The sequence below is a fragment of the Paenibacillus sp. FSL H7-689 genome, from assembly GCF_000517905.1.
Classification (GTDB): Bacteria; Bacillota; Bacilli; order Paenibacillales; family Paenibacillaceae; genus Paenibacillus; species Paenibacillus amylolyticus.
The window spans coordinates 1-115,343 of sequence record NZ_ASPU01000065.1 but is presented as its reverse complement, the minus strand read 5'-3'; the positions used below and the strand labels follow the sequence as shown (position 1 = coordinate 115,343).

Here is a 115,343-nt window from a genome sequence, read left to right as displayed (position 1 = left end):
ATGCCGCTCCACGGTCACACTCTTATCCACGCTGATTACCATCCGCAATTTGGCATCAGCCTTACCACCCTTTAGCGTTCCTGATCCGTCTGGATCATGATCTCAATGTATTGCAGCAAGCTTTTCTTCTGCTGTTCAATGGATTGAATACGTCTGGACAAGCCCGCAAAAAACTCTTCAATCTGCTGTCTTGTATGATCTGCGGACTGGCCTTTCCAATCGTTCAGCCGACTGTATAGCGCCCGCGCTTCTTGCTCATCGGCTTGCAGACGGGCCAGCAGCTGTGTAAGTTCTTTTTCCGCAATCCGAAGATCATTCAATTCCACCAGCAATTGTCCACCCACTCGTGTTCCCCTCCCCTATGTACGTGATATCAACGCTAGCCACCCAGAAATCCTAATTAAAAATGAACCGGACTCTCGTCCGCCTGCCGGAAAGCATCCGCCTTCTCATCAATAAAGTTCAGGAACTGGCTGGTGTGTTTCATATGCCATGTGCCAAGCTCATGAATGGATGCGTCCAATTGGGTGACAATTGGCTCCAGTCTGCGACTGCGGCTCGTATGCAGATATTGGGCCATGCGGGTTCGCACCTGATTCAGCTCCGCATTGCACTGTTGTGCATTTTGCTTCCACCGTGAAGCGACACTTTTCAGTTCTTCCGGCGTTACCTGAATCAGACCTGAAGCTCCCCCCACTGAGCCAACACCTGCAACCATCTTGTTAGTCTGCACACCAAAGCTACGCATAACATCCGCAAGCTCCGTCATGATATTGGAAGGTTCACGGGGAGTTTTATTGATTTTCTCACCAGTGGTAGGGTCGTATAGATCATTGGAAATATAACCATTCTCGAACTGATACTGCTTCAGGTCGTGGTATTCCTTCCCACCAAAGGTGTTACCCATCTTATCTCCCATGCTCATGTTGTCATTCATGTCCTTGTAATTAGAGTTGATGTAATACATGGAACCCACATGACGATCATAGCCACCAAAGAATCCACTGGCGACAAAGTCACCCGGGTGACCAAAGTTTACGATCTGATTATCGAATCCACCCTCTTCTGCCTTACGTTTCAGTGATGGAGTCAAGCTGGATATTACAGATGGCGCACTAAAGGTTACTGCCGTCATTCCCGTATGCGCTGCTGCATACTGAGCATTTCCGCCGCCTAATGAATGCCCTGTCAGAGAGAAGTCCAAATTCTTATATTTGTTCTGCATATCCTTCGCGTAGTCTTCTGCTTCGTACATTTGATTTGGAAAAGGATTCAGCTTTTTATCAATCTGTCTATCCAGCTCACCCACCGCATTATCCAAATGAGTCAGTCCGGTGACGTCTTTTACCTTTTGAATTCCACCTGATAACCAATCGGGTGTGAAATCGGTAGATTGTTCAATTTTTCTGCCCAGTTCGGGGATCGCAATCTGACCATCCGCCAGAAAATCAGGCCCTTTACGATCCCATCCGGCACTTCCTTCTGTTCCTCGGTAAGAAATGACCGCCTGCCCCGTTTCCGGATTGTAAAAAGTCACTGCGTCAAAACCGGAATAACCGTTGCCATGCGTATCCTCAAGCACTTGCCAGCCTGGTAGATTCGCATATTCGGTACCTGCTTTGGCATTTTCATAAGCCAGTTCCGACATCAGACGGTATGTTTCATCATCAATTCTTGGTGTATCCCCCATGTTATGTTCACCTCCCAAAATTCAATACAATCTACTTGGCAAAAGGATCGTAGCCTTTCTCAATGATGGCTGCCTTGATGGCAGGGCTCATTCCAAAATTTTTGATTTTTTTATCACTATAGTCATAGGAAATAGTGAACTCCTGATCCTCCTGCTCTACCACATGCCCTTCCATTGCAATCGAGTCCAGTGCCATTTCGGGTAGCAACTCCTTGCTGGTAATAACAACGTTCATCTCATACTTGTCTTTGAAATATTTGACCGCTTTCGCTTCTGCTTCTTGAAAAAGTGCCTGTTTCTCACTTTCTTTCATGTTCTGACAGCCTCCCAAAATAAAGATAGATAGCACAATTAGTAAGAATACACATACCTTTTTTTGTATTGGCCTCATACCAATCACCTTCTTCTTATGATTTCAATGTATATGTGCACCCAATGAATCAGGATCATTCACCCATGCCTTCTGCTTCTGTTAACTGAATCATAGTACAAAATCAACATGACCACATCGGCTGAGAGCATCGTTTTTATGTATCTTTCTTCCTAATATGATTCATACGCGTGTTCGCGTGTATATTACCCGATTTCCTGAATTTTGCATCAGTTTAGCTTCTCGAATTTTCCATATATAACAAAAAAGCATTCTCTTCAACACATATTGTGTAGAAAAGAAAGCCTTTTGTCTTCCGTCAACATCATCCTCACTAGCCTCATCCATACTGTCTGGCCCCGGTTTCGTCCAGTTGTTCACACACGAGATCATTGTAGGATTTACACCGTCCAATCAATTCATCATGTGTTCCAGCATCCACGAGTACCCCCTGATCCAGTACATATATGGTGTCCGCGCTTCGAATGGTACTGAGTCTGTGAGCAATGATAATCTGGGTGCATTTCAACATATTCAGATTATGGGCAATCGTCGCTTCTGTAACAGTATCCAAAGCACTAGTTGCCTCATCCAACAGAAGAACTTTGGGTCTGCTTACCAATGCTCGTGCGAGAGCGACACGTTGCTTCTGCCCTCCAGACAGATTCGAACCCGCTTCAGAGATCAGTGTGTTATACTTCATTGGCATCTTCTCAATATCGTCATGAATATCCGCCAGCTTCGCTGCGAACATTACATCCTCCAGCGTTGAACCCTCTGCATGTAGCCTGATGTTGTCATACACGGTGTTGTTAAACACAAAGTTATCCTGAAGCACGATACTGATCTGGCTGCGAATATCCTGCTGCTCCAGTTCTTCTACAACCACGCCGTCAAAATAGATATTACCCTGTGTGGGCGTATACAGCCCTACCAGCAATTTCGCCAAGGTACTCTTTCCTGAGCCTGATTTGCCAACCAGAGCGACCCTTTGCCCTGCTTTAATCGTAATATTAATATTTTTCAGCACATCTTCCCCGTAGTCCGTATACCTGAAACTGACCTGATCAATTGTAATATCCCCATTCAGCTTTACATCTCGGAGGGTCGGTGTTTTCTTCTTGAATTTATTACTTTCCTCGGCTTGAATGACATCATAGATTCGATCCAGCAGCGCATCCGCCATCACGAACTCGTTCAGCATCAAAGCAAGCGAGTTCAGCGGCCCCAGAAACAGCGCGGCCAGGGACTGGAATGAAACGAGCATACCAAGTGTCATATTCCCCTGCATAATCTGATATAGTCCCACCAGCAGAATGAGCATCGGAGTCATAAAACTCAGCGTATTCGTCACGGTATTTACTCTTGTCTGAAAAATAGCTTTTTCCTTGACCGTTGCGAGCTGACGCATGAATAGTGCTCTCCATTTTTCCCCGGTACGCTCTTCAATCCCAAGTGATTTGATGGTCGAGATGCCTTCCAACACTTCCGTCATGAATGATCCAGCCAAACTTTGGGCAACAATTTGGGTCTGTGTCAGTTTCTTGAATCTGCTACGTGTGTATACAAAAACAAGAATTTGAACCAGTCCAACACCAAGCAGTGTAAAAGCGATCAAACGGGACTGGATTACAATATACGTGAAGGTCACAACAATTAAAAATAGATTGATTAGCGTAGAGATCATCTTCTGGGATAATATCTCTCGAATGGTCGTATTGCTATTAATCCGCAGCATCAAATCCCCGCGCGAACGAATTTCAAAATATTGATAAGGCAGTTTGAGCATATGAGAGACAAAGTTTGTCGTCAGTTGGGAATCCAGCAATTCCTGAAGCCGTACGATGCACATATCCTTCATATAACTGAAACCGATCTGAAATAGGGTTAACAGCACAATGCTGGTGATCAGGACAGGAAATAACGAGTAGCCCTCACCGCTAGTGGCCGCATCAATCGAAACCTGCATCAAGAACGGAAAGGCCACCGAAACCAATTGCAGCCCCAGAGCAAGTAGAACGGTCCAACCAAAATATTTTTTGTTACTGCGAATCAAATCCTTGAAGTACGCCACTTTACTAATCTTTTTCTCGGACAAGGGTACAAAGCCCTCATCCGGATATACGAGCAAAAAAATACCTGAATATTTCTCCGCAAACTCCTGCGTACTGATAACCAGCCTTCCCAAAGCCGGATCAACAATAATGAAGTGCCCACTCGTCTTGATCCGCTCAAGCACGACAAAATGATTGTCCTCCCAGAAACAAATGACTGGCAGAAAATCATTGTTAAGTGATTCAACAGGCGCTTTTTTGGCTATCCCTTTCAAGTGATAGGTCTGAGCAACCTCTTTCATTTTGAGCATGGAGCTACCATCCCTGCCGTTTCCCAGCATTGCAAAACGTTCCCTCAGATCGGTGAAATCAGCTTCATAGCCATGATATGCGAGTAACATGTGCAAGCAACTGGGACCACAATCATATTGATTCATTTGCAGTTTGACAGGGATTTTGCGTTGTCTCTTCCGGCGCAGACGGAATACAGGCCGTTCAGGCATGATGCTGCCCCATATGGGATGACTGCTCCATAGTAGTCATCTGCTGTTGAGCGGACGCCGTTTCCATAGCGTATGTCTGAGCCATATCCCTTATCCCCTTGCCCTTTGGTCCTTCCATCATCAGTACTGAAGGCAGGTCACGATTGTACAGTCGGAGCAATTGATATCCAATTCCTGCAAGCCCTAGCATCAGTCCTGGGATTTGCTGACGACCCGGAATGCCGCATCTCCAATGATGGTTATCACGTCTCACCTGTGTCACAATGTAATTTGCCATCTGAACCGAGAACTCCTTCAACTCTTCATCCTGCAAGTAATCGGCTGCGAGAAGGAACAGCTCGAGATTGCCCATATCCCCATGGCAGAGCGAATAGCTAACTTCTGTAAACCCTTCTTCCATCGTCTTGGCTAACGCCCTGCGGATATCTGTCTCTATCGTATCCATAGCTCCCAATGACCTCAATTGCTGCGCTATCCCTACGCGGGCGATCCCTAGACCGGGTGCGCCATTACACCAGTACATAACATAGTGTTCTTCCGGCATGTTGCCATCGGTGAACCGCAGATCTTTCCAATTGTTTACTTCAGGGCTGTAGAGGGCTTCCTCATACTTCAGTCCTTCCATACAAGTTTCAAGATAGGCTTTGTTGCCTGTAGTACTGTATAGACGAGCCAGACTCAGACAGATACCTGCGTTGCCATGTGCAATACCGCTAAGTGGCGTTTTATTGATCGCTGACGTCACCCAAGCCATACCTTGATCCATCGGCTGGGCAAGATCCAGCAATCGGTCTGCGCATCGCACGGCCACATCCAGCGCTTTTTGCGATTGGAAGCTCGTATACATGTCCACACATGCCATCAATGTGCCCGCACAACCTGAGATCACATCCAATTGCTGATCACTATCAATCATATCGTCCAAGATATCGAGTAATTCCAGCGTATCCGGGTTGATCCCCGGCTCGGAACATACGTTAGCTTTATGCACCAGCAGATAGAGAAGCGACCCGTAGCCAGTGAACAATGAGATGTTTTTGTCGATGTTTTTGCGAATCATTTCCCAGGCAGTCTGAATGCACAGATTAACCATCTGCATATATTTGTGGTCACCTGTCTCCTGACTCAGATACAGATAGAAATAGGCAATACCGGTTACCCCGTTATATAACCCCAACTCGGAAGATTTGTAGATCAGCTTCTCGTCTGCATCCATACCCATACTGATCCATGACACCGAAAGACCTTCATCTCCCATAATAGCAATATCTTTTATGTACTCCCCAATCCTCACGGCTTCTTGCAAATATTCTTCTTTGGTCATGTGTATTTGAGTTTCATTCAATATTTCCGGTCGGACGCTTTCCGTGCTTTTCTCCATGGCGAATGAGCGTTCCAGGACATATTTAGTCTGGATTGTACGCTCGGTAAACTCCCATTGCATATCCATGTCTTTGGGATTCATCGCCCGCACTTTATCCGCGGTCTGCGTTAAAATATCGGAGGAAAACACGCCGTCAATCGCTTGGTTGTCGTAGTGGTGGAACAACATTTGCTCACCGATAAACGTCTGGAACATGGGTACATCGCCATGCAATAGATCATGGCACTCATATCTCACCAGTTTTTCACGATCACGATCCTGCCGCACAATCATCCACATCATGTCGAACAACAGATTCTTATCCAACCCGTCTCTGAGATATTTCGGATGGGAACTGGCTTCAATCAGCGTAAAATAGGTAACGGTCGGACGAACAATGGTACGTACAGCACAACCATGGAAGTCATTGCGGACTGTTGAGATAAATGACTCCTTTTGCTCCATAATAGCACTGTATATGCGATAGAAACCCTCCTTCAAACTTTGGATATATCGCTCAGGTTTAATGGGTGTATGTTCATATGAAGGCAAATGACTAAATCGACTCACACTCACCTTGCTTCGTTGGATTCTCATGGTATCGGTGTTTTTATCATGAATCTCATACGTATTGAGTACCTGATCCACATCCCCTGCAAGTCCGCTCAGATCACTGTGATACAAAGCGTTGGAATCCAACGTTGGTAACATGCTCGTTTTTAACACGGAATCATTCAATATCGAAAGGGTCTTCTCCAGCGCTGTATAGTGTGCCTTCTCCTCCTCATATTTGAAAGGTTGATTATGCAACAGTGATTCCAGATCGACGAAGAAGGGATGCTCGCCCTGAGCAACAATGTTCTCCATATGCATGTCTGTTGCATTAACGGCATACAAAATAGCGAGATACTGCCCCTGCCGTTCAAAAAAGCGTTCCGCTCCCTCCAGACTGGTGACTTCCTCATAGGGAATGAATTGCTGCCAGCCATATTCGGCGCGATCCAGCGATTTGGCAATACGGAAGGGTAATCCTATTCGCTGATCGTTAAACCATTGCAACAGACTGGCAAAAGCGGTGTCGATGGCCATGTTCCTAGGTTTGTACATGACATTGACCCCTTCGGCAAATGCCAACCGCAATACACTAGCTCCACCGTTATGGGAATCCCCGAGAAATACGATATCCTCCAGCTTATCCAGCTTGAAATCAAAAAAAGATTCCAGTTCACGACGATCTCTTGTCAGCCGCTCCAGAACACGCATCATATTCAGACTGATCCGAAGAGTGTGCTCGACAAGTCCTCGTGCAAGAACAGGATATTCCAGTAGTAAGGAGAGAATCTGATCCCTGGACTGCATGTTCTGGTTCACAAAGTGCAGATACCGCTGCCGGGAATCCTCACCTCTCAATTCATCTTGCAATCTCGCTTTATTTAATTCATAGATTAGTGTCTTGGCAGACATGTGGAACACTTTATCCGAGACGGTCTTCAGAACAAGCCCAGTAACACGTCGTTTGTCCAGCCATTCATATCCATCATTCAAGCCGTCCGTCATGATCTGAATGGATCGTTGCAGGAAGGGTCTAGAAAACTCAAAGAACGGGATTTCTTCCGTATTCCCCTCAATAAAATATTCGATCTCCAAATGCTCATTCTCCAGAAATGTGCTGCAGAGTTCCTGATGCCAGGGCATCTGCACAAAGTCGTACATGAAGCCTGTATCGTTAAACATAGCCTGCACCGTCTCCATATTCATGGATTCAGCCTGGAAGCGATTGGACAATAGCTCCTGGTCCTGAAAAAACTTTTCAAGCCATTTCTGCATCCTTCCCGACTCGGAAGTGTGCTCCACAGGCATGTCCCCATGCTGAACGTCAGCAGTTATATTTTTTTCATTTATATCAACAGCAATTTCCTCGCTAAATAAGAGATCATTGGGAACTTGGGCAGCATATCGCTGCACAAACTGCTTGTATTTCTCCGTTAAGTAGAGTGCATAACTCCACCGGGAGTCATGTAACCGCTCCTGTATGTTCATCGTTTTATCTCCCCTTCTATTGGATGGTTCGTGCCCAAAACCTCATATAACAAAATCAAGCACATAACTGAAATCAGCTATGTGCCCGAAGATAAGAGTAAAAATTAACAACAAGTCAGCCAAGAAGAAGGTGAAACCGAATTATAATGACATTCATGACTTACCGTACAGAATACACCGCCGCTTGCTTCAACATCAATTACAGATACCGCACCTGTAATGACCATCAGCTCATCATCACTGATGTCCTCAATTGCTCCCAATGCTTCGAGATTGAATTGTTTCATTGAAAAAACCTCCATTCAATTTTTTTTATATGTATAGCTTAAAAAAAGCTAAACACCAAGGTTGAATTCAAGTCTTTACAATCCCAAAATATTTAATTTATGTAATTATTTCCTATATTCATCCTAGCACAATTTGCTATTTTTTGTAAATCCATTCTTTGGATTTTCGCGTCATTTTGACAAGAAACATTACTTTTACTATGACGATGACAAAATTGCGATAGTTCGTTGTTACATGTATAAAGTTTTAAACACCTGTCCAAGGCAGGTGTTTTTCTAAGTAGCAGGCAACTGCAATACAGCTCTAAACCCTTCCCCACTGTCACTCGTGAGAATAAGCCTTCCCCGATGAGCCTTTGCAATCCTTGATACCATTGGAAGCCCCAAGCCATGTCCCTGGCGGGAGGGCCGTACACGTCCTGCGGCATAAGGGAGTACCACCACATCGTCCAGATACTCTTTTGGAATTCCTATCCCATCATCAGATACCACAAATTCACAACATAAATCCTCCGCTGAACGGCTCGTTTCCAGCACAATTGCACATCCATCCGGGTTATGCCTGATACTGTTATGTATCAGGTTCGTTACTGCACGATACAGTAATCGCTCATCCCCCATAACCTGAAGACTTTCGTCCTGAACATGAAGCGAGATCGGATAACGTTCATCCAGGCCATTGTTCAAAAAATCTGACACGACCTGTCTTGCCAGAACAGAGAGTCGAATCGACTTCAACTGCAAGGGCTGCATCTCATACTCCAGCATGGACACCAAATTCAGATCACTGACCAGTGACCGCAGACGTTCACCCTGGCGACGAATAATGGATGCCTGCTGTTTTTGCTCAGCTGGCAAATCCACTTGCTCTTCCAACTCGCTCGCGTAACCCAGAATCATGGACAATGGCGTCCGTATATCGTGAGAAATGCCTGCGATCCAGTTGGATCGAGCTTCATCTCTCGCTTTAAGAGCATCATCCTTATCCTGAAGCATGCGAGATGTTGAATTGATGCTTTGAGACAGATCATTAAATATACCCTTGGTCTCGACATGAACAGGCTCTTCCTTTGCCAGCGCATGAATGCCATTGATCAACGGTCGAATACTACGGATTACCCGTGTTCCAATTAATACGGAGACCAGAAGAGCAAGAGCCACATTACACACCAATAATAGGATGATCCGAACAGGTAATGACTTAAGCCACTCTGCCAAAAAGTCGAACTGGTATTTTCCGTACGTATTCTTGGGGTAGCCTACGACCAATAATCCGTCTTTACGCTCCCACACATACACTGGGTATTCCATAAGATAATATCGGGAGAACTTCGCAACATCCGTCACGTTATAAGAGCGCGGGATTTCAGCCGGAAGCTGTTCGCTCCACTGTACCTTGCCCTGGGGATCAAGCAGCATAGCCCAAGCCTGATATGTATCCAGCAATTGCATTCCATCGCTGTCCAGCGCATATTCCCCCTGCTCTCCCTTGCTCAGGCCACTAGCCATCTGCTTCACAACCGCACCAGGGGAAGGCCCTTCATGAATTTCCTTGAAGATCAGCGAACCTAGCAGAATCAGATTGAATAGTAATAGCACCACAGATACCAGAATGGTTGATCCGACGAACCTTCTTAGAATTCGAACAACGCCATCCATTACCTAGACTCCTGAACCATCAATTTATAACCAAGTCCCCGTACCGTCAGCAGAAATATCGGTTTGGATGGATCTTCCTCAATCTTCTCCCGGATTCGCCGAACATGCACCATCAGGGTATTCTCATACCCATAACTCTCGTCTCCCCAGACGGCTTGACACAGGGCATCACTGGTTACAATTCGGCCCTGATTCTCATACAACTTGATCAGTATGGCATGCTCCTTAGCTGTCAATGGAAGCTCCCTGTCTGTCCTCTGTACAACAGCGCTCTCCAGATCAATGGTTTGTCCACCCAAACGAAATACAGGCAATCTCTCCACCGTATTGGAGGCATATACCCGCTTCAGAATAGCCATCAGCCTGAGAATCAACTCTCTTGGCAGAAAGGGCTTGACCATATAATCATCTGCTCCAAGCCCCAGACCGAGCAGTCGATCCTCATCTTCACCACGTGCAGACAAGAACAGAACAGGCATGTCCGAGAATGACCGGATCGAAGAGAGCAGAGAGAACCCATCTCCATCCGGAAGCATCACATCCAGAATAGCTGCATCCGGCTTTTCAAGTCTGCATACCGCCAAGGCATTCACGAAGTTACCAGCCGTATAGATCCGGAAAAAACCTTCTTTCCGTAAAAAACGTTCAATCATTTCCCGTATTTCGGGCTCATCATCTACGATCAATATTTTCTTATTCTTCAATAATTCCATTGATATCACCCTTTTTATTATACATCATAAAGGCAATCATCCGATATTTTCCATTTCCATTTAAGGTAATTGTAAGGTTATCTTCAGCTACGAGCAAGAAGCCTGATCTATATTTAGAGCAACAGAGACATTAGTGAAATGGAGTTGAGATCAATGATAAACAGTTCCCCCATCGTGGAAACGCATAACCTGTCTAAATCTTATGGCGGTACTAACCGCGTACATCAGGTCAATCTGGCAGTTGAGACGGGACAGATTTTTGGCTTCCTGGGTCCGAACGGAGCAGGCAAAACAACCACATTAAAAATGCTTTTGGGTTTGATCAAACCTACCGAAGGCACTGTAAAGGTGTTTGGCAAAGATCTGAATAAACATCGCCCTTCCATTCTGAATCAGACAGGTTCACTGATCGAATCTCCATCTTATTACGGCCACTTGACTGGACTTGAGAATATGAAAGTCATGCAGCGACTACGGAACGTACCGAACAAAAATATTGATGAAGCTCTCAAAATTGTTCGACTTGAAAATCAAAAACATAAACAGGCCGATCAGTATTCGCTGGGGATGAAGCAAAGACTCGGTATTGCCATGGCCCTGCTTGCCTTCCCAAGCCTGCTTATTCTGGATGAACCTACGAACGGACTTGATCCGTCGGGGATCGGTGAGATTAGGGAATTGATCAAGTCCCTTCCAGGTCAATACGGCATAACAGTCCTGCTATCCAGCCACCTGTTATCAGAGATCGAACAGATTGCTACCTCAGTCGGCATTATCAGTGATGGCAAACTTCTGTTTCAGGGAAGCATGCAGAGTCTTCAGGCCAATAACAAGGCTACCATACGTTTTCAGACGACGGATACGGCAAGGGCGGAAAAAATCCTTTTGACTCAAGGCTACATGCCTACAGTCCAGGGCAAACAACTGGTGTTCGACTACCTTCGTGACGAAGAAGTCTCGCAGATGAATAAGGTGCTGGTACAACACGATATTCCTGTGATTCGTATCGAGGAATACAAGAAAAGTCTGGAAGGTATATTCCTGGATCTGACCGGAAAGGAGCGGAGCCTGTAATGAAAGCTCTATCCTTAGAGTATTTTAAAATCCGCCGCAAAAAGATCTGGGTCATGCTATCTCTTTTTCTGGCCGCTGAGATGATCTGGGCCTCCATGTCCATGAGTATCTCCATCTCCCGAAGTGCAGCCAATGCGAGCTGGGAAGCCTTGATCTTCAGCATCGCTTCCATGAACGGTCTGTTTCTGCCCATTATATCGGCTATCGTTGTATCCCGCATCTGTGATATGGAGCATAAGGGGAACACCTGGAAGATGCTAATGACGACCAACACCGGACGTAATCATGTCTACACAGCCAAATACATATGTGCGAACAGCCTGATCCTTTATGGTATCCTTGCGCAAGCTGTGTTCATTGTCGGTTTCGGTTTATCCAAAAATATTTCCGGTCCGCTGCCACTTTCCCTGCTTGGGCAGTTCGCTATAGGCACAATGCTAACTACACTCGCCATCACCGCTCTTCAGCAATGGTTGTCTCTTACAGTACGCAATCAGGCTTTTGCGTTATGTCTGGGTATGCTGGGCGGATTCATCGGAACAACATCGGGGTTGTTTCCAGCAGGTGTACGTCACCTTTTCATCTGGTCTTACTACATGGATCTGAATCCAGTCACTTATATTTACAGCGCATCTTCGGGTACCTATGTATCGGGTATGCTGCCTGTCGGTCTTTTCTTAGCCGCCTTGTTGATGGCTGCCATCTTCTATTTTGCAGGGAATATTCATGCTTCAAGACAAGAGATTTGAGGAGGGGAACACATGCTGAGGAGCATTTCCGCAGAATGGCTTAAACTTCGGCATTCCCGGATCAGCCTGGTACTGGCCATTCTGCCTATTATCAGTCTGCTTATCGGATGCTTTAACTTTTATTTTAATCAAGCGGCTTTACAAAACGGGTGGTACAGCCTGTGGACACAGGTCAGTTTGTTTTACGGAGAATTCTTCCTGCCCATCCTGATCGCTATCTGTTGTGCCTTTGTATGCCGCCTGGAACACAGCAATCGCAACTGGAATATGATTCTGGCTTCTCCAGTGTCAGTCACCAGCCTATTTGTTGCCAAGTTGGTCATTGTTGGCATATTGATCTTCTCGGCTCAAGCCTTCTTCATGCTCATGTACTGGGCAGCAGGCAAACTGTTCGTCATTCCGGGTCCGTTCCCGATGGAGACCGTCGTATGGAGCCTGCGAGGATGGTTTGCCGCTATCTCTATTGCTGCACTGCAACTAGGGTTGTCGATCCGGATAAGAAGCTTTGCGACGCCAATTGGCATCAGCCTTTGTGCAGTCTTTCTGGGACTAGGCATGTATGTGCTGAAAATCGGCATGTTATTCCCCTACTCCTTGTTAACTATAGGCATGGGCGTTCTGAGTCAAAAGGGACTGACATCCTCGGAGAATATCGTTTTTCTTTTCATGAACAGTCTCTTTATCCTTCTGTTTGCTACCTGGTCGATCCGCCGCCTGAAATATAAAGACATCGCATCGTCCTAAATTTACCGAGATTAAAGGAGGACAAGAACATGAAAAAAGCATTCACTATTCTCGCATTGGTACTCGTTATTCTGACTTGCCTGTGGCTCTTCTTCATGGACCCTGCTAAATTGACTCCCGATAACCCTGCCGGCAAAACAACCTACTATACCACTGTGAATCAGACTACAGTCAACAAGGATGACAATGGCAGATATGCTTATGAACTGATCGGCTATACAGACGAAGGAAAATCCAAAACACTTAGCTTCTCCACCAGTAAGCTACTCAAAAATGGGGCCTATCTGAAACTATATGTATCCACGCTGCGTGGTGTTACACACTGGGAAGAGGTCACAGCGGACGATCTGCCAGGGCAAGCCAAGCAGTTAACCTCTAAATAGAAAAAGATGCGTATCTATATCTCCATTGATATTTGCATAACAAAAAGAGCCTTGCCCTATTACTTCAAGGGTGGCTCTTTTAGGTTATGCTAATGCCATCTGTAGCGCAGTCAGCGCAATCCCGATAACAAATCCGGTAACGGCTCCGTTGATCCGAATCCATTGCAGATCCTGTCCAACCTTATCCTCAATCATCGAAACCAAAGTGGCATTGTCCATTTTGTCCACATTTTCGCGTACCAGTTTACCGATTTTGGAATGATTTTTCTCCAGCAGTGTTGTGACGCCATTTACGATCTTGGCATTCATGCCTGTCATCAACTCGTCATCTGCCCGCAGATCAACCAGTACCCGCTCAATGGCAGGCAGTGCATACGTATCTACATACTGTCCATCTTCCATCGCAGCGAGCGCCTTGTCTCTCAGTTCGGTGAGTTTGTTCAGCACCGTTTCCTCTGCGTTCCAGCCCTCCAACATATTGTTCTTCCAGCTGTTGATTCCATCTTGCATAGCCTCACTCATTGCCAAACGCACCGTCTGGGTACGTACCATATCAAGCACCTTGTATCTTAGAGCACTGCCTTCACGTTTCATATCCTCTACCCGATCGAAGAGATATCCTTGTAAAATGCCACCCAGACGCTCCTCGTTCATATAACCCAGGAACGCATTCATCGCAAACTGCATCAATCCGTTCATCTGAATGCCGCTGATGGCTTTCATGCCGCTTTCACCCAAAAACATGATCGTCTCGGGTTTAACCAGCCACTCCTCGGCTTGCTTCAGTCCATAGTCCAGCGCTTTGGCGTCGTAACCCCGCTCTGTCATCTGGTGGGCAGCCCGTTCCAGAATCGGACCCAGATCAAAGGCGCCCGCTTGTGACTTGATCTCACGTGCTACGAGCGGAGCAATCTGCTCTAACGGCAGACCAGCCAGAATTCGCTTGCAGAGCGTATCAATCATGATCTTGATCCCGTCACTGTGAAGCTCACGTGTCAACGTATCAAGTACCGTTTCTGCTGCTTTGAAATCTGCAATTTTCTCGGTAATGCTGTCTTTGTTGAGCAAGTTATTCTCTACTGCGGAGACCAGACCTTCCGTCATTTTATCGCGATTTTTCGGCAGCAATGCCGTGTGTGGAATTGGAATGCCGAGCGGGTGACGGAATAATGCGGTAACGGCGAACCAGTCCGCAAGTCCACCCACGAGTCCCGCTTCAAATGATCCTACCAGCAACTTGCCCACAGGGACGCCCTGGAACGGCAAGGATGCAGCAAATCCTGCTCCCATTACCACGAGAGACCAGGCTGCTGCTTTTTTGGTTTGTTTAGGTTTAGCCATTGTATTCTTACTCCTTTATCGTTAGTCGTACGGTCTGGTCTGTACCCGATTCCGTACTTCGTCTGTTCTTATGTAAACTCTCCAATTACAAAGTCTTGGCTTCCATATTTCGTATACTTCATCTTATCACCCACAAGCGTCAAAACCAAACCTCTGGTTGAAGAAAAAGGATAATAGCGGCGTTTACTTCGTAAAATGGATCACTCCCTTTACCAAGACCAGGCAGATTTTAGTATAATCATTCAAGACGGCCCTTCGATATCGATTGGCTGCTGAACAGCAGGGTAATTACATATTGGAACAATGAATCAATAAGAGGAGGAATTTCGGACCATGAAACACGTGCAGGACACAACCACGCTCTATAACGGAGTCAAAATGCCATGGCTGGGCTTTGGGGTATTCAAAGTTAAAGACGGAGACGAAGTCGTTCATGCTGTCAAAACAGCCATTCAAGCTGGTTATCGCAGCATCGACACTGCCAAAGCGTATAACAACGAAACAGGTGTCGCTCAGGGTATTCGTGAATCTGGAGTAGCTCGTGAGGATCTGTTCATTACCACTAAAGTATGGAATAGTGATCAGGGATATGAATCCACGCTGGCTGCCTTCGAAGCAAGCATGGAACGACTCGAACTGGAGTACCTGGATCTCTATCTTATCCACTGGCCGGTTAAGGGCAAGTACAAAGACACATGGCGAGCGCTGGAGAAACTCCATAAAGAAGGACGCATCCGCGCGATCGGTGTGAGCAACTTCCAGATTCACCATCTGGAAGACTTGATGATCGATGCCACGATCAAACCAGCAGTTAATCAGGTGGAGCTTCACCCACTATTGATTCAGTCAGAGCTTCGTGAGTACTGCAACAAACATCAGATTCAGATCGAAGCCTGGTCTCCGCTCGGACAAGGTCATCTGATGGATCATCCGTTGCTGAAGGATATCGCCGCCAAATACAGCAAGTCCCCCGCACAAGTAATTCTGCGCTGGGATCTGCAGAACGGCATCGTGACGATACCAAAATCCGTTACGCCTGAGCGTATTCACGCGAATGCCGATCTCTACGATTTTGAGTTAACTTCGGAAGAAATAGAGCAGATTAACAGTCTGAACGAGAATAAACGATTTGGTTCTGATCCAGACAACTTTAACTTCTAATATAAGCAAATTAATTCGATTACACCCGCCTTCGATCTTAGAAGAGCGGGTGTTTTGGTATGTGATGTTATAGGCAAACTATTCTATGTTAAGAATGGAGGCGAGGCTCGTTATCCTATTCAGGGCCAAAAGAAAAAAAGTTTTTTTGACCGTTTAGAACTATTTCTTCTCCTCACCAGTCTAACGAGTGTCAAGCGAACTCAAGCACTTCTATAGAATCCAGGCCTGGAACGAGCGGTGACTTGAATATTTAGGTTGATCAGGGGGGATCAGGAGTGATTAGACTGAACCATAGAAAGACAAAAGAAGAACAGTTCAGCGAAAAAATAACAGAGATTCAAAATAAATTATATCGACTGGCATACTGCTATGTTAAAAATGAACAAGAAGCGCTGGATATCGTATCCGAAGCGGTCTATAAAGGGTTCATCGCTTATGGAAAGATGGAGTCCATGACTTATTTTGATTCCTGGATGTCACGAATTGTGATTAACACAGCGATAGACCATATTCGACGCAACCAGCGAGTGACCTATATGGAGGATCATGTGCAGGAGTTTGTAGCTCCAGAGCGAGGGGCGTCGCTAGAAGAAAAAATGGATCTATATGACGCACTGGACCGGCTTATCCCCGAGGAAAGAGCCTATATTATATTAAAATTCTTTGTGAATCTGCCTTTTCGAGAGATGGCTGAAGTGCTCTCCATACCGGAAAATACAGTTAAGTCCAAATTCTATCGTATTATCAAAAAATTAAAATTTTATTTGATTGAAGGAGAGGTTGAGAACGTATGACAGGAAAAGATCGTTACGAAAATATTGAAATCCCTGCTCAACTTACTGACGTTATTCGTCAAGCCCAGCAAAAGGCTGCCGCTCGCAAAAGCTCCTCCCGTATCATTCGCTACGCTTCCATTCTGGCAGCATGTGCCGCTTTTCTGTTCATAGTCAACATTCCTACTGTCGCAAACGCCATGGTCAAAATACCTGTGGTTGGATCTATTGTTCAGGTGTTGCAATTTGGCGATGGAGGCAAAGTTACAGATGGTGTAACTGTGGGATCGGAAGCAACCGAAAATACGCTTAAAATCAATTTTAGTACCGACGAGCAAGATCAGACTAATGATGCACCCCATTATAATGTGGTACACAAAGAAGCACCGAATCGCATCCTCTTCACTTTTAGCGGTGCACGTTACATGGATATAGAGAAAGTCAAAGCCGACTTCATGACCCAGCCTTTAGTGAAAGATGTTTATGGTTCCATGATTTTAGACGACTCTTCCGTCGGATTCGTAGTTGTTTTAAAAGAAGGGGTACAGTATGCCGTAACGGAATTCAAGAACCCTGGATACCTGGAAGTGAAACTGACTTCCGACGGCAAACCGGTCACACCTCGGAAGGTATACTCTCTCCGCACAGAATCAATGCCTTTTGGAGAATCGATGGGTATAATTAAAGAATCCTATCCGGATGAGGACATCTCTTTCCTCAAAACGTCCACTGGTGAGTTTACAGCAGTTATTGGAGAATATCTTACCGCTGAAGAAGCTGAACAGAAGCTCAAAGAACTCGCTCAGCAACCGGATTATCATGAGGAGTTTTATGTGGACAGCTGGATGAGTAACGAGAATCCGAAGTGATTAGTCATTGCCAAAAGTGATGCTTATTCAAAAGGGAATGATCTATCCCTGAACTAGGCATAGACCTCAGCATACTTTATACGCTCGATCCAAAAAAATCCCGATTCGGATGCACTGAGCATCTCGGATCGGGATTTTCACATATTAAAACCTATTCGCTTTTGGATACCAGCTTGAAATCATCAAAGTGGAAACCTGGCGCTACTACGCAAGTTACCAGTACAGGCTCATCGCCCAGCGGACGCGCTGTCTGCCATACGCCGGCAGGAACGAGCACCTGTGGTGATTGCCCCGCAGCAATATCCATCCCCAGAACAAGAACTTCCTCGTTCTCCGGGTTCTCCCCATTGCCACCCAGCTTCAGTTCAACTGGACTGCCGCTGTGCCACAGCCAAAGTTCATCGGACAGAACCGTATGCCACTCGGAGATTTCATGTGCGTGTAGCAGGAAATACGTGGAACTTGCCGAGAATCGTGGACCGGAGTATGTATCCGGCAGAACGGACTGTGGAATCTGATAAGACGCCTTCCATTCTTCCTTATACCAACCGCCTTCAACGTGAGGTTGCATATTGAGCGCAGCAACCAATGGCGATAATTCATGTGTCGTCATAACCTGTTTCCTTCCTTCCAAATCATATTGAAGGCACTCCTTAACCAGAGTTTCGCCTCTCTCCCCCTACTCTAAAACATCATTCAAGTTTTGTCACCTTGACAGCACATAAGTACCATGCCAAATTCATTCTCTCGGTATTTAACGATAGGATTAAAGAAATATTTCATTTCCAATGATAGCGTTTACAAAAAGATGGATGTTCCGTTATGATATGGATATCGTTGTTAATCCGTGAAGCAGAGGGGAGCTGTACCATGAGTCTCATAGAGGACCGGATTGGACCCAAATACCGAATCGGTGAACATTCATTTACCATTGAACATATGCGCAGACATGATGGGAATGGTATGCCACAACCTCACGCTCATCCATTCTACGAACTGTATTACTTACTTGAAGGTGAACGAGTGTATTCCATGAATGGTCAGATTCTGTCCGCCCGCAAGGGTGATTTTATTCTGATTAATCCACACGATGTACATACCACCTCCAAAGGAAGTATTCCCGGCTTCGAACGGATATTAATCGGTTTTTCTCCTGCTTTTGCAACGGGGATGGAACTTGGCATATGTGGTCTGCTGCCTTTTAATTGTTCAAGACTCCTTCGCCTGCCTGAAGCGGAACAGCCCGAGATGGAGCGTATATTGTGGCAGATGCTGCAAGAATGCAAAGAGCGACGCCCTCACTATGAGATCGCCGTAAGAAGTCTGCTTGCCCAACTTTTGATCCGTATCCATCGGGTAGAGGAGGACATCCGGCAGTCATGCCCCGGTCCCTTGCATCCGATGCAGGACAAAATCAGTGAAATTGTCACTTATGTGAATAAAAACTATACCGAACCACTTACATTGGAGGGTGCAGCCAATCGTTTTTATATCAGTCCATCCTATCTGAGCCGAATGTTCAGCCGGTTTACCGGGTTTCGATTTAGCGAATATTTGCGGGTTGTTCGTGTCCGGGAAGCACAACGAAGATTACTGTCCACACAAGAGCGTGTCCAGATGATCGCTGAGAAGGTAGGATTTGAACATACGGCTCATTTTAACAAAACATTCAAACAGGTTACCGGTACAACACCGCTACGCTATCGCAAGGAACACCGGTAGATCTTCAGATAACTTCATATAAAAGCCGAGTGGGTAGCCTTGCTCCAGAGATTACGCATCCCTTATATCGTGAAGCACCACGATTACTGGATCTATGGCTACGCCACTGCGGCTGAGTTTGACCAACTTGTATAAACCTTATTACATAGCTTTTACCTGCGAATGATCACACCACTTCGTACCTCGGGACCCACAGAGATCTGGCGACCGTCTGTGTCAGCATCGCCTTCACGACATACAATGCCTGCGGACTCGTGTCCGGTCACCATCAGAAGTCGGCCATCTGCACCTTTGCCCTGAATGCTCTCTAATTCTGCCCCTTTGCACTGGTGCAAATGAACCAGCGGACCTTCAGTGATCTGCGCCTGCAATTCAGCGATATGCAGATGTTTTGCATGAGCACATTGGATACCACTGCGAGCTTGCACGTTGTAACGCTGGATGATCACCCCATCCAAAGGCTGTTCCGGCAATCCACTCACAAGCAACGCAGTGTCGGCACCCGCACAGATCACATCCGATATTCGAATATCTCGGAACACTGGCGTCTCTTCGCTAATCTCCTGAGATAGATCACTGCCCCGGGCAGACCCTTCCTGATTTGCATAGAAAAAGGAAAACGAGATCGCTTCCATAATGATATCTTTCATATATATGCGCTCAATCTGAATGTCCTCAACCACTCCGCCGCGCCCACGTGCGCTTTTGAAGCGAAGTCCAATGTCCGTTCCGATAAACGTACAATCCGACACACGTACATGCCGCACTCCACCGGACATTTCACTGCCAATTACAAACCCGCCATGACCGTGATACACCGTGCAATCCCGAATGGTGATGTACTCCGATGGAAGACCCAGTTCACGGCCTTCGGCATCCTTGCCTGATTTCAGACAGATCGCATCATCACCGACATCGAATACACTATTCTCCACCACCACATGACGGCAGGATTCAACGTCCAGCCCATCTCCATTCTGAGAAAACCACGGATTCCGCACACTCACGTTACGAATGGTGACATGCTCAGATGCCCAGGGGTGCAGATTCCATGCAGGCGAGTTCTGAAACGTTGGACCGTCCAGCAGTACCCGTTTGCATCTCCGTAAACTGACCATGTTGGGACGTAAAAAGTCTCTGACTTCTTCATAGGCAGCGACATCACGCACCTGCTCCTGATGCAATCGATTCGCGATGGTGCCACCCTCAAGTGCAGCTGTGGTAGGCCACCAGATTTCTTCATCTCCGCCGGATTGCTCTACAACACCACCGGAAGCGACCAATTGGTTCCATTGTGAAGTGGTCATTTTGGAGCGTTTCACCGGACGCCATGCCTCCCCGCCCCCATCCCATATCCCCTCACCAGTAATCGCAATATCCTCCAGTTGATCACCATCGATCGGGGATTGGCAACGGACCACCTGCCATCCTTCGAAGCTTGATGCAATTAATGGGTATTGATCAAAATCTCGGCTAAACGTAACCAGTGCCCCTGCTTCCACATGTAGTTCGATCCGGCTGCGCATTACAATCGGGCCTGTGAGCCATACCCCGGCAGGAATTACGATTCTCCCACCTCCTGCTTCAGCACATGAAGCGATGGCAAGTCGGAACATCTCCGTATTATCTGTTACGCCGTCTCCAACAGCTCCATAGTCTTTAAGCTGAAAATCCTGTACAGGAATGACAGGCAAATTGGCTTCATAAGCTCGAACATCGGACTGGGCACTTGCTCCTGTCGACATTGGGGAGTGATATGTATTCATCGTGCAGAATCATCCTCTCTACATGTAATGGAATTGTTATGGGATCAATACATCGCTTTTACTCTCCTTACTTAACGTTCATACGGACGCTCTCTCGCTCCATCATATCAATGGCATGACGTGTAGGGTTGAGCTTTCTTGCCATGTACACGTGGAACTTGATGCTATTTGTTTTGTTAATCAGAGTCATAAATCAAACATCACTCCCAGTATACTCTATACAACTATTCCAAAGGTTGGAAATCAACTAGGAGAATAGATTCATTTTTCTGTCAGGATTCGTCACAAGGCATTTAATAACATGACAGATATATAACATATTTTCTGGCTATAGCCCTAGGGAACCCATTACTTATGTCATGTTTTATCACAAACCAATTGCCATAAGCAGGATGACTATGTATGATTAAATAACTAGTTTCAATTTATTCCTTATTATTCCTTTTACACACAGACGTTGCAGAAAGGATGGGGTGTACTCTTGATTGAATTTAGGGGTGTCCAGAAACATTTCGGTCATTTTCATGTCCTCAAGGATATCCATCTTCACATTGAAGAAGGAGAAGTCGTCGTCATTATCGGACCTTCCGGCTCCGGCAAAAGCACGTTACTCCGCTGTATTAACCGCTTGGAGACCATTACCGAAGGTGAACTTGTCGTCAGTGGGATTCCTCTACATCAGAAAAAGGTGGACATTAACCTCTTCCGCCGTGACATCGGCATGGTATTTCAACACTTCAATCTTTATCCTCACAAAAAAGTCATCGATAACATTACCCTTGCACCCATGAAGGTGCGTAAACAACCCAAAGAACAGGCAGCCGCAACAGCTATGAAGTATCTGACCCGAGTGGGCATTGCCGACAAAGCAGACAGTTACCCCTCCCAGTTGTCCGGTGGACAGCAACAACGGGTAGCCATCGCCAGAGGACTCGCCATGGAGCCCAAAATCATGCTTTTTGACGAACCAACCTCTGCTCTCGATCCCGAGATGATCGGGGAAGTCCTCGATGTCATGCGTTCCCTTGCCCATAATGGCATGACCATGGTCGTTGTTACCCATGAGATGGGATTCGCCCGTGAAGTTGCGGACCGGGTCATCTTCATGGACGAAGGCCGAATTGTAGAAGAGGCCCAAGCTGCTGAATTTTTTGACAACCCCAGAGAAGAACGAGCACAGCAATTCCTGAGCCGTCTGATTCATCATTGAGAATAATCCACTATTCCATTTTGAAAGGGGTCTTTTATTCATGAAGAAATTATTGAAATGGCCATCATTTATGCTTGTCCTCATTCTCTCCCTTGTATTGTCAGGTTGTAGCACAGGTACAGATACACCTTCAGCGAGCGGTGGTGGCGATGCTGAGGCGAAAGGCACGATTGAGCGGATTAAGGAACGCGGCAAGCTCATCGCCGGTGTGAAATACGATACGAAGCTGTTTGGCTTGAAAGATCCTGCAAGTGGCAACGTTGAAGGGTTCGATATTGATATCGCCAAAGCACTCGCCAAACAGATCCTTGGAGATGAGACCAAGGTCGAACTGAAAGAGGTCACTTCCAAGACACGTATTCCCATGCTGCAAAATGGAGACATCGACATCATCATCGCCACAATGACGATTACGGATGAGCGTAAGGAACAGGTGGATTTCAGTGATGTTTATTTTGAAGCAGGGCAGTCCCTGCTGGTGAAAAACGACAGTGCAATTACCGGCCTGGAAAGCCTCAGCGGGGTGAAAGTGCTCGCGGTGAAAGGTTCCACATCCGCTCAGAATATTCGCGAGAAAGCCCCCGATGCTGAGGTGCTTGAATTCGATAACTATCAGGATGCATTCACTGCTCTCAAAGCAGGTAAAGGCGAAGCGCTGACCACAGATAACATCATCCTCATCGGTATGCAACAGACGGATAACAGCTTCCAATTGGTTGGTGGCAATTTTACAAGCGAACCTTATGGTATGGCCATTCGCAAAGGTGACACTGCCTTCGTGGAGGAAGTCAACACGCTGCTCAAAAGCTTGAAAGACAGCGGGGAATATGACACTTTACATGAGAAATGGCTCGGCTCCAAGCCCGAGTAACCCGAATTAAGATAGGTAAGCGGCGAATTCGTCTGCTGGATGCGAAGCATGAGCAGACGTAATCGCCGTTTCTACATCTGGAGAACGGAGGCTTCGCCTATATGGGCACATTGGATTTCAGCGTACTAATGCGACACTCGGATCGTTTTCTGGAAGGGTTCCTGAATACCATTCAAGTGAGCATTATGGCTCTCATTGGCAGCTTTATCCTTGGCGCGATCCTGGCTATCTTTCGGATATCCCCTGTGAAACCCCTGAACTGGATCGGCACGGCTTTTGTGGAATTTATCCGAAACATCCCATTGTTGCTGGTTGTGTTTTTCTTCTATCTTGGACTGCCTGCACTAGGCATCTCGCTGGATGGATTTGTCTCCGGTACTCTGGGTTTGACCATCTACACCGCCGCTTTCATTGCCGAAGCGATCCGAGCGGGCATTCAGACCGTGCCCCGTGGACAACTGGAAGCAGCAAGGTCTTCCGGCTTGTCCTATGTACAGGCCATGAACCTGATTATCTTGCCCCAGGCCATCAAAATTGTGTTGCCTTCCATCGGCAACCAGTTCATCAATTTGGTCAAAAACTCATCCATTCTTGCCGTTGTCGCCGGTATGGATCTTATGTATTTTGCCGACCTGGTTAACTCGGATACGTTCCAACCGCTAAGTGTGTACACCATTGTTGCGCTGTTCTATCTGGTGCTGACGCTACCACTCAGCTTCCTGGTGCATTATATGGAGCGCAGGTTTGGACAGAGTGATGCAGAGGCGCGCAGCACCAAGGGCAAACCGAAAAAGAACAAACCGGCAGGTCAGGTTACCATGTAACAGATTGACTTGTACCTGCGCAGATTTTTAGGGAAATATATCGGCTTGTCCATGCCTCATCTATTGATCTTCAATATTCCATTCCTGCATACAGAAGGAGGCTAATAAAATATGGACTTTAGCGGGGCCTATGCGTGGCCCAACCTTCGTTTCCTGCTTCAAGGATTCCTGATTACCCTGCAGGTAGCAGGACTATCCATTATATTCAGCTTTGTGTTCGGCACTGTGCTGGGTACGATCCGGTTTACCCGTATCCCTGTTCTGTCACAGATCGTGGCGGTGATCGTGGATACGATCCGGAATCTGCCGCTGTTGCTCATCATTTTCTTCATCCACATGGTGCTTCCGCAGCTCGGGATTAAGATGTCCGTCTTCTGGTCCACAGTTGTTGGACTGAGTCTGTTCGAAGGCGCGATGATCGCCGAGATCGTCCGTAGCGGTCTGAAATCCGTTGAGCGCGGTCAGGTGGAAGCTGCCCGCTCCTCGGGCCTGAGCTACATGCAGACCCTCGGTGGAATCATCATGCCACAGGCGCTACGCCGCATGTCCCCGCCGATGGTCAGCCAATTCATCTCACTACTGAAGGATACTTCACTGGCGATCATCATCTCTCTGCCGGAACTGATGCACAACGTGCAGATCCTTGGCGGTCAAAGTTTCGATTACATTATCCCGGCCCTGCTGCTCGCAGCCGTATTGTATTTTGTCATCAACTACGCGCTGTCCATTGTCGCAAGACGACTTGAGGCACGGATGAATTGATAATCGGAGGGAATAAGGCATGAAGGAAAAATGAAGGAACAACTAGGAACATCAAGGAACCGAGACCCCATGATTGATCAGATATGAAGAAATGAACTTGAAGGAAAGAACCTAATAGATGAAAAGAATGAGAACGCCCCAAAAACTCTAAATTCACCTATGCTATGCAGTGGATTTGGAGTCTTTGGGGCTACAGTTATGCTCATCAATTCACGAGCTTCCCACCAATTTCTAACGAACTGTGGGAAGCTTATTTAGCTATTTTGGGGATAGTTTCTAATCTAACGAATCGTAGACGCTCTATTCTTCCGATTCACCCCGCTTTTACCCCCTATTACAGGGTTTTGAGTAAAATAACTTCACTGAGATTCGTTACATTTTTCATTTCAGCTTATATTCCCGAATTAGACGCCTCAGGTTCGTTAGAACGTACGCCACCGCGAATTAAATAAACACCCACTCCCACTATTAATGATTCACCCGATTCGCCCAATTCGTCCACAATCAGCTCATCCGCTAGATCGCTGCTCCGTTGCGACGTAATTCCGCCTGTAACAGCGCGATCGGCAGTTCCACCGGGTCCAGATTCATCTTCACTGTGAGTGCAGCCGCTGTTCCCGCGGCCTCCCCGGTAGCCATACAGCTTGGAGTCAACCTTGTCGTTGCATGCGCCTCATGTGTGGTGGAGATGCAGCGTCCTGCCGCCAGCAGATTGCGGATATTTCGAGAGATCAGACAGCGATACGGAATATCATATGCTCCATCTCCCTCTATAAAGGCAGCCACAACGCCTTGACCCGAAGGGTCATGAATATCAATCGGATAACCACTTCTGGCAATCACATCTTCAAATTTTTGTCCTGCAACCACATCCACCTGGGTCAAAGCGTAATGACCTATGATTCGCCTGGATTCACGGATACCAATCTGCGGTGCTACTGCCGAGATCGAAGCCCGTTTGAATCCAGGCACATCACGCTGCAAAAACTCAGCGATCATCAGCACCTGCTTCCGGCCTTCCTGTTCCGCAGAGGTCAGATCCTCGGCATCTGTCGCATCAAGTCCCTGCACCCGCGTACAATTAATCAGCACTTCATCCTCTGCCGGTCCGGTAAAAAATAACACCTGGTCGCGATTAATCGGCACACCTGCTTTTTTCCACTGGGTATAGAAGCCGCTCACCCCGGTTAATGGAATGCTGTCCAGTTCAGCAAAAGGAGTTTTCACATAGAAATCCTCCGGGTGCTCCAGCATGTATTGCTTCACTCGTCCAAGATCCACACCACGCATACGGAATTTCATGGTCATTGGCTGTGACTGATGGTCGCTGTCTCGTCCCTTTGCCACAGAAGCACCCGCAAGATAAGCCAGATCCGCATCACCGCTTGCATCCACAAATACATTCGCCTGGAACTCCTTTCTTCCAGACTTGTTGGTCACTCGCACCGCTTCCACCCGATCATCTACAACGACCACCTCGTCCACAAAGCTGTGCAATAACAGCCGGACACCAGCCTCCTGCAACATCTCTGCCGCAACCACCTGAAAGATGGCTGGATGGTACGGCGTGACGGTATGCACAAATCCAACCGTATCGCGCAGATGCCCCGGGGAGCCGCCACGTACCTGCAAACGATCCACAATCTCCTGCGCAATACCTTTAATGACCTGCTCACCGCGCTCCGTATGGAAAGTCATCCAAGGATAAACCATAGCGGCGGTTGACATCCCGCCCACGAATCCATATCGCTCCACCAGCACTGTTCGTATCCCCTGCCGTCCAGCCGCAATGGCTGCCGCTATACCCGCAGGACCCCCTCCCACAATAACGACATCTGCTTCTTCCTTTTTCATGCTCATCCGTTCACGCAAATGTTGTCCCTCCTTCGTTCTATTGCACGTATTACACGGCTTACTCTTTCAGTCCCGTCATGGCAACCCCCTCAATGAAGCGCCGCTGTGCCAGAAAAAAAACAATTAACAGTGGCAAGGTTGCCATGACGGTGGCACTCATCAGATATTGCCAGGCTGTACCCACTTCATCTGTAAACAGGGATAATCCAAGCGGCAGCGTCATTAGATCACGCGAGTTAATGAAGATCAACGGATCAAAAAACTCATTCCAGATCGTCACAAACGTGAAGATCGTCAGCGTAGCCATACCCGGCTTGGCAATGGGCAGCATAATTCGCGCATATATCCGGAATCGGTTGCAACCATCAATCATCGCCGCTTCTTCCAGTTCCGTTGGCACCGTAATGAAGAACTGCCGCATCACAAAGATGCCAAACACACCACCCGCGCCAAAGATCGGCAATAATATCAGCGGAAGATGGGTATCAATCCACCCCAGCTGCCGCATGAACAGAAACATCGGTATCGCCGTCACCTCATGGGGAATCATCATCGCACTCAGCAGGATGAGAAATACCACATTACGTCCTTTAAACGGAATTTTGGCGAATGCGTAACCGGCGAGGGAAGCAAAAAATACTGTTCCTAGCACAACCAACGCAGAAATGTAGATACTGTTCCAATAAAAACGGTGAAACGGAATCAATCGAAAGACATCGATATAGTTCTGAAATCGGAAAGTATCCGGTATCCACTGCGGTGGATAGGTGAATATGCTCTGGGGTTCCTTGAATGATGTCGATATCATCCAGATAAATGGCACAATCATAATCAGCGAAATCAGGGTCAGCAACAAATACGTCCCCAGAGTACTTCCTATCTTCCGCCCCGAAGGACTAGGCATCGCCTTCATTGAATACCCACCTCTTTCGGAGCTGCCATTGCAGCAGCGTCAGAATTAGCACGATAAAGAACAGTACATATGCGAGAGCAGAAGCGTAGCCAAACTGAAATAATTTGAATGCTTTTTCCCAGATATAATAAACCAATACCTTGGTGCTGTTGCTCGGCCCGCCCTGTGTCATCACATAGATCTGCCCGAATACTTTGAGTGAACCAATCACGGTCATGACTACGGTCAAAAACACGGTTGGCGTGATCATGGGCAGTGTGACGTGAAAGAAAGTTCCCCTCTTGCCCGCCCCGTCTAATGTTGCCGCTTCGTACAGCGAACGCGGTACCTGCTGAATGGCTGCTATGAATAGCACCATGTTCAGACCGACATTTTTCAGCACACTTGTCACGATAATCGCTGGCATTGCCAGATCCTGATTGTAAAGCCAAGCCGGACCCTTGATGCCCAGCATCAACAGAAGCTGATTAATCAATCCAGACTCTGTCGCATACATCAGCTTCCACACGATGGCCCATACGATCAACGAGGTCATGACCGGAACAAAGATCGCTGTTCGGAAAATTCCGATGCCCCGCAGATTTCTGGACAGCAACAACGCAAGCAGCAGGGCGAGCACAATATTAAGCGGCACCAGCCCCGCTGTGAAATAGACCGTATTGGCAAGCACTTTCCAGAACATGGCGTCTGTCATAATATTCCGGTAATTCTCCAATCCAATAAAATGATGATCCCCCAGCAGCGGCCAATCGGTCAGGCTCATATATAACGCGAGACCCATGGGAAATAACAGCAGCAGGGTAAACCCAAGCACCATCGGCGATACAAACAGCCACCCCGCGATCTGGGCCTCTCTGGCGAGCGGCCCCCCTCTTTTGCGCTTGCGTGAATGGGTCACAATTAGGCCCTCCCCTTTTAATCCAATTTCCTCCAAAGCTGAACTCTGCGACGATTCTATATAAGGTGAACTATACATTTACACAAGAACGTAGAGGACAGAAAAGACCTGAAGAAGCGAAGTGGTCGCCTTTATCCCCGGATTTCCCCTTTATATATGGGATTCAAAAAAATCTGGGGATAACAGCGATCGGAAGGTTGTTCTGGTATCGGAGTGGCAAGTGTAAATATTCTTTAGTTCAACTTATATAGTCCGGACGGTTCAGACTGTCCACCGCATTGCGGAACCCGTTCACAGCCCTTCGCAGCTGTTCCTCCGTGTTGCCTGTCACGACCGCCCCAAGCATAATTGCTTTGACCCCGGTATCGCGCAGCACCCGAACATCCTCCGGCACCAGCTTTCGCTGGGAAGGAACCAATACCGGTATCTGAGCTTGCAGGACCAGACGGCGATACTTAAGCACATCCGCGAAGCTGAGCGGTGTACCATATTCTTTTCCAGGTACAATGGATGCCTCCAGAGCGGTAAAGCCGAAGTGCGCTGCTGATGTTACGAGGGAAGCATCATATTCCTCATTGATCGCAAACGTTGGGTCAAGCCCCAAGTCACTCAGCATGAAAGATGGCAAGTGATGTGCATAGATGGAATAGAAGTCAAAACCCAGCCCGGAAAGCCTCTCCACATCCTCTCGCCTTGCTCCATCAATACTGCCAGAAGGTACGATTCCAAGTGGACCACCAAACTCACTGCGGATCGCCCGAAACACCTCGGCGTACATGTCCAATGGACCAAAATGATTCCCGCTGGCGCGATGACCGACATTATAATGCACCTTCAGTGCATCAGCACCCTCTTCCATAGCTGCCCGAGCCAAAGCAATATCATTCTCAGGCAGGCTGACCACCAGCGACAGCGGTTTCCGTTCAAGTAATTCTTTGAATTTGCTCATCGTTCTCACCTCCGGTTTCAATCAAATTATTTAGGGTTGCAACACGCTTTGGATCTCTTCCTGCATTTGTTTCAGGTTATCCTCAGCTGTCGCTGTCTTTGCAAACAGTCGGTCAAATCCCTGCAATACCGCATTGTCGATATCCTGCCAACGGATATGACCGGGAATTAAGCGCGCTTTTGGCATTTCATCAATGACCGCCTGCACGATATGCTCTTTGCTCGGATTATTTGGCTGAAGAATGAATGCATCTGAGTTCAGAACAGAGGTACGCGGAGGCACAAAGTAGGTGGCTGTCGCCTGAATCCCCTGCTCACTGGCAAAATACTTCAACAGTTTCTTCGTTTCCTCTGGATGTTTACTGTCGTTGAACATGGCATATCCGGCCTGCCCCAGCATCGGCACACTGCCTTGAGAACCGGAAGGCATAGGAGCGATGCTCCATTCAAAATCCGTAATTTCTCTTGCTTTGGAAACATAGCTGTAATTATCAAAGAACATGCCCACATTGCCCGCATCAAAGCTGACCTGTTCGCCTGCCTTCGGGTGTGATTCGTCGGTGAACATCATGCGTTCCAGTAATTCAAAGGTCTGTACGCCATAGGCATCGTTCCAGGTAAACGTTGTCATGCCTTCGTCGAATGGACCGCTTCCATTGGACCAGGAATAGGAGGAAAGCACCGCCCAGGTCTTCCAGTCGCGAAAAAAGTTGGCACCATAGACTCGGTTGGTCGCATCCTTACTGGTAATGGCTTTGGCGGACTCTTCGAACTGTTCCCATGTCCATTGTCCTTGGGTGGCAAGTGTGTTTGGATCAGTCAGGCCGGCTTGGTCGAACAGCGTTTTATTGTAAAACATGACCACCGGAGGTGTAGAAAAAGGTAGTCCCAGCAGTTGATCGCCATCACGGAACAAATCCAATGTACTTGGAATATAATCATCCAGCTTAAACTGTGCATCATCCTTGAACTCCGATACATCGGCCAGAATGTGGTTGGACTTGAATTGCGGCACCATTCGCTCCGATACCCAGGCGAGATCGGGAAGAGAGCCTCCGGCGGCAAGCACCGAAATTTTTTGCTGGTATTCTGCGAAAGGTACGGATTCCATCGTTACTTTGATGCCTGGATTTTCCTTTGTGAAGTCATCAATCAACTTGTTGTACACATCCATATGCGCCTGATTGCCCCACATCATGAACTTCAGCTCGACCTCTCCATTCTCTCCGCTTGAACTGCCAGGTTCACTGCTGGAATTGGAGCTTGTGCACGCGATTGAAGCCATCATCATGAGTATAAACACCAGTATCAGTCCTGCTTTTTTCATGGAAATCCCCCTTATGGACGTCATGGTATACATGTGCAACCAAAGTATAACGAAAGCATCGTTCCCTCATAAATCACGTCAACTACAGAAATGGTATGGTTTTTCAAGAGATACTGAATCGGTCTCGATATTCTCCTGCGGTCCATCCCACCTGCTGCTTGAACACCAGCATGAAGTGTTTGGGGCTCTGATGCCCGGACAACCGTGCCACATCATAGATTTTGAGACCCGTGTTAATCAGCAACCACTTGGCCCGCTCCATACGTGCCTCCGTGATGTATTCGGAATAATTGATGCCTATTTCGTTCTTGAACAACTGGCTCAAATAAGTAGGGTTCAAGTTAACAAGATCTGCTATCGTCTGAAGTCGCAGATCTCCATCGGGATGTTGCTTGATGTGCTCCTTTACATCTCGGATAATCTTCCGTGTATCTCCACCAGCGTGTTCTGTTTTCCCAGATGGCTCCGGGATAGAAAGGGTTGAAATACCGTATCTGCGATCCAGCAGCAATTGAATCTTTTGTATGCATAATGCCAGTTCATAACGATCAATTGGCTTCAACAGGTAGTTCAACACCCCAAACTCCATCGCTCTGCGTGCATATTCAAACTCACCGTAGCCGCTAATGATGAGCATTAGCAATTCAGGATACATGTCTCTTGCTTTGTTTACCAAAGTTAATCCGTCCATTTCACGCATGCGAATATCCGTGATTAGCACATCCGGCACCTCACATCTCAGAAAATCCAGCGCCTCGGTACCGCTCGACGCTTCGCCCGTTACCTGAAACTGAGAAGACACTTGTACGATCAGCTCCCTCAGTCCCTGACGGATGACCGTCTCATCCTCTACAAGCAATACTTTATACATGCGCTTCAATCCCCTTTCGATAGAAGTTGAATGGATATCGTGACCACCAGGCCCTGCCCGGGACTTCCATCAATACTTAGGCTGCCACCTTCTCCATACAAGAGGCCAAGCCTCTGGGCGATATTGTTAAGCCCCAGACTGTCTCCGGCATGGCAACGTAATGCCTCATTGGAAGGCTGTTTTGATATGGACTCATTTAACTCGTCAATCTTTGTCTGAGTCATACCCTTACCGTTGTCTCGTACACTAATCAGTAGCTCGTGGTCGAATTTCAAGGCAGATACCCAGATTACTCCTCCATTTTCCTGCCCTTCAATGCCATGGTAGACTGCATTCTCCACCAGCGGTTGCAGTACCAGCTTGGGAATCAAATACTCCGTTATCCCTTCTTCGATGTCATAGATAATCTCTAACTTGCCGTCGTAACGTACCTGCTGAATGCGTACATAGGATTGTACAAAAGCAAGTTCTTCCCCAAACGGAACCATCCGGTCCACCTTATCAATCGTATAGCGCAGCAGCTTGCCAAGCGCCGTCACCATGTCCGACACCTCAGCATGCTTCTGGCGAATGGCCATCATGTTAATGGACTCCAGCGTGTTGTATATAAAATGGGGATTCATCTGGCTTTGCAACGCTGACAACTCTGCCTCCCGCTCTTGAATGCCCAGCAGAAACACCTCATTGAACAGTCGATGAATCTCTTCCATCATGCGGTTAAAGCCCCGGCTTATCTGCCCGAATTCATCACTGCTGAAGTATGCTACACGCTGGCTAAAATCTCCCTGCTCCACCCGAATCATGTGGTGCTTCAGTCGAATCAGTGGCCGGGTGATGCGATAGGATAAAAGAACCGCCAGAATCGCTATACCCGCCATACACAACACTGCGAACCATATTGTGAAGGTGAGCATCTCACCCGACTCCTTTTGAATCACAGCAATAGGTGTAAGACTGATCACCGAAAGCCCAGAATAGCTGGAATGGTGTTGTACATAGAGATAGGGCTGCCCATCCAGAACAACTTTTTGGTTTCCCGCATAGCTTGGAAGCTGTCCATGCATTAGCAACTGGTCGTACGCAGACATTCCTCCGATTGAGGTCCGTTCGAACAGCAGACGCTGCTTGCTGTCTACAATCATCAGGCTTGCATCTTGCTCATAATTCAGATTGGATAACAGTTCGCCGAAGGCCTCCAGACGGATGTCAATCAAAATGTAACCCAATCGCTGGAGCGTTCCCGGATCTCGAAGCACTCTGCCCACCGATATATACGATTCTTGCTGACCGCCCGTGTAATAGCCGGGTTCATGCGGAGGAAGCAGGCGCCATGTCCCTTCGGAGTCGTTAAGTTCTGTAAACCATTCATCCTGTCTGCTGTCCCATACCGGCTTAACCGCCAGCGAATCGAGATTGGAGAACAGGATGCCGCTGTTGCTGATCAGATGAATTCCCCGAATCTCGGGCCGGTCATAAGCTTGACCCGATGTGTAAAGCTTCATTTTCAGATAATCCTCAGTCCTCGCCCATGTTCCCGACCCCATTGAAGCGTTGTATTTGTCCAGAATGCCAAGCACCATCTGATCGTAAAGCGGCAAGAGCGACAACCGCTCAAAGTCCTTCAGCAGCCGATTCAGATTGGCGTTAATCTGGCGAACCAGTTCAATGGTGAACTGCTCGGTCTTGCGATCCATCGTCTGCGAGAAATGCTTGTAGTTCATCATTCCCTGCAAACTTAGCGGCAGCAACGTCAGCGCCAGGAACAACAGGAGCAATTTGGTGCGCAGGTTTACATTTTTTCCGAAAAAAATGCGTACCTTGTCCATCATTTCCGTTCATCCCTCCCTCTCCCGATCATTGTATGAGCCCCCTTCACAGATCAATCTGGATATAACTGGGGTCATCATATCCAGTTTTAATGATCATCCGCTATCCTGCCAATCCTGGAATTGGTACGGAATCTCAAGTTATCCGCATAGGTTTCAGGGGGAACGCAAAAAAAGCCGACTGTATCGCTACAGTCGACTACGCTATTTATATAAGAACACTAATTAGACCAAAAAACCGACTGCATTATGCAATCGGTTGTCTGTTCCTGAGATGGCTTTTATATTTGAATCGATTATATTCATTAATAAGCTCGTCCAGTACCATGGACTGTCGGAGGACTTTGTTGTCCTGCATGCCATGATTCTCCGCCAAACGACTCAACTCTTGCCTGTTCCGTTCGATTTTATCTGTGATCTGTACCGGTTCACTCACAGCATGCACCCCCTCTTTGTATAACATTTTAGGATACATTGCCAAAAAATTCATATTATATTCCTTTGCAGAATAAAATGATCGTTTGCAAAGGTGGTTTTCATAAAACAAAAATTAATTTATATCTCCCTACTTTACCTGCCTCAAAAAAGCTAAGTCATGATTGATGCCATCTCCCGTTTGAATAAACGCCTCATATCAACAGAATGGCTAATATGGGTGGTCGGCTTAGTCTCCTGCAAAGGAGGTGATGCCTGTGGCGATTGAAACGGTATTGACATTAATGATCAGTTTTGCGGGGTTCATTGTAACCTTGATTGGACTGATTGTAACTATTGTCATTGCTTTAAATAATCAAAACAAAAAGAAATAGACCGCCCCAGCTAGGTTAATGGTCTATTTCAGCTACCTATGCACAGCCACCGCCCTTAGAAGCGGCTGTTGTAAAGAGTAGGGATGTTCGCGCATCCTTGCTCTTTTTTTATTATCTCCAGTTTAGCACAGTTTGTTGCAGAAGTTAACTCTTTACTGGTAATTATTGTCGCTCATTTTTGGAGTAGAAGGGAAGGGGTATAAAGATGGTTGTTGCATAAAGGTTCGCTTAATCTTTAAGCACATCCTGCCTGCCACACATTCAAATAAAATAAGTTCCTCTTTATTGAATCCTCATTTTAGTAAACAGACGGAAGTATTCACGAGTTATTTTCAAAGGACAACCTCCAATTGATTTCCTTCTTTATCTCTCATTAGAAGCGTAATTACCTAACTGTACTTGCTCAAAACGCTACTCCGCTCGGGTGAGCAGATGTTTCCTTTTGCTACAGAACGTTACGATCTGCAAGGGAAAAGCAAAATCGATCTAGTTTATGATCTGATTTAGCCTTCCCTATGTCTTCCTGCCGAACCTACGTCCTATGGATTCTTGGTATCCATCGGCTTCAATGCTTCAAACGAGTTCGGAGCGTGGATTTCACTTCATTAGTGATTTAAAACGAACCGTATTTTCTATCCGCAAGACATCCGGCAATCGCACAAAAGCTTTTCTTCCTACATCTCGAAAACGGATACCGATCTGGTGACCATCGGCTCCTCCGATTACCATCGCTATGAAAGCAAGCTCAATGTAGTGGAGAACGCCGCTTTGCTCCTATGTTGGAAAGATGGAGAAGGGTTTGATCCCAAGCAAATGAGAGCTTTTCTAAGTACGGATGTTTCCCTAAGTAATGAAGAAATTCTGAGCTTTTACAGCAAACGTTGGGCCATTGAAACGTATTTTCGGACGGCGAAGGTTAGGCTGGCTATGGATCAGAAAAAGCATGACATGATTGAGTATATTTACAACCAAACCCAAGGCGGAGCTACATTAGACCAAATTAAAACGCAGCTCAAAGTGGCATAGGGCTACTGTCAGGCTTTTTAACTTACAAATATTTGAAGTGATTATTGGCAAGTACAGTAAATAAGAAAAAAAAGTATTCGGGACCCGAATACTTTTTCTTATTTATTTCGAAATGAATTTGCTAAATACAACGTTAACATCCCTAAAATTATCAATAATATTCCTTCAATTTTATACGACCAAATCTCTGAGTTTATAAAACTACCAAAGATATCAGAGGTATCAGACTTTACATTTTGGTATTCTGCAAGAACCAACATAGCTTTGTCCATACCCCAATCAGTACTTTGAGCAATAAACTGAAATCCAATAACAAATAATATAAGTGAACAGATAAGGGCTACTAAGGAAATCATTTTACTTTTCAAATTTAAATTCTCCTTTGATAATATAGTATTGCTGTTGTATGCGCTACCATATTACCAAAATTGTGAAATTATGTCTAGTTACCAACCAGTAGTATCTTGCCAGTAAAAGTATAAACCCGTCGGTTCTTTATACTCATAAGTACCAATATAAGAATCAGAAAAGAAACCTTGTTTCCATATCTGAAACGAATAGTAGTTGTATGTTGGTGCGCAGTAAATAGTATATGTTTTATTTGCAGGAATTTGGATTGGTCCGTATGTTTTGTTAAAGTTACGAGTTGCCTGATAGGTCGTGCCTAGCTTTGCAGCAATCTCTGCGCCTCCCCATCCAGCTTTCGAAGAAACCTCAGCAGAGAACGTAGTAGCTACACCATCAATAACAGACAAGGACAAGGGCGCTGGACCTTTTCCAATCGCACGCTCAATAACATTTCCAGTAATTTGGGTCATGTCAATGTTTTTCAGATAGTAATCTCCTATCGCAGAAGGAAGCACCTGATCGTTTGATAGATTGGAACGGGTCTTATCAAAAGGAACATAATACCCTGCAATAATTGTTTCAGGATCAAGTCCTTGTGAACTAGCTTTTTCTTTAAAATTAGGATCAAAAATACCTATTGCACTTGTCTGAGAAATATCATTATTACTCACTATTTCAGGCGTATTCGTACTTATAACTGGTCCCTCAGATGAAGCAGATGCCACCGTTGAAAATACGGAAGAAATCATAATTGCTGTTAATAGAATTTTCCCAAATTTTTTCATAGATAGAACCTCCTCATAAGTTTTAAAATAGTCACGTTAATAACCTATCTAACTTAATAAAGAAACTAAGATCATAAGACTGTGATATCTTTGAAGCTAGAATTCTCCCTTCATCGACTTAAATCAAATTTTATCCATATCCTAACGATGCAATCACCTCTTTTCTTTGTAATTGAGAACGTGCTCAGATTAATCATACAATCATTTTCAAAAGAAACTTAAATAAACTTTTTATGAATAATAATCCATAATATAGCCCTATTGTTATTAAACATTGATGATCACCATACAAACACTATTTTTAGTATGACTATGATTTTAAGTTAGCTTCATAATACTTTACACCTCTTTACGTTCACTCCTAAAGTAACTCGATTATATTCATTAATTAGCTCGTCCAACGCCATAGACTGCTCAAGCACTTTCACATTCGGGATTCCATATTGATCTACCAAGCGACTCAACTCTTGCCGACCTTGCTCGATTTGGTCTTTCAAGATACTCCGTTCTCTCATAGCATGTACCCCTCTAGGACATTCTGGAAAATATTCAATATGAGTAAGCTATTAGTTTCGTTAGTGACTACAAGTGCTTTTAAGAACATAATGTATTTTGCATAATTTTGTAAAAACAAATCTTTAGAAAAGGCATTGCGCTCTGTCTAATCCCTTTTCAAAACACAAAACAGCCTACCTCAAAAGCAGATAGGCTGTTTGTTTTATTTAATATTTATCGTCTTAAATAATTGTGAATACGTCTCTTGCTGAGACAAACTAGCTTGCTGTCTATAAGTTCCGTATAGATCTACACACTTTACTAGCATGTGATCGTCTTGGATCTCTTATTTTTCAAGTGATTTTCAATATAGGAACGTATATTGGACATTTTCTTCACCGTCCCTTATTAGATATTTCATTATCAAAAAGTTGGTGTGCTTAACTTTTCTATTACATTTTTGTACTTTTTCATTTGTGATTCATCGGCTTCACTCCGATACTCCCCATACAGATCCAAACATTTAATGCACATCAGATCATCTTTACTTGAAGATGAGAGCTCTAAACATATAAGTAAGGCATCCATTCCAATTGAATAATTACGTTTTTTCATTTGATACCTTGCCAATTCATAATAAAAGTCTTGATTCACGCGGTTAAACATTTGATCGTTATATCCACTTTTATTTTGCATATCCGTATTAATTAATTTGATCTGATTTTCGAATCGAATCAAGGCATAGTCAATGTTAAAGGAATACTGATTAGCCGATTGCAAAATATTAACCAATCCAGCTAACATTTCTGACGGGTTGTTTTCGATATAATCCAAATAAGAATCGATTACACTTTCTTGACCAAGCATTAATTGGTACAACAGTCGATTACCCTCCCCCCATTTTTTGAATAAATCTATTATTTCTTGATCCTCTTCTGTAGGGTTCTCTATCTCAATTATCTCCATGTATTTTTGCAGATAATTTATGGCCTCATCGTATTCCTTGCGGGTATCATAAACGCTTGATATTAATAAGTTTGCATAGGCTGCATATGTAAAAAGAGGATAGGCTGTTAGCCTTCTTTTATTTTTTCGCCTACGAGATTGAATTTTTAATTGAAATTCTGCTTTCCGTTCCAGTTCCCGTGCCCATGCATCGACCTTGTACCACAAATGTATCGTATTATATACGTTTGCCAAGTCTTTAATTGCATCCAATTGCACTTCTTCATTTAATTTATCAATATACGGTTCGAACTTTACTGCTGCATTGAGATTATCATATTTACTCAGTGTTTTATGAAGTAGGAAAATACGGTACTGGCAAAGGGCCAACCGCTCTGAGTGTTGATATTTCTCACTGTCGGCTACACATTCATATAAAATTAGTACCGCTTCATTCATGCTTTTACTATAGAGACTCTCTGCCACATCAAATAACTTATCAATATAGGATTGATCATCTGTCACATGAGTAATGACTTGTTGAATAATATCTAGCTTGCCAATCTCAGCACAACGATATATAAACGGTTCTAAACGTCTCCAATGAGGTGCAGAATCAATAAAACATTCCACACCATACATATCATAAAAGTATCCCTGCTCTAAACCCATTGCTGATGTTATTAGGTCTAGTTGATTCATTGACATAAGTCTGGTTCCTTTGATGATCGCACTTAATGTACCAACATTAATGTCAGCCATTTTTGAAAACCGCTGTAGCTTATATCCCTTATTTTTCAAGTGACTTTCAATGTAGGAACATATATTGGACATTGTCTTCATCGTCCTTCCCCAGATGTTTTACTATCGAAAAGTCGGTACACTTAACTTATCTATTAGTTTTGTATACTGCTCTTCCTGGGTCTTACTAGCGAAATGTCTGTATTTTCCGTATAGATCAATGCATTTGATACACATCATGTCATCATTACTTGAGACAGAACGTTCGAAACTAGTAATTAAATGTTCGATCCCCTGCTGAATTTGGTTTTTACTTAATCTGTATTTTGCTAGTTCGTAGAATAAGTGAGTATAGCTAAAATTCAAATCATGCAAATTATTCGTCCCTAGTACGTAGTTAACTAGCCTGTTCTTATCAAGATAATTATGGAATCTATCCAATACGTAATTAATATTGTACGAATACTGATTAGCACACTTCACGATATATACGAAAGCTGTTAGGATTTCTTTAGGATTGGCATCAAGATAATCTAAATAAACATCTAGAATTTCGAAATCACCTAAAAATAATGTATATAAATATCGATTACCCCTAGCCCACCCCATTAATAGCTTTATTAAATCTTGTTCTTCTTTAGTTGGACTTTTAATTTCATCCAGAATATTTTCATATATATCTATGTACCTTAATGCCTGTACATATTGTTTTCGCTCTTCAGAGACATTAGCCTGTAGCAGATTAGCATAAGCATTATAAACAAATAGAGGATAAAAGGATTTACTACCTTTAGTTTTATGCTTTTTATTTTGAAATTTAATCTGAAAGTTAACTCTCCGTTCCAGTTCTTAAGCCAATTCCAGAACCTTATCCCATAAGCTAATTGAAGCATATATGTTAGCTAAATCTTTAATGGCATCCAATTGTACTTCCTCATTCAATTTATCGATATACGGTTCAAACTTTACGGCTGCATTGAGATTATCAAATTTATTCAGCGTTTTATTAAGCAGGAAAATGCGGTACTGGCATAAGGCCAACCGCTCTGAGTGTTGATATTTCTCACTGTCTGCAACACACTCATATAAAATAAGAGCTGCTTCATTTAATCCTCTAGCAAAGAAGCCTTCAGCTACTTCAAATAACTCTTCTATATAAGATCGATCGTCCGTCACATGAGTAATAACTTGTTGTATGCAATCCAGCTTACTAAGTTCAGCACACTCGTATAGGTATGGTTCCAAACGTCTCCAGTGGGGCGCAGATTCAATGAAGGATTCTACCCCGTAACTTTTATAAAAATAACCTTTTTCTAATCCCACTACAAAAGTAATCTGATTCAGTTGGTTCATAGACATTGGTCTGCTACCTTTAAGAATGGCACTTAATGTCCCAACATTAATCCCAGTAATATCGGAAAAATGCTGCAACTTGAGATCGTTCTCTCTCATGTATTTCTCAATATGTATTTTTATCGTAGGTACCGATTCCACGATCTCACCTCCGTCATCCAAATCACTTATAATTCAATTACATATAATAAATGTTATTTTAATCCTGTATTTTACATCGGTCAATCAACAAAAAAAAGTAAGTAAGCATTATCATCCTTAAATCAGGATCTGATATTGCTTACTTACTTTTCAAAACAGTGTAAATCTCCTATAATCCTGCTCCACCATGAGTGCTTGGGCTATACATTATAACATTTTCGATATTGCCCTGAGAAAAGACATTGATCAACAAAACAACACTAAACAAAACTACGATCAAAGCTACCTTTTTTCTCATAGTTACGATAGACCTCCTCGATTATAGTTTTATATCTATTTTCTAACTCTAATGAAACTTTGAATCTATGTCTTTCAAACAGTCCTACACACTGTATAATTACGGATTCACTCTTCATACTCTGTGCTACTTCTAAACATTCAAACAAATGTTGAAATCCCATTGTGTATCTTTCTCTATTAAATTGATATATTGATACCTCTTTGAGGAATTGAACGTAACGTTCATTCGTAATCTGTTCAGTATAACTTCCAATATCTCCATAGGTTTTGCTATACATTGAAACATATGAATCCATTTTTTCAAGAACTGAATCAACATCTATATTATGGTGGTTAGCTGCCTCCATTATTTTCAACATTGCAGGCAAAACCTCTGCCTCGTTCTTTGTAACTATTGCAATATAAGGACTTATAACCTCGGAATCTCCCATCATAAGTCTGTATAAGTACCGATTTACTTCAGCCCATCCACTAAATTTATTAATGTATTTAAGATCCTCATCATCTGGCTGTTCAATTCTAATCAAATTGGAGTACGCCTCTGTATAGCGGAGAGCATCAAGGTACTCTTCTTTTCCATCACAGGCAGCAGCCTTTAATAGATTTGAATATGCCGAGTATACAAAATGAGGATATGAGGTAATTCTAGGTGTTTCTAATTTTCTTTTTTTATAAGAAGTCAGGAAACTAGTCTTTTGTCCCAATTCTTCTGCCAAATCAAATACCTTGTCCCAATACCTTAAAGCCAGATACGTATTCGCCAAATCCTTAATCGCATCCAGCTGCCTCTCCTCATCTAAGCGATTAATATAAGGCTCAAAGTGCACAGCGGCCCGCAGGTTATCATGTTGATTCTGACCAAGCGAGAGGGTGAAGATGCGATACTGGCACAGAGCCAGACGTTCCGAGTGTTGATATTTCTCACACTCCGCCACACATTCATACAACATCCGTGCAGCCTTCGTCTGTCCACGTTCAAGCATGCCTTCCGCCATCTCGAACAATTCCGAGATATACGAGCGGTCATCCGTCACTTCCTGGATAACCTTATGAATACATTCCAGCTTGTCCAATTCAGCACAGCGTTGCAGGAATGGTTCCAGTCTCCTCCAATGAGGTGCCGATTCCACGAAACATTCAGCCCCATAAATCTCGTAGAAATACCCCTCTTCCAGCTTCATGCCTTGGGTAATCAGATCCAGTTGCGCCATAGCGATGGGCCGAGTCCCCTTAATAATTGCGCTAAGCGTTCCAGCGTTAACTCCCGATATATCGGCAAAATACTGCAGGGTGTACCCCTGTTTCCTGATGTAGTCCTCAATATATGAGCGTATCGTAGTTGTAGGTTCCATGTATCCCACCTCCACAATGAAAATCCATAATTTTGAATTTATATGATAAGCACAATTTTAATCCTAAATTTTACAGCGGTCAATAAAAATCGTGGCAATTCCCTTCACATTTATGCAAGGAAGACTGGCTGTACTGTACCTGCTTATAGAAAAAATCCATTAGAAGAATCCGTGAGAACGTGATACATTTAACCCAACTTACATATCCTACTATTTCAATAGGATTATACGACACAGATACTATCAATTCAGTTCGAGGAGAAGGTCAGATGAAATTTGCCTTGTTTAGTCTCATGATGAATCTGCCTAATGCCGTAACCGGGGAAGCTCTGACAACTCAGCAGAAATTCCACAATATATTAGAGCAAGCGAAGCTGGCTGAACGACTGGGATTCGATGCCTATGGGATCGGTGAACGACACGGTGCGCCTTTTCTATCTTCCTCGCCACCTGTCGTATTAACCGCAATAGCCGCAGCAACCACACGCATTCGGTTACTAACCACCGTCACTGTTCTTAGTATACTTGATCCAGTCCGGGTTGCCGAGGATTATGCCACGTTGGATCAATTATCGGGCGGACGGCTGGAGATGATCATCGGGAAAGGCAATGACCCTCGGCACTATCCGCTGTTTGGCATAAGCGAAGAGGAACAATGGGACTCACTCGATGAACGCTACCATCTGCTAAGACGGCTGTGGTCTGAAGAGAATGTAACCTGGCAGGGAACGTATCGCCCTCCGCTTGATGGAGTGACCACGTGGCCCAGGCCGCTTCAGCAATCCATCCCAATCTGGCATGGTAGCGCGTCCAGCACGGTCTCGACGGAACTCGCTGCCAAATATGGCGAGCCGCTCTTCACGTCGAATTCTTTTCACCCGCAAGCCAAATACAAAGCGTTAATTGATCATTATCGGGAACGCCTGGATTATTATGGTCATGATCCGCAGCAGGCAGTGATTGGCTCTGGTGCCGGCAGCCTCTATCTTGCGGATACGGGCGAAGAAGCCATTCGCCGATATAAGCCATATTATGAAGCGTTCCATGCCACCGCCGCCGCACAGCATAACCAGTCGCCCTTCAGCGATCTGGAGGATAACATTGCACGAGGCCCTGCGTTAATCGGCAGTCCGGAGCAGGTCATTGAGAAAATTCTGGACTATCATGCCGCTTACGGACATCAGGTGCTGAGTATCAGCGTAGATGGACTGACGCATAGCGAGCAGTTGGAGCAAGTGGAGCGTTTTGCCAAGGAAGTCGCCCCTGTATTACGCCGCGAACTGCCAAGTCCGATATGGAACGCACCCCCGATGTTAAGAGAGCACTCATCCTCCCTTTCCTCCAACGCTACAGACTCATGGCCCACAGCCATCTCACCTATATTCCAGGTCTAACTATCTCCCACGTACAATACACAAATGTTCCTTCCAGGGTGATTCCTACGAATCGCCCTCTTCCCTCTTCCTCCCACTTGTATCGCGGCTATCCCTATATCTACTTGGACTGAATGCCTTCCAACAATGAACGAAGCATCACATCTACAAACGCATCATCCATCGCTTCCCCCGTTACTAACATACGATAGAACACCGGCCCATAGATCAGATCAATGTATAATCCAATGTCCGTCCCACTCTTTAATTCGCCGCGCTCCACACCCTTCTCCAGAATTCCCCGAGCTTCACGTCGACGTGGTTGGATGTATCTTGTACGGTATTCTTCGGCGAGCCCTGCATCCGACTGCCCTTCCCCAATAATCTGTGTAATCACTTTTCCTTCCCGACTGGTCAAAAAACGAACCAGATTACTCGCATGTATGCGTATATCCTCCAATACCGACCCTGTATCTGGCACTGGCAATCTTGCCGTTGCCGCAGACATATATCCGTCCATGATGACAGCGCCTTTATTCGGCCACCATTTGTAGATAGTGGCTTTGCTCACCTGTGCACGTTCAGCAATCTTCTCGATTGTAACTGCCCCGAATCCGTGCTCCAACAACAACTCATACGATGCTGTAAGAATGGCATTCTGGGTTTCCATGTTACGTGGACGTCCTCTTTTGGCAGTCATCTTGAACCCTCCTGGATGTATAAAATATATTTAATCATCAGTATTTTTCATAAAAACGATACGTTCATTATACTAAACTGCCATGAGTACACACAATTCCATCCTACGCTCACCTTTTCATCCTCAATTATATTCTCATTAAAATATGTAGAGCCTATTTACAATACTGTACGTTTAGTTTATTATATATTTGTAATTAGTGTACACACCGTTTAGTAATTAATGTTTTTAAATATCACCTGTTTATTGGGAATACCTATTTAGAACTGTGGAGGATGATTATGATGGATATGAGACAACAAGTGAAGAAGGCACCTGTACCCACCTGGATTATTTTTTTGCTGGCATCAGCTTGTGGATTGATCGTGGCAAACCTGTATTATGCTCAGACCGTTATCGGTCCGATCAGCATGACAACGGGTCTGTCTTCTGCCGCTGCCGGATTGATCGTAACGTTGACTCAGATTGGTTATGTCATTGGTTTGCTGTTTATCGTGCCGCTCAGTGACATTACCGAGAATCGACGCCTGGTCGTGCTTTTCCTCATCGTACTGGTTGTCGCCCTGATTGCTGCGGCTTTCTCGCCCACTGCTGTTGTATTTCTGACTGCCTCTCTGTTCATTGGGATAGGTTCTGTTGTCGCTCAAATTCTGGTGCCCTATGCGACATATCTTACTTCCGAGGAACAACGCGGACGGGTTGTTGGCAATGTAATGAGTGGTCTGTTGCTGGGCATCATGCTGGCACGTCCTGTCGCAAGCTTTATCACCAGCCTCTTCGGATGGCAGACGGTCTTTGTATTCTCCGCCATTGTCATAACACTTCTAATGCTGCTCCTATCACGTGCTCTTCCTGCTCGCCAGCCTGAACCCACCTTGAAATACGGGCAATTAATTGTGTCCTTGGGCACACTGTTCAGAACGATGCCGCTGCTGCGCCGCCGGGCGTTCTATCAGGCCAGTCTGTTTGGTGCTTTCAGCTTGTTCTGGACTACGGTTCCGCTCAGGCTCGCTAACGATTTTGATATGTCACAGCAAGGGATTGCCTGGTTCGCACTGGCTGGTGTCGGTGGTGCTATTGCCGCTCCCATTGCCGGGAGACTGGCTGATCGCGGACTAACACGTATTCTGACAGGTGCTGCCATGGTGATCGCTGCTGCTTCGTTTGGTCTTGCTTATGCGTTCCAGAGTCACTCCACGTTAGCACTGATACTGCTTGTGATCGTCGCGATCACACTGGATATGGCTGTCTCGGGAAATCTGGTGCTGGGTCAACGCATTATCTACTCCTTAGGAAGTGAAGCGAGAGGACGTGTGAATGGCATATTCATGTCGATCTTTTTTGTCGGCGGTGCGATTGGTTCATCTCTTGGAAGCTGGTCTTATGCTAACGGAGGTTGGAGTCTCACAACGCTGATTGGCCTGATTATGCCGCTGCTCGCTTTGGTGTATTACTTTACGGAAAAGAAAGCTGCCGTTGTCAGCAAACATCTATAAGTGCGATGCCTTCAGGCATCCTTCCTAATCAAAATCGGACTTTTGAACAACCTCTATAACAATTCTTTCATATATAAAGAAGGGCAGAGTGATCTCTAAAGATCCGCTTCTGCCCTTTTCCCTTATTTCATGACACTGAATTTTTTGGTCGCTGCCCTAACTTGATCATCCTCGCCCCATACAATGACACCTACCACTTTGGTAGCTTCCAATTCCATCGAAGCAATCTCAACTGCATATTGTTCAAAGGCATTGTTGAGCGACTGGCCTGTCTGTGAAAAAACAACATGGCTCAGTCCCCCGCTGTCATCTGAGCAGAGTTTGGCCAGATTGATCAGTTGATTCTCGCCGGCCTTCAAAATGACAGTGCTATATCGGATGCCCGCATGCTGAACGCCGCTATGATCCAGCACAGGTTGATCAGAATATAACCCCGGCTCATTCAGGGATGCTTGTCCCATTAACAGGGCAGCCACATTGGCGGCGGCGCCAGGTTCCAAATTTTTATCCAGTATAATAGCAATTCTTTTCATATGACTGCATTCACCCTCTGTGTATTTTGTGTAAAACATACCCATGGCATATTGATTCCCTCGCGCAATACTTTGTAGGTCACAAGCCCGTAATGATCAGCGCATAGCTGATTCGTGAGCGCAATGGAATTCTCCTTGTTGTGCATGACCTTCCTGCAAGCTTCAGGGTTGGACGATACGGTGCTGTTCTCTCTATAGGTTGTATCAAGTTCAGATAACAAGTATGTGGTTGCTGGATGATGATAGATAATATCGATCTGATCGGGACATACCGCATGGAAGCCGGATAGAACCAGCGCAGGAATTTTCTCCACAAAGCTCTCAGACACCGCTAGTTCAGAATCCATAATGAAGCTGTTGAGCTTGGGATACGCCCCGGGGACCAGCAAGCAGGATATGATCCCTGATCTCAAGTCTTCCGCAGCCGCTTCAAATTCAGGGTATGGCTTGATACGTTCCGAGTTGCCTAGCTTTTTCGCGATATGCATGCTGCAAGTCAGAAATCCTTCATCGTCTCCCAGCGTTCCCAGTATGGCATATTTCTCTTTAACGATCTCCATTTATTTCTATTTCCTCCTTTTTATTTCTAATCCGCTAAAGATCGTATACCAAAAATTTCCTATTGTCAATTAACACTTTAACGCAACATAAATATGTATTTTAGTTCATATTTTTAACCAAAAGGTGTATTCAAAATGGAAAATATTGAGCTATAATGTTATTAAATGAATTTTTACTATTTTTAGTATTTCGTTGAAAGGGGATATACGAGACCATATGAAAACCATTGTATACATATCTGATTTTAGGCTTCCAACTGGATTAAACTTCGTTAAACCTTTGCAGAAATTGGCGGATCACAAGAAAATTCTGATTATTGAACGGCATAATTTGCATCATGATGAGGTCCTCAGGGACTTCTTTGATGAAATTAGATATGTCGATCATCTGGAGTCCGTAGATGCCATCCGGGAGCATATGATGCAGATCCGAGAATCCCATTCCATCTCTGCTCTGTTAACGCCGGGTGAGAATGCGATTGAGATCGGTGGTCAGCTCCGTTCCGAGTTCGGGATCCCCGGTATGCAGCGCAATCAGGCTGAAGCTGTTCGCAACAAATGGATCATGAAACAAATGCTGCATCAACGCGGAATTCGGACATCCGAAATTGCCATTGCTCTACATGAACAGGACTATATTCGTTTCACTGCTGTACACGGCTTCCCGATTATTGTGAAGCCACTCAGCGGATATGGAAGTATCAATACGTTCAAATTGTCCAGCATGGATGAACTGGTACATTATCTACACCATACAAGACAAGCACAGCAAAGGGATTTGCTGGAGGAATTCATCCACGGTACGGAGTTTCATTGTGATTCCATTGTGTCCAAGGGCAAAGTTGTATTTGCATCTGTTTCCCAATACCTGTATAACTGCCTGGATATTGCGACAAAGCAGAAACCTCCGGCCAGTATTACGTTCCCTGAAGGCACGGAAGCTGATTTTATCCATCACATCAAAGAACTCAATGAACAGGTCATTGCTGCCTTGGGTATCAATCAATCCGTAACACATGCCGAACTTTTTCTGACTCCAGAAGGAGAAGTGGTGTTTGGAGAAATTGGTGCAAGAATCGGGGGATCGCATGTTATGCCTCCTTGTATCAAGAACACTCATGGCGTTGATTTCTTCGAAGCCGTCACTGATCTGGAAGTTGGAATATATGAATTTAAGCAACAGGAGACGCGCCATAAATTCACAGGCATGATCTGCTTCCCTTCACGCGCAGGGGTAATTCAACACATATCCGGGATAGAGGATTATGCGGATACCCCTGGTATCGTTGAGTTTAATGTATCTTATCAAGTGGGGCAGCGCGCAGGGGACGTCAACGATACCATGACCCGATCAGGCTATGCTATCGTGGAGGGTGATTCGTTCGAGGAATTGCGTCAAACCCTGCTGGATATGTACGATCGCTTCAAGATTGAAGTGACGGTTGCTGAAACCGTATAAGATGTACGGATCATCCTCACTGTTTTTGGTCTGAAGTGACGGTTATCTTGGGGAGGGCTGGAATTATTGTCGTTATTCAAAACCTACGCGGGTCTGAGCCGCGATATCTATTATCTCTGTTTAGCCAGAACGATTAACAGCACGGGAGATTTTGTATTCTCCCTGATTACCTTGGTGCTTACGTTGCAGATGGGCATGAATGTGGTCAGTGCAGGAATCTTTGTGTCCATGGCAGCCCTGATTAGCGGACCCGGTGTACTTCTCGGCGGCTATTTAAGCGATCTTATGGGCAAGAAAACAATTATTGTCATCGGGCAACTGTTGTCTGCCATCATGATTATAAGCTGCTCTTTTTGGTCAGGCACCATTACAGTAGGTTATCTTCTGATTGCAGTCATGTTTTTCATCAGCATTACCCGGCCTGCTTATAATGCCCTGATTATTCAACTGTGTACGGAGGAGAAAGAGCGAAAGTCCGCCTTTTCCCTCATGTATCTGGGGGCCAATCTGGGTATAGCCATCGGACCACTGGTCGCCGGTTTTTTTATCAAGGATCATGTCAACATTGTCTTTATAAGTATCGGTACCGTGTTTCTGATATCTACCTTTATCATCATCAACCAGGTTAAGATAGGCACACGCAAGGAATTGGCATCAACAAACAGCGAACATGCTGGACAACAACAACAACAACAACGATCGAGCCAACCGCCTTCGCCGCTATTCAGACTACTGCTGAAAAACCCACTTGTTGCCTTCTTCATCGTTGTGTCATTTCTTAACTATTTTATCTATATGCAATACTCATTTAGTCTCCCACTCCAGATGAATCATTCATTTGGCGAGAACGGAGCAGCATATTACGGCTCTGTCATGACCATCAATGCCATTAGCGTCATTATTCTTACCACCGTGATCCTGTCCGCTACACGCAAATTAACTGCCCTAAACTCCATAGCTACAGGCGCACTCTTCTATGGAATCGGATTTGGAGCCTTGAACCTGCTCGGAACCTTCCCCCATTTTTCCATCGTCGCCTTATCCACGGTGCTGTGGACCATTGGAGAGATTCTCGTGCAGACCAATATCAATCTGTATATTGCTTCGCGTGTACCCGACACACATCAAGGGCGGTTTAATGGCTTGCTGTTATTCGTAGGTTGCCTGGGTTATACACTTAGCCCATATTTGACAGGCATTTTCATCAAAAGCATGGACATGGAAAGTGTATGGATCATTATTCTGGCTGTCAGTCTGTTCTATGCGTTATCTATGATCATTCTCTGGTATATCGAAAAAAGCTCAACAAGAAGAAACGAAATGAAACCGCTGGATCACTCAAAAAGTATCTGAACCTCAGGGCAGCCTATTCTGCCCTTTTTTCACTTTATTTTCACACCAAAACAGGCAAATGTGCATTCGCATCATACTCAATCAATTGCTGACCCGCATGCAGTCTCTGTACCAGATCTGGATTGGCGATAAACGGTCTGCCGAACGCAGCCAAATCTATGCTTCCCTTACCAATCGCGTGCTCTGCGGTCTGAACATCCAAATCCCCCACACCAATGATGATTCCATCCCACCGACTACGAATCCGCTCGTGAAAAGACTGCTCCCCTTCCCATGCTTTCGCATAATGGTCTGTTGAGGGATGCAAGATCTTAATTCCCGTCTCGCGGAACAAGTTCAGATATGCATCGATCATTCCAGCTTTGTCTGCCCATGCATAGGATGCATCATCATCCTTTTTCTCGGAAAATCGTACCGATATACGATCCACAGGGATCTCTTTTTTCACAGCCACAATAATATCCCGCAGGAACCGCAATCTACCCGCAGTGTCTCCTCCGTATTCATCTGTTCTGTGGTTGGTCTTCTCATTAATAAACTGGTCGATCAGATACCCATGCGCAGCATGCAGCTCGATCCCGTCGAACCCTGCCAGAACCGCATTGCGGGCGGCCGTCTGAAAATGCTGAATTGTATCCGCTATATCCTGTGTACTCATCGCTTGAGGAACCTGATACGGCTTATGCAGCTTATGCACTCTTCCCTCTGCCGCAAGGCTGGAAGGTGCCACTGGAGTGGTTCCGATCAGATCGGAGTGGGACAACCTGCCGACATGCCACAGTTGAGCAATAATGGTGCCGCCATGTTTGTGGACAGTATCTGTTACCCTTTTCCAAGAAGTCGTCTGTTCATCTGTATATAAACCGGGGATGCCGTAGGTGCCTTTGCCTGCCAGATTGGGGTTAATGCCCTCGGTAATGATCAGTCCCACGCCATCACGCGCACGCTGCTCATAATACGCCACCATCTCATCCGTCACGGTCCCCTCCCGATCATCAGCAAATCCCCGGGTCAACGGAGCCATCACCATTCGGTTCCTTAATTGCCACTGATGAATCGTTACCGGGCTTAATAATGTTGAACGTGTATTCATGTTATCCATGTCATATCCCTACTCTCTTCGTCTTTAAGGATATTGTACGGCGGCTCCGATATATCGTAAAATGATTGAAATATATAGTTGTATCTCTCATAGAGATACCTAACATCAGCATCTGCAGAAGTAATTGAAGGTAATCCACGTTCAGGAGGATACAGCATGGAACTTTCCGATATCGATATTGTTCTCGCGGTGGCGCGTTCAGGCAAAATCTCACAGGCCGCCAAAGAACTGAATTACGCGCAATCCAATGTCACTACGCGCATCAAAAAACTGGAGCAGGAATATCAAATCCAGTTGTTCAACCGATTTCCCAAAGGTGTTGTACTGACCTCCAAAGGAGAACAGTTCGTCCAGTACGCCACACAGATTCACAACCTTTTGCATGATCTGAAGCAGGATATGACCGATCCCGGGGAGCCTTCCGGCACACTGAAAATCGGCATTGTAGAAACGGCGGCATCCAGTCGTTTTATGGAGATTCTGAATGAATATCAAATAACCTACCCGAAGGTATCCATCTCACTCGTCAACGCCACTTCACCCAAAGTACTACGCAAGAAAATACAGGACGATGAGATTGATGGTGCTTTTATCAGCGGGGCTTGTGTGAAGGAGGGTCTGAAGGTGGAATATGAGATGCAGGACACGGTTCATATTATCTCCAAGAAGATGGATACACCACCTGAAAGTCTGTGCCAAGTATCATGGGTTGTTTTCCCCGAGGGCTGTCCTTATCGTGAAATGACCGAAGAATTTCTGCAGGAAGAAGGGTTGTCCGCACGTAATATCATCGAAGTGAGTACGATGGAAAACCTGCTCAGCTGTGTGGAGTCTGGAATTGCTTTTACCATTATGCCCTGCAACGTTATTCACAAGAAACCGGATAATTTCTCCGTATTTGATCTGGTTGAACGCTATACTCATACCACGACAACCTTTGTCCGCGGTGAGGATCGGTATGTCAGTAGTGCGCTGGATCAATTCATGAAGCTGCTGAATCAGAAGTGCATTACGTTCTGATATAGATAACTTAGTACCCCTCTTTCAACCGCGATCTTCTTGATCACTAAATGGACTAAAGCACATTGATCGAGACCATAAAAAGAAGGGGATGTCCCATAAGTCATGAATATGACAGGGGACATCCCTTGTTCGTGTTATTTTGTTTTAATGAACCTGAGACACGCTATTCGCTCCCATTTGCCCAGATCTGCGATCTAACGAATCACAGAGACGTTATTTCGTCGATTCGCTCGATTTTTTAGGTTTTGACAACTTTTTATGACTTAATAGCGTTACTGAGATTCGTTAAATCTTGCAAGCGTTGATGATCCGCCTTTTAAGATGCGGTAGGTTCGTTAGCGCTTGAAGCGAGGCGGAATTCTTTTTGAGACAGCCCCTTACTCCACCTTGAATCGCGCAGCCGATTCGGCCAGCTTTTGCGTCAATTGATCGATCGTATCCACCATGTTGGCCAACTGCTGTACTGTTGAAGATTGCTCCATCATGGTTGCTGTTACCTCTTCAACCGAAGCGGATACCTGCTCTCCTGAAGCCGACAAACTATGGGCTGACTCCAGTACGTCATCCTTGTTCTGTAACATCTCCTGCATCTGTCCTGCCATCGTAGCGATCTGTTGATTAATGACCGTTACCTTCTCCAAAATCACATCAAATGCCTGACGAGTCTGCAAGACAAGTTCATCCTGTCTGGATGAGATGGTGTGAATTTCGGCAACACTTTGGTTGTTCTCGGCGACATCGGCCAGATTCTGCTCGATAATGCTGGAGATTTCCTTGGACTGGCGGGAACTCTGCTCTGCCAGGTTGCGGATCTCCTCAGCTACAACTGCAAATCCTCTGCCATGTTCACCTGCCCGTGATGCTTCAATGGAAGCATTCAATGCAAGCAGATTGGTCTGCTTCGCAATCTGGCTGATGGCTTCCGTGATCTGACTAATACTGCCCGAACTGGTTTGAAGTTTGACGGTGATCTCCGAGATTTTCTCCACTTCCCGTTCGTTCACCTCGTTGATACGCATCAGTTCATTCACGACTTCATTCCCGTTGTGGAATACCGTTTCGATCTCATCCGCTCTTGCCTTCACATCCTGTGCACTGCTGTTCATGGCAGCCACTTTATCGCCAAAGCTGTTGAATTTGCCTGCAATCTGCTCGGTATCTTCCGATTGGGCCTCCATGGCTTTTGCAATCCCCATGGACGTCGCCGATGTCTCATCAATGGATCTTGCCGTCTGTCTGGATGTCTCCTCCAACTCCTGAGTGCTGGCTTGAAGGACATGGATTGAATTATTCATATCGGTAATGAGATTCCTGTTCTGCTCCACCATACCATTAAAGCTGTCCGCCAGATCCTTGAATTCACTGTTATATCTGCCATTGGCCTTAACGGTCAGATTTCCTTGAGCAAGCTGTTGGAACAGCCCGATCAGACGAATGATAGGTCTTGTAATACTACGAGAAATCAGCAATCCCACACCAATAGCCAGAACAACTCCGATCAAGGTCACGATAACCATCTGACGTTGGATATCATCTATTGGGCGCTTGATATCGTCATAATCGTCAATGATGACCACAGATAGATCTGCACCAGGAATCTGATTAATACGATAATAGATGTTATCTCGATCCATCGAAGTGATTTTCACTTTGTCAGTGGCTCTGGCCTCGATGATTCCCATCGCTTCCTTGTCCGCTTCCAGCGTTTGTCCCACAATGGAAGGGTCCAGTGAATCATACATGATGATGCCGCTACGGCTCAGCACTTCAACTCTGCCTTCGGCATTGATTTTAATGTCTCCCAGTTGCCCCAGGAAAAAGCTGCTGTCCACCGACATGGCGAACACACCCAGTAAATTCCCCTGTTCATCGGTGATAGGCTCCGAGAATACAATAATGAGCTTCTTGCTAGTCTTAGAGACGACCGCGTCACTGATGAAGGATTTCCCCTGTATGGATTCCTTAAAATATTCCCGATCTCCCCGTGACTGACCAATGACTTCTGGCATGGTCCCCGCCACCATCGTTCCTTCCTTGTCAAATACGAACAGGTCCGGCTTGGAGCCTTCCGTATCGGATATACTGTCAGTGAGAATCGTATTTGCTCTGTTGAAATATGGATTCTCATCTGTGAAAAAGGTATCATTTGGCATTTCGTTCGTATCACGCAACTTTAAGAGTTCTTTAAAAGTACTATGTACGGATATCGCATGACTCAATTGTTGTTGAAGCTGCATAGCTGTCCAAAGCCCTTCCCCAAGGCGGTCAGCCATCACATTCATTTCATCCTTGCTTTTCTTGACCACAACATCAGATGAAATCATATAACTTGTGGTTGTTGCACCCAGCAGAACCAACACAACCAATACACTGATCATGAAAGGCAGCTTGATTTTAAGCGACATATTTTTGAGCTTATGCCCTACACCTTTTCTTTTCCCCATTTCCTTCTCCCCACTTCCCTGAACCATCTGCATCTGAACGATGTACATACATTATCGGAAAAATCCATAGTAAAATTGATCAATTAGGGAGATATTGCCACTGTTTTTCTTTTTTTTGAAATTCTGATAGCAAACATAAAAAAATGGCCTGTCAGATCGACTATCCATCTTGGGAATGGATGTTGCCGTTATCTAACAGACCCTTTTAAATTTGATTATGATTCTATTAAGTTTACTTGCGCAATCTTCGGGAACTCAATGCGTGGTGACCATTCTGCAAGAATGTACTGCGCGTATTCTTCATCTGTTCAATCCGTCGCTCAGCCAAACGATCTGCGGCAACATAGGTTGCGATGCCCTCGGTACGTGAGCTTTCAAATATTTTCTCCAGAGTGGAATAGATCTCTCCGATCTTGCTCCACGCCCGATCCGCGTTATAACCGTTCAACTCATCCGCAATGTTAATTACGCCACCTGCATTGATAACATAGTCAGGCGCATATACGATGCCCATATCATACAGCTGATCCCCATGACGGGTCTCCAACAGCTGATTATTGGCACAGCCCGCTACAACCTTTGCCTTGAGCGTTTTGAGCGTATCGTCATTAATCGTGCCGCCCAGTGCACATGGTGCATAGATATCACATTCCACACTCGTGATGTCTGCGGGATCAACTGCTGTTGCGCCGAAGCGGTCCACAGCCTGTTTCACCGAGTCCTTATGGATATCCGTAACGATCAGATGTGCACCTTCCTCATACAGATATTTGCACAGATGCATCGCCACATTGCCGACACCTTGGACCGCTATCGTTTTACCCTCCAGCAGATCGGTACCAAATGCTTCTTTGGCTGCTGCCTTGATCCCACGATATACACCCCAAGCCGTTGCAGGCGATGGGTTACCGGATGAACCATAACTCGCGGAGATGCCTGTCACATAATCGGTTTCCTGATAGATCAGGTTCATGTCCTCTTCCGTTGTTCCCACATCTTCGGCCGTGATATAACGTCCGTTCAACCCTTGAATATATCGTCCAAACGCCCGAAACATCGCTTCGTTTTTGTCGCGCCGCGGATCTCCGATGATAACGGTTTTGCCACCGCCCAGATTCAGGCCAGCTACCGCATTTTTATATGTCATACCACGGGCAAGGCGCAGGGCATCTTCAATGGCTGCTTCTTCTGAAGCGTAAGTCCACATCCGCGTGCCTCCCAGCGCAGGGCCGAGTGTTGTGTCGTGTATGGCGATAATTGCTTTTAACCCTGAATTTCGATCCTGGCACAGAACCAGTTCCTCATAATCGTGATGCTCCATTGCTTCAAACCAACTCATGTGCTAACCGTCTCCTCCAACCATTTTTGCGATCCAGTCGCATTGTTCTCTATCATTGACCATCCTCTATTGTACCCATGAATACCCAGTTTGTGCAAAATCACATCGCAATGTCAGAGAAGCATCGATCGATGTTTCTCATATGGCGGGAGCATAGCGGTCGAATTTCAGATTATAATTTTATCGTCTATCCATAGAAAAACCTCTCTCCCTTACAGGAGAAAGGTACACTTCCCTCAACTGCATCAACTTAATCGCCCCAAGTAGGCCACTTGATCATTCACATTTAAGGGAGCGTTTCGACCACATTGATTGGATGCAAATCGCCATCCACAGCGAATGAAGCCTGTCCTGTCTCCTCGGAGACAACCAACACAACCGCATCCGTCAATTCACTTAAACCCAATGCAGCCCGATGACGAGTGCCTATTTTTCGTTCATGCACTTCCGCTTGCGACAACGGCAGCACATTACCAGCGGATACAATTTGATTGCCACGAATCAACACAGCCCCATCATGCAGAGGTGCACCGGGAATAAATAGCGATTCCAGCAACGCATGCGTCACTCTTGCATCCACAGCCACACCTGAATGAATGATCGACTCCAACGGAATCTCCCGTTCAATCACAATCAACGCCCCATATCTCCGGTCAGATAGATGCTGTACGCTCGATGTTAATTCGGCAAACTTCTCGGTAAAGGGTGACAGATAACAATCCAGATAAAACGAAGAGGCGAGCACCTCGATCTGCTTGATTTCCGCTCGAATCTCTGCAAACTGCCCCAACAGACAGACACTGTCATTGTCAAATTGGGATAACGTCAGATTCATACGCTCTGCTACACGATGGAGGTCTGCCTTAAGCTTCTGCCTCATCGAGGAACTGTCACAGTCTGCTTGCTGAGTCATCATTCGCCGCCTCCTTGGTTGGGTTGGGCTTCACGCCGCATCATTAGTACCCATACCTTCCCCTCTGGAGCACATATTTATGCAATGGCAGGGCTGTAGGAGCTAATCATGGGCTTCATTGTAACTGATATAACAAGCAAAAAAAGAGCCTGTCCGCAAAACTCCACGGTCAGACCCTATTCGAATAATGATTTGATGTTTGTCTACTTTACTTATTGCGCTTTGCCGTATGAACCTGTCTTAAATGTAGTCGGATCATACCATTTGTACCCTGCCGCGGGTGCAGCCCATGGCTCAAGTTGCGGCTCGGTTGACGCAGCCGGAGCTTCGATAGGAAGCAGGCTTGTTGCCGTATCCAATGTCAGTCCTGGCACTTGTGCCAGACTGGTGTAGCTCTCTTTGACCGCGAGCCATTTCACAGTATTCACAAGGAAAGTTGCATCATCCACTTCTTTGAATCCATCATAGGTCTTCTTGGTAGCACCGGTCTCTTCACGCAAATATTTCGGAGTCGCGTCTTCCACAGGTGAAGAGTCACCGATAAATGCGGCTTTGCCTGCACCAACCTTTGCAATGGCAGCATAGGCTCCTTCAGCTCGTCCACCACCATTATATACGCCCTGGTCCACGGCATTGCCCCACTTGGATACACCACTCGGTACATACACCAAGCCTTTGGCTTTGTTCGGGTCTATAATCGCAATGGTCGATCCCGCATGCATGGCTACAGAATTTACACCAGTCGTAATGCCGAAGGATTGTGCAGGTGCAACGATATCCGATGCGTTCACATCTCCAAGGGCATTGTAGCGGAAACGGACACCAAAGTTCGTCGCGAGCCAGTCTGAACTCGTCACACTCTGCATGGCTGGTGATTCGGCTTCAGCCGAAGACATGCCTTTGGCCGGATTCAGGAAGGCACCGCGGCGATAGCCATTGAATACTTCGGAAGAATCCCAGCGGTTTTTGTTGCGGTCTGCATTATAGTGGTCGGAGATGAAGAAAACACTTCCTCCGTTCTGTACGTACTGCACAAGCGCAGCCTGTTCTGTCGCTTTGAACGGTACGTTGGCTTCGCCAATGACAAAGACGTCGTAATCTTTCAATTTATTATAGGTGATGGCTTGCTCACCGAATGTATACGGGATGCTGCGTTCCAGCTGATCCACGGCAAAGCCTGCGTTTCGCAAACCATTGGCAAAATCCGAAAATGCCCCGTCAATAATCCAGTCGGCAGCACCTGCTGTCTGGGCGTGGGTATTATCAAACAATACTTTCTTGCCGGTACCGTCCGGCAGTGTTGTGCCCGGGTTTGGTTCTGGATCAGGATTGGTTGTTCCGGAGGAAAGTGTGATGGACGTTGGGTTTTTGACTCCTGCATAGCTGTTGTAGGCACCTAAGGTTCCGGTTACGATGATCTTTTTGCCTACAAGACTGGGGTTGGACGCCAATCCATATTGCGATCGGAAAGATGAGGGAATCTGTACATCCAATAATCTGGCGTTGGTCCGCTCTGACGCTGAATCCGCAATCAGAACATTAAAATCATTGGCATACGGAGATGTAAACTTCGCGGTAAGCGACCCGGTAGCATGTCCAACAATGATTCCTTCAACCGTTGCTGTTCCTCCACCGCTCTGGGCAGCGATGGCCTGAGATACCGTAAGTGGTGCTGCAGCTTGTACCGGACTTTGCGAACCCGGCCCCAGCAGTGCGGTTGCCATCATGATAAAGACCAGGAATGCCCCGATCCAATGCTGCCATAACGCCTTTTTCATATTCCCTTTCTCCTCCTCCAAATTACCTGATAATGGGTTATCCTCCTTTAATTTAATTGTTCATATGCTGAATTCCTCTTTCTTTTTGTAAAGTTTATGAAAAAGTTTAGAAGTTGAGTCTATTGGCCCATACTGATTATCATTAGAATTCCATTTACCGAAGGAGTAAAACGATGATGAAGTTGGTATTTTTAATACTCTTGTTGATTGTTCCGCTGATTATGGCTTATGTTGCTCTTCGTTCCCGGATGGTTAGACGATTGTTTCATATTCTTGCACTACTCTGCTTCTATAGTGCGGCAACCGTTATCGCTGGTGATGTGTATGCGACGAATGCTCACATGACCACATTCACCACCGAGATTCATCATTTCCTGTTGAATGGCTGGTTCCTGTATCCGTCTGCATATCTCGGTGTATACATTCCCTATGTGATGTGGATGAGCCTATTTTCAGAAAAAAGTTGAATTCGATGCGGACTTGGGATTGCATTTTGCCAGTGTTCATTGCATAATGAATATATAAACATGATAATGATTATCATTCTTGAACTTGTCTCTTTGTAACTTTCTACTGCATATGATTTTACGATTTTATAGATAAAGGGGAACGAACATCGAATGAATACAACTCTGCAAAAGGCTGATCTGCAGCTTGACGATTATTTGGATCTTCTGAACCTGGCAACCAATCTGGGTGATACGAGATGGCAAAAGGAAATTATCCGCAAGTTGGCTTATACTTATCCCGCAGTTCAATGTAAACAACCACAATAGCATGCCACATACATCATAGATCTACATTATGGCTCATGACCGATTCATTCTTTGAATCTGTTATGGGCTATTTTTGTTGTACAATGTACAGTAAAGTTATTCAAACGTGAAGGAGTGAACAACGTTGCAATTGGAGACTGACAGACTGATCATCAGGGATATTCTTGAGACCGATTGGGAGAGGATTCATGCCTATACTTCCATGCCGGAAGTTACACAGCATACAGCGTGGGGGCCGAATACCGAAGAAGATACACGAGCATACGTGCAGTTTGTATTGGACACACAGCAGGCACATCCAAGAGAGGGCTTTGAACTTGCAATATGTTTGAAAAGTGATGGAACTCTCCTTGGCGGAGTCGGTATTCACGTGATGGAGAAAACCAATGCAGAGATCGGTTATGTCCTTAACCCCGCTTACCAAGGGAAAGGTTATGCCGCCGAAGCAGCCCGCGCTTTACTGGGTTTCGGTTTCAACGAACTCGGCATTCACCGGATTTACGCCAAGTGTCGTCCGCACAACACAGCTTCGGAGAATGTCATGAAGAAGATTGGCATGCAGCGTGAAGGTCTGCTGCGGGAGCACTGGTTCTACAAAGGTTCCTTTCATGACTCTGTGATCTATTCGATTCTTGCAAAGGAATATGCAGGTGAACAATTACAAAGAAACACAAAAAGCTGACTCCCATATATGGGACCCCAGCTTTTTTTCTTTTACTCCGTAACGACCCCAATCGCCAATGGAGGTGAAGCCTTGAGGCCTCATTGAAATCCAAATCAAATTTGTTCCTCGGGGATGCAACCGTTGTGCTTCCCTCAACTCGGAACACCGGAACAAGTTATTTTACAGTCGGCACAGCTCTACCGGACAGCTCGGGAATGTAGGACATCCACACATACAACGCAGGGCTGCCAGGTCACGAATCATCAGTTTGCCGTCCATCATATCCAGCGTACCTTGTTCCTTCCATGCCCCCAGCATCCGCGTTACGCTCTCCCGGGTAGCTCCAATCATCTCGGCAAGATCGGTATGGTTCAGCTTCATGTCCAGCACAATACCATCCGGTGTAACCCTGCCATACGAATTGCTGGCACGGATCAGTGTCGAAGCGAGCGCACCCGCCTTGCCATAGAGCAGCAAATCACGGAATCTCGACTGGGTGATCCGCTGCGACAGTGCCATCCATTGCAAGAATTTCAAGGCAAGGTCGCCATGTTTGCTGAGTATACTTTCCAGATCGCTAAGCGAGATAATGGCCAGTTCCCCTTTTTCCGCCATCTCTGCACTGTAGCTATGATTCAATCCTCCGATGCCGCCGAATTCACCGATGAGATCGCCGCTTTGCTGAATGGATAAAATAATTTCCTTGCCATCCTCCGTCGACTTGGTCATTTTCACTCGTCCCGAACGAATGTAGTACAGATATCCGGCTTCATCGCCTTCGAGAAAGAGACTATACCCCGACTTCACCCGTTTGGGCTGCATTTTTGCTTCAATCAGGCCCCATTGCTCAGATGTAACGAACGAAAGGATTCCGCCTGTTTCTCGTGTCATTTTGCCCGCCTCCGTTTGTTTCTGCTCTGCTCTTTGGGTTGTTCTTTCTACAAATACTGTACCCATAACCTTCGTCCCCCTTGGTGATTCCTTATGTATCCATCATACCGCGAAAGTAGCGCGAGGGTTATCGGGGGATTACCTGATCCTTAACGAGAAACTCCCTGAGTTTGCTGTGAGAAAAGTCACATTTCACCGATATGCCTCATCCTTCGCATTTCTTCAATCCCTTGGTGCACCTGACTCAGGAGTCCTCCACTGCCCAAGTTCAGTAGATTATAGAATGGAAATAGGGGTTTTCCCTGAATTACAACGTACGAGAAAGGGTCTACAATAGAATTAACATTGTAATACCCTTACTTTAAGATGATCCTGTTCAAAGGTTAATGATAATAATTACACGTCACGTACGTTATAATTTTGAAAAAGGAAGTGTCCTCTCATGCATGATGAACTGCCATCTGGCATTCAGGAGATGATCGACGGCCTGCGCCTGAACACATCCAGCGACTTCTGTGGACTTGCCTGTCTGAACGGGACGATGCTACGCTGGAAGTATACCTCTGGAGCTAGTAATGAACGGGTGAAACGCATGGAAATGCGCGCCGGACAAGATCTGGTGGGCACAGCCCTTCGGACTGGACGCACAGCCCGATCTGATGCACAATCCACCGGGGAGCATACACCCGGTCGTTGCCCGTTAATGCTTGCTGAGCGGCTGGTATGTGCCATAGCGGTACCTGTGTTCCAGGAAGGAAGTGTGCCTGGCGCCGTGCTGCTCGTTGGCAGCAGATTACCTTGCACCTTCTCACCGGACATGATCCGGCAGACGGAGCAAATCGCTCTACATCTTCAGCCAAAGGTGTTTGGATAACAACATCTGTCTTTAATATGGAAGAAGTCTTGTTATTTCCTTCGGGGAGTATCAAGGCTTTTTTTATTATAGTTATTTACAGCGGAGCAAGCCTTAGTCTGTTCACCTGTCTTCGCTCATCTGTATACATCGACGTCACTCACACAGATTGATATAATCTAGTCCATACATTCATATATTCATAGATAGTATATACAGCTAAGGAGGCTACAGATATGTTTGTACTGACAACTGCCAGTGTTATTCCATGGGAATCCACACAGCACAACAGTACCATTTCCATAAAAACGCCTTCATTGGTTACCTGCACAGCGACGGTGGACTATAGATATGGTAATGAGCACGGTGTTTTACATAAAGGACAGTTACTTTTTCTACATCCCCAATGCTCCCTGGAGCTGATACATATCCCACCTTCTGCCTTCACCCTGTATCATATCGGTTTTCAGGATTATGCATTAACGGAAGAGAGTCCTGACAAACGTGTTTATGAGCTAACAACAGTGAACTTGCCCTCACATGGTTCGAAGACCGGAGCAAGTCCACAGGTTCTGCGAATGCTGGCAATCATCCAGGATCTTTCCGAAAAAAGGACAGGAAGTGTCCAGACCGAAGAAGCCAGGTCCCATTATCTGCTGAGTGAATTGCTTGAATTATTCAAGCTGGCGATTAAACCTTCTACAGAAATGGTAGACAGTATAATTCGTGAAGCACTTCGCTACATGAATCATCACTATGACAGTCATCTCACCCGTGAAGAACTCGCCAGATTAACTGGGTTTAATGCGAGCTACTTCTCCAGGTTCTTTCAAAAACAGGTTGGACGAAGCTTTCAAGCTCACTTGACCCGAGTTCGTATGGACAAGACAAAGCAATATCTGTTGTCCACGCATGCCACCTTAAATGAAATTGCGCTGCTTGTGGGATACTCCGACGGTTTATACTTAAGTCGAAAATTTAAGCAGTTTACTGGGATTAGTCCAAGTGAATACCGACTACAGCCCCGCGCAAGACGAATTGCTACCGTACAGTACACAGGAGATCTGTTAGCCTTAGGCGTTCAACCCATTGCCGCCTCATTCCTACCCTGGGCTATGTCACCGCTAATCCAAGACGAGTTGCATGATGTACTGGATTTGGATCAATATGGTGTGGAAGAAATCCTCCGAACTGAACCACCTGATCTGATCATCGCGCCAGATTATCTATACTATTTGCCCCATAAGCTCGAACAACTGGAACAGATTGCTCCAGTTATGGTCCTGCCATGGGACAAGTTAAATCGATTGGAGACCGTTCAACTTATCGGACGAATCATAGGTCGAGAGCAGGCTGCCGAAGACTGGATAGAGCATTACACCGCGCTGGTCAGCAGTGAAGCTGAACGACTTGGGTCTGCAATCCAGCCTGATGAAACCGTTGGGTTATATGAACTCTGGGAAGATGGAACGATCTGTATCTGGAATGTAACCGCCAGAGCGGCATACAACGTCTATTATGGACTCAATCTTACACCTCCTCCCAGTATTCTACGTGACGTTCTGGAACCTAATAATCATCAGTTCATTCAGGAAGATCAATTGACGGAATATGCAGCAAACCATATGTTTCTCGTGCTTTCCTCACATGAAGGCGGTCTCTATCATGATGCAGAAGTTAAACTCAGGGAACGACCACACTGGAATAAGATTATGAATAACGGAAATAGCCGGATATATCCTCTCAAGTTGGAACAATTCTGGTGTAATGATGCGCTGGCTCTGGAAAAGCAACTTCAGCTTATGGTAGATATCCTGATTCGGGAGAATGGCGAAAAGAACAGGTAACCATTGTCCATGCTCAAGAGGTCACATTTTGAGATGGACGATACTTGTATCCAAAAGCTACGATATTAAGGAGGTTTTATTGAGAAAGATAATCATTATTGATTGGGGAGAAGCAGAATGACAGGGGTTAAATCAAAATGGTGGACTGGGCTTATGTTCCTGGTACTGGTGATTGGAATTATTGGCTGCTCAAGCCAAGTGGAAGAAACCACAAAAAATAAACCTTCCTCACCTGTTGCTACAGAAGAACAACCGGCAGACAGCGCCGCAAAAACGCAGGTCATATCCACCGTTAATGGAGACGTTGAAATACCCGCGAACCCACAGCGGATTGTGACACAGGGCTACCTCGCTGATTTTCTCGCACTTGGTATCAAACCAGTAGGCGCACCGGATTATGAGCTGGAAAGCCCTTATGTGCTTGATCTGGTTGAAGGCGTAGCAGACATTGGTCGTATCGACGGCGGTTCAGTCGAAAAAATTCTTTCGCTTGAGCCCGACCTGATCGTCACTGTAGGTGGAGATGAGAAGCTGAATGAGCAATATCGCAAAATCGCACCAACCCTCATCATCCCTTATGGTACATACGACAATGTGCATGAGGAAATCACTGCTTTTGGAGAAATCTTAAACAAACAAAAGGAAGCCGCAGACTGGTTGTCCCAATTCGAAGTAAAAGTGAAGTCAGCCAAGGACTCCATTCAAGGGTTGGTTCAGGAAGGTACGACTTTCTCCAACTTCAGTCTTTTTGGTAAGGATTGGTATATCAACGGAGATGGTGTCAACCGCGGTGGGCAAGCCATCTACCAACAGCTCGGACTGAAAGCACCAGACATTGTACAAAAGGAACTGATTGATCAGGATAAAGATACTGTAACTGTATCCGAGGAGAAACTGGCGGATTATGCCGGTGATTATATTTTCCTGGATTTATCCAATGGTGGTTCGCTGGATGAAACATCACCCGTCTGGTCATCCCTGGACGCCGTGAAGAACAATCGAGTGTTCAAGCTGGATGGGGAACGGTTCTGGCCATATGATCCTCTTGCCGTGGAGGCACAAGTCCAGGAAATTTCCAATATGATTCAGGAACGTTTCGGCCAAACAGAACATTAAGGTTCAATGTTTCTATCCCACACGTTGAGTGAGAGAAGCTATTCGGAGATTAAAGCTCTGAATGGCTTCTTTTTTTGTTATGATATAGATAGAACTAAGGAAGCGGACTGGGGGAAATCATGTGATTCAACTATTAGTTGTAGACGACCATGTTGTCGTGCGTTCCGGGCTGATCGCCTTACTTGAGGGAAAGAATGATATACATATCGTTGGAGATGCCGCAGATGGCGATGAAGCCATTGCCAAGGCTCAAGAGTTGAAACCAGATGTGGTCTTGATGGATTTCAGCATGCCACCAGGCAAAGACGGTCTGACCGCTACCGCTGAATTAAAGAAATTGATGCCAGATGTCTCCATTTTGATACTAACCATGCATGACGATGAAGAATATCTGTTCCGCGCCATCCACGCGGGAGCATCCGGATATATACTCAAAAGTGCGCCGCATGAAGAATTGCTTGCTGCAATTCGTTCCGTAGCAGAGGGTAGCGCCTATCTGTACCCCAGTGCAACCAAGCGGCTGATGAGTGAATACCTGGACAAAGCCAAACAGGAAAACGCCGGACCGTATGACACGTTATCCGAGCGGGAGAAAGAGATTTTGTCCTGGATTGCCAAGGGTTACGCCAACAAGGAAATCGCCGAACATCTGATCATCAGTGTCAAAACGGTTGAATCCCACAAAAGCAATCTGATGGAGAAGCTTGGCCTGCGTACACGACCGGAACTGGTGAAATTCGCTATGAAAAAGGGGTTGCTGAACTTTGAGTAGTGCACGCAAGAACAGATTAAGTGGACTCGCAGACCAGCCCGTACGCCTCCTGCTGAACGAAATCGATAATCACATTACGGATAATGAATTTCGCAGCAGGTTGAAGGGTTCCCTGCATCAACTGAGTGATCTGAAATTTGCCTTGGATGAATCCTCTATTGTAGCCCTGACAGACCGCAAGGGTAAAATCCAGTATGTGAATGATAAATTCTGTGAAATCTCACAGTATGAGCGCGAGGAACTGATCGGTAAGGATCATCGAATTATTAATTCCGGATACCATGGCAAAAGCTTTATGAAAAACCTGTGGGACACGATATCCTCAGGTAAGGTATGGAACGGGGAAATTCTCAATCGTGCCAGAGATGGCAGTCATTATTGGGTCAACACCACCATCGTACCTTTCCTTGATAACGACGGGGAGCCCTATCAATACCTGGCTGTACGCAGCGAGGTCACCAAGCTGAAATCCGTCGAAGCCGAATTGCAAAAGATGATGTCCCAAGTGATGAATATTCAGGAAGAGGAACGACGCCGGATCTCGCGTGAACTGCATGACGGGATTGGACAGAGTCTCTTCTCTCTGGTGATTCAGATGGATCGCCTGCTGGCAGACCAGCCTCACCCCGGGGTTGAAGCACTTCGTAAGCAGGTCACGGGTATCATGGAAGATGTACGCGGTATGGCATGGGAGCTGAGACCATCTGTTCTGGATGACCTGGGTGTTGTTCCGGCAATTCGTACGTATATCGAGAATTACACCCGACACTACGGGATTGAAGTTGATTTGGAATGTAATTTGCGCAAACGACTGGAGATGAACCGGGAGATAGCCATCTACCGAATTATTCAGGAAGCCTTAACCAATGTCGCAAAGTATGCCGATGTTGCCGAGGCACGTGTTACTATAGAAGACGCTGAGAATATGACGATGGTTATTATTGAAGACCAGGGTGCTGGATTCAGCGAAGCAACCGCTGGCAATGGCGTTGGATTGTTTAGTATGGAAGAGCGTGCCCGTGGTGCAGGAGGAACGTTGAGAGTTTCTTCCGAGCCTGGCGAAGGGACTACCGTTACCCTTTTATTGCCCAAGACAGCACAGGGATAACCGTACATGCTTCGTATCACACTTTGCGCTTTACTCCAGCTTATCTATTATTTAACGGCTGCTCGCTATTGGACTATGCGAGTGGTCTTTTTATTTCCGATTGGTCGAAATGACAAAATGAAGGCTCAAAATCGGTTAAATTCAATAATCATGATAAATAGATTGACTCCAGTTACGATTCGTCATTAAACTATGAATGCTACATACACATTGTATGTTTAGTAAAATTTTATTATTTATTTCATATAGCGAGAGAAAAGGATGGTCAACATGTCAGAGAAACGCTCCTCCAAAGGAGGAGAAATTCCACAAATGTACAATCTGGACGAGATGGATCGCAAAATTATCGCCGCGCTTCACCACAACAGCCGAATATCCTATACGGATCTGGGGACACAGATCGGATTGTCACGTGTAGCTGTTCAAGCCCGCATTAATGCGTTATCCGAAAAAGGAATCATCGAACGCTTCACCGTTGTAATCAACCCTGGCAAAGTTGGGCTTCAGGTCTCAGCCTTTTTCAATGTCGATGTTGAACCGCCCTTCCTGGATGAAGTCGCTGAGAAACTGGATGAAGAGCCAGCCGTCACCAGCCTTTATCATATGACAGGCCCGAGTACCCTGCACATGCACGGTATTTTTGCGGATATGGAAGAGATGGAGCAGTTTTTGCTGGAGAAGCTCTATAAGATGCCGGGTATCGTCAAAGTGGAATCACAGCTATTGTTGAAACGTTATAAAAGCCGGATGGGCATGAGACTCTAGGAGGAAATCAGCATGGGTTGGAAAGATTACAACGGTCTCGTCATCGGAATGGTACGAACCGGAATTCTCGGATATGGCGGTGGACCTTCGGTTATTCCGTTGATCCGTTACGAAGCCGTTACGCGTTACAAATGGGTCAGTGATGAGGAGTTCGGCGAGATTTTGGCTATCGCCAATGCCCTTCCGGGTCCCATCGCGACCAAAATGGCCGCATATCTCGGTTATAAAACCAAAGGTGTGCTGGGCGCGATCGTGTCTGTACTCGCTCATATTTTGCCGACAAGTATTTCCATTATTGCTCTGCTCGGTTCCATGTACGCGCTACGCGAGTCGAAAGTGGTAGCAGGCATGGTAGCCGCCGTAAGGCCAGTCATTTTTGTCATGCTGGGCATGATGGCTTATGAATTTGCCATGAAAGCCTGGAAGGGACTTGGTAAAGTTTTTGCCGCCCTATTCGGCGTAATTGCCTTTGTACTATTGCAGCTGCTGGATATCCATCCGGGGATTGTGATCGCGGTTTTCCTGGGATATGGTGTCTTCCATCTGGATCTGGTTCAGCGCTTCAAGTCCAAAGGCGAGTCCGATAAGGGGGTGTCCTAAGGATGCTCCAGACCTGGTGGGAACTATTTTGGGGATTTTTCGTAGCAAACATATTGGGATATGGGGGCGGCCCAGCTTCCATTCCGCTTATGCAGGAAGAGATTGTGAACCACTACCAATGGATGACCACCGAGCAATTCGGTGATGTACTGGCGATTGGTAACGCCCTTCCCGGCCCGATTGCAACCAAAATTGCTGCATTTGTCGGGTACCACGTAGCAGGCTGGTTTGGGGCAATTATCGCAAGTTTTGCCACAATCGTACCTTCCGCGACCGCACTAATTATATTACTTCGTCTGTTGAACAAACATCGCACGTCACCAAAAGTCAAAGGCATGACACTGCTTGTGCAGCCTGTTATCGCCGTACTCATGATTCTGCTCACATGGGAATTTGGACAGCTGTCCACTAATTCCATCGGCATCTGGCAGACGTTGATCATTGCAGGCATCTCGCTCTGGGTCATGACCAAAACCAAGCTGCACCCGGCCATTCTGATCGTGATCGCTTTTGCCTATGGTGCGCTGGTACTGTCTCACACGATGTAGTTATAGAACATACGGGGAACGTCACAGAATCACTTGGTTATACATCTGTAATAGGGTGGTGTATGCAAGGGTTCTGGACGTTGGCGAATGGCCAGACTATTTTCATTTTTTAAGGAACTGAGGACGTCTTATTTGGTCTTTAGGTCCTCTTTATAAATTGTAAGGAACATCAGACACGTTATATACCAAAATAACCTGACAAAAGTGCTATAACAGACTGTACTTTCCGATATAACGTGTCTCAGATTCGTTAGCGCTTGAAGACATGCCTAGTTTATAAACAAAAAACGGTGATACCAGCTATTAGCTGGCATCACCGTTTTTATTTCCACGTTTCACACTCACAGTTGAAAAATATCGTTTACTTTGCTTCAACCACTACCGTTACTTTGGTTTTCACACCTGCAAATGTCACCGTAATTGTTGCTTTACCTTTGCCGTTCGCCTGAATAATTCCATCTTTCACCGATGCTGTTGCAATACGGGAAGATTTCCAGAGAGCCGGTTTGGATACATTCGCTTCACTGCCATCAGCATACGTTGCAGTAGCCGCCACAGTTACCTTTTCACCAGGTTTCATGGTCAACGTTACTTTATCCGTCTGCAAATATTTCAGTGTATCCACATCTAGAGCAATCGTTACAGACTTGCTGCCGTATTTTGCGGTGATTTTGGCTTTACCTGAACCTGTAGCTTTGACTTTACCTTTGGTCACTTGAGCTACTTTGTAGCTGTTCGTTTTCCATTCAGCTTTGTCCGTAACATCACGCTCGCTACCGTCGCTCAAGAAGGCAGTTACCGTCAGATCAGCTGTATCGCCTGATTTCAGGGAAAGAACCGGCTCGGAAGCTTCAATACGTGTGATGACATCCACTTCAACTTGGATCGTCACTTTTTTGGAGCCGTATTCTGCTGTGATATTGGCTTTACCACTGCTGTTACCCGTAATCACGCCTTTTTTCACATCTGCTACACGTGCATTGCTGGATTTCCAGGTTGCTTCGGATGTAACATCCAACGTGTTGCCGTCCTCATCCGTACCTGTTAGAAGGATCGTCTGAGTTTCTTTGGCAGACAGAACAACGAAGTTCACATCTGCTTCCAGTCCACTAGCCATACCTACTTCAACAGGCAGAGTCAGTGTTTTGCCTTCAATCTTCGCGGTAATGGTTACTTTACCTGTAGCAACACCTGTGATAACCCCTTTGCTATCTACCTCAGCGATTTTGTCGCTGCTGCTGCTCCAAGTTGCATCTTCAGATACATCTTTGGATGTTTCACCATACAACGCCAGTACTTTGGCAGAAGTCGTTCCACCAACAGCTACTGATGCTTTTTTCTTATCCATTTCATACTTGTCCGGAACGTCTACATTTACTGTAAATTTAACCGTTTTACCGCCATAAGCTACAGTGATCGTAGCCGTACCGGATTTGTACGCAATCAGATCGCCGTTCGATACATATACAACATCTGCATTGCTTGAAGTCCATGTTGCTTTGGAAGTTACATTTTCTGTGCTTGCATCAATATACTCTGCATTGGCTACCAATTTTTTGGACTTGTTCTCACCTGTAACACTCATGGCGAGCTTGTCAGTCACATCTTTGATATCCAAATATCTTGCCGTATCTACATCCACAGCAACTTCTACGGTTTTGCCACTGTAGGTTGCTTTAATCGTTGTTGAACCTGCACTAATCGCTGTGACCTGTCCCTTGAATACCGTTGCAACCTTCTCGTTGCTGGATGTCCATGTTGCCTGATCGGTTACATTCACATCGCTGCTGTTTGGATAAGAAGCCGTTACAACGACATTAGCCGTTTTGGTTGTATCACTCAAACGGAAGAAAATACTTTGTTTCACCACACTCAGTTTGCTCGTCAGATCCACATCCACGTCAACGGATACTGATTTCGTACCGTATTTGGCTGTGATCTTGGCAGAACCTGCCGAGTATCCTGTAATTTCGCCTTTAAGAACGTCTGCGACCTTCTCGTTGCTGGATGTCCACTCCGCCAGATCCGTTACATCTTTGGTTGTGCCATCTGGATACGTAGCCGTCACTTTCACACTTTCACTTTTGTTCAACAACAGGTTAACTTGCTGTTTATCTACATCTACACGTTTAACCACTTCAACGTTAACATCCACCGTCACGCTTTGGCTGCCAACTTTGGCTGTGATAACGGCCGTACCCGCGCTTTGTCCAGTTACTTTACCATTCACAACGGTAGCAACCTTCTCATCACTGGTAGACCATTCTGCAGTATTTGCTGCTGCATTATTTGTTTCATTGTCACTATACGTTGCTGTCAAAATAATTTCTTTTGTATCTCCCGTGCGCAAATCCAGACTTTGCACGTTTTTCGAAAGGGCTTTGACCTTCTTCGTTACTTTCACTTGAACAGTCTGACTCTGACCCTGGTAAGCTGCGGTAATCGTCGCTTTACCTTCCTTTTTGGCCGTGATTGCACCATTATATACAGTTGCTATCGAAGTATCTTCGCTACTCCAGGTTGTACTAATCGTTACATTAGCCGAGGTATTATCTGAATATACCCCTGTCACCGTAACAGACCCAGAATCACCAACTTCGAGCGACATCTCATTCTTGGAAACCACAATTTTGGACAGTTCTTTATCTGCCGCAGCGGCCAAGCCTACGTTGGAAATACTCAGCATCAACACCAGCATCATCACCATGTACTTGGTCAATCTTGGCTTTAACATCATTTCCCCCCGATTATCATCATTTTTTTCCTTATGTTTTATGTCGGCAAGTTCTTTCCAGATGTTTAGACTTTCAGGAAATTTTCAGGGAATTCTATGGAAATTAATTTATCTTCTATTCCTGTTTCAACCGATCATACCTGCGAATATTGCGCATACCTATGTATATTGGCAGTCTTGAACTTCTTTTAACAGGATTGGAGGAAACATAATGCATCAGCCTTTTGATTACATCGGGTATTGGGAGGAAACATATCGTTCGGGTGAAACTTCTGGGAGGGGTTCATACGGGGTTTTGGCTGAATTCAAGGCCGAGGTCGTGAACGGACTGATTCAACGTGAAGGGATTCATCGTGTCATTGAGTTTGGATGTGGGGATGGCAACCAGTTGCAATACATGAATTATGAGGACTACCTGGGCGTGGATGTAGCGGCTTCTTCAGTAAAGCGTTGTGCTTCCCAATTTGCCAAGGATTCGTCCAAGAGTTTCATGCTGTATACACCAGGCCTATGGATTAACCGTGGTTTCCTGCAAGCCGATCTGACGGTCTGTCTGGATGTGTTATATCACATCACGGATGAAACAGATTTTCGCAACACCCTCTATGATATTCTGCACTCCTCAACAGCATGGGTCGTGCTTTACACCCGTTTGAAAGAAAACGGCAACCCGGGGATTGATACAATTCAGGACCGTAATCTGTTTGAATATCTCTTCGACTATCCTGATTTCAAAGTTCATGAGATTATTCCGCAGCGCTATCCAGATCAATCTTCCGCCGACTTTGTCATCCTGAGACGTACACCTTCGAAGTGAAAAGCGATCTTTTCAGTAGAGCATTGCTAAGTCTGCACCCCAACTGGACCCGTAAGAATGAGTATTCATAGACCAGACATTCTTTTGTCTTCCTTGGATTATGTACACCATCCGCCTGTCCGCTCACCTTGATTTGTCTATTCAAAGCTCAAGCTTAGGTATACTCCTTCTCCAGTAGAGGGAATATCGTTCCTAATCCTGGAGACAGCCTTATGCGGACAGGTGATGATGGTTTGCTACTGATGCTACTGACAACTAAATACTGAATATATAACCGGTTAACTAGTTGAATCTAATGAAATAATTCGAAGGCTCACAACACTAATACCTTACTAATCCTTTCTCCCCTTCAGTTCTTCCAGCCCGTAGTTCTCAATTCTTCTTTTAAAATAACCCCGCATGTCCACGCAGCTTCGCCAGCGCTTCCATATAGAAATAATCGCCGTATATAATCGGCACATTCAGCCCTCGCCCTTCCGGGTAATGCACCGTTCCCTGCATGATCAGACCTTCTTCCGCTGCCGAGTCGCCAGAGCTATAGTGCTCATGCAATCCGCGGACGATACGCTCTCCCGCGGCGGCATAGGTCTCCCCGCGTGGCGACAGCTTCGCCAGCTCAAGCAACCCGCTCGCGGCAATCGCCGCAGCGGACGAGTCCCACGCCACCTGATGCTCCGCAGGTGCGCGGAAATCCCACACCGGCACGATCTCTTCGCCAAGCATGGCGAGGAAGAAATCGGCCGCACGCTCCGCTGTCTCCAGATATCGGGCTTCGCCCGTATACCGGAAAGACAGCGCAAACCCGTGCAACGCCCAGGCGGTACCCCGCGCCCAGGCGGAACCTGGAGCATGGCCCTGTCCGCCATGCTCTCGCAGCTTCTGCCCCGTGTGTGGATCGAACTCCACCACGTGGCAAATGGACCCGTCCGCGCGGATGAATTCGCGCGCAACGGTGTCCGCATGTGCTTCCGCCAGCCAGCGGAAGCGAGGGTCGCCGCTCTGCTCGGATGCCCAATAGAGCAGCGGCAGGTTCATCATGCTGTCAATGATGGCTACGCCGCGCGTATCCATTGCTGACGAGCTGAAGTTCCAGGCGCGGATGAACTCACCGCGCACGTGGAACCGGGCAGCGAGCAGGTTGGCGGCAAGCATGCCACGCCGCCGTCCATCCATGCTGCCCGTCTGGCGGTAGTTGGCTACGCCACTAAGCAGCCAGATGAACCCCAGATCGTGATCTACCGATTCGGGATCACGCAGACAACCTTCCAGTTGCCGCTCACAGCTTTCGGCAATGCGATGTAGCGAAGCCGCAGCTTCACTTTCCGGAGCATCCTCATAGACCAGCCATAACAATCCAGGCCAGAAACCCGCTGTCCACCATTCCGGATCATTCCGGTCATACGTCCCCTGCGGGGCAATGTGCGGAAATGTATCCTTAATCCGCTTTGCATTCCGAATCGTCTTGGCAGCTCCCTGTTGCCACGCTTCCTCGAGCCATTTTACCGACGTTGATGTGTTCATGAACATATCCCTCCTCGATTCAATACCAGACATCTAAGCTTGATGCTCCAGCTCATCCTCAACTTATCTATAGCGTCGTATGCCGTAACTGCAATATCTATCCGATAAATATCACTAATCATCCACGAATAACACTTTCAACTATGCTTCGAGCTGTTTTGAGATGTTTGGAGATCTAATGATCCTCAACCTGAACACCCTTCAGTTAAACTCGCCCAATCGGATCGCAAATGACAACCTACGTGCTCCGTTCACTTCAATCCGGGCTTCCTTCAGTAACCCATTACGTGAAGCCACGGCTTGCTCCACCAGATAAATTATGGCTTCCTGATCCAGCGCTGTAGATTCTACATAGGCCCCCCGATACTCCGTTCGTACGTTATGATCCGTATGGGTAATTACCGCCTGTTCGCGACCATCATGGAACATCAATGGAATGAGTGCACCTGCCGCCGCAATCTCACCTTCGAACTCATACGTTATGGTCAGCCCATCCGCCTGTTGCACATAATGGGTACGCAATGATTCAATTCCGGGTAATGGACCGACCCATGTCACGGCAAAAGAATTAACCCGATGCTCGCCGCCATCTTCTGACGCTCTTTCCACCAGATGTTGCTCCACTTGATTCGGCGTATTATGGTCCACCTTCTCGTACACAACGGAACCTCCTCCCTGTGCAGGGTCTAATCCAACGTCACGATCATATGTACCACCGGATGGAATCCCCTCTGCAAGACTGTGCCATACCCCATCTGGTGTCTTCCAGGCAGGGCAGTAGCTGAGCGGTCGGACCTCCCCATCGGCAAATTCCGTAAATCCGGCCTGCACATGGCTGGCGGCGGACGGACCAATCAGACCAGGTAACCCCATCTGCTGAATCCTTACCAAACCAGGGATCGTATACGGATCATTCATCGCCGTGTGTAATACCAGTTGCTGACCAGGTATGGAAGCAATCACAGTTTCAAACCACCCATCGGTCTGCAAAACCCTGCTGCCTAACTCGGAAGGAAGGTATACTTCGCTCACATCGTCTCCCGGATCACTGAGACAAGCGTGAGCAAGCGCTGCTGCCGTCCACAGGTTGTAACAGGTGTGGTTGGTATATATCTCGTACCCGTGCCGATCTTCTGGCGCGTATTCATTGCGTACGATTTTCAAACGTCCATCTTCCATCTTCCAGCGCTCAACAGCAGCAAAACACCGATTGGCCGCACGTGCAAAAGCACCCGCCATCACCCGATCTCCCGCCTTCAGAGCCTGCGTTGCATGTGTGGAGCATACATAAGCCGCCGCCGCTTCATTCCACTGATGCTGGGAGCTGCGACCACGCGGTGGAATCTCACCTAGCGGCGAGAGCGTCAGTAACGAGCTGAAGGCACCATGGCGCAGCTGCTCACGTAAGGTATCGGCAGTGGTTCCCTCGTAACCAGCTTCAAGCATCACCCCAAGGTGATAACGGGTGGCAATATCATAGGAAAATGGACAATTTGGACGGTCCAGCGGTCCATCCTGATACAAGCCAAGGGCCGTAAACCGGGGTAGATGATAGGCTTCCAGATATCGATCCATCCACGCAGTACCCTCACTCGCCAGCTGTTCATGCCACCGCAGATATTCGCCAGAGATCATAATGGCGTTCCAGTTAATCATGCGATTGGGATTGTTCATCTTGCTCATCGTAAATACATAATCTTGTTCAGGACTGATTGTCTTGAGTGCCTCAGCCCAGATCTGTGCATGTTCAGGCAGGTGTGATTTCAACAACATATAGGCTCTCATCATGAGCACCGGAAAAAAATCAGGGTGATTGTCTGGTGCGCTACCATTGACCACGGCATCAATGCTCTGTGACAGGGCTATTGCTGCCGATTGGAGCAAATCTGTACGCCCTGCATCAACCAGAACTGCCGCAGCCATCGCATAGGCCGGTGTAGAATAATATCTCTCCACACCCGAGAACGGGTCGATAATTGCACCCTGGCTGTCCTGATATGGTGTGTAAGCGCGAACAACACTTTCAACAAGTGCCAACTTGCGCTCCCTATTCCAGCCGTCTGCCGGAGGGGGACCCGCTTGTTCTGCCAATGTACGGTAATGTTCGAGTTCGTCTTTCCATGGATACGTGGACGCAGATGTATATTCACTCAATCATGCTCACCTCGGTTTCTCCCATTTTCGGATTAATGATGAAGCGTACCTCACATACTGTTTCAAGCGGATTAGGGCGTTCTATCCGAACATCCGTCTCATCAATCACACCTGTCCATGATAGTGACGTTCGATAGAATGTGACGGGGACATTGTCATGATCAACTGTGTTCATAACCTCCGTAAAGACCTGCCACTGGTTCGCATCATACGTCATATGAACCGTTCCATGTACACCTTGCCAGCGAAGGTCACCGCTCTTCACCACCTCAGGTTGTACTCTGCTCATCCATCGCTCCACAACGCTTGAACACCCTGCATCTGGATCATCCACCGAAGAGAATCGTTCTGCCGAAGACACCATCCTGCTCTTCCATTGAAAACGGTCAATGAGACGCAATTCTGCTCTATTCCTGCTACCGCCAGAAGCCATCTTCCAATGAAATTGGCGCGTATAACGAGCCAGTGAAGAAGCTCCAGAGTATGCGGATGTCAGATCCAATGTAGTATCCAGCTCACCGCCACCCTCTGCCAGCTTTGCCTCTAACACATGGGCTTGCGCTTGCCGACCGGAGCATTGCTCCTGGCCTTCAATGAGCGGAACGTTATGCCCGGATGACGAGATGTGGAACAGTTGCTCTCTGCCTGGCGCAAAATACGCTTGGGTATACAACCCTGCTCCTGGATCACACAGAATATTCTCACCACCGCAATGGATAATGAACTGCCCCAGATCATTATGGTTGTGAGGTTCATCGTTATGTCCACCTTTAACGGAAATAGCCACCTGAAGGGGTGCGCCGTTCGCTTGTTTTGTATCCGGAGAATCGAACGATCCTTTTGCAATCATCCATCCCAGATTTTGAAAAATAAATCCTCGTTCAGCCTGCCCAGAGGCACCTTCATCACCGTACACTGGCGGATCGCTCCACATCACGTTCCGCAACAGATGAGCCCAGCGATGACAGGAATCATCAGTAAGCAGTGGGATATGAAGCGGCAAATCCACCTGCAACCCAAATCGGGATGCGAGCAGGGAAAGCAATCCGGAAGCGATCTCTTCCTGCTCGGCACTGTCCGAATAATTTACGAATGTTCCACCTGACAAATGAACTCGCAGCGGGAAGGCTGCGATGGCTGCTATTTTGGTACCCGCTAGCAGATCTAGTTCGCCCTCACTGTACTCACGAAGCATCTCGGCATAATAGGTGAAATAACCAAATCCATATACCCAATATCCAATGCCTTCGGCACAGCCGCCATCCTCGCCATATCCGCTCAAGAATGCGTTCATACAGCTGACCGTATGGGAGATCGATTTCTGTAGTGTGAGCTCATCCTCCAAAAGCAACAATGCGGCCATGCCACAGCAGCCACCACAGACCGCCGACCAGTTGTGATCCGCTGTCTGCCAATGGAACTTCCGTTGCTCCTGGTAAAGCGGGATGAAGATTCGCCGCTCTGCTTCAGACCTGATCCGCTCTATGACAAGGCGATCCAGCCGCTCGGCGTGAATGGTCACAATCTCGGCCAGCATATGTACTGTCTCTGCGGCGAACAGATCGATGTTCCCATTCACCTGGTTGACCTCTCCCGTACCCAGATGCGCGGGCAAACACCACGTATACTCACCACACACGTCCCACAATATTTCTTCCAGCGCCTGCAGTGCATCCGGCCTAGCTGTGTCTAATGCGAGCATCGCCACAGCAGCCAGTCTGCCCCTTCGATCGAAATAAGCCTCTTCATAGGCTTTCCGCTCACCCGTATCGCTGAACTGTCGATATAGACGGAACGACAAGGAAGGCATGGGTTCTTTCAAGGCACGTTCACCGTAAGCCTTCAAGTCTGTGTATAACGTAGCCAATTCAGGCCGGGATAACTTCTCCAAGAGTCTGTCGGCACTTAAGGAACTCAATGCTCTGCTCTCAGTACCACGTTGGTTTATATTTTCATTTTCGACTTCGTGAATGGAATCTTCCACTGGATTCACCACTCTTCGTTAATGGATTGTCATGCCCATATTATAATGTAATCGATTTCATTTTACCGGATATGATAGCATTTTTGAAGAATTATCCATTAGAACCCTTTCCACGACGTTACTTCCTTCTCCTTCCTAACCAAAAAAACGAAGAACCTTCGCCAGGTTCTCCGTTGCATTCTGCCTGTCACCACAGGCTTTTTATGGTTATCTCATATTCTTAACTATCTTATATCCTCATCCTCAATTAATCCTGAATACCTATAATGCTGCTGCCCATATCCTAGCTGTCCGCTGTTGTTATCACACAATCGCAAGCGAAGAATTCTGTACAACAGACAACCATTGGCGTGCAATCAGCTCATGACCTGCTGCGGTTGGGTGTACGCCATCCCATAACCAGTACGCTGCATCCGCCTGTTTCAGAGCGTCATTAAACGTCTGCTGCAATGGCACCCACACAGCTCCAAATTCTTCAGCAAGACCTTGGGCCAGTTTCTGATATTGACCGACATACTCTTCCCAGGCTTCCCATTTCTCCGCAGTCGCTCCGGTTCTCAGAATAAACGGCTCCATCAAAATCAGCCCCGTATCTGGCATCACTTCCCGAGTTTCTTCGAGCAAATGGCGATACGCCCGTCCGAAACGATCCGTTACCCCGCTAGGTTCACCATTCATCGTGCGCCAGGCATCATTAACCCCAATCAGGATGCTGATCAGGTCCGGTTTTAGACTAATGGTATCCTCATTCCAGCGTGCGTACAGGTCCGATGCCCGATCCCCGCTGATGCCTCTGTTATAGAAGGTCTTTTGCTTGCCCGCCAGTTCCATACCCAGTTTGCTGGAGATCAGATACGCATACCCGTGTCCGAGAAAATGATTCGGATCATCATTGCGTGATCTTCCCCCATCTGTAATCGAGTCTCCCTGAAACAATATAACGGATGGACTTGTACTCATGATTGAAATCGTTCCTTCCTCTTGTGCAAAATGGAAACACTGAACACCTCAGTCTCCATTTTATCCCTTTCGGCTACAATAGAAAATAGCGTTTTCATCACTGAGTTTCGCCATCTTATGACTCTCCTAGCAATTATCCGATCCAATATCGCAGTATCATCATAGCCACAATACCGACCATTACGGTTCCCAGCAGACTGCGTGTCCAGATGGCTACTGCAATCGTAGGCAGGGAGGCCCACAGAGCTGCATTGTGCGTAATCGGCACTAACTGGTTGCCCGACATGAACAGTTCCTGACCAATCAGCGCTGCCATGACCGCTACGGGTACATACTCCAGCCAGCGTAACAACCACATCGGAATCTGTATCTTGCTGAACAGCATCAGTGGCAGTACACGCGGGATAAATGTTAACAGTGCCGAACCCATAATAATCCAGAATACATCCCATCTTACTTCCATCGTTCCATGAACACTCCCATCGTTGCCGCAATGACCGCAGCCACAATGACACTCATGCTGCCAAGTGAAGCCATGCTGGCGAAGATTACACAGACCACGGCGATAATAGCCACATTAATGTGTATTTTTTTGTTTTTGCGATGCACCAACTGGAGTACAACCAGTCCAATAAACATCGCTGGCAGGGCATAATCCAGACCCAGTCGTTCCGGGTTAGTGATCCAGCGTCCAAAGTACGCTCCCGCCATATTAGCCACGAACCAGTTCAGATATGCGGTAATATTCAGACCGTGCATCCAGCGTTCACTGAGCCTTTCTCTGCCAATTGCACGTGTCATCGCAACGCCGAAAGACTCATCGGTAAGCAGTGAACCAATCCACATATTTTTAAGCGGGGTCAGATGCCGAAAATACGGTGATACAGCCGCACTGAGCAGCAAATGGCGAAGATTCACAAAAAATATGGTGAACATAATGGCTACTGCTGACCCATTCGATGCGAGCATGCCTGCTGCAATGAACTGAGCCGATCCTGCATATAAAATCAGGCTGAGCAGTGCCGTTTCCGCCAGACTCAGACCTGCGGTCATTTCAATGACACCCGCCGCAAAGCCAATACTCAAATAACCAAGCAGGGTTGGAATACAATCTTTGACCCCCTGCATGAATGTAGCTTGATCCTGGACCTCTTCCATGTCCTCCTGTCCAGATATCTGTAGTGTACTTTGGTCCAACTGCCGTACAACCCCTCTCCAATTTCTGTCCCCATAAACCGATATATATGGATGTAGATCCATCCAAGTCCATTCTTCATGAAAACAACTTCTTTGTGTATTCAACATGCCCAGTTACATGCCTTATGGATTTCACATTTTGCAAAATTCACTTCACATAATTCAGAAATATAACACATGATGTGCACTAAGGGAGAGACAGATTAATTTTTATAGAACAGATGTAATCCTAAATACCTACAAAACCAAAAAATATTTTCGCGAAACTCATAAATTATGTTGAATAAACGCGAAATTTGTCATACGATAGCACCAGAAACTTCTGGAAAGGATGGAATGAAATATCTTTTACCAGATGGGCTTGTCCACTAGACATGGGGATGGGTTACACAGAGGGGGAATGTGTATGAAAAAAATTCGTAAACAAGGGGTCAAAAGAACAATGCAGATGAGAGAGAAACTGATTTTGTCATTTGCCATTGTATTGCTCATTCCAACCATTAGTCTGGGCATTATCTCGTTCCAAACAGCTGATGCCAAGGTTGAAGAGAAAATGTATGAGAACGCGATCAGCAGTGTTACTGTGCTCAACCAGACCATTGACCAGATCATTGGTGCAACACGCAAAAATGTTGATTTCCTGGCAAGTCAGCTGGATGCAGGCAATGTCGGACCCAATCAGGGTGACGAAACAGATACCATCCGTACCTTGCTCGACGCTTATAAGGAAACGCATGATGACGTGGAACTTGCCTCCATCGGTACCGATCAGGGCGTATATATTAACTCCCCTGTAACTGCGGTGAACAAAGAAGGATATGACCCGCGCGAACGCCCGTGGTATCAGGCTGCTACGCAGAACAAAGATGTCCCTACCGTAATTACCCCCTACTTATCAAGCAATACCGGCAATGTTGTTGCTTCAGTAGCTCAGACTTCAGCGGATGGCCATGGTGTCGTCTCTGTCAGCCTGTCGCTTGAAGCCCTCTCGAAGACGGTTAACTCCACGAAGATTGGCGAGAAGGGTTATATCTATATCATTGATAATGCCAATAAAATCATTGTACATCCTACCGAAAAACCGGGGACCGAAGGAACCATGGCACCCTATAAAGATATTTTCGCACAGAAAAACGGAAGTCTGACCTATACACTAAATGGAAACCAGGAACACGCCTTTTTCTCCACCAATGAAACGACGGGCTGGACCGTGGTTGGTGTCATTGACAGTGGGGAAGTGACGGCATCTGTGCGTCCAATCCTATACACCACACTTATTGTTGTAGCGATTGCAATTGCGGTAAGCTCCGTCATTATTTTCTGGATTGTGCAATCAATCACCAAACCACTGAACCGCTTGGTGAAGGCATCTGACGAAATTAGTAATGGTAATCTGACCATCGAGGTTGCTGTATTAGGACAGGATGAATTCGGCAAGCTGAGCACCAGCTTCAATAAGATGAGCGAATCCCTGCGAACCGTTATTCAGGACGTGCGACACACGGCTGACGAGTTAACCGCCTCATCCACACAATTGGCAGTCAACTCATCGGAGACAACCAAAGCAACAGAGCAAGTCGCCCTGATTACGGAAGAATCCGCAGCTGGACTTGAGAAACAAACAAACAGCCTGAAACATACGGCACTACAGATGAATGAGCTTGCTGGAGGTGTAGGACAGGTAACGAACAGCACACAGCAAGTATCCGAAGCTGCCATGCAAGCAAGTGAGCTCGCGGATAAAGGGAATGCAACCATGCAGACGGCCGTATCTGAGATGAGTTCCGTCAGTCGCTTTGTGCAAGGTATGGCAGATACTGCTGGACGACTTGAACAGCATTCCACATCCATTGGTGAGATGGTATCTGTCATTACAGATATCGCTGCACAGACCAATTTGCTTGCTCTCAATGCTTCTATAGAAGCAGCGCGTGCAGGTGAGCATGGACGCGGCTTCTCCGTTGTTGCCAGCGAAGTCCGCAAGCTCGCGGAACAATCCAGCCTGTCCGGCCAGAAGATTGTAGAGATGGTCGGAGCGATTCAACAGGAGATTTCAATGGCCAATCACAGTGTACAGATCGGGCAACAGGATGTAAGCAACGGCATTCGTGCCGTTCAGTTTGCAGATGAAGCTTTTGCCCAGATTAGTGAGGCTGTTGGGGTCGTCAATCATCAGCTTGAGAACATTGCAGCCGCCTCACAACAGATGTCTGCAAGTACAGCCGAAGTGGTGCAATCCATTGATCAGATCCACGCCATATCGGAAACCAATGCCGATGGAACGGAGAACATCTCTGCTGCTACGGAGGAGCAAGTGGCTTCCATGCAGGAGATATCATCCTCTGCTGATTCCCTTGCCCATCTGGCTCACAAGCTGCAGAAGCTGGTGGAACAATTCAAGCTGTAGTCGTTGAACTAAAGATTGTTTACAATAACACTACGATGACAGAATAACCTTCCAATCGCTGTTATCGTGCAAACGATTAGTTCAACTTATAAAATTAAGTAGTCTGTAATACCCAAAGCCCCTTTGCCATCATATTGGCAAAGGGGCTTTGGGTGTTAAAAGGTCGGGCATTCTAGAATGGAAATATCCCTCCTATTCAGCAGATTGCTTTTTATCTCCGTGGTAACCTTGATCTCCGTAGGGCTCTAACTGTTCAAACCAGCGATTCAGACATTTGGCGAGTGCATCTTTGGAATCGTAATACGGGTTATCGTCTTGTTTCAATGTCTCCAGCACCTCGATCACAAACGCATTCTCTCCATATTCATTCCATTCAGCCTGCAATCTTCGATTCAGATGGCTACCCATCTGTAACATAAACCGTTGTCCGTTAATGGTTTTCAGGTTCAGTGTGCTGTCGATATAAACTTTACCGTTACGTTCATTCCGAATTTGGTAGACGCCCGCTTCCGTTTTAACTTCTTTGGCCTGTTCCTGCAATTCTTTGCGACGATTCATCTGCTCCTGCTCCCCCTTTTCTTTGCGCTCCTGTTTTCCAACTTTGGCGCTCTGTTGATCTGTGTGGCTTCCCAACCAATACTGACTGCCGTCTGGCTCACGTTCCAGCAAACCATAGTCGACGAGATACCTCCGTATTTCCACGTAATCATCATGAACTTCCTTCAGCAGCTCATTGACCTGTTTCTCGGAATATTTGCACTCTGTCTCGAATCGTTTGGCAATTTCGGTGAGCACAATATATTTATGTTTTTGCTGCATATGAAACGTCGTCAGCCGACCGCCAGTACCCTCTGGAAAATACTTGTTTAGCACCTTTTCCCGATCCTGTTCTGTGATATCAAATGAGTTCGGATGGATCGTATGTTCATGTCTTGTCACCGGCGATACCCATTCGGCTGGAGCCTGTGTATCCTTACTTTTGAGAAGTTCCATTAATGCCAGGAATATTTTGGCCTGCCGTTCCTTCTCCTTCAATACAAACCGATGATTCCGAATGGTGGAAGCACTCCCGATGCCAAGGGTCTTCTGTACTTCAGCATCCTTCTTGCCTTCATAGAATTGTGACAACAAGCCCCGCTGGACATCAGACAATCCGGTTACGCTTTTATCCAGCTCCAGCAAATATTCAAATACCGATCCATGAACCTTCTCAATATGCACTCGCATATAACGGGCTGCCTCATAGAGCACTCCTTCTTCAGGATAGATAATCCCCGATTCCGTCCTGTATCCGCAGCAGACACATATATAGGCGGGACCCTCCTCCATATAACCACGCTTGATCTCTTCCAATGAAGCTGTTTGCAACCAGGATTCCGATAATTTCATGTAAAAGCTCCTTTTTATCATTGTATGGTCATTCCAACCGTATATTAATAAAATATTTTATAATAATGTTTGTTTATTTATAGATATAATATATTTTTGTTTGTTATATGTCAATATAACGGAAAAGAATGCTGTGTTTAAAGACATAACGGATGCCCCTTGTTCAACAGAAAAAAGACCGCAGGGTCGCAACCCTGCAGTCTCATTTCAATCTCGGTTACAACTTAAACCGTTCAATCATGCTTTGCAGATCTTCAGCCATACGTGACAATGCTGCCGAAGAAGCTGCAACCTCTTCCATTGTAGCCAACTGCTCTTGAGCAGCCGCTGATCCATCTTCCGTTCCAGAGGCAATTCTGTCTGACAGAACCATTGTATCACTTACTGCCTTGTTGATATGACTCATGCCCCCATCAATTTGACGGGAAGCCGTGGATACTTCTCCAGCTTGTGCAGCCACCAACTGTACCGCAGTACGAATGATATTGAATGCTTCGCCTGCTTCTGTAACCATCTGCGAACTCTTCACCATACCTTCTCCCGTACGGGCAAAAGTGGATTGCACCGCATTGGTTTTCTCCTGCATCTCATGCATAAGCTCATTAATCCGCTCGGCTGAAGCGCCTGAACTGTGAGCCAGTGTCTTCACTTCGTTGGCTACAACCGCGAATCCGCGCCCTTGCTCGCCAGCTCTTGAAGCTTCAATGGATGCATTCAATGCAAGAATGTTCGTCTGCTTGGCAATGGCCGTAATCTCGGCCACAATCACAAGAATCTCTTCATTTTTCGCGCGCAGATCCTCGATGACCACAGACATGGCTTTGCTCTCATCATTCACCTGCTGAATATGGGTAACCGCTTCTTCTACTGTAACCATACCTGCTTCCGACTTAGTGGATGCATCCAGAGCGATACGAGCGGTATCTTCAGCACTTGATGAGATCTCTTTGACTCCAATGGACATTTCGCCCACGAGTTGACCTGTAGCAGCAAGACTATTGTTCTGCAAAGTCGTTCCCGCAGCTGCATCCTGCATCAGTTCAGCCACCTGTTCTGTGGCTTTGGATGTCTGCTCGGAACTCGCCATCAGTTCTTCAGAAGATGCCGCCAGCTGGCTGGATGTATCATGCACCTCTCCAAGCACACTACGTAGTGAAGTCGTCATCGTGTCGAAGCTTTCCCCGAGCTGTCCGAACTCATCTCGGCGCTGTAAACCTACCCGAACGGTGAGGTCCCCGGCGCTTACTTTGGATGCTGCCTGCGTTAATTGCAGCAATGGCCGGTGAATACTGCGGATAATGAATATAAGCAGAATTAACCCGATAACCAATGCAGATGCCACAATTGTAATTGCACGGATCAAAATAGGCATTACCGCTTCACTTGCTTCGGAAGGAACCATCTCGCCAACAATTTTCCAACCTGTCACCGGATTGGTGAAATACACAGCTTCCACTTCGTGACCATCATATGTATACTTCACCGTTCCACTTTCTTTCGTATACATCTCATTAATGTAGCTTTCATCCGACTGTGTACCGGATTCAATATTGTAGTGGAACAGGAATTTACCCCCGTTATCTAGCATGTACAGTTTGCCTTCTTTACCAATACGTATCTGATCAACGGATTCTTTCAGATGATTGAGACTGACATTGGCCCCGAATACCCCTTTGCCATCAGCCAGCTTGGCAGCTGCCGTTACAACCCATTCACCTGTTGTGACCGATTGGAACGTATCCGAGATTACAGGTTCGTCCTGGGACATGCCCATCGTATACCATGAACGTTCACGTGGATCATAGATCTGTTCCCCGGGATCAGGAGATTTCATCCAGCTGCCATCTTCCGCACCTGCGGTGAGTACACCCAGTTCCTTATGATTCTGAGACATCCGATCCATCTGCCTTTGCAGTGCAGGGGATTTATTAATAATATCGTTTGAAGTAATACCCGCAGCCATCTGTGCTGCGTTATCCTTCTCCATATCCAGCATTTGATTTATCTGCAGACTAAGCATTTCTGTTTTGGCTTGTGCGGAACGAATAATTTCCATTTTAACCTGGTCAGCAGCTTTTTGATAAGACAACCAACCAACAGTAATGCTCGGTACAATCAGGAACAGGAGTAATGCAGCGATCAGGCGTTTTTTTACGGTTAAAGTAAACCAATTTCGAATCCTTTTCTTCATATAACTATCCCCCATCATAATCTTCACCCATCCTTTTATCGGACAATCGCTGTAAAAATATTATGTATAGATACTAAATTAGAATAAATTTAATCTTTTCGATCAGTTTAGATGGATTCACCTAATCCTTCTATTCGTTTTGACCCCCTTAGCGAGATCGTTTACAATGCTCATAAGCTGGTTATTCATGAAACGATTGGAAGGAGAGGATTCAAATCTTACGCAAGGCAAATGAAAGGCAACATGTTTCCACTGTATATTCATCCATGTTCCGCATTCTGTTAGCGCTCATCCTGTGTGCAGGCCCGATTCTGGGACAAGCTGGTATTACGGCATCCGCAGCGCAGGCGACGCAAGCAGTTCACATTGAAGTGAATGGTGAGCAACAATCCTGGAAGAACGCACCACTTATCATCAAAGGTTCAACGTTTGTTCCACTGCGGGATGTGGTCACATCGGTCAAAGGCACGTTGAAATGGGATAATCGCACGAAGACGGCTACCATTACCGTTGGCAGAGACAAGCTGATCCATCAGGCTGGCAGCAATTCCATTAAAGTAAACAAGGTTGATCTGGCTACAGGTGTGAATTCACGTACCGTTAACGGTACGTTGATGGTGCCTGTCCGAGCCATGGCTAATGCAATCAAAGCAGACATCAAGGTCCAACGTACAGCCACGGGGCAGATGAGTGTAAGTATGGTCACTGATCAAGTCAGCATGCTGAACAGCGAGGTTGCCAGCGTCGATACATATCTGCGCGAGATCAACTATCCAGGTATGGCTCTGATCGCCCGCGATGGTGAAGTACTTCTAAAGCAAGGCTACGGACTTGCCGATGAACAGACGCTGAATCGACCGGATCAAAAGACCCGAATCGCATCGCTGAGCAAATCCTTCACGGCCGCGTCCATTCTGAGTCTCGTGGAGGATGGTAAGATTAATGTGCAAGATCCGATCTCCAAGTATATCTCTGGTATACCAAAGGGAGATCAGATCACGCTGCATATGCTGTTATCCCAGACTTCAGGTCTGCCATCCGCATTTGGTCGGGGTGAAGGAACTTCTATGGAAGAGACTGTAGAGGAGATTCGCCACAAAACGCTGAAGTTTGAACCAGGAAGTGCCTATCTGTACAGCAACAGCGGGTATGTTTTACTTGCATACGTCGTTGAACAGGTATCTGGCATGAGTTATGCCGACTACGTGCAGCAGACGATACTGAAACCACTTGGTATGAAAAATTCGGGAGAGGCCTCCCGTAAAGTGCACACGATTAGTGGTTTTGTTCAAGAAGATAACGCATGGGTAACTGCACCTTACTATGTGTCTCAATCCGGATCAGGAACCATCTATTCCACGGTGGACGATATGCTGAAATGGGATCGTGCGCTGTATACGGACAAGATTCTAAGCCAGGATACGATTGAACAGATGTATGAGCCTTATTCTGATAAAAACTATGGCTACGCCTGGATTCTTAAAGAGAATGGCGCAAACCGTACCGTCTTCCACAACGGTAGTGGTGGCGGGTTTGCCACAGCCTTTTCACGTAATCTGTCCGATGATATCACCATTATCCTGCTTGGCAACCACGCAGGTATGGACATGACTTCACTTTTGGATGAAGTTGAGACACAGACAGCCAAAGCACTGCAATTGCAATAATCTATAATTAATAGCTTATAATGAGCAAAGAGACGGTCCTTTAAAGGATCGTCTCTTTGTGTTGTATATGTTCTCATTTTAACGACTCACACTTCCGTTTCGCTCAACCCACAATCCATCTCTTCTCCATCCTGCAAAAGGTAGTTTTACTCATATTCTTATTACTGCCTAGGAGACATCCGCTCTTTCATCATCTGTCTGCTTTAATGTTACAGGAAGTTTCCCCGCAAAAGGAATGCGCCCCATCAGCGCCTGAGCGACGCTATCCATGGCAAGTGGCCGGCTCTCGTAAGCCGCTACATAGACCTGGGCATCCGGAAGCGCCAGCAGATCGTAGGGGCTTCGCAATGCCACAACAGCCAGCGGTTTGCCCAATTGCTGTATCCAACCAATCAGCCTGCACTGTGGATCGCCGGAGGGACTTCCCGCATTGTAGGTTCCCACCACAATCTGCCGAATGTCATCTGCTTCCGCTGCCTGAAGCAGACGTGCGGAACGAATGGCGACTTCCTCGGGCGTGACCGTCAGATCGACAACATCCAGACCATACATGGATAAGGCTGAGCCCAAGGTGAACGTCTGAGTCAGCTGTTCGTCGGCAATTGTCGTCACGGACGTGGCAACCGTTATGACCAGCGTGCGTTCCGGCTTCAAAGGCAGCATATTCAGCTGATCGCGCACCAGTGTGATACTGTTCTCGCTAATACGGCGAGCAACCTCTTGGTGTAATGAACTGTTGCGCTCCGACCCACTGGATAGAGCAGGAGCGTTTGATGCCTTTGGCAATGATGCATTCGATACTACGCCATACACTTCCTCATCACCTGCACCACCCATTCCACTCTCCAACAAACCACGCTTCGCCTTGTACATCAGCAAGCGATTCACCGACTCATCAATACGTCTCTCGCTAATCCGCCCGCTCCTCACAGCTGCTAACAACGCATCAAATGCCTCTGCCTGAAGCTTAGCCGTATGGCTAATTAACACCAGATCTGCCCCGGCCTCTACCGCCATTACGGCTGCATCGACAGTGCCATAGTTCACGGCAATGGCATCCATCTCCATGCAATCTGTCACGATCATGCCCTCATAACCCAGTTCCTGGCGAAGCAGACCGCTTAATACGGTTTGCGATAGCGTTACGGGCAGACGCTCTGGCTCCAGTGCAGGAAAATAAATATGCGCCGACATCATGGCATCGACACCTTCGGCGATAGCGGCTCGGAATGGAATCAACTCCAGGCGCTCTACTCGTTCACGATCATGAGTGATGATCGGGAGGTCCAGATGGGAATCGGTATCCGTATCCCCATGCCCCGGGAAATGCTTGGCTGTCGCTGCAATTCCAGCGTCCTGTATTCCCGCAATGGTTCTGGCCCCATATTCTGCAACCGATTGTGGAGATTCGCCAAATGATCGTACACCGATGACCGGATTGGCCGCGTTATTGTTCACATCCAATACCGGAGCAAAGTTCATGTTAATGCCCATGGACTTCAGCTCCAACCCACTGATATATGCCGCCTGATACGCATCGTCAATGGAACCGGCAGCGGCAATGGCCATTGGTCCAGGCATCAAGGCGATTCCTTCGGTAATTCGTGCAACCATGCCGCCCTCCTGATCAATGGATATCCAGAGCGGCACATTACCGCTGCTTTTGGCAATCTGCTGTAACCCTGACGATAACCGCTCTACCTGCTCTGGCGACTCAACGTTGCGAGCAAAGTAGATTACGCCACCGATTGGATACATTCGGAGAAAGGATTCCACATCGCCAGCAGCTTCGGTGCCATGAAAGCCACAAAGCAGCATTTGCCCGATTTTCTCACGCAAGGTCATCTGTTTCAGCTTCGACTGGTATAACTCTTTTGGCCCACTCATTTCATGGCTCCCTCCGCTAACAAACATCCATTCATTCATATAACAAAAACGGCTTTCGCCGCTCCTTCCATTCCGTTGCCTGTACATTCCACGCTTCCATTAAACGAACGAAGCCCGCGCGGTCATGAATCGTTTCCCTGGCTTCCTTACCCCCTGCCAGCAGGTCGATAAAGTACCTTGAACCCGGCTCTGGTGGCTCCAGCCAGCAGAATTGCTCCGGATAGAGTGACACCAGTTCATGCAAAAGCACTAACCCTGTCTCTACCGCCCGAAATTTCCTGCTTTCCGTTACAAAAATCCTTACGCCACCACACAGCTCACCTGCGTGTTTGGAGAATGTTGGGGACATGTACACTGGATGCACATGTACACCTTCCAGCTTGTATTCCCGAAATCGTTCCGCCAAACGCTCACCCTCAACCCAGGGGGCTCCAATCCACTCGAATGGGCGGGTCGTGCCCCTGCCCTCCGATACATTAGTGCCTTCGAACAGGCACGTACCCGCATATACCCGCACACTGTCCAGCGTGGGCATATTGGGAGAGGGTAACATCCAGGGAAGACCACAATCCGCAAACTCCATGGGGCGCTGCCATCCTTCCATGGCAACCACGTCCAATTCGCAAGGTACCTCCATCTCGCTGTTGACCATCAGGGCGAGTTCACCTACCGTCAATCCGGTACGTACAGGTACACGCCAAGCGCCAACGAGTGATTCATACCCCGCGTTCAGCACACCGCCTTCCACAACGTTTCCACCCAGCGGATTGGGACGGTCCAGAATCAGCATACGTTTGCCTGCTCCAGCACAGGCATCCATCATATGGAACAAGGTTGAGGCATACGTGTAATAACGAATGCCCACATCCTGAATGTCGAACAGCACCGTATCCACTCCAGCCAGCATTGCAGGCGTAGGTTTCTTGTAATCTCCATACAGGCTGAACACCGGAATATCCAGACGTGGATGAAGCATGTCTCCGAATCTGACACCCGCCTGAAGCTCTCCATACAGTCCGTGCTCACAGGCATAGAGCGCTGTAAGCTCGGTATTAGCCAGTCCGGCGCACACATCTATTGTCGATACGAAATCCGCTGTAATACCAGTCGGATTTGTAATTAGACCGATTCGATTACCCGTTATCCATGGATGTGATAACCCTCTGGACAGAAGATCAACTCCCGTTTTTACAGCCGGGATCTGCTCGGTCCCATTCAACTGGCCCATCACACATTCCCCTGGCTGATCCAGCCTGTATGCTGGTGATCATTACCACCTGTTACGACAGGCTCTTCTTCAGGCTCCAGCACATTAAGAGCAACCTTATGCTGATAGATGGCAAACATACCTCCAAACAGCGCTCCGAAACCAACGACAGTCAGCATCAGCAGAACCGTCAGGCACATGGCCTGAAAACAAGCGCCCATCGTGTACCCCGGGTGACGGAAGAACAGCTTTACACTTTCCCCCATCGCCTGAACGATGCCCATGTTTTTTTGTAAAACAAGCTGCCAGGTATAGAACTGTGACATCAGCGCCATGAGAACAAAGAACGTCTGGAATACACCCACTGCTGTACCTGTAATTCCACCCTGTCCACCGTAATACCACCAAGTTGACCATAGAATGAAGCCAAGCACTGCGAAAAGCACACCCACCGATCCTCCCGGGATTATTCCCTTCAACGTTCCGATCCAAATATCCTTAAGCCCATTGCGCCGTTCCTTACGTTCCAATCTGTGATGTACGGCATAACAGACCCCGAACAGGATGGGCATATACATCAAGGCCAGAAGCAGTATAGCGATCGGCAACAGAGCAAACATCAGAATGGGAATCAAAACGATGGAGCTAACGACACTGTACAAGGCCACCGAAATAATATCCCGATAGATTTCCGCACCCGACTTGATCAATACTTCACTCAGCTTACGCATGTTTATTCTCCCTTCTATATAAGTTGGACTAAAAATTTACACGATAACGGAGAAAACAGAACAAATCTGGAGAAGCGAAGCGATCGCCCACAAGGGCTGCCTTAAAAGGGCTCCCCATTTCGGTTGGCTTGGCCGCACCACCGGTCAGTATGTTGTACCAAACTTGCAACGTGCTAACGAATTTACCGCACTTAAACGACGGATTTTCGAGGCATGCCCATTGTAACGAACTTCAGTGCCGCCTACTCCCGTCCAATCGCAAGCTCCGTCTCTGGATCAAAAAAGTGCGCCTTACGTAGGTCCAGCACAAAATTTTTGTCCATACCTACATAAGCATGTGTTTCCGGGTGGACCTTGGCCGTAACAGTACGGGCACCGGAATGGAAATATACCAAATTCTCGGAGCCCAGATGTTCTACAACCTGAACCCGCGCCTGCAGCATGTGGTCTGTCGGGATATTCGGAGCGACATCATCACCAAAAATATGCTCTGGACGCAGACCCATAATCACTGGCTTGCCTTGATGACTCTGAAGACGAGCGAGTAGATCTTCTGGCAAGGTGAATGATGCACCGTCCACGACAACCTGCGTGCCTTCAATCCGGGCATCGATGAAGTTCATCGCCGGGGAACCGATAAATCCGGCAACAAACATATTCCGCGGACTCGCATACAATTCTTTCGGTGAAGCCACCTGCTGAATATCTCCATGATTCATGACCACGATGCGTTCCCCAAGTGTCATGGCTTCTACCTGATCATGCGTCACGTACACAATCGTGGCACCGAGACGTTTATGCAGCTCACCCAACTCCACCCGCATCTGTACCCGCAACTTGGCATCCAGATTGGACAGTGGTTCATCGAATAAAAACACCTGCGGATCACGGACGATCGCCCGTCCCACCGCAACACGCTGGCGCTGACCACCAGACAGCTCGCGTGGTTTGCGCTCCAGCATCGCTTCCAGTCCCAGAATGGAGGCCGCATTCTGCACCTGTTCATCAATATAGAACTTTGGCTTTTTCAGATTTTTCAGGCCAAAGGACAGATTTTCACGGATGGTCATATGCGGGTACAGTGCATAATCCTGAAATACCATCGCGATATCCCGATCCTTCGGATGCAGATCGTTAACAAGCCGGTCACCGATCACAATATCACCGCTTGTTTGCTTTTCAAGTCCGGCAATCATCCGCAGTGACGTTGTCTTGCCACAGCCCGAAGGACCCACAAACACTACGAATTCCTTATCTTCTATAACAAAGTCCGAGCCGGCCACAGCCGTGAACGTTCCTTTATGATCGTCTTTGAATTCTTTGCGCACTTGGCGAAACTCCACGCGTGCCATAGGTAGATCCCCCTTTACGTTGTCGCTTGTCCTGAACTATATAAGTTCAACTAACGAATCCTTACACTGGCACTCCGATGACAGAACAACCTTCCGATCGCTGTTATGGTGTAAATGTTTAGTTGAACATATATTGGAATTAACCTTTAACTGCACCGATCGTAATGCCTTGTAGGAAATAACGTTGCAGTGAGAAAAACAGAATGATCATTGGCAGCGAACCTATTGTAGCCCCAGCCATCATTGCGCCGAAATCCGTTGATTCGGCAAACACAAACGAGGCCAGCCCCACCTGAATAGTACGCATCTCGTTGGAATTGGTAATGAGGAACGGCCAGAAGAATTCATTCCACGAAGCTACAAACGTGAATATCGCCAGCACCGCGATTCCCGGCTTTGCCATCGGCAGAATGACTTTCCAGAAGATACCGAATTCACTACATGCATCGATACGTGCCGCATGTATCAGCGATGTGGGCAGCGTAGACATGAACTGTTTCATCAAGAAAATGTTGCCCACACTAACGGCAGCAGGCAGAATAATGGCCGTATACGTGTCCCCTAGGTCAAACACGTTGACCATCAGAATGTACAAAGGAATCAGTGTCACCTGCGCCGGGATCATCATGGTCCCAAGCAAAGTCCAGAATACCGCCTGACTACCCGGAAACTTCAGTTTGGCAAACGCATATCCCGCCAGGGAGGCGAAGAATACATTTGTTACGGTCAGAATGATCGAGATGAGCAGCGAGTTGTATAACCAGCGCCAAGCATCGGTTTTGGCAAAAAAGCGCTCATATGGTGATAACGACAACTGCTCCGGAATCATCTGTGGTTTAAACGAAGCCGACATCGCGCTATCCTGCACCGAACCAACGAGCATCCAATACATCGGAATGACCGTCACCAGCGCCCAGACTACCAGCAGAATGGATGCAACAACGAGCAGAATCTTTTTCTGTGTTGATTTCATGGATTTCATTCACCCCCGGATGCTTAATGCAACGTGCTCTAATAGTTCGTGTTTTGAACTACCTCTAATACTCAATATCGCTGGAGAAATATTTGAACTGAATGACGGAGATGACAATGATGATAATCGCCAGTACAAACGACTGAGCCGAAGCCAATCCAAATTCATAGAACTTGAATGCCGTCTCATAGATCAGATAAGCGATTGTAGTTGTCGCAAAGTTTGGTCCACCCTGTGTCATCAGATATACCGAGATAAACACCTGGAAGGATGTAATGACACCCGTGACGAGCAGATACAGCGTCGTTGGTTTGAGCAGCGGCCATGTAATCTTGCTGAACTGGGTCCAGCCGCTGGCATGATCAATATCCGCCGCTTCGTACAGCGATTTCGGAATACCGCCCATGGCTGCCAGATACAGAATAATGCCCGCTCCGTGCGATCCAAGCCAGTTCATCAGAATGAGGGAAAAGAGTGCCGTTCCCGACTGGCCCAGCCAGATCACCGGATCCAAGCCGAACAGACCGAGGAAACGGTTAAGCAGTCCCGAATCCGTCGGATCAAAGATCGCCAGCCATACAATGGAGATGGTCACCCCGGAGGCTACCGCAGGCAGATACATGGTAGCTTTGAAAAATGTCTGCCATTTACTTTTCATCTGATAGATGAAATAGGACAGTACAAATGTAATGAGAATATTGACCGGGACTGTGCCTACGGTGAAGATGACTGTATTTTTAATCGACTTCCAGAACGTCTCATCCTTCACCAGTCGCTCGTAGTTATCCAATCCAACCCACGTTGAGTTCATAATGTTGTATTTCTGAAAGCTCATCACAAGAGCCGTCAGAACGGGATACAGTGTGAAAATGAGAAACAGCAGGACAGGCGCCAAAATAAACAAATACGCCCACCCGTAGTCTCGCCAAAACCGGGCAACCCGGGAAGTCCGGGGCACTGACGATTTTGGCGCAAGGGCGGTCTGCATGGCGAATCCTCCTCTCCTAATCAGTGTGGTTTTACGTTATGTTTGATTGTCCGAGTTATTGTCCAAACATCTGCTGGCCTTTGCTCTTGAAGTCTTCTGCGATCTGCTCCGGTGATTTTTCACCCGAGAACAGCGCCTGAATATTAGGCTTCACAACCTGTTCCTTGAATTGTTTTTGCTGAGATGCTTTGTCGATATCCAGTTCAAGTACAACCGGCATCGCGATATTCTCTGCCATGACTTTTGCAGCAGCCAGATTATCCGGTTGACCAAGCTCTTTTCCTTTAAACAGATCCACCTGGGACTGTCTTACGAATGGAAGCGCCAGTTCATTTGCCGAGTTCCCTGCTTTGGCACCACTAAGCGCCTCCATCACCAGGAACGTATTTTTGGCATGCTGTTCGCCCTTGTCCTTTTTCTGTTTGAAGGCTACATACCCTTCGCCGCCCATCGTTGTGGCCGCAGGTTGATCATCATTATGCGGTACAGGCAACAGGACAAAATCAATCTTCTCTCCCTGCACCTTGCCATCATCGATGTCCTTGTTGCGATTCTGAATCATCACATCATAATAAGGAATCGCTTTGGAGATAATCGCCGTTTCCCCCGCGTAGAACATATCCGTCCGTTTCGCTGGAGCGAGAGCCGCCGTTTCCTTCGGCATATACCCTTGATCCATCAGGTTTTTGATAAAAGAGAGGGTATCCAGAATGCGACCATCATTCCATTGGAACGTGCCGTCTTTATCAAGAACATCGATCATCCCGTTGTTACGAGACAGCATTTCAATGAAGTCAAGCGAGGTTCCGTCGGTAACCAGTGCATATTGCTTGGCCCCGCCATCCAGCGTTTTAGTCAGCTTGGCAGCAGCATCGTTGAATTCGGACCAGGTCCAGCCATTTTGCTGAATGGACTTCCAATCAATGCCTGCTTCCTCCAGAATGCGTTTGTTCCCACCCCAAGCCCATTGGAATTGATACAACGGCAGTCCATACTGTTTCCCCTGAATCTGGCCTAAATCAAGCGTACCCGGCAGGTAGTCGTCCTTGATCTCAGGTGTCAGGTAGCTGTCCAGCTCAAGTGCCAATCCCGTATTCACATATGTGCCGTCTACGCTATGAAAGTAAAGATCCGGTGGGTTGCCTGCGTTCAGAGCGACATCGAATTTTTTGGGCCCTTCCGCCCAGGAGAGCATTTCCGTCTTCACGGTAATGTTCGGGTGTTCTTTATTGAAATCAGAGATTAGATCCTTCAGTTCATCTTCATATGTGCCATGTACAGGATAGGTCCATACCGTTACCGTATCATCGGCATTCGGGTCATCCGAAGCAGCACCTCCACTATTCCCACAGGCAGTAACCCAGACCATCATCAACAACAATGCCCATACCAGACCCTTCTTTTTCATCCCTTCATCTCCTTTGCATGTCATCATCCGATTCTTTCATTGCCTAACCATGCTACCCCTTTGTGATCGTTCGGCCTTCAAACGCAATCCACCTATACACGCGGCAGTAAGGAAAAGCACCTCCCCTGTAGATTGGGCCTGCCAGTCGCAAGCTAAATCTCTTAAATGCAATATTAACGTCAACTTAATTGACATTAACAGTATTAATTCCTTCCAAAATTGTAGATTGAATTCATTATATGAGTTGTAAAATAAAAATTCAACATTATTTTTTATTATAAAATTTAATTTTACTTTTTCTTTTCATGCAACTATACTATGTAAAAAGAAAACCCAAGCAAGCGAGGTGAGCCACTTTGCGAGTATATGTAGGCGTAGATGGAGGCGGTACCAATACTGATGCAGCAATCATTTCTGAATCTGGTGAAATTCTCGCCCGACTCAGCGGTGGTCCCACGAATCCTCACAGCGTATCAACTGAACAGGCCATTTCCGAACTGCAACGAGTGCTGGAACAGCTATTTAATCTAATAAGTGATTTATCGACAAATTGTGAGGGTATATGCCTTGGTATGTCAGGTGTAGACACGATCCAAGAACGGCAACTTATAGCCGAAGCAGTAAATAACTATATGAAGATTCGTAATCAACAGGCACCAGAAGACTGTCCAGTCTGGGTTGTATCCGAAGGAGAGATTGCTCTGATGGCCTCTCTTGGACATACGCACGGCGTATTATGCATCTCTGGAACAGGGTCCATCGTGTACGGATTTACGCTGGAAGGAGAGCGATACCGTGCAGGAGGCTGGGGTCATCTGCTCGGAGATGAGGGGAGCGGCTATCGTATTGGGCAGCGTGCACTCCAAGTGGTTATGCAGAGTTATGACGGTGTTCTTCCTCCAACCCGCTTAACCCCTCTTCTTCTAAAGAATCTGAACCTTCGGGATATATCGGAGCTAAAGACGCGAGTGTATCAGACGGATTGGGGCAAAACCGAGACCGCATCCATCGCCCGCCTAGCTATAGAAGCAGCTGAACTCGGAGATGAGGCCGCCCGCGCACTGATCATTGACGAAGCCTCACAATTGGCGGATACCGCCAAGGCGCTGATTGCACGTCATCCCGAATTTGCACCCACTCCGGTTGTCCTGTCCGGATCACTGTTTCGATACGCTGTACTTTTCCGAAATACATTTATTCACAAGTTATCTGAATATTATGGAGAGTTGGACTTTGTATATCGTGAAGATGCCCCCGCTCCAGCGGTTGGCGCAGCACAACTGGCAAGACAACGCCGTTCCCTGAATGAATCATTTTAAAAGAGAGAAGGAGGCCATACGGATGAATCACATGCTGAATTCACTACTAACAGAACAACCCAATCCACTAACGGATCATATAGATGAATTGCCTTCGGCAGAAATTATGGAACTCATTAATAAGGAAGATCAACGGATTGCGGAGCTCATTCAGCCCCTCATTCCGGTCATTGCTCAAGCTGCGGATCGGATCTTGAAGGCGTTTCAGTCTGGCGGCAGGCTTTTTTATGTAGGCGCAGGTACCAGTGGACGATTAGGAATACTTGACGCTTCGGAATGCCCGCCTACCTACGGAACCCCGCCATCCATGGTGCAGGGTATTATTGCAGGGGGATTCCGGGCAGTGAAGGACCCGGTTGAAGGTGCTGAAGATAATGAGGAGTTGGGAGCTGCGGACCTTGATGAACATGGCTTAGACAAAAAAGATGTTGTGGTTGGCATTGCAGCCAGTGGACGAACGCCGTATGTGCTGGGTGCGATGAGACACGCCAAGGAGATCGGGGCTACGGTGATCAGCCTGAGTAATAATGCAGGCACGCCGATGACCCTGTTGGCTGATGTGAGCATTGAGGCTGTTGTCGGCCCAGAGGTTGTCATGGGTTCAACACGTATGAAGGCAGGCAGCGCACAGAAAATGATTCTGAATATGCTCACCACTACCGCCATGATTCGTCTGGGCAAGGTTTACCGTAATTTCATGGTTGATCTGAACCCTTCGAATGAGAAGCTTGTCCATCGTGCCAAACGCATGATCCATCTAGCAACCGGAGCAAATGAAGCGGATATTGAAGAGGCTTTTACCGGTGCAGACGGTCATGTAAAAACGGCAATCGTCATGCTGATGGCAGGTGTGGACGCAACGGAAGCCCAGCACAGGCTTGATCTGGCTGACGGATTTGTCCGCAGCGCCATTGCGGGGCCTTCCTGAGCCGTACAAGGGGTATTATTAGAGGTTGAAAGAGAGGAGCCCAACATTAGTCTGGGCTCTTTTTTTTATTTTTTTATTCTAAAAGCGGATATAATCCGTCAAAAAAATCCCCCCTGCATAAACAGAAAGGGATTCATATGGTTCTACTTCACTTGTGCTCCAGAATAGCCTGTCGGCTCTTCTCCAAATACTCCACCGACTGGTTGTAATCCCGACTGGCAATCGCCAGATACAAAATATCGATCACGTTCAGCTGTGCAATCCGTGACGAAGTCGCTCCGCTTCGAATATCACTTTCGGTGGAAGTAATCATCAGGGGTACATCCGCCATACTACTGAGTGTATTGCTGCCCCACTTGGTAATGCTGATTGTCGCTGCACCGCCATCATGAGCATGCTTGAGACAGGAGATTACGTTCGAAGTCTCCCCTGAATACGAGATACATACAACCGCATCATCCTCACGAAGCGTCGTTGCGGACGAAATCTGCATATGCGGATCGGCGAACGAAAAGCTTGTGCGATTGATTCGCATGAACTTGTAATGTGCATCCAGCGCAATCAGGTTGGAGGCCCCTACTCCATAGAAAAAGATCCGGTTTGCCTGATGAAGCACGTCCACAGCTTTTTCCACCAGACGTGGGTCCAGAATATGAACCGTATCCTTCACCGACTGAATATTGTTTGCGGACACATGCTGAATAATGCTCTCCATGGAGTCCTGGGGACGAATCTCCGTATATTGATATGGCTCACTCGTCTGCAAATCTCCGGCAATCTTCAGCTTCAGCTCCTGAAAACCCGTTACACCTAGTGATTTGCAGAGACGGATAATGGCAGCTGGGCTGCCTCCACTCCGTTCAGACAACTGGGCCACCGAGGATTGAACAGTTTCTTGCGGGTGATCGAGAATATAAGCTCCGATCTTCCGTTCGGACGGGGTCAAGTCATCCATTAATGCGCGTAAACGTACAAGTCCACCTTTCATGCCTTCCATTCGCTCCTCCTTTCCGTACTGCATTCATGTACAAGCATTTTATCTTATAATTCCACTCGCGTCTAATCGAATCCCTCGCCCTTCCATAACTGAACTCCAATTAAAGTCAGGCCTCACTAGAGTGTGAGATTGCCTGAGATTACGGCGTGTTTCGCTCCGGTTACTGCCGGGAGTGTATTGGTTCTTCCCATTAGTGCCTCATGGCCAAGTAGAGCAAATCCAATGGCTTCCCGAGCATCATCAGGTACGCCATAATCTGCTGTTCGTTCCAAACGGATATCTTTCGGTAGTCTCTTACGGATCATCTCCATCAGCGTGGCATTGGAAGTGCCACCACCGCACGCAAGCATGGCCGATATTTGCACCTTGGGCAGGATAAAATCCTTTACTGCGCGCACGATGGTCTCCGCGGTCAGACAGGTGGCAGTAGCCAGCGTATCTTCAAGAGATAAGGAACGCTCTGCGGCCATCTTCATCAGTCTCACTGCATACGCGGTTCCATATACTTCTCGCCCGGTACTTTTCGGTGGAAGTCTTTTGAAATACTCATCCTCCAAACACAGGTCTACCAGACGCTGATCGACCTTCCCCTGTGCGGCAATACTTCCATTCGGATCATAATGCTGCCGCCCATCCGTTGCCTGCCGCACAATGGCGTCCATCACCATATTCCCTGGTCCCGTATCAAATGCCGAAATACCTTCGGTAGATGACTCGGAGGGAAGCACCGTCACATTGCCAATGCCTCCGATATTCTGCACCAGCCGTCCTTCCGTCGGGCTACGGAACATCAGAGCATCCGCATAAGGCGTAAGCGGGGCACCTTCCCCACCAGCGGCCATATCCCTTGCCCGCAGGTTGCCAATCACTGGCAGTCCTGTCCGTTCTCGAACGACAGCACATTCACCGATCTGCAATGTCGATACCACATCAAGACTTGCTCCCGTTGGCCCTGGAAATGAAGATGCTACAGGAGCATGCCATACCGTCTGTCCATGCATGCTAATCACATCCACCTGCTGTGTTGAAATACCGGCAGACTTCATCAGTTCCGTAACGCTATGCGCATACCACTCTGATACACCAAAATGCGCGGCTGTCAGCTCGTCGACACGAGCTGTCCCCGGTGAACATAACCGGATCAGTACGTCTCTCAATCCATTGGAATACGGCACACAGACGAAATCAACCAGCTCGATCTGCTGTAATGCCCCGCTCATATCGGTTTGAATACGCACCAGTGCGGCGTCAGTTCCATCAAGTGACGTTCCTGACATTAGTCCGATGACCAGATGCTCCTGCTTCAAACGATACTTCTCCCACATCGGATAGCTGCCTGTATCCATCCACTTCCAACCTCCTGCAAGACCCGATGAACACGTCATCCTGCCATAATTTCACCCAGTATATGATATTAAATTTCGCAAGTCAAACATTATATGAAATTTAATTACATCATTAAAAATATAAAGAGAAATATTCATCCCATTTGAGATCACACATCATGTTTTCATCCATCAATTGATAATTAGATATCAGAAGAGAAACATTTTTACATTTTTACCGTTTATAATATGTAGGGATATTTTGGAATTAAGAAAATGATCTAATATTAGTCGAGGTGCATAATGAAGAAAACCATTTTACTACTGTTTTTGAGTCTGTTCTTACTCGTTTTGCTCCCTAATCAGGGAAATGCCGCTGCAAGCACGTCGAAAATCTTTATGGATGGAGAGGAATTAGTCCTCCCAAGTGATGTACAGGTAACGATTATCAATAAAAACGTGATGATCCCGATTCGTGTCGTTGCCGAAAATTTGAAATTCAAAGTCGATTGGAACCAACAAGCACGCACTGTAAAAATTCAGCAAGATCAACAGACGATTTCCCTAACCGTGGACCAAAAGCAAGCCATGGTTGCTGACAAACAAGTCAATTTGAACACAGCACCGCAGATTTTGAATAAAACGCTGGTGGTGCCCATTCGATTTGTCAGTGAACAAATGGGGCTTAAGGTAAGATGGAACAATCAAGACAAGATCGTATACTTAACAAACACCAGTAAGGAACCTGCTATTGAACCAGGAAATAGTCCTGGAAAAGGGGATTCAAGCTCTACCGCTCAGGTTACCGATATCCAATTTGCCAATAATCAGCTCGTGTTATCCACCGATGGGGCCGTTCAGCCGATAGTAACGACCCTCAAGTACCCTGATCGTCTGGTTGTGGACTTGCCCGGAGCCACCTTTGGCGATATCTCCCAGCCACTGGATCAAGGACTCAATGGCAAGTTGGATGTGAGCGCTTATCCCAATGTGACAGAAGTGAGATATTCACTGTTCAAACGAGAACCGGCACAAGTTCGCATTGTCGTAGAATTGAATAATGTGAAGAATGTCCAGTACAGCCACAATGTGATTGCCGACAAACTGATTATTGATCTGAATGTTGCGGGTGACAATGTCACACCTGCTCCAGTCACTCCAGTAGGCGACTCAGGACGCAAGGTTGTGGTCATCGATCCAGGACACGGTGGCAGTGATCCAGGGACGATCAGCATCACGAACAAACCCGAAAAGGAATACAATCTGGCATTAGCTCACAAAGTACAAGCCCTGTTGCTCAATGAACCCAATATCGAATTGGTGATGACTCGTGAAGGTGATACCTATCCGACCCGCCCTGAGCGTGTTCAACTCGCCAATCAATTAAATGCGGATGTATTTGTATCTATCCATGGCAATAGCGTGAAGTCCGCCCCCCAAGCCACAGGTACGGAGACATATTATTATCAACGCAGTAACAGCAAGGAATTAGCTACTATCATTCATCAACGTTTGGTGAAAGCCATGGGTCTCAGAGATCGTGGTGTGAAGAATGGCAACTTGGAAGTAATCCGAGACACGACCATGCCTGCAGTGCTTTTGGAAGTGGGATTCTTGAGTAATGTGCTCGATGAAGAACTGATGTCGTCCGAAGTTGTTCAGATGAAAGCCGCTCAAGCGATAGCCGATGGAATCAAGGAGTATTTGGGCCTATAAATTATCAAATAAATCAGATAAAGGAAGTGTTTCTTTGAATAAGAAGCTAGGTTGTGCACTTATATTATCATGCTTGATCCTTATCGGAGTTGGATGTGCCCAGAAGCCAGTGAGCCAATCCGGTTCGAATGAACCTGCTGTTCAGGGAGGACAGGTGCAGGCACCAAACCCATCCGAAACGGAGGTGGATCTGGGCACAATGAATACACAAGTCGTCGATGTATATTTGGCAGACTCTCAGGTACTTGAGCTAGAGAAAACAGAGCAGGAAATTGAGTACAAGGATGACTCCGAAAAATATGAAAAAACATTTGTAGCGTTGCAAACGAACACCGATTCAGAGCTTGTTTCCCTCTGGGAGCAGGTGGAATTGCTCTCTGTCCAATATGCTGAGGGTACGGTGACTTTGGATGTTCATATCCCCGCTGAAGCGAACCTCGGTACCAGTGGAGAATTGCTCGCATTGGAAGCTTTAACAACAACGATGTTTCAATTTGATGAAGTGAAGAGTCTGGATATACTGGTGGATGGTGAAGCCGTTGATAGTTTGATGGGTCATGCCGAACTGGAGCACCCCATTCATCGCGAACCCTAAATGATCAGACAACAATGGAAAAAGAACGTCCCCAGGGACGTTCCAATCTGACGCATCAATTCGATTCATGCACAATTCACACATATAGCTCGTCACCAGCAGACAGTGAATGTATCACTGTTCTCGGTGACGGGCTATTTCTGAGCAAACCTTCTTTTAATCGGTCCGTCTCTACCCGGTCAGCATGCACAAGGACCGTATGCCTTGCTGGAACCTGATGCAGCATCCGTTCAACATCCTTCCAGCCCTGATGAACTTTATAACGTATTTTCCGCACCTCACATGCTCCATACTTGTCAGGAACCCGTAGCAACTTATCAGCAAATGTACCATGAGCAACATGCCCAGTGAGCAGAATCAGATTCTCCTCCCTGTCCGATAATTGACTATAGTACCAACGGGCAAGCGAGGACTGCATCATGCCGTCCGGAATGAACCATAGCGAAGCAGCATGATGTTCCAACAGTTGTTCCCGCTCTTGGGTGGTTGTAGGTAGATCCCATCCTCGTCCGGTCAGAAAGCAATCGATTTCGTCTTTCAACGAACTTCCGATGACATGCTCTCCCTTCTCCCTCAACCAATACGGAACATGCAGAAGTTGCTTCATACCGTCCACCAGCCCTTGTTCCACTACGATTGGAATAGCCGGGAATTGTTGCTGTGCCCACAGTATGATCTCCTGTCCACGCCCTACGACAGGCATGGGTAGTAGCACCTTTCCACCGCGTGCAATCGTATGGCGAATGGCTCGTTCGAGCTGTTCCAGTTTGTCAGCCTGTGTATCTTGGTCCGTACCGTAGGCCGCATCAACAATCGCCAGATCTACCAGCCCGACTGAAGATATTGCTGCTCTATCTACTCCGCTTGCTCTGCCTACTCCATCTGCTTCTTTGGATGTGAAATTTCTCTGCTTCATGGGTATCTCCGTGGATACGAGTGTTCTTGACGACGCTTCTGATGCAACAGATGTCTGATCTGGTGACGTTATGAGTTCTCCAGCCTTTTGCCCACTGTTTATAGCAATTAGTTCCTCCGCGCCCCACTGTTCACTGCTCGGAGTATCGAACAACGTATCTTCACGAATCATGTTTTCCCGTAAGAACGCCTCCGCTGGATAATCCTCCTGTAAAAGCATCGATTCGGACGTGTAGTCCCCGGAATAAAAAATCCGCTTACCTTCCATTTCAACCCCAAACCATACCGATCCAGCCAGATGTCCACTCCGGCCCCACATCACTTTTACTCCAGGAATGGGTTCGAACCAGGTTTGGGATACAACCTTATCCTCCAGATACCGATAACGAATAGCCTGCTCATCTGCTTCATCGTAAGGGAGCTTCTCTCCGACACGTTCTGCAAACCTTCGCCAGTTGGCAAAATACGTACGCAGTTGCGCCCTCGTCTCTCTCGTCGTCCACACTTCACCCTGGTAGCCCATCTTGTACAGCAAAGGGATGGCGACCGAATGATCCTCATGGGCGTGGGACAACAGGACCGCATCCAGTTGCGGGACAATCTCCGGGTCAATCATCGGATACTCGCCCGTGCCTTCTTTTTTCACACCACAATCCAGCAAAAGGTGGAACTGGCTCCCGCTCAGGAGATAGGCGGAACGTCCGTGTTCCCCTGCACCGCCCCATACGTTCAGTTTGATCATGATGCATTCCACTTTCTCTTTGAATTCAGCAGTTCGATTCCCAGCAGCATCAGCACCGTCATGCCTACAGTCACAACAGCCATTGCCATTCCCAACGACACCTGACCTTGTTCAAACTGGGCAAAAATATACGTAGCCGACGTCTGCATCGACGGCGGAAGAATCAATAACGAACCTACCAGCTCCCGGGTAGCAATCGTAAAGGTCATCATCCAGCCGGCCAGCATGCCGGGCAGGATCAGCGGGATCAGGATTCGCCGCAGAATATACAGCGGCTTCCCGCCAAACACTTGCCCAGCTTGGAACAACGTTCCGTCAATCTGGGTAAAGCTCGATTTTACATACTGCACGGTGTAAGGCAAGAAGAGCACAACGTACGTGAGCACAACCATGCCATAGGTGTTATACAACGTGACTGGCATCCAGGGTGAGTTCCAGAACAGAATCAAACCCACCACCATCACGATACCCGGCACCGTATTAGGCAACAGACTGAACAAGTCAATCACACGCTGCATGAATGAAGATGATCTGCCGATCGCCAGCGCAAATCCAGTTCCGATAATAACAGCGACCGTTGAAGCCGCAAGGGATAGACCGAGACTGTTCCCGATGGCCTTCATGCTCACCGATCCCCAAGATAACAGCTCTTTGTAATGATCCAAGGTCAGATTATCAAATGCAATTCCCGATCCCCGTAACTTCATGGTCGAAGCGGCAATGATGGAGAAATACGGGATACCTATCGACAGGATCAACAGAATCGCAAGATACACCCCGCATAACAATCCTGCTCCGCCACGAAGAGAATATCGCTTCGAACGTTGCCCTTTGCCACCGACCAGACGATACGTGAACTTTCGACTCATGGCAGACTGCATATACCACATCACCAGACAGACGGACAACAGCACCGATGCCAGCGAAGTCGCCTTGCCGAAGTCAATCGGCCAACTGGAGATGTACTTATGGATCTCGGAGGTCATGACATAATAGCCAATCTTGCGCCCGAAGGTTGCCGGAGTTCCGAATTCCGCAATCGTTTTGACAAAGACCAGCATGATCCCCATGCCGTAGGACGACAACAATAAGGGTAAAATAATACGTCTGAAACGGTATCCTGCACGTGCACCGTGCACAGCTCCCGCTTCTTCGAGATTGCCACCGATGCGGATCAACGCATCTCGAAGCAGCAGATACAGGAACGGGAACAGGTGCAAGCTCATGATGAGCACCATGCCCCAGAAGCTGAAGAACAGCTCACTCCAACCCGCAGATGAGGGCACCCATTGCTGCAGATATCCCCCTTTTTGCATAAACAGAATCCAGCCCATCGATCCGATATACGGCGGAGTCATGAACGGAATCATCAGGATTACATCGACCCAGCGATGCTCGCCCATTCGGGTCTTCGCCATCATCCAAGCCAGCGGTAGCGCCAGCAGCGTAGTTACCGCTACAACGCATATGCCAAGCCAGACGGAGTTCAGCAATACACCTGATAGATGATGACCGGTAATCGTGCGAATCGGAGCCATCCAATCCCACTGCCCGTCCGGATACACACTTTGCCAGAAGATCAGCAAGAGCGGTACGCCAATGCTTATGGTCAGCAGAAAGAGGGCCAGAATCACGCCCACTCTCCGAAAAATTCGGTTGTTGTCCATTACAACAGGTTTCACTACGTTCACCTCACATGACTTTCCACAGACAGCAGATATTCCTTTTGCCTAATTGTCTCTATACTTGTTCTTCTTACTTAAAAGTCTCGGAAAAACGCGCCGCTGTCTCTTCGCCATGTTCGCTCATCCAGTTCCAATCCACTTTAAGTTGTGGAATATCCTTCACATTGGCACGGTTAGTCGCTTCAATGTCTTCGCGGCCCGGAATCAGATAAGCATCTGCAACAAGCTTCTGTGCTTCATCGGACAACAGGTAGTCAATGAACGCTTTGGCATTTTCTACATTTGGACTGGATTTCAGAATCGCTGCCGGTCTTGGGCTGATTACCGTGCCTTCCTCAGGATATACGATATCCAGTGGTTCGCCTTTTGCCTTGGAGGAATACGCCATGTAGTCCACACCTGCTGCTACGATGCTTTTGGCACCCGTAATGACCGGATCAAGTGCTTCCTGATTGGCGCCTGCCATCGCTACACCATTGGCTTTATAGGCACTCAGCAGATCCCAACCTTTTTCACCGTTCGCGCTCAGGTAGCCTGTGATGAAGTCGAGTGCTGAACCTGATAATGTAGGGTCGGGAATGTTTACTGCATCTTTCCACGCAGGCGTAGCCAGCTCTGCCCAACTTGTTGGTGGTGTAGATACCAGTTTGGTGTTATACACAATGCCCAGTGCGGAAGCACTGCTGCTAAAATAGTTGCCCTCTGCATCCGACCAGTCCTTGTTCAACTTGTCTGCATTGGCTGCGTTCGGGTAAGGCATAGTCAGTCCATCCGCTTTCAGAGCCTGTGCTGAAGGTAAAGAGGCCAGGATTACAACGTCTGCAACCGGATTGGATTTCTCAGCTTCCATACGAGCCAGAATTTTGCCTGTCGTTCCCTGGAACATCTCAACTTCGATCCCTGTTTTGTCTGTAAATCCGCTCACGATGTTATCCGCCAGCTTCTGTGGGCCAGCACTGTACAAGACCAACTTGCCACCAGCCGGTTTCGTTGTTTCCGCCGCTGCTGCCGTGCTACCTTCGCCCGCGGGTTGTGCCGCGTTGCCTGTAGTTGTGTTGCCCGTACTACATCCGAACAAACTGATACTCATTACCGCTGTTAATAACAGCATTGCGCTCTTTTTTCGTGTGTTCATACCCAACATATTCGTCCATCTCCCCTGGTTTCTTATAAAAAGTGTGTACTCCTGCTTCCAACTGCGTGTTCGTTCACCAATTTAATATGCCACTGCGATCGCTTCGTTTTGCTTCACACTCGGGTGGTCATAACCGTCCATTCGGCATATCCGCTCGGGGGCTACATGAAGCTGAACCCGCTCTCCCACACGCACTCTTTGGTTCATATAGGCTGTCCATACGCCCAGCCCTTCCATCTGCACTCGTACTTCATAACGTTCACCTACATAGCTGACACTAAGTACCTTCCCCGGATAACACAGATCGTCATGGCCTGTTTTGTTCCAGGTGACATGCTCTGGTCGCACCATCGATTGATTAGGCGTGAGCCAGTTGGACTTTCCGATAAACGAAGCGACATACGGATCACTTGGCGCCGAGTAAATCGTTTCCGGGCTCCCCTTTTGCAATATCCGCCCCTTCTGCATCACCACAATCTCATCTGACATCGACATCGCTTCAATCTGATCATGTGTTACGTACAGCGCAGTCAATCCCATGTCCCGAACCAGCGACATCATCTCAATCCGCATCTCTTCCCGGAGTACAGCATCCAGTGCACTCAGTGGCTCATCGAACAGGATCACACCAGGTCTGACCGCTACGGCTCTGGCAAAAGCAACCCGTTGCTGCTGTCCACCAGACAGCTGATGAGGATATCGGTCTTCCATGCCTTGCAGGCGAACCATGCCAAGCGCTTCGTTCACCTTTTGCCGCAGATCAGATTTCTGTTTTCCGGCCTTCAGGCCAAACGCTACATTTTCGTATACGGTCATATGCGGCCATAATGCAAAATCCTGAAACACCATGCCCAGATTACGCTTGTGTGTTGGTATATCAATCCGCTTCGCCGCAGAGTAGATACACTGACCATCTGCACGAATCTCCCCCGCGTCCGGCTGTTCCAGCCCGGCCAACATGCGGAGCAGTGTTGTTTTGCCACAGCCGGATGGGCCGAGCAGGGTCGTGAACTTTCCATGTTCAAGCGTTAGATCTGTCGGCAACAGTGCGGGTGTTTGATTAAATGATTTTTGAATTCCTGTTATCTCTAATTTCATAAGCATCCCTGCCTGTCTTCTGTTACTTAATCTCTTGCACTGTTCTCAGTCTAACGTCCGCTTTCGCGAGTTGTATGTCTTGTATGTAAAATTGGAATTAACTTTTTAGATGAATTCTGTTGATGTTCATAGATTAAATCTATATTAGGTGAACTAAATTAATTTTCATGTTGTCGCTTCGATTACAGCACCATCTTCCGATCGCTGTTATCCCCAGATTTCTTATATTCCCTTTATGAAGGGAGAAATCCGGGGATAAAGGCGAACGCTTCGCTTCTTCAGATTGGTTCTGTACTCTCCGTCTTTATGAAAAACATTAGATCATCTTATATATTGGGGCTAGTAGAAGTGAGAGGAGTGTCGGGACATTGAATCTGATCAAATTGCAAATTGTTGAACTGATCGACAAGCATCATCACATGACAAGCGTGGCCGAGTTACTGGGGATCAAGCAACCCACCGTTACATTTCATATGAAGTCATTGGAGGAAGAGATGGGCGTGCGATTATTCGAATCGCGTAGTGGAAAGACCTTTTTAACCGAAGCCGGACAGGCTTTGCTCCACTATTCTGTCAAAATCAATGCTCTGACCCAAGAGGCAAGGCGGGTCGTAAAGGAATATGACAGTCTCTATCGGGGCACCCTGCACATTGGAGCAAGCTATGTACCGGCTACATATTTGCTGCCCACCATACTCAACACCTTTTCTCAGGAATTCCCGGGCATTCGTATTGTCTTATCCGTCAAACCATCACCTGTTATTCGCGAGATGCTGATTCGGCATCAGATTGATCTGGGGGTGATCTCTTCCGAGCCATTTGTTGGCCCTGCCCTGCAAGCTGAGACGCTGTGTGAAGACGATTTAGTATTGATCTGTTCTCCACAACATGGATTGGCCCAGAAGGATGCATTAACACCTGATCATATCGCGCAGATTCCTTTTGCCTTACATGGCAATGAATCCAGTACACGGCGGCTAACCAATCAATGGCTTGCGCAACATGATATTCGTTTGCGGAGTACCGTGGAGATGGATTCCCTGGAAGCGATCAAACAGCTCGTGTTAATCGGAGGGCATGTCTCATTCATGTCTCGGATGGCGGTACAATGGGAGGAACAGCAGGGGCTCATTCAAGTTCTTCCCATTCCGGGAGAGCAGGCACCGCGCCATATCTATACAGTACATAACAAGGACCGCCACCCTTCCGTTCAGGTAAACCGATTCAAAGAAGTGCTGCGAGAGGTGAGTCACGGCTTCCCCATTTTCCATGGCTGATTGCCCTGATCCGCTATAAACTATCGTTTGCCATTCATCAAATCTATGCAGGGTTAACGCAATGTGCGCTTCCCTTTAATCGCTTTCATATATTCGGGCGATAAAGTGGGATCTGTACGTTAATCCAGATTAGGAGAGTGATTGGTTTTGAAAAAGTGGAAAAAGGTAACCGCCTCATTGATGCTGAGCATCGTAACATTGGGAAGTGGAATGACATTTCTGGGAGCACCCCAGGCTTCAGCTGCTGCCAATGCCGTTCCTGCATATGAAGTAAAGTTTCTGGCCAAGCCGGAACTTGTATTGAATACAGATGGGACACCACGCAGTGAAGTGATCCAGACACTCGGCCTAAATTCCACGCCAAGAAATATTAACGTAGAGTACTTCGACACCAATGCTCTCGGATTGGATCAACAAGGATGGAACGTTCGTTTTCGCAAAAAGGATGATAAAAATAACTACGAATTGACTTATAAAAAACGCTACCCTGTGATCAATGGCGATATCAACGCAGCGCTGACTCTGGCTAACCAAGAGGGATTTGATAAATCGGATGATAACTACGAGGCTGAAATTGATTGGGGATACGGCAAACAGACGCTGAGCTTCTCCAACACCAAAAAAGTCGATACCAAAGCGACAGGAGTCCAACTTCCTTCCCAGCAAGAAGCCTTGAACATGTTACTGGACAAGCTTCCGGGCAAATTGAAAAACTGGTCTGCCTCCAACTGGGGCAAGCAGCAATTGACTCAATCCCGTGCATATGGTCCAATCACATTCCAACGATATGAAGGTACATGGAGTGGTCAAGAGCTTACACTCGAAGTATGGCCGATCCGTGACGCAGCAGGTACAGGTATTGAGAATATCGTAGAGGTTTCTTTCAAAACCGATGATACTGTAGCCGTATCCGGACTGCGTACCCAACTGTTGCAGTTGCTGGAGAACAACAACTGGCTGATTCCGGCTGATGGCTTGAAGACACAGACGATTCTGGAAAGATACTAATCGCAAGCTCTAATTAAAAAGACAAGTTCCTCTTCCTGCGGACATCGTAGGAGAGGGGCTTGTCTTTTTTTGCGTAGTGAATTAAATGATCTGTTATTTAAGTAATTCTACGATTAACATCAGTTAAGATTTTCATTAATTATTCGCTCAACGGTTTAGATGATGGGAACTATGTATTGGCTATTTTCCAACTCGGTAACCTATTTCAATTCAAGTTATAGTGGAGAGTTACGCGGTTCAATGATTAGAATTCGCTATTTCATTTTCATATTATCATATGGACTTCTTATTTGTATGACAATATGCGATAATTGATAATTATTCTCAAACACATCATATGTAATGTTACTATCGTAAGTTAAGGAGGGATTCTGGTGACTTTGCAAGTCTTTCCACTGATATCTAACGGTGACCATACCCGTGACCTATATGCAAGATTCAAGACATCCGAAGTTCTCGATCAAGCGTCTTTTCTTGCCCCATTCGTATTAACGGATTCACATCTTCTGCTCATCTGTACTGGTGGTGAAGCCGATATTCGTATTGGGCACAGGCTGAATCATGCCACACTCGGCAAGATGTATCTGATCCTGCCAGGAACAGCGATAGAATATACAACGGATGAGGTTCATCCTTTACAGGGCATCGCGATATATTTTGATATGTTGAAGCCTCTCTCCGACATCAATAAAGCTACTTCCGGATCTACTGTAATGGAGGTATACCAAAAAGGGTTACTTCGTTCGGCTTATGCCGATGAGTTACCGCATGAACTTTTTCAGGAATGTACCAGAATTGCCTCACAGCTCCATGAATGCATCTCTGTACCTCAAGAAAATCGTCCATTTCGCATTCAGACTTTGATGCATGAATTGTTAACCCATGTGTATGCTCCTCCCAAAGAAAGTGCAATAGGAGATTCCGAACACACCTCTGCTTTGGATCAAACGCTTGAACTTATTGAGCTTGGATATGCTGAGCATCTTTCTCGTGAAGTTCTTGCCGGAGTGGCAGGCATGAGTGTGTGGCACTATTCGCGGGTATTCAAAAACAGCACTGGCATCAGTCCCATGGAATACGTGAATAGCATCCGCATGGACCGGGCCAAAGAGATGCTGCTCGTCCCCGGCCAAACCATCAAACATATCGCCTCACAGGTTGGTTTTCAGGACGAGTTTTACTTTAGTCGCAAATTCAAAAAATATGTTGGCGTGTCTCCCTCTACCTATCAACGACAGAAACGCAGTAAAATTGCCGCTCTCTCCTTCGGAACCACTGGCCATCTGCTGGCATTACAGATCATCCCCCATGCGGCATTGATCGATAACCGACGGGATCAACACAGGAATCTTTTTTTCTCCAATATCCCTTATCATCTGGGGCGTAGCAAACGAATGAATCCTCATATCTGGCAAACCAACGTTGAGTTGTTGATGCAAGCGAGCCCTGACCTCATACTCTGTAATGAGTACGAAGCCCATACGTTAAAAAGAACGCTGCAGCGAATTGCGCCTACCATCGTTATCCCATGGAAAGGATTGAGCTGGCGGGAACACTTTATACAAGTTGCCTCCATTGTGGGACAGCAACAAGATGCTCAGCAATGGTTGGAGCAGTACGATGACAAGGTAATCCAAGCCAAAGAGCAGCTTACTCATTTAATCGGTAAGGACACGGTCTCCATTATTCATATCATGATGGGTCATCTGTTAATCTACGGGCGACGCAATGGGGGCGCTGTTCTATATAACGACCTGGGCGTGGCGCCTTCACATGATCTGCTTCCAGGGCAAGTCTATCGTGCATTGGATGACCAGGAGTTGCCTCAAATGGTTGGAGATCGCATGTTACTGATTGTGGACCAGGACTCAGAATCCCAGCAACGTTGGCATAAACTACAACATACTCAGCAATGGCAAGATTTGATGCCTGTGCAGAACCAACATGTATATCTGCTAGATGAAATGCCGTGGTTGGATTATTCACCATATGCTCATGATCAGATCATCGATGAAACCCTGAAACTTTTTGGTGGAACTCAGCACATTAATCCATGACCGGATAGCACAGAAGGCTATGTCTCCCCCAACATGAGACCGCTACAATATAAAGTGTACTGAGAATCAATATCATTAGAAACACAGGGGGATTATGATGTACAAACAGCAATATGTCAAAATAACGGGAATCCTGCTCATACTCGCCATGTTACTTGTTGCGTGTGGACAGACACCTGCAAGCACTTCGCAGCCATCTGCAGATGGCGTAAAATCAGCTGCGGGGACAGATGGCGACTCATCCACTGAATCAGCTACTAAGACCGTGGAGAGCGCCAGTGGCAGCAAAGAAATCCCGGCACATCCTGAACGGATTGTGTCCATTAATATGGAGGATATTCTCCTCTCCTTGGAGGTACCACTGGTACTTGCTACACCTATTGGCCGGCAAGATTATCTGAATGAGCAACTTGAAGCCCAAGGCGTGGCTGTCGAACCCATTAATGAAAGTGTCAATTTTGAAGCTGTAGTTAGCGCCAATCCGGACCTCATTATTGCCAATGCCAGTTTGGATGCCAAGATTCTCGAACAACTCGAGAAGATCGCGCCTACGATCACTTATGATCGCCGTAATTGGCAGGAATCTATCGTGCAGGTAGCTACTGCGCTAGATATTGAAGAGCGGGCTGAACAGCTTTTACAAAAAAATAAAGATCAAGTAACTGAAGCTCAGAAGCTTGCAGCCGATATCACCAAGACCAAACCTACAGCTGCATTCCTGCGCCTGGAAGAGAAGGATATGCGTTTGTTCTTCTCTTCCATTCCATCCACGCCATTCCCAGCTTCCAGTTATGTAGGAGCGGGTTATGAGGTTGGATTCACTCCCGATGCTCTCGTTACCAAACTCGAGGCAGAGAACCCGGATCGGATGAATGCCAGTATCTCGGTAGAACTTTTGCCTGAAATCAAAGCAGACTATCTGTTTATCGTGTCCATTAGCTCAGATGGGTCAGCTGAAGCGTTGCAAAAAACAAAAGATGAACTCAATGAAATCCAGCAACTCCAAGTATGGAAAAGCCTACCCGCTGTCCAAAATGGTCATGTCTATGTCCTCAATGCTAAGAAATGGCTCATTGACGGCCCCATTGCCGAATCGCTCAAACGTAATGAGATGCTCGAAGTTCTTGGGCTACCTGCTCCATAATAGTCAATATACCTCTGTTTCATTCACAACAAACAAAAGGAGATCTACCGAAAATCCGGTGAATCTCCTTTTGTTTTAATATTTCAAATGGCCTCATTCAGTTCTGTTTCATGAAAAATCATTCTACATGCTTAACAGCTAAATGTATTTCATGTACACCTTTCTCATCCTGCAATTAATTAGGGATAGGTAATCATCAAAATCATATATAACTTTCCGGCTTTTAATATATTTTGAAATTTTGGGCTGTTTCAATCCCAAGTGCACTCTGGATAAACGTATTAGCCACTTTCTCTACAGGTACAGGATTAAATCCAATAAAGAAATCCTTATATTTTTCCGCAGACTCTACAAACAGATTAGGACTAACCGAATTCAAACGAATGCCTCTTGGTAACTCAAACGCTGCCGCTTTGGCAAACGAATCAATAGCCCCATTGACCATAGCACTTGATGCACCTTTCTCAATAGGGTGGTCTTGTATAATGCCACTGACCAGCGTGAAACTCCCCTTGTCGTTAATATAGTGCTGTCCAATCAATACGATATTGACCTGTCCAAGCAGTTTACCCTGCACACTAATCATATTGTTCTCAGGTGTCAGTTCTTCGAGTTTCGCATAATGGGTCTGGCCCGCCGCCACAATGACGTAATCAATATTTCTCACCGTTTCGAAGAGGGTAGTAATACTCCCTGTCGACGTCATATCCACCTGAACATCCCCGGATTGTCTACCTGCTGTAATAACCTCAACGGAATAATCTCTCAGTTTCGCAACAACGGCTTTACCTAATGTTCCGTTTCCACCAATGACCAGAGCTCTTTTCATTACTGTTTGTCCTCCTTTATAGCAAATACGGTTAATCAGATACGAATTGTTCTATTTATTTAAACAAAGATTCCATCCTTAATCAAATGACAATTGACCCTATTTTAAATAAATTACACTTATTCTTTTTAACACAAAAAAAGCCTTTGCTATAAGCAAAGACTCTTCTATATGTTACTAGGAAGCGGGTGATGGGAATCGAACCCACGCTATTAGCTTGGAAGGCTAAAGTTCTACCATTGAACTACACCCGCAAATAAAAAAAATCGGGATGACACGATTTGAACATGCGACCCCCTGGTCCCAAACCAGGTGCTCTACCAAGCTGAGCTACATCCCGATACTTATGAGAATAATGGCGCGCCCTGAGAGATTCGAACTCCCGGCCTTTTGATTCGTAGTCAAACGCTCTATCCAGCTGAGCTAAGGGCGCAAATATTGGAGCGGAAGACGGGAATCGAACCCGCGACCCTCGCCTTGGCAAGGCGATGCTCTACCGCTGAGCCACTTCCGCAAAACATATGGTGCGGTCGAGAGGACTCGAACCTCCACGGGGGTTAGCCCACACGGACCTGAACCGTGCGCGTCTGCCAATTCCGCCACGACCGCAAAATATAATGGTGAGTCATGAAGGGCTCGAACCTTCGACACCCTGATTAAAAGTCAGGTGCTCTACCAACTGAGCTAATGACTCATACTAAAATGGCTGGGGATATAGGATTTGAACCTATGCATGACGGAGTCAAAGTCCGTTGCCTTACCGCTTGGCTAATCCCCATTAAAAAATCATGGGGCGATCGAGGGGAATTGAACCCCCGAATGCCGGATCCACAAACCGGTGCGTTAACCACTTCGCCACGACCGCCATAGAGTAAGCCATTCATCCACTAAGAGAATCTTAGTATTAACAATTTTACTTGTAATATACATTCTATCACAAATTCAGATGTAAATACTAAAAATGGTGCCGGCGAGAGGACTTGAACCCCCAACCTACTGATTACAAGTCAGTTGCTCTACCAGTTGAGCTACACCGGCACGGTGTATATTTAATTAAAAAATGGCGGAACCGACGGGATTCGAACCCGCGATCTCCTGCGTGACAGGCAGGCATGTTAGGCCAACTACACCAC

98 protein-coding genes and 9 tRNA genes are annotated in these 115,343 nt (G+C 46.8%); 41 read left to right on the top strand and 66 right to left on the bottom strand.

Features of this window, described 5'->3' with window-relative positions:
* Positions 1–71 precede the first annotated feature (71 nt).
* From C170_RS27925 to C170_RS27890, 8 genes are all read right to left on the bottom strand, one after another.
* Positions 72–344 carry a hypothetical protein gene (locus tag C170_RS27925; protein WP_017691024.1) on the bottom strand — a complete coding sequence of 91 codons (273 nt, stop codon included), beginning with the start codon at positions 342–344 and terminating at the stop codon, positions 72–74.
* A gap of 56 nt (positions 345–400) precedes the next feature.
* The gene (locus C170_RS27920) at positions 401–1,690 is read right to left on the bottom strand and encodes a lipase family protein (RefSeq protein WP_036616678.1); all 1,290 of its coding nucleotides are present in this window, start codon (positions 1,688–1,690) and stop codon (positions 401–403) included.
* Positions 1,691–1,721: 31 nt separating this feature from the next.
* Positions 1,722–2,003, bottom strand: a complete 282-nt coding sequence (locus C170_RS27915) for a hypothetical protein (protein WP_036616676.1) — start codon at positions 2,001–2,003, stop codon at positions 1,722–1,724.
* A gap of 397 nt (positions 2,004–2,400) precedes the next feature.
* Positions 2,401–4,617 carry a peptidase domain-containing ABC transporter gene (locus tag C170_RS27910; RefSeq protein WP_051447441.1) on the bottom strand — a complete coding sequence of 739 codons (2,217 nt, stop codon included), beginning with the start codon at positions 4,615–4,617 and terminating at the stop codon, positions 2,401–2,403.
* Positions 4,610–8,020 carry a type 2 lanthipeptide synthetase LanM family protein gene (locus C170_RS27905; protein WP_036616674.1) on the bottom strand — a complete coding sequence of 1,137 codons (3,411 nt, stop codon included), beginning with the start codon at positions 8,018–8,020 and terminating at the stop codon, positions 4,610–4,612. The genes C170_RS27910 and C170_RS27905 overlap by 8 nt, the downstream gene beginning before the upstream one ends.
* Before the next feature lie 104 nt (positions 8,021–8,124).
* Entirely contained in the window at positions 8,125–8,307 is a 183-nt protein-coding gene (locus C170_RS27900) for a type A2 lanthipeptide (RefSeq protein WP_036616672.1), read from the bottom strand.
* A gap of 276 nt (positions 8,308–8,583) precedes the next feature.
* Positions 8,584–9,966, bottom strand: a complete 1,383-nt coding sequence (locus C170_RS27895) for a sensor histidine kinase (RefSeq protein WP_036616670.1) — start codon at positions 9,964–9,966, stop codon at positions 8,584–8,586.
* Positions 9,966–10,679: a response regulator transcription factor gene (locus tag C170_RS27890; protein WP_036616668.1), complete on the bottom strand. Its 714-nt coding sequence runs from the start codon at positions 10,677–10,679 to the stop codon at positions 9,966–9,968. Before C170_RS27890 ends, C170_RS27895 begins: the two co-directional genes overlap by 1 nt.
* 153 nt (positions 10,680–10,832) lie before the next feature.
* On the opposite strand from C170_RS27890, the gene C170_RS27885 reads away from it, so the two are divergent.
* From C170_RS27885 to C170_RS27870, 4 genes are read left to right on the top strand one after another with little or no spacing between them, the layout of a single operon-like run.
* Entirely contained in the window at positions 10,833–11,753 is a 921-nt protein-coding gene (locus C170_RS27885) for an ABC transporter ATP-binding protein (RefSeq protein ID WP_370511453.1), read from the top strand.
* Complete coding sequence (locus C170_RS27880; RefSeq protein WP_036616666.1) at positions 11,753–12,502, top strand: ABC transporter permease; 750 nt, start codon at positions 11,753–11,755, stop codon at positions 12,500–12,502. Before C170_RS27885 ends, C170_RS27880 begins: the two co-directional genes overlap by 1 nt.
* Positions 12,503–12,514: 12 nt before the next feature.
* Positions 12,515–13,246 carry an ABC transporter permease gene (locus C170_RS27875; RefSeq protein ID WP_036616664.1) on the top strand — a complete coding sequence of 244 codons (732 nt, stop codon included), beginning with the start codon at positions 12,515–12,517 and terminating at the stop codon, positions 13,244–13,246.
* 29 nt (positions 13,247–13,275) lie between these two features.
* The gene (locus tag C170_RS27870; RefSeq protein ID WP_036616662.1) at positions 13,276–13,629 is read left to right on the top strand and encodes a YxeA family protein; all 354 of its coding nucleotides are present in this window, start codon (positions 13,276–13,278) and stop codon (positions 13,627–13,629) included.
* Between the two features lie 84 nt (positions 13,630–13,713).
* On the opposite strand, the gene C170_RS27865 is transcribed toward C170_RS27870, so the two are convergent.
* Positions 13,714–14,970 carry a DUF445 domain-containing protein gene (locus tag C170_RS27865; RefSeq protein ID WP_036616660.1) on the bottom strand — a complete coding sequence of 419 codons (1,257 nt, stop codon included), beginning with the start codon at positions 14,968–14,970 and terminating at the stop codon, positions 13,714–13,716.
* A 333-nt stretch (positions 14,971–15,303) separates the two neighbouring features.
* On the opposite strand from C170_RS27865, the gene C170_RS27860 reads away from it, so the two are divergent.
* The 3 genes from C170_RS27860 (at position 15,304) to C170_RS27850 (ending at position 17,773) form a co-directional block, all read left to right on the top strand.
* Positions 15,304–16,131, top strand: coding sequence for an aldo/keto reductase (locus tag C170_RS27860; protein ID WP_036616658.1), 828 nt, complete (start codon positions 15,304–15,306; stop codon positions 16,129–16,131).
* 275 nt (positions 16,132–16,406) lie between these two features.
* On the top strand, positions 16,407–16,925 hold the full coding sequence (locus C170_RS27855; RefSeq protein WP_036616657.1) for a sigma-70 family RNA polymerase sigma factor: 519 nt from the start codon (positions 16,407–16,409) through the stop codon (positions 16,923–16,925).
* Positions 16,922–17,773, top strand: a complete 852-nt coding sequence (locus C170_RS27850; RefSeq protein WP_036616655.1) for a DUF4179 domain-containing protein — start codon at positions 16,922–16,924, stop codon at positions 17,771–17,773. Before C170_RS27855 ends, C170_RS27850 begins: the two co-directional genes overlap by 4 nt.
* A gap of 151 nt (positions 17,774–17,924) precedes the next feature.
* On the opposite strand, the gene C170_RS27845 is transcribed toward C170_RS27850, so the two are convergent.
* Complete coding sequence (locus C170_RS27845; protein WP_017691032.1) at positions 17,925–18,386, bottom strand: cupin domain-containing protein; 462 nt, start codon at positions 18,384–18,386, stop codon at positions 17,925–17,927.
* A gap of 257 nt (positions 18,387–18,643) precedes the next feature.
* Here C170_RS27845 and C170_RS27840 point away from each other — a divergent pair, with 257 nt between their 5' ends.
* Positions 18,644–19,495 (top strand): AraC family transcriptional regulator, encoded by an 852-nt coding sequence (locus C170_RS27840; RefSeq protein ID WP_036616653.1) that lies wholly within the window; start codon positions 18,644–18,646, stop codon positions 19,493–19,495.
* Between the two features lie 152 nt (positions 19,496–19,647).
* Here C170_RS27840 and C170_RS27835 read toward each other — a convergent pair whose 3' ends face one another.
* Positions 19,648–21,261, bottom strand: coding sequence for a glycoside hydrolase family 28 protein (locus C170_RS27835; RefSeq protein WP_036616650.1), 1,614 nt, complete (start codon positions 21,259–21,261; stop codon positions 19,648–19,650).
* Positions 21,262–21,742: 481 nt separating this feature from the next.
* Here C170_RS27835 and C170_RS27830 point away from each other — a divergent pair, with 481 nt between their 5' ends.
* The 4 genes from C170_RS27830 (at position 21,743) to C170_RS27815 (ending at position 24,928) form a co-directional block, all read left to right on the top strand.
* Positions 21,743–22,471, top strand: coding sequence for an amino acid ABC transporter ATP-binding protein (locus C170_RS27830; protein ID WP_051447440.1), 729 nt, complete (start codon positions 21,743–21,745; stop codon positions 22,469–22,471).
* A gap of 40 nt (positions 22,472–22,511) precedes the next feature.
* Positions 22,512–23,342 carry a transporter substrate-binding domain-containing protein gene (locus tag C170_RS27825; RefSeq protein WP_036616644.1) on the top strand — a complete coding sequence of 277 codons (831 nt, stop codon included), beginning with the start codon at positions 22,512–22,514 and terminating at the stop codon, positions 23,340–23,342.
* 101 nt (positions 23,343–23,443) lie between these two features.
* Positions 23,444–24,166, top strand: coding sequence for an amino acid ABC transporter permease (locus C170_RS27820; protein ID WP_036616642.1), 723 nt, complete (start codon positions 23,444–23,446; stop codon positions 24,164–24,166).
* Positions 24,167–24,277: 111 nt separating this feature from the next.
* On the top strand, positions 24,278–24,928 hold the full coding sequence (locus C170_RS27815; RefSeq protein WP_036616640.1) for an amino acid ABC transporter permease: 651 nt from the start codon (positions 24,278–24,280) through the stop codon (positions 24,926–24,928).
* 516 nt (positions 24,929–25,444) lie between these two features.
* Here C170_RS27815 and C170_RS27810 read toward each other — a convergent pair.
* The 8 genes from C170_RS27810 to C170_RS27775 form a co-directional block, all read right to left on the bottom strand.
* A complete protein-coding gene (locus C170_RS27810) occupies positions 25,445–26,782 on the bottom strand; it encodes an FAD-dependent oxidoreductase (RefSeq protein ID WP_155985147.1) in 1,338 nt (445 codons plus the stop codon).
* Between the two features lie 58 nt (positions 26,783–26,840).
* Positions 26,841–27,695 (bottom strand): carbohydrate ABC transporter permease, encoded by an 855-nt coding sequence (locus C170_RS27805; protein ID WP_036616638.1) that lies wholly within the window; start codon positions 27,693–27,695, stop codon positions 26,841–26,843.
* Complete coding sequence (locus tag C170_RS27800) at positions 27,679–28,593, bottom strand: carbohydrate ABC transporter permease (protein WP_036616636.1); 915 nt, start codon at positions 28,591–28,593, stop codon at positions 27,679–27,681. Before C170_RS27800 ends, C170_RS27805 begins: the two co-directional genes overlap by 17 nt.
* 238 nt (positions 28,594–28,831) lie before the next feature.
* The gene (locus tag C170_RS27795) at positions 28,832–29,542 is read right to left on the bottom strand and encodes a hypothetical protein (protein ID WP_036616634.1); all 711 of its coding nucleotides are present in this window, start codon (positions 29,540–29,542) and stop codon (positions 28,832–28,834) included.
* A 30-nt stretch (positions 29,543–29,572) separates the two neighbouring features.
* The gene (locus tag C170_RS27790; protein WP_036616632.1) at positions 29,573–30,868 is read right to left on the bottom strand and encodes an ABC transporter substrate-binding protein; all 1,296 of its coding nucleotides are present in this window, start codon (positions 30,866–30,868) and stop codon (positions 29,573–29,575) included.
* Positions 30,869–30,971: 103 nt separating this feature from the next.
* On the bottom strand, positions 30,972–31,739 hold the full coding sequence (locus tag C170_RS27785) for a response regulator transcription factor (protein WP_036616630.1): 768 nt from the start codon (positions 31,737–31,739) through the stop codon (positions 30,972–30,974).
* Between the two features lie 5 nt (positions 31,740–31,744).
* Positions 31,745–33,568 (bottom strand): sensor histidine kinase, encoded by a 1,824-nt coding sequence (locus C170_RS27780; RefSeq protein ID WP_036616627.1) that lies wholly within the window; start codon positions 33,566–33,568, stop codon positions 31,745–31,747.
* Between the two features lie 244 nt (positions 33,569–33,812).
* A complete protein-coding gene (locus C170_RS27775; protein ID WP_036616818.1) occupies positions 33,813–34,001 on the bottom strand; it encodes an aspartyl-phosphate phosphatase Spo0E family protein in 189 nt (62 codons plus the stop codon).
* A gap of 256 nt (positions 34,002–34,257) precedes the next feature.
* Here C170_RS27775 and C170_RS31450 point away from each other — a divergent pair, with 256 nt between their 5' ends.
* Positions 34,258–34,374, top strand: coding sequence for a putative holin-like toxin (locus tag C170_RS31450; RefSeq protein WP_222592206.1), 117 nt, complete (start codon positions 34,258–34,260; stop codon positions 34,372–34,374).
* A 702-nt stretch (positions 34,375–35,076) separates the two neighbouring features.
* Positions 35,077–35,400: a hypothetical protein gene (locus tag C170_RS30965; protein ID WP_155985145.1), complete on the top strand. Its 324-nt coding sequence runs from the start codon at positions 35,077–35,079 to the stop codon at positions 35,398–35,400.
* Between the two features lie 98 nt (positions 35,401–35,498).
* Here the strand turns inward: C170_RS30965 and C170_RS27765 are convergent, their stop codons facing one another.
* The 6 genes from C170_RS27765 to C170_RS27735 form a co-directional block, all read right to left on the bottom strand.
* Positions 35,499–35,768, bottom strand: coding sequence for a hypothetical protein (locus tag C170_RS27765; protein ID WP_036616624.1), 270 nt, complete (start codon positions 35,766–35,768; stop codon positions 35,499–35,501).
* A 78-nt stretch (positions 35,769–35,846) separates the two neighbouring features.
* Positions 35,847–36,533, bottom strand: a complete 687-nt coding sequence (locus C170_RS27760) for a hypothetical protein (RefSeq protein WP_036616621.1) — start codon at positions 36,531–36,533, stop codon at positions 35,847–35,849.
* 329 nt (positions 36,534–36,862) lie between these two features.
* Complete coding sequence (locus tag C170_RS27755) at positions 36,863–37,048, bottom strand: aspartyl-phosphate phosphatase Spo0E family protein (RefSeq protein WP_036616618.1); 186 nt, start codon at positions 37,046–37,048, stop codon at positions 36,863–36,865.
* A 403-nt stretch (positions 37,049–37,451) separates the two neighbouring features.
* Positions 37,452–38,816 carry a transcriptional regulator gene (locus C170_RS27750; RefSeq protein ID WP_036616614.1) on the bottom strand — a complete coding sequence of 455 codons (1,365 nt, stop codon included), beginning with the start codon at positions 38,814–38,816 and terminating at the stop codon, positions 37,452–37,454.
* 747 nt (positions 38,817–39,563) lie between these two features.
* Positions 39,564–40,208 (bottom strand): transcriptional regulator, encoded by a 645-nt coding sequence (locus C170_RS27740; RefSeq protein ID WP_036616607.1) that lies wholly within the window; start codon positions 40,206–40,208, stop codon positions 39,564–39,566.
* A gap of 260 nt (positions 40,209–40,468) precedes the next feature.
* The gene (locus C170_RS27735) at positions 40,469–41,860 is read right to left on the bottom strand and encodes a helix-turn-helix domain-containing protein (protein WP_036616604.1); all 1,392 of its coding nucleotides are present in this window, start codon (positions 41,858–41,860) and stop codon (positions 40,469–40,471) included.
* A gap of 269 nt (positions 41,861–42,129) precedes the next feature.
* Here C170_RS27735 and C170_RS27730 point away from each other — a divergent pair, with 269 nt between their 5' ends.
* The gene (locus C170_RS27730) at positions 42,130–43,254 is read left to right on the top strand and encodes an LLM class flavin-dependent oxidoreductase (protein WP_036616601.1); all 1,125 of its coding nucleotides are present in this window, start codon (positions 42,130–42,132) and stop codon (positions 43,252–43,254) included.
* Positions 43,255–43,354: 100 nt separating this feature from the next.
* On the opposite strand, the gene C170_RS27725 is transcribed toward C170_RS27730, so the two are convergent.
* Positions 43,355–43,933: a TetR/AcrR family transcriptional regulator gene (locus tag C170_RS27725; RefSeq protein WP_036616598.1), complete on the bottom strand. Its 579-nt coding sequence runs from the start codon at positions 43,931–43,933 to the stop codon at positions 43,355–43,357.
* A 281-nt stretch (positions 43,934–44,214) separates the two neighbouring features.
* On the opposite strand from C170_RS27725, the gene C170_RS27720 reads away from it, so the two are divergent.
* The gene (locus C170_RS27720; RefSeq protein WP_036616595.1) at positions 44,215–45,429 is read left to right on the top strand and encodes an MFS transporter; all 1,215 of its coding nucleotides are present in this window, start codon (positions 44,215–44,217) and stop codon (positions 45,427–45,429) included.
* 122 nt (positions 45,430–45,551) lie between these two features.
* Here the strand turns inward: C170_RS27720 and C170_RS27715 are convergent, their stop codons facing one another.
* Both C170_RS27715 and C170_RS27710 read right to left on the bottom strand, forming a co-directional pair.
* Entirely contained in the window at positions 45,552–45,962 is a 411-nt protein-coding gene (locus C170_RS27715; protein ID WP_036616592.1) for a DUF2000 family protein, read from the bottom strand.
* Positions 45,959–46,522 (bottom strand): hypothetical protein, encoded by a 564-nt coding sequence (locus C170_RS27710; protein WP_036616588.1) that lies wholly within the window; start codon positions 46,520–46,522, stop codon positions 45,959–45,961. The genes C170_RS27715 and C170_RS27710 overlap by 4 nt, the downstream gene beginning before the upstream one ends.
* A 217-nt stretch (positions 46,523–46,739) precedes the next feature.
* Between C170_RS27710 and C170_RS27705 the strand changes: the two genes are divergently transcribed.
* Positions 46,740–47,981 carry an ATP-grasp domain-containing protein gene (locus C170_RS27705; protein ID WP_036616585.1) on the top strand — a complete coding sequence of 414 codons (1,242 nt, stop codon included), beginning with the start codon at positions 46,740–46,742 and terminating at the stop codon, positions 47,979–47,981.
* A gap of 66 nt (positions 47,982–48,047) precedes the next feature.
* A complete protein-coding gene (locus C170_RS27700) occupies positions 48,048–49,334 on the top strand; it encodes an MFS transporter (protein WP_036616582.1) in 1,287 nt (428 codons plus the stop codon).
* 40 nt (positions 49,335–49,374) lie between these two features.
* Here C170_RS27700 and C170_RS27695 read toward each other — a convergent pair whose 3' ends face one another.
* Positions 49,375–50,436: an oxidoreductase gene (locus C170_RS27695; protein ID WP_036616580.1), complete on the bottom strand. Its 1,062-nt coding sequence runs from the start codon at positions 50,434–50,436 to the stop codon at positions 49,375–49,377.
* 156 nt (positions 50,437–50,592) lie between these two features.
* Between C170_RS27695 and C170_RS27690 the strand changes: the two genes are divergently transcribed.
* Entirely contained in the window at positions 50,593–51,456 is an 864-nt protein-coding gene (locus C170_RS27690) for a LysR family transcriptional regulator (RefSeq protein ID WP_036616576.1), read from the top strand.
* A gap of 380 nt (positions 51,457–51,836) precedes the next feature.
* Here the strand turns inward: C170_RS27690 and C170_RS27685 are convergent, their stop codons facing one another.
* From C170_RS27685 to C170_RS27670, 4 genes are all read right to left on the bottom strand, one after another.
* A complete protein-coding gene (locus C170_RS27685; RefSeq protein ID WP_036616815.1) occupies positions 51,837–53,903 on the bottom strand; it encodes a methyl-accepting chemotaxis protein in 2,067 nt (688 codons plus the stop codon).
* Positions 53,904–54,135: 232 nt separating this feature from the next.
* A complete protein-coding gene (locus C170_RS27680; RefSeq protein WP_036616573.1) occupies positions 54,136–55,242 on the bottom strand; it encodes a Glu/Leu/Phe/Val family dehydrogenase in 1,107 nt (368 codons plus the stop codon).
* A 286-nt stretch (positions 55,243–55,528) separates the two neighbouring features.
* Positions 55,529–56,158, bottom strand: a complete 630-nt coding sequence (gene cdaS / locus C170_RS27675; protein WP_036616570.1) for a sporulation-specific diadenylate cyclase CdaS — start codon at positions 56,156–56,158, stop codon at positions 55,529–55,531.
* Positions 56,159–56,367: 209 nt separating this feature from the next.
* A complete protein-coding gene (locus C170_RS27670; RefSeq protein WP_235200850.1) occupies positions 56,368–57,882 on the bottom strand; it encodes a DUF6359 domain-containing protein in 1,515 nt (504 codons plus the stop codon).
* 224 nt (positions 57,883–58,106) lie between these two features.
* Here C170_RS27670 and C170_RS27665 point away from each other — a divergent pair, with 224 nt between their 5' ends.
* The 3 genes from C170_RS27665 (at position 58,107) to C170_RS27660 (ending at position 59,391) form a co-directional block, all read left to right on the top strand.
* Positions 58,107–58,400: a hypothetical protein gene (locus C170_RS27665; protein WP_036616564.1), complete on the top strand. Its 294-nt coding sequence runs from the start codon at positions 58,107–58,109 to the stop codon at positions 58,398–58,400.
* A gap of 153 nt (positions 58,401–58,553) precedes the next feature.
* Complete coding sequence (locus tag C170_RS31210) at positions 58,554–58,709, top strand: hypothetical protein (RefSeq protein WP_017691064.1); 156 nt, start codon at positions 58,554–58,556, stop codon at positions 58,707–58,709.
* A gap of 124 nt (positions 58,710–58,833) precedes the next feature.
* Complete coding sequence (locus C170_RS27660) at positions 58,834–59,391, top strand: GNAT family N-acetyltransferase (RefSeq protein ID WP_036616562.1); 558 nt, start codon at positions 58,834–58,836, stop codon at positions 59,389–59,391.
* Positions 59,392–59,553: 162 nt separating this feature from the next.
* On the opposite strand, the gene C170_RS27655 is transcribed toward C170_RS27660, so the two are convergent.
* Positions 59,554–60,330, bottom strand: a complete 777-nt coding sequence (locus C170_RS27655) for a Crp/Fnr family transcriptional regulator (RefSeq protein ID WP_235193905.1) — start codon at positions 60,328–60,330, stop codon at positions 59,554–59,556.
* 376 nt (positions 60,331–60,706) lie between these two features.
* On the opposite strand from C170_RS27655, the gene C170_RS27650 reads away from it, so the two are divergent.
* The 8 genes from C170_RS27650 (at position 60,707) to C170_RS27615 (ending at position 67,873) form a co-directional block, all read left to right on the top strand.
* A complete protein-coding gene (locus C170_RS27650) occupies positions 60,707–61,138 on the top strand; it encodes a GAF domain-containing protein (protein ID WP_051447438.1) in 432 nt (143 codons plus the stop codon).
* 215 nt (positions 61,139–61,353) lie between these two features.
* Positions 61,354–62,964 carry an AraC family transcriptional regulator gene (locus tag C170_RS27645; protein ID WP_036616558.1) on the top strand — a complete coding sequence of 537 codons (1,611 nt, stop codon included), beginning with the start codon at positions 61,354–61,356 and terminating at the stop codon, positions 62,962–62,964.
* A 117-nt stretch (positions 62,965–63,081) separates the two neighbouring features.
* Positions 63,082–64,080 carry an ABC transporter substrate-binding protein gene (locus C170_RS27640; protein ID WP_036616555.1) on the top strand — a complete coding sequence of 333 codons (999 nt, stop codon included), beginning with the start codon at positions 63,082–63,084 and terminating at the stop codon, positions 64,078–64,080.
* A gap of 121 nt (positions 64,081–64,201) precedes the next feature.
* A complete protein-coding gene (locus tag C170_RS27635; protein WP_017691068.1) occupies positions 64,202–64,852 on the top strand; it encodes a response regulator in 651 nt (216 codons plus the stop codon).
* On the top strand, positions 64,845–65,960 hold the full coding sequence (locus C170_RS27630; RefSeq protein WP_036616552.1) for a PAS domain-containing sensor histidine kinase: 1,116 nt from the start codon (positions 64,845–64,847) through the stop codon (positions 65,958–65,960). The genes C170_RS27635 and C170_RS27630 overlap by 8 nt, the downstream gene beginning before the upstream one ends.
* Before the next feature lie 270 nt (positions 65,961–66,230).
* On the top strand, positions 66,231–66,725 hold the full coding sequence (locus C170_RS27625) for an Lrp/AsnC family transcriptional regulator (protein ID WP_036616550.1): 495 nt from the start codon (positions 66,231–66,233) through the stop codon (positions 66,723–66,725).
* A gap of 12 nt (positions 66,726–66,737) precedes the next feature.
* A complete protein-coding gene (locus tag C170_RS27620; RefSeq protein WP_051447437.1) occupies positions 66,738–67,325 on the top strand; it encodes a chromate transporter in 588 nt (195 codons plus the stop codon).
* Positions 67,326–67,327: 2 nt separating this feature from the next.
* Positions 67,328–67,873, top strand: coding sequence for a chromate transporter (locus C170_RS27615; protein ID WP_036616547.1), 546 nt, complete (start codon positions 67,328–67,330; stop codon positions 67,871–67,873).
* Positions 67,874–68,234: 361 nt separating this feature from the next.
* Here C170_RS27615 and C170_RS27610 read toward each other — a convergent pair whose 3' ends face one another.
* Entirely contained in the window at positions 68,235–70,607 is a 2,373-nt protein-coding gene (locus C170_RS27610) for an Ig-like domain-containing protein (RefSeq protein WP_051447436.1), read from the bottom strand.
* Positions 70,608–70,818: 211 nt separating this feature from the next.
* Between C170_RS27610 and C170_RS27605 the strand changes: the two genes are divergently transcribed.
* Positions 70,819–71,424, top strand: coding sequence for a methyltransferase domain-containing protein (locus C170_RS27605; RefSeq protein ID WP_036616541.1), 606 nt, complete (start codon positions 70,819–70,821; stop codon positions 71,422–71,424).
* Between the two features lie 384 nt (positions 71,425–71,808).
* Here the strand turns inward: C170_RS27605 and C170_RS27600 are convergent, their stop codons facing one another.
* The 6 genes from C170_RS27600 to C170_RS27575 form a co-directional block, all read right to left on the bottom strand.
* Positions 71,809–72,945, bottom strand: coding sequence for a glycoside hydrolase family 88 protein (locus C170_RS27600; protein ID WP_036616538.1), 1,137 nt, complete (start codon positions 72,943–72,945; stop codon positions 71,809–71,811).
* 201 nt (positions 72,946–73,146) lie between these two features.
* Entirely contained in the window at positions 73,147–75,099 is a 1,953-nt protein-coding gene (locus tag C170_RS27595) for a hypothetical protein (protein WP_036616535.1), read from the bottom strand.
* Positions 75,092–77,083: a heparinase II/III domain-containing protein gene (locus tag C170_RS27590; protein ID WP_051447435.1), complete on the bottom strand. Its 1,992-nt coding sequence runs from the start codon at positions 77,081–77,083 to the stop codon at positions 75,092–75,094. Before C170_RS27590 ends, C170_RS27595 begins: the two co-directional genes overlap by 8 nt.
* Positions 77,084–77,386: 303 nt before the next feature.
* A complete protein-coding gene (locus C170_RS27585) occupies positions 77,387–78,043 on the bottom strand; it encodes an SGNH/GDSL hydrolase family protein (protein WP_047840427.1) in 657 nt (218 codons plus the stop codon).
* A 133-nt stretch (positions 78,044–78,176) separates the two neighbouring features.
* Positions 78,177–78,506 (bottom strand): AzlD domain-containing protein, encoded by a 330-nt coding sequence (locus tag C170_RS27580; protein WP_036616530.1) that lies wholly within the window; start codon positions 78,504–78,506, stop codon positions 78,177–78,179.
* Positions 78,497–79,201 carry an AzlC family ABC transporter permease gene (locus tag C170_RS27575; protein ID WP_036616527.1) on the bottom strand — a complete coding sequence of 235 codons (705 nt, stop codon included), beginning with the start codon at positions 79,199–79,201 and terminating at the stop codon, positions 78,497–78,499. Before C170_RS27575 ends, C170_RS27580 begins: the two co-directional genes overlap by 10 nt.
* A gap of 445 nt (positions 79,202–79,646) precedes the next feature.
* Here C170_RS27575 and C170_RS27570 point away from each other — a divergent pair, with 445 nt between their 5' ends.
* Positions 79,647–81,647 (top strand): methyl-accepting chemotaxis protein, encoded by a 2,001-nt coding sequence (locus tag C170_RS27570; protein WP_036616524.1) that lies wholly within the window; start codon positions 79,647–79,649, stop codon positions 81,645–81,647.
* Between the two features lie 192 nt (positions 81,648–81,839).
* On the opposite strand, the gene C170_RS27565 is transcribed toward C170_RS27570, so the two are convergent.
* Entirely contained in the window at positions 81,840–83,036 is a 1,197-nt protein-coding gene (locus C170_RS27565) for a DUF2087 domain-containing protein (protein WP_036616522.1), read from the bottom strand.
* Between the two features lie 217 nt (positions 83,037–83,253).
* On the bottom strand, positions 83,254–85,227 hold the full coding sequence (locus tag C170_RS27560; RefSeq protein ID WP_162158995.1) for a methyl-accepting chemotaxis protein: 1,974 nt from the start codon (positions 85,225–85,227) through the stop codon (positions 83,254–83,256).
* A 266-nt stretch (positions 85,228–85,493) separates the two neighbouring features.
* Between C170_RS27560 and C170_RS27555 the strand changes: the two genes are divergently transcribed.
* The gene (locus C170_RS27555; protein WP_036616509.1) at positions 85,494–86,894 is read left to right on the top strand and encodes a serine hydrolase; all 1,401 of its coding nucleotides are present in this window, start codon (positions 85,494–85,496) and stop codon (positions 86,892–86,894) included.
* A gap of 168 nt (positions 86,895–87,062) precedes the next feature.
* Here C170_RS27555 and nagZ read toward each other — a convergent pair whose 3' ends face one another.
* The 7 genes from nagZ to C170_RS27520 form a co-directional block, all read right to left on the bottom strand.
* The gene (gene nagZ, locus C170_RS27550; protein ID WP_051447434.1) at positions 87,063–88,781 is read right to left on the bottom strand and encodes a beta-N-acetylhexosaminidase; all 1,719 of its coding nucleotides are present in this window, start codon (positions 88,779–88,781) and stop codon (positions 87,063–87,065) included.
* A 31-nt stretch (positions 88,782–88,812) separates the two neighbouring features.
* Complete coding sequence (locus tag C170_RS27545) at positions 88,813–90,009, bottom strand: exo-beta-N-acetylmuramidase NamZ family protein (protein WP_051447433.1); 1,197 nt, start codon at positions 90,007–90,009, stop codon at positions 88,813–88,815.
* A complete protein-coding gene (locus tag C170_RS27540) occupies positions 90,009–90,719 on the bottom strand; it encodes a hypothetical protein (RefSeq protein ID WP_036616506.1) in 711 nt (236 codons plus the stop codon). Before C170_RS27540 ends, C170_RS27545 begins: the two co-directional genes overlap by 1 nt.
* Positions 90,720–90,961: 242 nt before the next feature.
* Positions 90,962–92,071: an ABC transporter ATP-binding protein gene (locus C170_RS27535; RefSeq protein ID WP_036616504.1), complete on the bottom strand. Its 1,110-nt coding sequence runs from the start codon at positions 92,069–92,071 to the stop codon at positions 90,962–90,964.
* A 139-nt stretch (positions 92,072–92,210) separates the two neighbouring features.
* Positions 92,211–93,044, bottom strand: a complete 834-nt coding sequence (locus tag C170_RS27530; RefSeq protein ID WP_036616801.1) for a carbohydrate ABC transporter permease — start codon at positions 93,042–93,044, stop codon at positions 92,211–92,213.
* Positions 93,045–93,108: 64 nt separating this feature from the next.
* Positions 93,109–94,032, bottom strand: a complete 924-nt coding sequence (locus C170_RS27525; protein ID WP_036616502.1) for a carbohydrate ABC transporter permease — start codon at positions 94,030–94,032, stop codon at positions 93,109–93,111.
* A 55-nt stretch (positions 94,033–94,087) separates the two neighbouring features.
* The gene (locus C170_RS27520) at positions 94,088–95,440 is read right to left on the bottom strand and encodes an ABC transporter substrate-binding protein (RefSeq protein WP_036616499.1); all 1,353 of its coding nucleotides are present in this window, start codon (positions 95,438–95,440) and stop codon (positions 94,088–94,090) included.
* Positions 95,441–95,796: 356 nt separating this feature from the next.
* Between C170_RS27520 and C170_RS27515 the strand changes: the two genes are divergently transcribed.
* Together C170_RS27515 and murQ are read left to right on the top strand one after the other, a co-directional pair.
* On the top strand, positions 95,797–96,759 hold the full coding sequence (locus C170_RS27515) for an N-acetylglucosamine kinase (protein ID WP_036616497.1): 963 nt from the start codon (positions 95,797–95,799) through the stop codon (positions 96,757–96,759).
* A gap of 22 nt (positions 96,760–96,781) precedes the next feature.
* Entirely contained in the window at positions 96,782–97,687 is a 906-nt protein-coding gene (gene murQ, locus C170_RS27510; RefSeq protein ID WP_036616494.1) for an N-acetylmuramic acid 6-phosphate etherase, read from the top strand.
* Positions 97,688–97,835: 148 nt separating this feature from the next.
* Here the strand turns inward: murQ and C170_RS27505 are convergent, their stop codons facing one another.
* Together C170_RS27505 and C170_RS27500 are read right to left on the bottom strand one after the other, a co-directional pair.
* Entirely contained in the window at positions 97,836–98,675 is an 840-nt protein-coding gene (locus C170_RS27505; protein WP_036616797.1) for a MurR/RpiR family transcriptional regulator, read from the bottom strand.
* Between the two features lie 125 nt (positions 98,676–98,800).
* Complete coding sequence (locus C170_RS27500; protein ID WP_036616493.1) at positions 98,801–100,030, bottom strand: anhydro-N-acetylmuramic acid kinase; 1,230 nt, start codon at positions 100,028–100,030, stop codon at positions 98,801–98,803.
* A gap of 282 nt (positions 100,031–100,312) precedes the next feature.
* On the opposite strand from C170_RS27500, the gene C170_RS27495 reads away from it, so the two are divergent.
* The gene (locus tag C170_RS27495) at positions 100,313–101,725 is read left to right on the top strand and encodes an N-acetylmuramoyl-L-alanine amidase family protein (RefSeq protein ID WP_036616492.1); all 1,413 of its coding nucleotides are present in this window, start codon (positions 100,313–100,315) and stop codon (positions 101,723–101,725) included.
* Positions 101,726–101,759: 34 nt separating this feature from the next.
* On the top strand, positions 101,760–102,320 hold the full coding sequence (locus tag C170_RS27490; protein WP_036616485.1) for a GerMN domain-containing protein: 561 nt from the start codon (positions 101,760–101,762) through the stop codon (positions 102,318–102,320).
* A gap of 76 nt (positions 102,321–102,396) precedes the next feature.
* Here the strand turns inward: C170_RS27490 and C170_RS31445 are convergent, their stop codons facing one another.
* The 4 genes from C170_RS31445 to C170_RS27470 form a co-directional block, all read right to left on the bottom strand.
* Positions 102,397–103,977 (bottom strand): MBL fold metallo-hydrolase, encoded by a 1,581-nt coding sequence (locus C170_RS31445; protein ID WP_036616483.1) that lies wholly within the window; start codon positions 103,975–103,977, stop codon positions 102,397–102,399.
* The gene (locus C170_RS27480; RefSeq protein WP_036616794.1) at positions 103,974–105,644 is read right to left on the bottom strand and encodes an ABC transporter permease; all 1,671 of its coding nucleotides are present in this window, start codon (positions 105,642–105,644) and stop codon (positions 103,974–103,976) included. Before C170_RS27480 ends, C170_RS31445 begins: the two co-directional genes overlap by 4 nt.
* Before the next feature lie 88 nt (positions 105,645–105,732).
* Entirely contained in the window at positions 105,733–106,806 is a 1,074-nt protein-coding gene (locus C170_RS27475; RefSeq protein WP_036616481.1) for an ABC transporter substrate-binding protein, read from the bottom strand.
* Positions 106,807–106,878: 72 nt separating this feature from the next.
* Positions 106,879–107,895, bottom strand: coding sequence for an ABC transporter ATP-binding protein (locus C170_RS27470; protein ID WP_036616791.1), 1,017 nt, complete (start codon positions 107,893–107,895; stop codon positions 106,879–106,881).
* 368 nt (positions 107,896–108,263) lie between these two features.
* On the opposite strand from C170_RS27470, the gene C170_RS27465 reads away from it, so the two are divergent.
* The 4 genes from C170_RS27465 to C170_RS27450 all read left to right on the top strand — a co-directional run bounded on the left by C170_RS27465 (position 108,264) and on the right by C170_RS27450 (position 113,381).
* A complete protein-coding gene (locus C170_RS27465) occupies positions 108,264–109,172 on the top strand; it encodes a LysR family transcriptional regulator (protein ID WP_036616479.1) in 909 nt (302 codons plus the stop codon).
* A gap of 147 nt (positions 109,173–109,319) precedes the next feature.
* Complete coding sequence (locus C170_RS27460; RefSeq protein WP_036616478.1) at positions 109,320–110,180, top strand: hypothetical protein; 861 nt, start codon at positions 109,320–109,322, stop codon at positions 110,178–110,180.
* A gap of 374 nt (positions 110,181–110,554) precedes the next feature.
* The gene (locus tag C170_RS27455) at positions 110,555–112,237 is read left to right on the top strand and encodes a helix-turn-helix domain-containing protein (RefSeq protein ID WP_036616476.1); all 1,683 of its coding nucleotides are present in this window, start codon (positions 110,555–110,557) and stop codon (positions 112,235–112,237) included.
* A 97-nt stretch (positions 112,238–112,334) separates the two neighbouring features.
* The gene (locus tag C170_RS27450) at positions 112,335–113,381 is read left to right on the top strand and encodes an ABC transporter substrate-binding protein (RefSeq protein ID WP_036616472.1); all 1,047 of its coding nucleotides are present in this window, start codon (positions 112,335–112,337) and stop codon (positions 113,379–113,381) included.
* A gap of 223 nt (positions 113,382–113,604) precedes the next feature.
* Here C170_RS27450 and C170_RS27445 read toward each other — a convergent pair whose 3' ends face one another.
* From C170_RS27445 to C170_RS27400, 10 genes are all read right to left on the bottom strand, one after another.
* Entirely contained in the window at positions 113,605–114,210 is a 606-nt protein-coding gene (locus C170_RS27445; RefSeq protein ID WP_036616471.1) for a short chain dehydrogenase, read from the bottom strand.
* 183 nt (positions 114,211–114,393) lie between these two features.
* A tRNA-Gly gene (locus C170_RS27440) sits at positions 114,394–114,464 on the bottom strand.
* Positions 114,465–114,476: 12 nt separating this feature from the next.
* Positions 114,477–114,550, bottom strand: a tRNA-Pro gene (locus tag C170_RS27435).
* Positions 114,551–114,566: 16 nt separating this feature from the next.
* Positions 114,567–114,643 (bottom strand) — tRNA-Arg (locus C170_RS27430).
* Between the two features lie 6 nt (positions 114,644–114,649).
* A tRNA-Gly gene (locus C170_RS27425) sits at positions 114,650–114,724 on the bottom strand.
* 8 nt (positions 114,725–114,732) lie between these two features.
* Positions 114,733–114,819 (bottom strand) — tRNA-Leu (locus C170_RS27420).
* 9 nt (positions 114,820–114,828) lie between these two features.
* A tRNA-Lys gene (locus C170_RS27415) sits at positions 114,829–114,904 on the bottom strand.
* A 9-nt stretch (positions 114,905–114,913) separates the two neighbouring features.
* Positions 114,914–114,988 (bottom strand) — tRNA-Gln (locus tag C170_RS27410).
* 11 nt (positions 114,989–114,999) lie between these two features.
* A tRNA-His gene (locus C170_RS27405) sits at positions 115,000–115,075 on the bottom strand.
* A gap of 97 nt (positions 115,076–115,172) precedes the next feature.
* Positions 115,173–115,248: transfer RNA gene (locus C170_RS27400), tRNA-Thr, on the bottom strand.
* Positions 115,249–115,343 lie beyond the last annotated feature (95 nt).

Coding starts and splice junctions, on each gene's coding strand:
- C170_RS27785 (WP_036616630.1), bottom strand. CDS start 31,739: ATGTATAAAGTATTGCTTGTAGAGGATGAGACGGTCATCCGTCAGGGA.
- C170_RS27605 (WP_036616541.1), top strand. CDS start 70,819: ATGCATCAGCCTTTTGATTACATCGGGTATTGGGAGGAAACATATCGT.
- C170_RS27690 (WP_036616576.1), top strand. CDS start 50,593: ATGGAACTTTCCGATATCGATATTGTTCTCGCGGTGGCGCGTTCAGGC.
- C170_RS27880 (WP_036616666.1), top strand. CDS start 11,753: ATGAAAGCTCTATCCTTAGAGTATTTTAAAATCCGCCGCAAAAAGATC.
- C170_RS27565 (WP_036616522.1), bottom strand. CDS start 83,036: ATGAAATTATCGGAATCCTGGTTGCAAACAGCTTCATTGGAAGAGATC.
- C170_RS27890 (WP_036616668.1), bottom strand. CDS start 10,679: ATGGAATTATTGAAGAATAAGAAAATATTGATCGTAGATGATGAGCCC.
- C170_RS27670 (WP_235200850.1), bottom strand. CDS start 57,882: ATGATGGCAACCGCACTGCTGGGGCCGGGTTCGCAAAGTCCGGTACAA.
- C170_RS27570 (WP_036616524.1), top strand. CDS start 79,647: ATGAAAAAAATTCGTAAACAAGGGGTCAAAAGAACAATGCAGATGAGA.
- C170_RS27560 (WP_162158995.1), bottom strand. CDS start 85,227: ATGAAGAAAAGGATTCGAAATTGGTTTACTTTAACCGTAAAAAAACGC.
- C170_RS27710 (WP_036616588.1), bottom strand. CDS start 46,522: ATGGAGATCGTTAAAGAGAAATATGCCATACTGGGAACGCTGGGAGAC.
- C170_RS27495 (WP_036616492.1), top strand. CDS start 100,313: ATGAAGAAAACCATTTTACTACTGTTTTTGAGTCTGTTCTTACTCGTT.
- C170_RS27615 (WP_036616547.1), top strand. CDS start 67,328: ATGCTCCAGACCTGGTGGGAACTATTTTGGGGATTTTTCGTAGCAAAC.
- C170_RS27810 (WP_155985147.1), bottom strand. CDS start 26,782: ATGAAAAAGGAAGAAGCAGATGTCGTTATTGTGGGAGGGGGTCCTGCG.
- C170_RS27500 (WP_036616493.1), bottom strand. CDS start 100,030: ATGGATACAGGCAGCTATCCGATGTGGGAGAAGTATCGTTTGAAGCAG.
- C170_RS27910 (WP_051447441.1), bottom strand. CDS start 4,617: ATGCCTGAACGGCCTGTATTCCGTCTGCGCCGGAAGAGACAACGCAAA.
- C170_RS27735 (WP_036616604.1), bottom strand. CDS start 41,860: ATGGAACCTACAACTACGATACGCTCATATATTGAGGACTACATCAGG.
- C170_RS27470 (WP_036616791.1), bottom strand. CDS start 107,895: ATGAAATTAGAGATAACAGGAATTCAAAAATCATTTAATCAAACACCC.
- C170_RS27905 (WP_036616674.1), bottom strand. CDS start 8,020: ATGAACATACAGGAGCGGTTACATGACTCCCGGTGGAGTTATGCACTC.
- C170_RS27860 (WP_036616658.1), top strand. CDS start 15,304: ATGAAACACGTGCAGGACACAACCACGCTCTATAACGGAGTCAAAATG.
- C170_RS27895 (WP_036616670.1), bottom strand. CDS start 9,966: ATGGATGGCGTTGTTCGAATTCTAAGAAGGTTCGTCGGATCAACCATT.
- C170_RS27540 (WP_036616506.1), bottom strand. CDS start 90,719: ATGCGTAAGCTGAGTGAAGTATTGATCAAGTCGGGTGCGGAAATCTAT.
- C170_RS31445 (WP_036616483.1), bottom strand. CDS start 103,977: ATGATCAAACTGAACGTATGGGGCGGTGCAGGGGAACACGGACGTTCC.
- C170_RS27705 (WP_036616585.1), top strand. CDS start 46,740: ATGAAAACCATTGTATACATATCTGATTTTAGGCTTCCAACTGGATTA.
- C170_RS27545 (WP_051447433.1), bottom strand. CDS start 90,009: ATGGGCCAGTTGAATGGGACCGAGCAGATCCCGGCTGTAAAAACGGGA.
- C170_RS27755 (WP_036616618.1), bottom strand. CDS start 37,048: ATGAGAGAACGGAGTATCTTGAAAGACCAAATCGAGCAAGGTCGGCAA.
- C170_RS27875 (WP_036616664.1), top strand. CDS start 12,515: ATGCTGAGGAGCATTTCCGCAGAATGGCTTAAACTTCGGCATTCCCGG.
- C170_RS27720 (WP_036616595.1), top strand. CDS start 44,215: ATGATGGATATGAGACAACAAGTGAAGAAGGCACCTGTACCCACCTGG.
- C170_RS27450 (WP_036616472.1), top strand. CDS start 112,335: ATGTACAAACAGCAATATGTCAAAATAACGGGAATCCTGCTCATACTC.
- C170_RS27845 (WP_017691032.1), bottom strand. CDS start 18,386: ATGACGACACATGAATTATCGCCATTGGTTGCTGCGCTCAATATGCAA.
- C170_RS27790 (WP_036616632.1), bottom strand. CDS start 30,868: ATGAAAAAAGCAGGACTGATACTGGTGTTTATACTCATGATGATGGCT.
- C170_RS27885 (WP_370511453.1), top strand. CDS start 10,833: ATGATAAACAGTTCCCCCATCGTGGAAACGCATAACCTGTCTAAATCT.
- C170_RS27575 (WP_036616527.1), bottom strand. CDS start 79,201: ATGGAAGAGGTCCAGGATCAAGCTACATTCATGCAGGGGGTCAAAGAT.
- C170_RS27610 (WP_051447436.1), bottom strand. CDS start 70,607: ATGTTAAAGCCAAGATTGACCAAGTACATGGTGATGATGCTGGTGTTG.
- C170_RS27580 (WP_036616530.1), bottom strand. CDS start 78,506: ATGGAAGTAAGATGGGATGTATTCTGGATTATTATGGGTTCGGCACTG.
- C170_RS27715 (WP_036616592.1), bottom strand. CDS start 45,962: ATGAAAAGAATTGCTATTATACTGGATAAAAATTTGGAACCTGGCGCC.
- C170_RS27865 (WP_036616660.1), bottom strand. CDS start 14,970: ATGGCTAAACCTAAACAAACCAAAAAAGCAGCAGCCTGGTCTCTCGTG.
- nagZ (WP_051447434.1), bottom strand. CDS start 88,781: ATGAGTGGGCCAAAAGAGTTATACCAGTCGAAGCTGAAACAGATGACC.
- C170_RS27505 (WP_036616797.1), bottom strand. CDS start 98,675: ATGAAAGGTGGACTTGTACGTTTACGCGCATTAATGGATGACTTGACC.
- C170_RS27445 (WP_036616471.1), bottom strand. CDS start 114,210: ATGAAAAGAGCTCTGGTCATTGGTGGAAACGGAACATTAGGTAAAGCC.
- C170_RS27805 (WP_036616638.1), bottom strand. CDS start 27,695: ATGAAGGCGATGCCTAGTCCTTCGGGGCGGAAGATAGGAAGTACTCTG.
- C170_RS27620 (WP_051447437.1), top strand. CDS start 66,738: ATGGGTTGGAAAGATTACAACGGTCTCGTCATCGGAATGGTACGAACC.
- C170_RS27520 (WP_036616499.1), bottom strand. CDS start 95,440: ATGAAAAAGAAGGGTCTGGTATGGGCATTGTTGTTGATGATGGTCTGG.
- C170_RS27600 (WP_036616538.1), bottom strand. CDS start 72,945: ATGAACACATCAACGTCGGTAAAATGGCTCGAGGAAGCGTGGCAACAG.
- C170_RS27640 (WP_036616555.1), top strand. CDS start 63,082: ATGACAGGGGTTAAATCAAAATGGTGGACTGGGCTTATGTTCCTGGTA.
- C170_RS27725 (WP_036616598.1), bottom strand. CDS start 43,933: ATGACTGCCAAAAGAGGACGTCCACGTAACATGGAAACCCAGAATGCC.
- C170_RS27555 (WP_036616509.1), top strand. CDS start 85,494: ATGTTCCGCATTCTGTTAGCGCTCATCCTGTGTGCAGGCCCGATTCTG.
- C170_RS27530 (WP_036616801.1), bottom strand. CDS start 93,044: ATGAAATCAACACAGAAAAAGATTCTGCTCGTTGTTGCATCCATTCTG.
- C170_RS27840 (WP_036616653.1), top strand. CDS start 18,644: ATGAGTCTCATAGAGGACCGGATTGGACCCAAATACCGAATCGGTGAA.
- cdaS (WP_036616570.1), bottom strand. CDS start 56,158: ATGATGACTCAGCAAGCAGACTGTGACAGTTCCTCGATGAGGCAGAAG.
- C170_RS27665 (WP_036616564.1), top strand. CDS start 58,107: ATGATGAAGTTGGTATTTTTAATACTCTTGTTGATTGTTCCGCTGATT.
- C170_RS27920 (WP_036616678.1), bottom strand. CDS start 1,690: ATGGGGGATACACCAAGAATTGATGATGAAACATACCGTCTGATGTCG.
- C170_RS27680 (WP_036616573.1), bottom strand. CDS start 55,242: ATGAGTTGGTTTGAAGCAATGGAGCATCACGATTATGAGGAACTGGTT.
- C170_RS27480 (WP_036616794.1), bottom strand. CDS start 105,644: ATGGACAACAACCGAATTTTTCGGAGAGTGGGCGTGATTCTGGCCCTC.
- C170_RS27655 (WP_235193905.1), bottom strand. CDS start 60,330: ATGGGTACAGTATTTGTAGAAAGAACAACCCAAAGAGCAGAGCAGAAA.
- C170_RS27585 (WP_047840427.1), bottom strand. CDS start 78,043: ATGAGTACAAGTCCATCCGTTATATTGTTTCAGGGAGACTCGATTACA.
- C170_RS27815 (WP_036616640.1), top strand. CDS start 24,278: ATGGACTTTAGCGGGGCCTATGCGTGGCCCAACCTTCGTTTCCTGCTT.
- C170_RS27475 (WP_036616481.1), bottom strand. CDS start 106,806: ATGTTGGGTATGAACACACGAAAAAAGAGCGCAATGCTGTTATTAACA.
- C170_RS27915 (WP_036616676.1), bottom strand. CDS start 2,003: ATGAAAGAAAGTGAGAAACAGGCACTTTTTCAAGAAGCAGAAGCGAAA.
- C170_RS27835 (WP_036616650.1), bottom strand. CDS start 21,261: ATGAATACATATCACTCCCCAATGTCGACAGGAGCAAGTGCCCAGTCC.
- C170_RS31210 (WP_017691064.1), top strand. CDS start 58,554: ATGAATACAACTCTGCAAAAGGCTGATCTGCAGCTTGACGATTATTTG.
- C170_RS27820 (WP_036616642.1), top strand. CDS start 23,444: ATGGGCACATTGGATTTCAGCGTACTAATGCGACACTCGGATCGTTTT.
- C170_RS27625 (WP_036616550.1), top strand. CDS start 66,231: ATGTCAGAGAAACGCTCCTCCAAAGGAGGAGAAATTCCACAAATGTAC.
- C170_RS27795 (WP_036616634.1), bottom strand. CDS start 29,542: ATGAGCAAATTCAAAGAATTACTTGAACGGAAACCGCTGTCGCTGGTG.
- murQ (WP_036616494.1), top strand. CDS start 96,782: ATGAATCACATGCTGAATTCACTACTAACAGAACAACCCAATCCACTA.
- C170_RS27870 (WP_036616662.1), top strand. CDS start 13,276: ATGAAAAAAGCATTCACTATTCTCGCATTGGTACTCGTTATTCTGACT.
- C170_RS27850 (WP_036616655.1), top strand. CDS start 16,922: ATGACAGGAAAAGATCGTTACGAAAATATTGAAATCCCTGCTCAACTT.
- C170_RS27780 (WP_036616627.1), bottom strand. CDS start 33,568: ATGATGGACAAGGTACGCATTTTTTTCGGAAAAAATGTAAACCTGCGC.
- C170_RS27760 (WP_036616621.1), bottom strand. CDS start 36,533: ATGAAAAAATTTGGGAAAATTCTATTAACAGCAATTATGATTTCTTCC.
- C170_RS27695 (WP_036616580.1), bottom strand. CDS start 50,436: ATGGATAACATGAATACACGTTCAACATTATTAAGCCCGGTAACGATT.
- C170_RS27750 (WP_036616614.1), bottom strand. CDS start 38,816: ATGAAGACAATGTCCAATATATGTTCCTACATTGAAAGTCACTTGAAA.
- C170_RS27900 (WP_036616672.1), bottom strand. CDS start 8,307: ATGAAACAATTCAATCTCGAAGCATTGGGAGCAATTGAGGACATCAGT.
- C170_RS27525 (WP_036616502.1), bottom strand. CDS start 94,032: ATGCAGACCGCCCTTGCGCCAAAATCGTCAGTGCCCCGGACTTCCCGG.
- C170_RS27645 (WP_036616558.1), top strand. CDS start 61,354: ATGTTTGTACTGACAACTGCCAGTGTTATTCCATGGGAATCCACACAG.
- C170_RS27650 (WP_051447438.1), top strand. CDS start 60,707: ATGCATGATGAACTGCCATCTGGCATTCAGGAGATGATCGACGGCCTG.
- C170_RS27730 (WP_036616601.1), top strand. CDS start 42,130: ATGAAATTTGCCTTGTTTAGTCTCATGATGAATCTGCCTAATGCCGTA.
- C170_RS27535 (WP_036616504.1), bottom strand. CDS start 92,071: ATGGCACGCGTGGAGTTTCGCCAAGTGCGCAAAGAATTCAAAGACGAT.
- C170_RS27825 (WP_036616644.1), top strand. CDS start 22,512: ATGAAGAAATTATTGAAATGGCCATCATTTATGCTTGTCCTCATTCTC.
- C170_RS27685 (WP_036616815.1), bottom strand. CDS start 53,903: ATGGGGAAAAGAAAAGGTGTAGGGCATAAGCTCAAAAATATGTCGCTT.